General features: G+C 71.8%; 112 protein-coding genes and 4 tRNA genes (2 of these 116 cut by a window edge). 55 read left to right on the top strand and 61 right to left on the bottom strand.

The annotated features are described in order from the left end of the window. The 4 genes in view from ileS to ndk are tightly spaced (each overlapping or abutting the next) and all read left to right on the top strand, a layout consistent with a single transcriptional unit that may run on beyond the window. Positions 1-3,377 carry the 3' portion of an isoleucine--tRNA ligase gene (gene ileS, locus HNR13_RS12525; RefSeq protein ID WP_179606205.1) on the top strand. It extends 4 nt beyond the left edge of the window, so 3,377 of the gene's 3,381 nt are visible here — the last part of the coding sequence; the start codon falls outside the window, past its left edge; it ends in the stop codon at positions 3,375-3,377. Further along, positions 3,374-4,741 carry a bifunctional folylpolyglutamate synthase/dihydrofolate synthase gene (locus tag HNR13_RS12520; protein ID WP_179606203.1) on the top strand — a complete coding sequence of 456 codons (1,368 nt, stop codon included), beginning with the start codon at positions 3,374-3,376 and terminating at the stop codon, positions 4,739-4,741. Before ileS ends, HNR13_RS12520 begins: the two co-directional genes overlap by 4 nt. Beyond that, positions 4,738-5,124 carry a DUF4233 domain-containing protein gene (locus HNR13_RS12515; RefSeq protein ID WP_343063542.1) on the top strand — a complete coding sequence of 129 codons (387 nt, stop codon included), beginning with the start codon at positions 4,738-4,740 and terminating at the stop codon, positions 5,122-5,124. Before HNR13_RS12520 ends, HNR13_RS12515 begins: the two co-directional genes overlap by 4 nt. Further along, positions 5,121-5,543 carry a nucleoside-diphosphate kinase gene (ndk, locus tag HNR13_RS12510; protein ID WP_179606201.1) on the top strand — a complete coding sequence of 141 codons (423 nt, stop codon included), beginning with the start codon at positions 5,121-5,123 and terminating at the stop codon, positions 5,541-5,543. The genes HNR13_RS12515 and ndk overlap by 4 nt, the downstream gene beginning before the upstream one ends. Positions 5,544-5,625: 82 nt before the next feature. On the opposite strand, the gene HNR13_RS12505 is transcribed toward ndk, so the two are convergent. Further along, positions 5,626-6,285, bottom strand: coding sequence for a vitamin K epoxide reductase family protein (locus tag HNR13_RS12505; RefSeq protein ID WP_382312597.1), 660 nt, complete (start codon positions 6,283-6,285; stop codon positions 5,626-5,628). A 319-nt stretch (positions 6,286-6,604) separates the two neighbouring features. Between HNR13_RS12505 and HNR13_RS12500 the strand changes: the two genes are divergently transcribed. After that, complete coding sequence (locus tag HNR13_RS12500) at positions 6,605-9,142, top strand: Rne/Rng family ribonuclease (protein WP_179606199.1); 2,538 nt, start codon at positions 6,605-6,607, stop codon at positions 9,140-9,142. Between the two features lie 30 nt (positions 9,143-9,172). On the opposite strand, the gene HNR13_RS12495 is transcribed toward HNR13_RS12500, so the two are convergent. Beyond that, positions 9,173-9,448, bottom strand: a complete 276-nt coding sequence (locus tag HNR13_RS12495) for a DUF4031 domain-containing protein (protein WP_179606197.1) — start codon at positions 9,446-9,448, stop codon at positions 9,173-9,175. A 256-nt stretch (positions 9,449-9,704) separates the two neighbouring features. On the opposite strand from HNR13_RS12495, the gene rplU reads away from it, so the two are divergent. The 12 genes from rplU (at position 9,705) to HNR13_RS12435 (ending at position 17,765) form a co-directional block, all read left to right on the top strand. Continuing rightward, positions 9,705-10,013 carry a 50S ribosomal protein L21 gene (rplU, locus tag HNR13_RS12490; RefSeq protein WP_055916382.1) on the top strand — a complete coding sequence of 103 codons (309 nt, stop codon included), beginning with the start codon at positions 9,705-9,707 and terminating at the stop codon, positions 10,011-10,013. A gap of 29 nt (positions 10,014-10,042) precedes the next feature. Next, a complete protein-coding gene (gene rpmA, locus HNR13_RS12485) occupies positions 10,043-10,300 on the top strand; it encodes a 50S ribosomal protein L27 (protein ID WP_179606195.1) in 258 nt (85 codons plus the stop codon). Between the two features lie 83 nt (positions 10,301-10,383). Continuing rightward, a complete protein-coding gene (obgE, locus tag HNR13_RS12480) occupies positions 10,384-11,946 on the top strand; it encodes a GTPase ObgE (protein WP_179606193.1) in 1,563 nt (520 codons plus the stop codon). Then, the gene (proB, locus tag HNR13_RS12475; RefSeq protein ID WP_179606191.1) at positions 11,943-12,806 is read left to right on the top strand and encodes a glutamate 5-kinase; all 864 of its coding nucleotides are present in this window, start codon (positions 11,943-11,945) and stop codon (positions 12,804-12,806) included. The genes obgE and proB overlap by 4 nt, the downstream gene beginning before the upstream one ends. A 9-nt stretch (positions 12,807-12,815) precedes the next feature. Then, positions 12,816-14,099, top strand: coding sequence for a glutamate-5-semialdehyde dehydrogenase (locus HNR13_RS12470; RefSeq protein ID WP_179606189.1), 1,284 nt, complete (start codon positions 12,816-12,818; stop codon positions 14,097-14,099). Between the two features lie 58 nt (positions 14,100-14,157). Then, the gene (locus tag HNR13_RS12465) at positions 14,158-14,400 is read left to right on the top strand and encodes a hypothetical protein (RefSeq protein WP_179606187.1); all 243 of its coding nucleotides are present in this window, start codon (positions 14,158-14,160) and stop codon (positions 14,398-14,400) included. Positions 14,401-14,428: 28 nt separating this feature from the next. Further along, a complete protein-coding gene (gene nadD, locus HNR13_RS12460; protein WP_179606185.1) occupies positions 14,429-15,031 on the top strand; it encodes a nicotinate-nucleotide adenylyltransferase in 603 nt (200 codons plus the stop codon). After that, a complete protein-coding gene (locus HNR13_RS12455) occupies positions 15,028-16,266 on the top strand; it encodes a hypothetical protein (protein WP_246312754.1) in 1,239 nt (412 codons plus the stop codon). Before nadD ends, HNR13_RS12455 begins: the two co-directional genes overlap by 4 nt. Positions 16,267-16,324: 58 nt before the next feature. Next, positions 16,325-16,699: a ribosome silencing factor gene (gene rsfS, locus HNR13_RS12450; protein ID WP_179606183.1), complete on the top strand. Its 375-nt coding sequence runs from the start codon at positions 16,325-16,327 to the stop codon at positions 16,697-16,699. Positions 16,700-16,814: 115 nt separating this feature from the next. Next, positions 16,815-16,887: transfer RNA gene (locus HNR13_RS12445), tRNA-Ala, on the top strand. A 57-nt stretch (positions 16,888-16,944) separates the two neighbouring features. Then, a complete protein-coding gene (locus tag HNR13_RS12440; RefSeq protein ID WP_179606181.1) occupies positions 16,945-17,289 on the top strand; it encodes a hypothetical protein in 345 nt (114 codons plus the stop codon). A gap of 47 nt (positions 17,290-17,336) precedes the next feature. Beyond that, on the top strand, positions 17,337-17,765 hold the full coding sequence (locus HNR13_RS12435; RefSeq protein ID WP_179606179.1) for a hypothetical protein: 429 nt from the start codon (positions 17,337-17,339) through the stop codon (positions 17,763-17,765). A gap of 6 nt (positions 17,766-17,771) precedes the next feature. Here HNR13_RS12435 and HNR13_RS12430 read toward each other — a convergent pair whose 3' ends face one another. Genes HNR13_RS12430 through HNR13_RS12400 form a run of 7 tightly spaced genes read right to left on the bottom strand, consistent with a single transcriptional unit; the run spans position 17,772 to position 22,878 of the window. Next, positions 17,772-18,338 (bottom strand): signal peptidase I, encoded by a 567-nt coding sequence (locus tag HNR13_RS12430; RefSeq protein WP_179606177.1) that lies wholly within the window; start codon positions 18,336-18,338, stop codon positions 17,772-17,774. Continuing rightward, positions 18,319-19,017 carry a hypothetical protein gene (locus HNR13_RS12425; protein WP_179606175.1) on the bottom strand — a complete coding sequence of 233 codons (699 nt, stop codon included), beginning with the start codon at positions 19,015-19,017 and terminating at the stop codon, positions 18,319-18,321. Before HNR13_RS12425 ends, HNR13_RS12430 begins: the two co-directional genes overlap by 20 nt. Beyond that, positions 19,014-20,480 (bottom strand): RCC1 domain-containing protein, encoded by a 1,467-nt coding sequence (locus tag HNR13_RS12420; protein WP_179606173.1) that lies wholly within the window; start codon positions 20,478-20,480, stop codon positions 19,014-19,016. The genes HNR13_RS12425 and HNR13_RS12420 overlap by 4 nt, the downstream gene beginning before the upstream one ends. Continuing rightward, a complete protein-coding gene (locus HNR13_RS12415; protein WP_179606171.1) occupies positions 20,477-21,034 on the bottom strand; it encodes a hypothetical protein in 558 nt (185 codons plus the stop codon). The genes HNR13_RS12420 and HNR13_RS12415 overlap by 4 nt, the downstream gene beginning before the upstream one ends. Then, entirely contained in the window at positions 21,031-21,660 is a 630-nt protein-coding gene (locus tag HNR13_RS12410; protein ID WP_179606169.1) for a hypothetical protein, read from the bottom strand. The genes HNR13_RS12415 and HNR13_RS12410 overlap by 4 nt, the downstream gene beginning before the upstream one ends. Further along, positions 21,657-22,244 carry a hypothetical protein gene (locus HNR13_RS12405; protein ID WP_179606167.1) on the bottom strand — a complete coding sequence of 196 codons (588 nt, stop codon included), beginning with the start codon at positions 22,242-22,244 and terminating at the stop codon, positions 21,657-21,659. Before HNR13_RS12405 ends, HNR13_RS12410 begins: the two co-directional genes overlap by 4 nt. Before the next feature lie 4 nt (positions 22,245-22,248). After that, positions 22,249-22,878: a hypothetical protein gene (locus HNR13_RS12400; RefSeq protein WP_179606165.1), complete on the bottom strand. Its 630-nt coding sequence runs from the start codon at positions 22,876-22,878 to the stop codon at positions 22,249-22,251. A gap of 331 nt (positions 22,879-23,209) precedes the next feature. Between HNR13_RS12400 and HNR13_RS12395 the strand changes: the two genes are divergently transcribed. After that, positions 23,210-24,535, top strand: coding sequence for an LCP family protein (locus HNR13_RS12395; protein WP_179606163.1), 1,326 nt, complete (start codon positions 23,210-23,212; stop codon positions 24,533-24,535). An 18-nt stretch (positions 24,536-24,553) separates the two neighbouring features. Here HNR13_RS12395 and HNR13_RS12390 read toward each other — a convergent pair whose 3' ends face one another. Further along, the gene (locus HNR13_RS12390) at positions 24,554-24,760 is read right to left on the bottom strand and encodes a DUF6186 family protein (protein WP_179606162.1); all 207 of its coding nucleotides are present in this window, start codon (positions 24,758-24,760) and stop codon (positions 24,554-24,556) included. A gap of 16 nt (positions 24,761-24,776) precedes the next feature. After that, positions 24,777-25,403 (bottom strand): hypothetical protein, encoded by a 627-nt coding sequence (locus tag HNR13_RS12385; protein WP_179606160.1) that lies wholly within the window; start codon positions 25,401-25,403, stop codon positions 24,777-24,779. A gap of 66 nt (positions 25,404-25,469) precedes the next feature. On the opposite strand from HNR13_RS12385, the gene HNR13_RS12380 reads away from it, so the two are divergent. Continuing rightward, entirely contained in the window at positions 25,470-26,858 is a 1,389-nt protein-coding gene (locus HNR13_RS12380) for an MFS transporter (RefSeq protein ID WP_246312753.1), read from the top strand. A gap of 29 nt (positions 26,859-26,887) precedes the next feature. On the opposite strand, the gene HNR13_RS12375 is transcribed toward HNR13_RS12380, so the two are convergent. Next, a complete protein-coding gene (locus HNR13_RS12375; protein WP_179606158.1) occupies positions 26,888-27,724 on the bottom strand; it encodes a UbiA family prenyltransferase in 837 nt (278 codons plus the stop codon). Positions 27,725-27,864: 140 nt separating this feature from the next. Between HNR13_RS12375 and HNR13_RS12370 the strand changes: the two genes are divergently transcribed. Beyond that, a complete protein-coding gene (locus tag HNR13_RS12370) occupies positions 27,865-29,055 on the top strand; it encodes a glycoside hydrolase family 3 N-terminal domain-containing protein (RefSeq protein ID WP_179606156.1) in 1,191 nt (396 codons plus the stop codon). 50 nt (positions 29,056-29,105) lie between these two features. Here HNR13_RS12370 and HNR13_RS12365 read toward each other — a convergent pair whose 3' ends face one another. After that, positions 29,106-29,993, bottom strand: coding sequence for a hypothetical protein (locus HNR13_RS12365; protein ID WP_179606154.1), 888 nt, complete (start codon positions 29,991-29,993; stop codon positions 29,106-29,108). A gap of 206 nt (positions 29,994-30,199) precedes the next feature. Here HNR13_RS12365 and HNR13_RS12360 point away from each other — a divergent pair, with 206 nt between their 5' ends. Beyond that, positions 30,200-30,751: a YceI family protein gene (locus tag HNR13_RS12360; protein ID WP_179606152.1), complete on the top strand. Its 552-nt coding sequence runs from the start codon at positions 30,200-30,202 to the stop codon at positions 30,749-30,751. 88 nt (positions 30,752-30,839) lie between these two features. Here the strand turns inward: HNR13_RS12360 and HNR13_RS12355 are convergent, their stop codons facing one another. From HNR13_RS12355 to HNR13_RS12335, 5 genes are all read right to left on the bottom strand, one after another. Further along, complete coding sequence (locus HNR13_RS12355) at positions 30,840-34,232, bottom strand: error-prone DNA polymerase (protein ID WP_179609425.1); 3,393 nt, start codon at positions 34,230-34,232, stop codon at positions 30,840-30,842. Between the two features lie 87 nt (positions 34,233-34,319). Then, entirely contained in the window at positions 34,320-35,891 is a 1,572-nt protein-coding gene (locus tag HNR13_RS12350; protein ID WP_179606150.1) for a DNA polymerase Y family protein, read from the bottom strand. Then, on the bottom strand, positions 35,892-36,587 hold the full coding sequence (locus HNR13_RS12345) for a hypothetical protein (RefSeq protein ID WP_179606148.1): 696 nt from the start codon (positions 36,585-36,587) through the stop codon (positions 35,892-35,894). It lies immediately after the preceding gene. 159 nt (positions 36,588-36,746) lie between these two features. Further along, on the bottom strand, positions 36,747-37,595 hold the full coding sequence (locus HNR13_RS12340) for a DUF3097 domain-containing protein (protein WP_179609423.1): 849 nt from the start codon (positions 37,593-37,595) through the stop codon (positions 36,747-36,749). A gap of 55 nt (positions 37,596-37,650) precedes the next feature. Beyond that, positions 37,651-37,941: a DUF6504 family protein gene (locus HNR13_RS12335; protein ID WP_179606146.1), complete on the bottom strand. Its 291-nt coding sequence runs from the start codon at positions 37,939-37,941 to the stop codon at positions 37,651-37,653. 105 nt (positions 37,942-38,046) lie between these two features. On the opposite strand from HNR13_RS12335, the gene HNR13_RS12330 reads away from it, so the two are divergent. Continuing rightward, positions 38,047-38,547, top strand: a complete 501-nt coding sequence (locus HNR13_RS12330) for a DUF1707 domain-containing protein (RefSeq protein ID WP_179606144.1) — start codon at positions 38,047-38,049, stop codon at positions 38,545-38,547. A gap of 9 nt (positions 38,548-38,556) precedes the next feature. On the opposite strand, the gene HNR13_RS12325 is transcribed toward HNR13_RS12330, so the two are convergent. From HNR13_RS12325 to HNR13_RS12310, 4 genes are all read right to left on the bottom strand, one after another. Then, positions 38,557-39,642: a VIT1/CCC1 transporter family protein gene (locus tag HNR13_RS12325; RefSeq protein WP_179606142.1), complete on the bottom strand. Its 1,086-nt coding sequence runs from the start codon at positions 39,640-39,642 to the stop codon at positions 38,557-38,559. Continuing rightward, positions 39,639-40,619, bottom strand: a complete 981-nt coding sequence (locus HNR13_RS12320) for a helix-turn-helix transcriptional regulator (RefSeq protein WP_179606140.1) — start codon at positions 40,617-40,619, stop codon at positions 39,639-39,641. Before HNR13_RS12320 ends, HNR13_RS12325 begins: the two co-directional genes overlap by 4 nt. A gap of 39 nt (positions 40,620-40,658) precedes the next feature. Beyond that, positions 40,659-41,624: a cation diffusion facilitator family transporter gene (locus HNR13_RS12315; protein WP_246312752.1), complete on the bottom strand. Its 966-nt coding sequence runs from the start codon at positions 41,622-41,624 to the stop codon at positions 40,659-40,661. A 120-nt stretch (positions 41,625-41,744) separates the two neighbouring features. Next, positions 41,745-41,829, bottom strand: a tRNA-Leu gene (locus HNR13_RS12310). Positions 41,830-41,953: 124 nt separating this feature from the next. On the opposite strand from HNR13_RS12310, the gene HNR13_RS12305 reads away from it, so the two are divergent. Then, positions 41,954-43,264, top strand: a complete 1,311-nt coding sequence (locus HNR13_RS12305; protein WP_179606136.1) for a M20/M25/M40 family metallo-hydrolase — start codon at positions 41,954-41,956, stop codon at positions 43,262-43,264. A gap of 10 nt (positions 43,265-43,274) precedes the next feature. Next, positions 43,275-44,138 (top strand): undecaprenyl-diphosphate phosphatase, encoded by an 864-nt coding sequence (locus HNR13_RS12300; protein ID WP_179606134.1) that lies wholly within the window; start codon positions 43,275-43,277, stop codon positions 44,136-44,138. Between the two features lie 54 nt (positions 44,139-44,192). Here HNR13_RS12300 and HNR13_RS12295 read toward each other — a convergent pair whose 3' ends face one another. Continuing rightward, the gene (locus tag HNR13_RS12295) at positions 44,193-45,125 is read right to left on the bottom strand and encodes a PAC2 family protein (RefSeq protein ID WP_179606132.1); all 933 of its coding nucleotides are present in this window, start codon (positions 45,123-45,125) and stop codon (positions 44,193-44,195) included. A gap of 90 nt (positions 45,126-45,215) precedes the next feature. Here HNR13_RS12295 and HNR13_RS12290 point away from each other — a divergent pair, with 90 nt between their 5' ends. The 10 genes from HNR13_RS12290 (at position 45,216) to lnt (ending at position 55,575) form a co-directional block, all read left to right on the top strand. After that, on the top strand, positions 45,216-45,938 hold the full coding sequence (locus HNR13_RS12290) for an HAD family hydrolase (RefSeq protein ID WP_343063541.1): 723 nt from the start codon (positions 45,216-45,218) through the stop codon (positions 45,936-45,938). After that, the gene (locus HNR13_RS12285; protein WP_179606131.1) at positions 45,935-46,987 is read left to right on the top strand and encodes a tRNA (adenine-N1)-methyltransferase; all 1,053 of its coding nucleotides are present in this window, start codon (positions 45,935-45,937) and stop codon (positions 46,985-46,987) included. The genes HNR13_RS12290 and HNR13_RS12285 overlap by 4 nt, the downstream gene beginning before the upstream one ends. Before the next feature lie 66 nt (positions 46,988-47,053). Beyond that, complete coding sequence (locus HNR13_RS12280) at positions 47,054-47,974, top strand: FKBP-type peptidyl-prolyl cis-trans isomerase (RefSeq protein ID WP_179606129.1); 921 nt, start codon at positions 47,054-47,056, stop codon at positions 47,972-47,974. 20 nt (positions 47,975-47,994) lie between these two features. After that, positions 47,995-49,047 carry a WYL domain-containing protein gene (locus HNR13_RS12275; protein ID WP_179606127.1) on the top strand — a complete coding sequence of 351 codons (1,053 nt, stop codon included), beginning with the start codon at positions 47,995-47,997 and terminating at the stop codon, positions 49,045-49,047. Further along, positions 49,040-50,014 carry a WYL domain-containing protein gene (locus HNR13_RS12270; RefSeq protein ID WP_179606125.1) on the top strand — a complete coding sequence of 325 codons (975 nt, stop codon included), beginning with the start codon at positions 49,040-49,042 and terminating at the stop codon, positions 50,012-50,014. The genes HNR13_RS12275 and HNR13_RS12270 overlap by 8 nt, the downstream gene beginning before the upstream one ends. Before the next feature lie 9 nt (positions 50,015-50,023). Then, entirely contained in the window at positions 50,024-50,374 is a 351-nt protein-coding gene (locus HNR13_RS12265; protein WP_179606123.1) for a hypothetical protein, read from the top strand. 3 nt (positions 50,375-50,377) lie between these two features. After that, the gene (gene tatA / locus HNR13_RS12260) at positions 50,378-50,656 is read left to right on the top strand and encodes a Sec-independent protein translocase subunit TatA (protein ID WP_179606121.1); all 279 of its coding nucleotides are present in this window, start codon (positions 50,378-50,380) and stop codon (positions 50,654-50,656) included. A gap of 43 nt (positions 50,657-50,699) precedes the next feature. Next, positions 50,700-51,452, top strand: a complete 753-nt coding sequence (tatC, locus tag HNR13_RS12255) for a twin-arginine translocase subunit TatC (RefSeq protein ID WP_179609420.1) — start codon at positions 50,700-50,702, stop codon at positions 51,450-51,452. Between the two features lie 9 nt (positions 51,453-51,461). Then, complete coding sequence (locus tag HNR13_RS12250) at positions 51,462-53,897, top strand: DEAD/DEAH box helicase (RefSeq protein WP_179606119.1); 2,436 nt, start codon at positions 51,462-51,464, stop codon at positions 53,895-53,897. An 85-nt stretch (positions 53,898-53,982) separates the two neighbouring features. Next, entirely contained in the window at positions 53,983-55,575 is a 1,593-nt protein-coding gene (gene lnt / locus HNR13_RS12245) for an apolipoprotein N-acyltransferase (protein ID WP_179606117.1), read from the top strand. 49 nt (positions 55,576-55,624) lie between these two features. On the opposite strand, the gene HNR13_RS12240 is transcribed toward lnt, so the two are convergent. The 4 genes from HNR13_RS12240 to HNR13_RS12225 form a co-directional block, all read right to left on the bottom strand. After that, positions 55,625-55,996: an RNA polymerase-binding protein RbpA gene (locus HNR13_RS12240; RefSeq protein ID WP_179606115.1), complete on the bottom strand. Its 372-nt coding sequence runs from the start codon at positions 55,994-55,996 to the stop codon at positions 55,625-55,627. Positions 55,997-56,112: 116 nt separating this feature from the next. Next, complete coding sequence (locus tag HNR13_RS12235) at positions 56,113-56,862, bottom strand: glycerophosphodiester phosphodiesterase family protein (RefSeq protein ID WP_179606113.1); 750 nt, start codon at positions 56,860-56,862, stop codon at positions 56,113-56,115. A gap of 10 nt (positions 56,863-56,872) precedes the next feature. Further along, complete coding sequence (locus HNR13_RS12230) at positions 56,873-57,883, bottom strand: SPFH domain-containing protein (RefSeq protein WP_179606111.1); 1,011 nt, start codon at positions 57,881-57,883, stop codon at positions 56,873-56,875. Then, positions 57,880-58,380, bottom strand: a complete 501-nt coding sequence (locus HNR13_RS12225) for an NfeD family protein (protein ID WP_179606109.1) — start codon at positions 58,378-58,380, stop codon at positions 57,880-57,882. The genes HNR13_RS12230 and HNR13_RS12225 overlap by 4 nt, the downstream gene beginning before the upstream one ends. 123 nt (positions 58,381-58,503) lie before the next feature. On the opposite strand from HNR13_RS12225, the gene HNR13_RS12220 reads away from it, so the two are divergent. Together HNR13_RS12220 and HNR13_RS12215 are read left to right on the top strand one after the other, a co-directional pair. Continuing rightward, positions 58,504-59,292 carry an SDR family oxidoreductase gene (locus HNR13_RS12220; protein ID WP_179606107.1) on the top strand — a complete coding sequence of 263 codons (789 nt, stop codon included), beginning with the start codon at positions 58,504-58,506 and terminating at the stop codon, positions 59,290-59,292. Further along, a complete protein-coding gene (locus tag HNR13_RS12215) occupies positions 59,289-61,286 on the top strand; it encodes an alpha/beta hydrolase family protein (RefSeq protein ID WP_179606105.1) in 1,998 nt (665 codons plus the stop codon). The genes HNR13_RS12220 and HNR13_RS12215 overlap by 4 nt, the downstream gene beginning before the upstream one ends. A gap of 22 nt (positions 61,287-61,308) precedes the next feature. Here the strand turns inward: HNR13_RS12215 and HNR13_RS12210 are convergent, their stop codons facing one another. Continuing rightward, the gene (locus HNR13_RS12210) at positions 61,309-61,947 is read right to left on the bottom strand and encodes an HdeD family acid-resistance protein (RefSeq protein WP_179606103.1); all 639 of its coding nucleotides are present in this window, start codon (positions 61,945-61,947) and stop codon (positions 61,309-61,311) included. 195 nt (positions 61,948-62,142) lie between these two features. On the opposite strand from HNR13_RS12210, the gene HNR13_RS12205 reads away from it, so the two are divergent. Beyond that, a complete protein-coding gene (locus tag HNR13_RS12205; RefSeq protein ID WP_179606101.1) occupies positions 62,143-64,524 on the top strand; it encodes an ATP-binding cassette domain-containing protein in 2,382 nt (793 codons plus the stop codon). Positions 64,525-64,527: 3 nt separating this feature from the next. On the opposite strand, the gene HNR13_RS22040 is transcribed toward HNR13_RS12205, so the two are convergent. Continuing rightward, positions 64,528-65,193: a septum formation family protein gene (locus HNR13_RS22040; RefSeq protein ID WP_179606099.1), complete on the bottom strand. Its 666-nt coding sequence runs from the start codon at positions 65,191-65,193 to the stop codon at positions 64,528-64,530. Positions 65,194-65,202: 9 nt separating this feature from the next. Continuing rightward, complete coding sequence (locus tag HNR13_RS12195) at positions 65,203-65,364, bottom strand: hypothetical protein (protein WP_179606097.1); 162 nt, start codon at positions 65,362-65,364, stop codon at positions 65,203-65,205. Positions 65,365-65,417: 53 nt separating this feature from the next. Between HNR13_RS12195 and HNR13_RS12190 the strand changes: the two genes are divergently transcribed. Next, positions 65,418-65,930, top strand: coding sequence for a hypothetical protein (locus HNR13_RS12190; RefSeq protein WP_179606095.1), 513 nt, complete (start codon positions 65,418-65,420; stop codon positions 65,928-65,930). Positions 65,931-65,946: 16 nt separating this feature from the next. Here HNR13_RS12190 and HNR13_RS12185 read toward each other — a convergent pair whose 3' ends face one another. The 12 genes from HNR13_RS12185 to HNR13_RS12130 all read right to left on the bottom strand — a co-directional run bounded on the left by HNR13_RS12185 (position 65,947) and on the right by HNR13_RS12130 (position 73,927). Continuing rightward, entirely contained in the window at positions 65,947-66,678 is a 732-nt protein-coding gene (locus tag HNR13_RS12185) for a flavodoxin family protein (protein WP_179606093.1), read from the bottom strand. Between the two features lie 10 nt (positions 66,679-66,688). After that, a complete protein-coding gene (locus HNR13_RS12180) occupies positions 66,689-67,990 on the bottom strand; it encodes an MFS transporter (RefSeq protein ID WP_343063540.1) in 1,302 nt (433 codons plus the stop codon). A 44-nt stretch (positions 67,991-68,034) separates the two neighbouring features. After that, a complete protein-coding gene (locus HNR13_RS12175; protein ID WP_179606091.1) occupies positions 68,035-69,429 on the bottom strand; it encodes an NAD(P)/FAD-dependent oxidoreductase in 1,395 nt (464 codons plus the stop codon). 139 nt (positions 69,430-69,568) lie between these two features. Continuing rightward, positions 69,569-70,132, bottom strand: a complete 564-nt coding sequence (locus HNR13_RS12170) for a dihydrofolate reductase family protein (RefSeq protein WP_179606089.1) — start codon at positions 70,130-70,132, stop codon at positions 69,569-69,571. 113 nt (positions 70,133-70,245) lie between these two features. Continuing rightward, on the bottom strand, positions 70,246-70,692 hold the full coding sequence (locus HNR13_RS12165) for an SRPBCC family protein (protein ID WP_343063539.1): 447 nt from the start codon (positions 70,690-70,692) through the stop codon (positions 70,246-70,248). Continuing rightward, entirely contained in the window at positions 70,689-71,045 is a 357-nt protein-coding gene (locus tag HNR13_RS12160; protein WP_343063538.1) for an ArsR/SmtB family transcription factor, read from the bottom strand. The genes HNR13_RS12165 and HNR13_RS12160 overlap by 4 nt, the downstream gene beginning before the upstream one ends. Positions 71,046-71,164: 119 nt before the next feature. Then, entirely contained in the window at positions 71,165-71,419 is a 255-nt protein-coding gene (locus tag HNR13_RS12155; RefSeq protein WP_179606087.1) for an SHOCT domain-containing protein, read from the bottom strand. Next, positions 71,416-71,880, bottom strand: coding sequence for a DUF1269 domain-containing protein (locus tag HNR13_RS12150; RefSeq protein ID WP_179606085.1), 465 nt, complete (start codon positions 71,878-71,880; stop codon positions 71,416-71,418). The genes HNR13_RS12155 and HNR13_RS12150 overlap by 4 nt, the downstream gene beginning before the upstream one ends. A gap of 139 nt (positions 71,881-72,019) precedes the next feature. Next, complete coding sequence (locus HNR13_RS12145; protein WP_179606083.1) at positions 72,020-72,421, bottom strand: DUF1801 domain-containing protein; 402 nt, start codon at positions 72,419-72,421, stop codon at positions 72,020-72,022. After that, positions 72,418-73,041: a dihydrofolate reductase family protein gene (locus HNR13_RS12140; protein ID WP_179606081.1), complete on the bottom strand. Its 624-nt coding sequence runs from the start codon at positions 73,039-73,041 to the stop codon at positions 72,418-72,420. Before HNR13_RS12140 ends, HNR13_RS12145 begins: the two co-directional genes overlap by 4 nt. Then, positions 73,041-73,529 carry an SRPBCC family protein gene (locus tag HNR13_RS12135; RefSeq protein ID WP_218881224.1) on the bottom strand — a complete coding sequence of 163 codons (489 nt, stop codon included), beginning with the start codon at positions 73,527-73,529 and terminating at the stop codon, positions 73,041-73,043. The genes HNR13_RS12140 and HNR13_RS12135 overlap by 1 nt, the downstream gene beginning before the upstream one ends. Next, complete coding sequence (locus HNR13_RS12130; protein WP_179606077.1) at positions 73,526-73,927, bottom strand: ArsR/SmtB family transcription factor; 402 nt, start codon at positions 73,925-73,927, stop codon at positions 73,526-73,528. Before HNR13_RS12130 ends, HNR13_RS12135 begins: the two co-directional genes overlap by 4 nt. A gap of 178 nt (positions 73,928-74,105) precedes the next feature. Here HNR13_RS12130 and HNR13_RS12125 point away from each other — a divergent pair, with 178 nt between their 5' ends. Beyond that, a complete protein-coding gene (locus tag HNR13_RS12125; protein WP_179606075.1) occupies positions 74,106-78,809 on the top strand; it encodes a beta strand repeat-containing protein in 4,704 nt (1,567 codons plus the stop codon). A gap of 86 nt (positions 78,810-78,895) precedes the next feature. Here HNR13_RS12125 and HNR13_RS12120 read toward each other — a convergent pair whose 3' ends face one another. The 6 genes from HNR13_RS12120 to HNR13_RS12095 form a co-directional block, all read right to left on the bottom strand. Next, positions 78,896-79,741, bottom strand: coding sequence for a class II glutamine amidotransferase (locus HNR13_RS12120; protein WP_179606073.1), 846 nt, complete (start codon positions 79,739-79,741; stop codon positions 78,896-78,898). Between the two features lie 97 nt (positions 79,742-79,838). Beyond that, positions 79,839-80,261, bottom strand: coding sequence for a VOC family protein (locus HNR13_RS12115; RefSeq protein WP_179606071.1), 423 nt, complete (start codon positions 80,259-80,261; stop codon positions 79,839-79,841). Between the two features lie 124 nt (positions 80,262-80,385). After that, positions 80,386-81,453, bottom strand: coding sequence for a hypothetical protein (locus HNR13_RS12110; RefSeq protein ID WP_179606069.1), 1,068 nt, complete (start codon positions 81,451-81,453; stop codon positions 80,386-80,388). A 67-nt stretch (positions 81,454-81,520) separates the two neighbouring features. Beyond that, entirely contained in the window at positions 81,521-82,273 is a 753-nt protein-coding gene (locus HNR13_RS12105) for a phosphatidylethanolamine N-methyltransferase family domain-containing protein (RefSeq protein ID WP_179606066.1), read from the bottom strand. Positions 82,274-82,342: 69 nt separating this feature from the next. Beyond that, positions 82,343-82,415 (bottom strand) — tRNA-Val (locus tag HNR13_RS12100). 31 nt (positions 82,416-82,446) lie between these two features. Next, on the bottom strand, positions 82,447-82,917 hold the full coding sequence (locus tag HNR13_RS12095) for a peroxiredoxin (protein ID WP_179606064.1): 471 nt from the start codon (positions 82,915-82,917) through the stop codon (positions 82,447-82,449). A gap of 225 nt (positions 82,918-83,142) precedes the next feature. Here HNR13_RS12095 and aceE point away from each other — a divergent pair, with 225 nt between their 5' ends. The 6 genes from aceE to HNR13_RS12065 all read left to right on the top strand — a co-directional run bounded on the left by aceE (position 83,143) and on the right by HNR13_RS12065 (position 90,779). Then, positions 83,143-85,869 (top strand): pyruvate dehydrogenase (acetyl-transferring), homodimeric type, encoded by a 2,727-nt coding sequence (aceE, locus tag HNR13_RS12090; RefSeq protein WP_179606062.1) that lies wholly within the window; start codon positions 83,143-83,145, stop codon positions 85,867-85,869. An 11-nt stretch (positions 85,870-85,880) separates the two neighbouring features. Then, entirely contained in the window at positions 85,881-87,089 is a 1,209-nt protein-coding gene (locus HNR13_RS12085; RefSeq protein ID WP_179606060.1) for a helix-turn-helix domain-containing protein, read from the top strand. 93 nt (positions 87,090-87,182) lie between these two features. After that, positions 87,183-88,103, top strand: coding sequence for an acyltransferase domain-containing protein (locus tag HNR13_RS12080; protein ID WP_179606058.1), 921 nt, complete (start codon positions 87,183-87,185; stop codon positions 88,101-88,103). Positions 88,104-88,116: 13 nt separating this feature from the next. After that, on the top strand, positions 88,117-89,121 hold the full coding sequence (locus HNR13_RS12075) for a beta-ketoacyl-ACP synthase III (RefSeq protein ID WP_179606056.1): 1,005 nt from the start codon (positions 88,117-88,119) through the stop codon (positions 89,119-89,121). A gap of 56 nt (positions 89,122-89,177) precedes the next feature. Then, positions 89,178-89,429, top strand: a complete 252-nt coding sequence (locus HNR13_RS12070; RefSeq protein WP_021765217.1) for an acyl carrier protein — start codon at positions 89,178-89,180, stop codon at positions 89,427-89,429. 114 nt (positions 89,430-89,543) lie between these two features. After that, positions 89,544-90,779 (top strand): beta-ketoacyl-[acyl-carrier-protein] synthase family protein, encoded by a 1,236-nt coding sequence (locus HNR13_RS12065; RefSeq protein ID WP_179606054.1) that lies wholly within the window; start codon positions 89,544-89,546, stop codon positions 90,777-90,779. Positions 90,780-90,935: 156 nt separating this feature from the next. Here the strand turns inward: HNR13_RS12065 and HNR13_RS12060 are convergent, their stop codons facing one another. Next, positions 90,936-91,439, bottom strand: coding sequence for a DUF3145 domain-containing protein (locus tag HNR13_RS12060; protein WP_179606052.1), 504 nt, complete (start codon positions 91,437-91,439; stop codon positions 90,936-90,938). Between the two features lie 182 nt (positions 91,440-91,621). Between HNR13_RS12060 and HNR13_RS12055 the strand changes: the two genes are divergently transcribed. Continuing rightward, positions 91,622-92,188, top strand: coding sequence for a PadR family transcriptional regulator (locus tag HNR13_RS12055; protein ID WP_179606050.1), 567 nt, complete (start codon positions 91,622-91,624; stop codon positions 92,186-92,188). A gap of 23 nt (positions 92,189-92,211) precedes the next feature. Here the strand turns inward: HNR13_RS12055 and HNR13_RS12050 are convergent, their stop codons facing one another. Both HNR13_RS12050 and HNR13_RS12045 read right to left on the bottom strand, forming a co-directional pair. Continuing rightward, positions 92,212-93,054, bottom strand: coding sequence for a DUF1684 domain-containing protein (locus tag HNR13_RS12050; protein ID WP_179606048.1), 843 nt, complete (start codon positions 93,052-93,054; stop codon positions 92,212-92,214). An 89-nt stretch (positions 93,055-93,143) separates the two neighbouring features. Beyond that, positions 93,144-94,847 (bottom strand): bifunctional 3'-5' exonuclease/DNA polymerase, encoded by a 1,704-nt coding sequence (locus HNR13_RS12045; protein WP_425484998.1) that lies wholly within the window; start codon positions 94,845-94,847, stop codon positions 93,144-93,146. A gap of 88 nt (positions 94,848-94,935) precedes the next feature. Here HNR13_RS12045 and HNR13_RS12040 point away from each other — a divergent pair, with 88 nt between their 5' ends. Next, entirely contained in the window at positions 94,936-95,271 is a 336-nt protein-coding gene (locus tag HNR13_RS12040) for a hypothetical protein (RefSeq protein ID WP_179606046.1), read from the top strand. A gap of 30 nt (positions 95,272-95,301) precedes the next feature. On the opposite strand, the gene HNR13_RS12035 is transcribed toward HNR13_RS12040, so the two are convergent. Beyond that, a complete protein-coding gene (locus HNR13_RS12035; RefSeq protein WP_179606044.1) occupies positions 95,302-95,760 on the bottom strand; it encodes an NUDIX domain-containing protein in 459 nt (152 codons plus the stop codon). Positions 95,761-95,890: 130 nt separating this feature from the next. Here HNR13_RS12035 and HNR13_RS12025 point away from each other — a divergent pair, with 130 nt between their 5' ends. From HNR13_RS12025 to HNR13_RS12005, 5 genes are all read left to right on the top strand, one after another. After that, a complete protein-coding gene (locus HNR13_RS12025) occupies positions 95,891-96,601 on the top strand; it encodes a potassium channel family protein (RefSeq protein WP_179606042.1) in 711 nt (236 codons plus the stop codon). Then, positions 96,601-97,077 (top strand): NUDIX hydrolase, encoded by a 477-nt coding sequence (locus tag HNR13_RS12020; protein ID WP_179606040.1) that lies wholly within the window; start codon positions 96,601-96,603, stop codon positions 97,075-97,077. Before HNR13_RS12025 ends, HNR13_RS12020 begins: the two co-directional genes overlap by 1 nt. Before the next feature lie 65 nt (positions 97,078-97,142). Further along, positions 97,143-97,523, top strand: coding sequence for a hypothetical protein (locus HNR13_RS12015; protein ID WP_179606038.1), 381 nt, complete (start codon positions 97,143-97,145; stop codon positions 97,521-97,523). A 61-nt stretch (positions 97,524-97,584) separates the two neighbouring features. Beyond that, positions 97,585-101,583 carry a Pls/PosA family non-ribosomal peptide synthetase gene (locus HNR13_RS12010; RefSeq protein ID WP_179606037.1) on the top strand — a complete coding sequence of 1,333 codons (3,999 nt, stop codon included), beginning with the start codon at positions 97,585-97,587 and terminating at the stop codon, positions 101,581-101,583. Beyond that, positions 101,580-103,022: a M1 family metallopeptidase gene (locus HNR13_RS12005; RefSeq protein ID WP_179606035.1), complete on the top strand. Its 1,443-nt coding sequence runs from the start codon at positions 101,580-101,582 to the stop codon at positions 103,020-103,022. Before HNR13_RS12010 ends, HNR13_RS12005 begins: the two co-directional genes overlap by 4 nt. Positions 103,023-103,059: 37 nt before the next feature. Here the strand turns inward: HNR13_RS12005 and HNR13_RS12000 are convergent, their stop codons facing one another. Further along, positions 103,060-103,584, bottom strand: a complete 525-nt coding sequence (locus tag HNR13_RS12000; protein WP_179606033.1) for a hypothetical protein — start codon at positions 103,582-103,584, stop codon at positions 103,060-103,062. Between the two features lie 230 nt (positions 103,585-103,814). On the opposite strand from HNR13_RS12000, the gene HNR13_RS11995 reads away from it, so the two are divergent. Further along, the gene (locus HNR13_RS11995) at positions 103,815-104,408 is read left to right on the top strand and encodes a 2'-5' RNA ligase family protein (RefSeq protein WP_246312751.1); all 594 of its coding nucleotides are present in this window, start codon (positions 103,815-103,817) and stop codon (positions 104,406-104,408) included. 16 nt (positions 104,409-104,424) lie between these two features. On the opposite strand, the gene HNR13_RS11990 is transcribed toward HNR13_RS11995, so the two are convergent. Further along, positions 104,425-105,036 (bottom strand): TetR/AcrR family transcriptional regulator, encoded by a 612-nt coding sequence (locus HNR13_RS11990; protein WP_179606031.1) that lies wholly within the window; start codon positions 105,034-105,036, stop codon positions 104,425-104,427. Positions 105,037-105,226: 190 nt separating this feature from the next. On the opposite strand from HNR13_RS11990, the gene HNR13_RS11985 reads away from it, so the two are divergent. After that, positions 105,227-106,252 (top strand): aldo/keto reductase, encoded by a 1,026-nt coding sequence (locus HNR13_RS11985; protein WP_179606029.1) that lies wholly within the window; start codon positions 105,227-105,229, stop codon positions 106,250-106,252. Between the two features lie 124 nt (positions 106,253-106,376). On the opposite strand, the gene HNR13_RS11980 is transcribed toward HNR13_RS11985, so the two are convergent. The 3 genes from HNR13_RS11980 to HNR13_RS11970 all read right to left on the bottom strand — a co-directional run bounded on the left by HNR13_RS11980 (position 106,377) and on the right by HNR13_RS11970 (position 108,776). Continuing rightward, a tRNA-Ile gene (locus tag HNR13_RS11980) sits at positions 106,377-106,450 on the bottom strand. 17 nt (positions 106,451-106,467) lie between these two features. Next, positions 106,468-107,664, bottom strand: coding sequence for a glycosyltransferase (locus HNR13_RS11975; RefSeq protein WP_179606027.1), 1,197 nt, complete (start codon positions 107,662-107,664; stop codon positions 106,468-106,470). A 146-nt stretch (positions 107,665-107,810) separates the two neighbouring features. Further along, positions 107,811-108,776, bottom strand: a complete 966-nt coding sequence (locus tag HNR13_RS11970) for a DMT family transporter (protein WP_382312552.1) — start codon at positions 108,774-108,776, stop codon at positions 107,811-107,813. A 40-nt stretch (positions 108,777-108,816) separates the two neighbouring features. Here HNR13_RS11970 and def point away from each other — a divergent pair, with 40 nt between their 5' ends. Beyond that, positions 108,817-109,383 carry a peptide deformylase gene (gene def, locus HNR13_RS11965; protein ID WP_179606025.1) on the top strand — a complete coding sequence of 189 codons (567 nt, stop codon included), beginning with the start codon at positions 108,817-108,819 and terminating at the stop codon, positions 109,381-109,383. A gap of 39 nt (positions 109,384-109,422) precedes the next feature. Here the strand turns inward: def and HNR13_RS11960 are convergent, their stop codons facing one another. The 4 genes from HNR13_RS11960 to HNR13_RS11945 all read right to left on the bottom strand — a co-directional run. Continuing rightward, the gene (locus tag HNR13_RS11960) at positions 109,423-110,298 is read right to left on the bottom strand and encodes a sensor histidine kinase (protein ID WP_179606022.1); all 876 of its coding nucleotides are present in this window, start codon (positions 110,296-110,298) and stop codon (positions 109,423-109,425) included. 84 nt (positions 110,299-110,382) lie between these two features. Then, positions 110,383-110,700: an SHOCT domain-containing protein gene (locus HNR13_RS11955; protein ID WP_179606019.1), complete on the bottom strand. Its 318-nt coding sequence runs from the start codon at positions 110,698-110,700 to the stop codon at positions 110,383-110,385. A gap of 140 nt (positions 110,701-110,840) precedes the next feature. Then, positions 110,841-111,503, bottom strand: a complete 663-nt coding sequence (locus HNR13_RS11950) for a response regulator (protein WP_179606017.1) — start codon at positions 111,501-111,503, stop codon at positions 110,841-110,843. Further along, on the bottom strand, positions 111,500-111,677 hold the end of the coding sequence (locus tag HNR13_RS11945) for a sensor histidine kinase (protein ID WP_179606015.1). The gene runs 1,076 nt beyond the window's last position; the window shows 178 of its 1,254 coding nt (coding positions 1,077-1,254); its start codon lies off the right edge, out of view; its stop codon occupies positions 111,500-111,502. Before HNR13_RS11945 ends, HNR13_RS11950 begins: the two co-directional genes overlap by 4 nt.

Genomic DNA, 111,677 nt, shown 5'->3' with positions numbered 1-111,677 from the left:
CGTACCCCAAGTCCGCACCGGATGGAGCGCCCGAGTCCGGGCGCGAGCCCCAGGACGTCACGCCGTCCCCGGTGTTCCCGGAGATCGAGACCGACGTCCTCGCCTTCTGGGCCGAGGACGGCACCTTCCGCGCCTCCGTGGACAACCGCGAGGGCGCGCCCGAGTGGGTGTTCTACGACGGGCCGCCGTTCGCCAACGGCCTCCCGCACTACGGCCACCTGCTGACCGGCTACGCCAAGGACGTCTTCCCGCGCTTCCAGACCATGCGCGGCAAGAAGGTCGAGCGCCGGTTCGGCTGGGACACCCACGGCCTGCCCGCCGAGCTGGAGGCGGAGCGGCAGCTCGGGATCACCGACAAGAGCCAGATCGAGGAGATGGGCCTCGCTGCCTTCAACCAGGCCGCGAAGGACTCCGTGCTGCGCTACACCCGGGAGTGGCAGGAGTACGTCACCCGCCAGGCGCGCTGGGTGGACTTCGACAACGACTACAAGACGCTCGACACCTCCTACATGGAGTCGGTGATCTGGGCGTTCAAGCAGCTGCACGAGAAGGGTCTCGCCTACGAGGGCCACCGGGTGCTGCCGTACTGCTGGCGCGATCAGACCCCGCTGTCCAACCACGAGCTGCGCATGGACGACGACGTCTACAAGATGCGGCAGGACCAGACGGTCACCGTCACCTTCCCGCTGACCGGCGCGAAGGCGGAGGCCCTCGGCCTCACCGGCGTGCGCGCCCTCGCCTGGACGACCACGCCGTGGACCCTTCCGACGAACCTGGCGCTCGTGGTCGGCCCGGACATCGAGTACGCGGTCGTCCCCGCGGGGCCGAACGGCGCCGCGGACGTGCACGGCCGGTCGAGCGGCCGCCACGGCGCCGCCCTCCACGAGGAGTCGCTGAGCGGCGAGTACCTGCTCGCGGTCGACCTGGTCGGCAACTACGCCAAGGACCTGGGCTACGGCTCGCCGGAGGCCGCCCGCGACGCGGTCAGCCGGACCGTCCGCGGCAGCGAGCTGGCCGGCGTCACCTACGACCGGCTCTGGGACTACTACGCCGACACCGAGAAGTGGGGCACGCAGAACGCCTGGCAGATCCTCGTCGACGACTACGTCACCACCGAGGACGGCACCGGCATCGTCCACCAGGCCCCGGCCTACGGCGAGGACGACCAGCGCGTCTGCGAGGCCGCCGGCATCCCCGTGATCATCTCGGTGGACGACGGCGCGCGCTTCCTCGCCGAGGTGCAGGACGTCGCCGGCCTCCAGGTCTTCGAGGCGAACAAGCCGCTCACCACGCTGCTGCGCGAGGACGGCCGGCTGCTGCGCCAGGCGAGCTACGAGCACTCGTACCCGCACTGCTGGCGCTGCCGGAACCCGCTGATCTACAAGGCGGTCTCGTCCTGGTTCGTGCGCGTCACCGACTTCCGCGACCGGATGGTGGAGCTCAACCAGGGCATCAACTGGGTGCCGGAGAACGTCAAGGACGGCCAGTTCGGCAAGTGGCTGGCCGGCGCCCGGGACTGGTCGGTGTCGCGCAACCGCTACTTCGGCTCGCCGATCCCGGTGTGGAAGAGCGACGACCCCAACTTCCCGCGCGTCGACGTCTACGGCTCGCTGGAGGAGCTGGAGCGCGACTTCGGGAGGCTGCCGGTCAACGCCGCGGGCGAGCCCGACCTGCACCGGCCCTTCATCGACGAACTGACCCGGCCGAACCCGGACGACCCGTCCGGGCGCTCCACCATGCGCCGCATCCCGGACGTGCTGGACGTCTGGTTCGACTCCGGCTCGATGCCGTTCGCCCAGGTGCACTATCCGTTCGAGAACCACGACTGGTTCGACAGCCACAACCCGGCCGACTTCATCGTGGAGTACATCGGGCAGACCCGCGGCTGGTTCTACCTGCTGCACACGCTCGGCACCGCGCTGTTCGACCGCGCCGCGTTCAAGAACGTGATCTCGCACGGCATCGTGCTCGGCAGCGACGGCCAGAAGATGTCCAAGTCGCTGCGCAACTACCCGGACGTCAACGAGGTCTTCGACCGCGACGGCTCCGACGCGATGCGCTGGTTCCTGATGTCGAGCCCCGTACTGCGCGGCGGCAACCTCATCGTCACCGAGGAGGGCATCCGCGAGGGTGTCCGCCAGGTGCTGCTGCCGCTGTGGAGCACGTGGTACTTCTTCTCGCTCTACGCCAACGCGACCGGCTACGAGGCGAAGCGCTCGACGGCGTCCACCGACGTGCTCGACCGCTACCTGCTCGCCAAGACCCGCGACCTGGTGGAGGCCGTGACCGCCGACCTGGAGGGGCTCGACTCGACGCTCGCCGCGGCCAAGCTGCGCGACTTCGCCGACGTGCTCACCAACTGGTACGTGCGCCGCTCGCGCGACCGGTTCTGGACCGGCGTCGCGGAGGACGGCTCGGGCGCCGAGGCGTTCGACACCCTCTACACGGTGCTGGAGACCCTCACCCGGGTGGCCGCTCCCATGCTGCCGCTGGTCAGCGAGCGGATCTGGAAGGACCTCACCGGAGGCCGCAGCGTGCACCTCACCGACTGGCCGGAGGCGGCGGAGTTCCCGGCCGACGACGCGCTGGTCGATGCGATGGACCGCATCCGGGCGATCAGCTCGACCGCGCTGTCGCTGCGCAAGCAGTCCGGCCGCCGGGTGCGCCTGCCGCTCGCGTCGCTGACCGTGGTCGCCGCCGACGCGGACGCCCTGCGCCCGTTCGAGGGCATCCTGCGCGACGAGCTCAACGTCAAGGCGGTCGCGCTGGTCGAGCTCGCCGACGACAGCGCCGAGGCCTACGGCATCACCAGCAAGCTGACCGTGAACGCCCGCGCCGCGGGTCCCCGGCTCGGCAAGCAGGTGCAGCAGGTCATCCAAGCCGCACGCGCCGGCGACTGGTCGGAGCACGACGGAGTCGTTACCGTGGGCGGCGTGGAGCTGGTCGAGGGCGAGTACGAGCTGGTCCTGGAGACCGCGCAGACCGACGACGAGGCGACCTCGGCGCTGGCGCTCCTGCCCGGCGGCGGCTTCGTGCTGCTCGACACGGCCACGACGCCGGAGCTCGAGGCCGAGGGCCTGGCCCGCGACGTCATCCGCGCCGTGCAGGACACCCGCAAGGCGGCCGGCCTCGACGTGAGCGACCGGATCGAGCTGAGCGTCGCCTTCGAGCACGAGGACGACGTGGCGGCCATCGCCCTGGCAGGGGAGGCCGTGGACATCGCGGCCGAGACCCTGGCGCTGGAGTTCGAGTTCGTCTCGGCGGCCGACCGCTCCGGCGACGGCCGCGACGACTTCAGCAAGGACTTCGCCGCAGGACTGTTCGCGAACGCGGGCCGGTTCACGGTCGGCGTGACGAAGGTGGAGGCCACCCGATGACCGACGACGACGAACTGCGCGAGGACGCCGAGGCGGTGTACCAGGCGCTGCTCGCCCGCGTCGGTGAGGGCGCGCCAGAGCGCCGGCTCGACGCGACCCGCCGCGCCGTCGAGCTGCTGGGCGACCCGCAGCGGGCGTACCCGATCATCCACATCACGGGCACGAACGGGAAGACCTCGACCAGCCGGATCGCCGAGAGCATCCTGCGTGCCTACGGCCTGCGGACGGGCCTGCTGACCAGCCCGCACCTGGTGCGCTTCAACGAGCGCATCATGATCGACGGCGAGCCGATCTCCGACGAGGCGCTGGTCAGCAACTGGGAGGACGTCCGCCCGTACCTGGAGATCGTCGATGCCGAGCTGGAGGAGCAGGGCAAGGCGCCGCTGACGTTCTTCGAGGCGCTCACCGCGCTGGCGTTCGCCGCGTTCGCGGACGCTCCGGTCGACGTCGCCGTGATCGAGGTCGGCATGGGCGGCGAGTGGGACTCCACCAACGTCGGCGACGGCCAGGTGGCGGTCTTCACCCCCATCTCGCTCGACCACACCAAGCAGCTCGGCGGCACCGTCCGGGAGATCGCGCGCACCAAGTCGGGCATCATCAAGCCGTCCGCCGACGTCGTGACCTCCGCCCAGGCCCCGGAGGCCATGGCCGAGCTGGAGGAGGCCGCCCGGCTCACCGAGTCGACCCTCGCGGCCCAGCCGCGGGCGTTCGACGTCGTGAGCACCCGGGTCGCCGTCGGCGGCCAGCTCGTCACCGTCCGCGGCCGCGCCGCGACCTACGAGGACGTCTTCCTGCCGCTCTACGGCGACCACCAGGCGCAGAACGCGGCCGTGGCGGTGGCCGCGGTCGAGACCTTCCTGGGCCGCGGCACCCAGCCGTTGAAGTCCGACCTGGTCGAGGAGGGCTTCGCGACCGCGACCTCGCCCGGCCGCCTCCAGCTCATCGGGGTGGAGCCGACGGTCCTGGTCGACGCCGCGCACAACCCGGCGGGCGCCGCGACCCTCGCCGACGCCCTGCGCCGGTACTTCGACTTCGACGAGCTCACGTTCGTGATCGGCAGCCTCGGCGACAAGGACGCGCGCGGCGTGCTCCGCGCGCTGACACCGGTCGCGACCCAGTTCTTCGTCACCGAGCCGGCGTCCGAGCGCGCCCTGCCCGCCGAGGACCTCGGCGACATCGCGCGCGAGGAGGCCGGCGACGAGGCGACGATCGTCTACACCGACGCGCTCGACGCCCTGGAGGCCGCCCGCGAGTGGGCGGGCGAGGAGCCCCGCCGCGCCGTCGTCGTCACCGGGTCGATCGTGCTGGTCGGCGCCGCCATGGCGCACGCCGACGAGCAGGGCTGGAAGGACGCGACCGCGTGAGCGACGCCCAGCAGCCCCGGCCGCGCCGGCAGCGGTCCCTCCGAGAGAGCCTCGGCTCGATCGTCCTCGGCTTCGAGCTGATCGTGGTCTTCCTCGGCGCGCTCGTGCTGTTCGGCCTGAACGCCCTGCCGGCGTGGGCCGCGCTCGGCGGGGGAGCGCTCGTCGTCGTGCTGATGATCGCGGCGATCGGGCTCATGCGCAACCGCGCCGGCGTGGTCCTCGGCTGGATCGTCCAGGCGCTCGTCGTCGCCGCCGGCTTCCTCCAGCCCGCCTTCTTCATCGTGGGGGCGATCTTCACGGCCATGTGGACCTACTGCATGATCGTCGCCTCCCGCATCGACCGGAACACCACCGACCGGAACAACCGAACGGAGACCAGATGACCACCGCCGTCGAAGAGACCCTCGTCCTCGTCAAGCCCGACGGAGTCGCCCGCAACCTCACGGGCGAGATCCTGCGCCGAATCGAGGCCAAGGGCTACTCCCTCGTCGACATCCGCATGCTGCAGGCCGACCGCGACCTGCTCGCGAAGCACTACGCCGAGCACGAGGGCAAGCCGTTCTACGAGCCCCTCGTGGAGTTCATGGAGTCCGGTCCCGTCGTCGCCCTGCGCGTCGCGGGCAACCGCGTGATCGAGGGCTTCCGCTCGCTCGCCGGCGCCACCGACCCGACCTCCGCGCTGCCCGGCACGATCCGCGGCGACCTGGCGCGGGACTGGGGCCTCAAGGTGCAGCAGAACCTGGTGCACGGCTCCGACTCGCCCGAGTCGGCGCAGCGCGAGCTCGCGCTCTGGTTCGACTGAGCCCCGACCCGACGAGCTCGCGCCGAATGAGAACGGCTCCCGACCGGATGGTCGGGAGCCGTTCTCGCGTTCGTGCCGCGGTTCAGACGAACGCGCGGTGGATCCAGTCCAGCTGGATCTGCGCCAGGACGGCGACGATCGCGTAGCTGACGATCGTGATCAGCGGCACCCAGCCGTAGAGCGTGCCGAAGAACCGGCGCGCGCGCTCCGGCACCGGGATGTGCCCCTCCTTGAGGTTGTAGAGGGTGACCGCCCAGAAGGTCGGGATGGTGACCGTCCAGGTGACCATGCACCAGGGGCACAGCACGTTCAGCACGGTCAGCGACTCGGTGATGAGGAAGATCACGAGAGCCAGGGCGAGCACGACGCCGACGTTGAACGCGATCCAGTACCAGCGGGCGAAGCGCCCGGCGGCGAACAGGCCGACGCCGACCGCGATGGTCGCCGTCCAGCCGGCCAGTCCCAGGATCGGGTTCGGGAAGCCGAGCAGAGAGCCCTGCCAGGAGCTCAGGTTCTTGCTGCAGCCGATCAGGACATTGAAGTTGCAGGAGAGCTGCGCGTGCGAGTCGGCCAGCAGGTGGAACTTGTCCACCGTCAGCATGAACGCCGCCCAGAACCCGATCGCGCCCGCGACGATCAGGAAGATCGCCAGGGCCGTCGGCCGGCGGTAGGGCAGGGGTGCGTCGGCGGTCGCCGGCCGGTTGGGCTTCTGGGCGGCGGTCGCGGTCTTCGAGGAAGGCACAGTCGGATTATGGCATGTCGCGGCGCGCCCCTTCTGTGAGCGCGGGTTGCGCCGGTCGGCGGCCGACATCATGCGATAATCGTTGGATACGTCGTGCAGGCAGCAATGCCGGCCGACACGAACAGAAGGCTTAGGGCGCCAGGTGCGCCCGAATGAACAGCCGGCCGCGATGGCCGGCACAAGACAAGGGAGAGCCGGACGCAGGTGCCACGAGCACCCGGAGTCCGAGCCAGGATTACGGCAGGCGCCGCGAGCGGCGCCTCCGACGGAGAGTACCCGGTGAGCGGGTTGCCGCCACCGGTCGAGGAGTGCACCAGCGATGGTGGAAAACGAGAATATCGACAGCACGAACAGCAACGAACAGGGAACGGGAGGCCGCAGGCGCCGGGGGATCTTCGGCAGCAGACGGGTGACCCGTCCTGCCGGGACGACCGAGACGCCGGTCTTCGCCGGTGAGCGCGAGGTGGCGGCCGAGCAGGTCGACGCCGTTCAGGCGCCCGCCGAGCAGGCGCAGACGCCCGCCGAGCAGACGCCAGAGGCGCCCGTCGCCGACGTGACGGTCGCCGTCACCGAGGAGTCCGCGGTCGACGTCGCCACCCTGGCCGCCGACGGCCACGAGCCACCCGCCCTGCCGGAGCGGCACGGCGAGGAGGCCGACGCCACCGGCGCGGTCATCCCCGGCCTGCCGCCGACGACCCTGCTGTTCCAGGCCCCGGACATCGTCCCGCTGCCCGCCCTGCCCGACGAGGAGCCGACCGGCACCGTCCGTCGCCGCGCCCGCCGCCGCGCGGGCGAGAACGGCCGGACCGAGTCCAACGACCCGGCGAACACCGTCGTCAAGGTCCGCACTCCGCGCGAGCCGGAGCTCATCACCGAGCCGCAGAAGGTCAAGGGCTCCACCCGCCTGGAGGCGAAGAAGCAGCGCCGCCGCGACGGCCGCGACGCCGGCCGCCGCCGCCCGGTCATCACCGAGGCGGAGTTCCTGGCGCGCCGGGAGTCCGTCGACCGCCAGATGGTGGTCCGCTCCAAGGGCGGCCGCATCCAGATCGGCGTCCTCGAGGACAAGGTCCTGGTCGAGCACTACGTGGCGCGGTCGCAGGAGGCCTCGCTCATCGGCAACGTCTACCTCGGCCGCGTGCAGAACGTGCTGCCGAGCATGGAGGCCGCCTTCGTCGACATCGGCCGCGGCCGCAACGCCGTGCTGTACTCGGGCGAGGTGGACTGGGACGCCGTCGAGACCGGCAACCAGCCGCGCCGCATCGAGCTCGCGCTCAAGGCCGGCGACCGCGTGCTCGTCCAGGTCACCAAGGACCCGGTCGGCCACAAGGGCGCACGCCTCACCAGCCAGATCTCGCTGCCGGGCCGCTACCTGGTCTACGTGCCGAACGGCTCCATGAACGGGATCAGCCGCAAGCTGCCCGACACCGAGCGCTCGCGCCTCAAGAAGATCCTCAAGGAGGTCCTCCCGGAGAACGCCGGCGTCATCGTGCGCACGGCGGCGGAGGGCGCCACCGAGGAGCAGCTCACCCTCGACGTCACCCGCCTCACGGCGCAGTGGGCGGACATCAGCCGCCAGGTCGAGACCCAGCAGGCGCCCGCGCTGCTGCACAGCGAGCCCGATCTGCTGATCAAGATCATCCGCGACGTCTTCAACGAGGACTTCCAGAAGCTGGTCATCGCCGGCGACGACGCGCGCCAGACCATCGAGAGCTACCTGCGCCAGGTGGCGCCCGACCTGATCGACCGCGTGGAGGCCTACAGCGGCGACCGCGACGCGTTCGACGAGTACCGGATCACCGAGCAGATCGAGAAGGCGCTGGAGCGCAAGGTCTGGCTGCCGTCCGGCGGCTCGCTGGTCATCGACCGCACCGAGGCGATGACCGTCGTGGACGTCAACACCGGCAAGTTCGTCGGCTCCGGCGGCAACCTGGAGGAGACGGTCACCAAGAACAACCTGGAGGCGGCCGAGGAGATCGTCCGCCAGCTCCGGCTGCGCGACATCGGCGGCATCATCGTGGTCGACTTCATCGACATGGTGCTGGAGTCCAACCGGGACCTGGTGCTGCGCCGCCTGATCGAGTGCCTGAGCCGCGACCGCACCAAGCACCAGGTCGCGGAGGTCACCTCGCTCGGCCTCGTCCAGATGACCCGCAAGAAGCTCGGCCTCGGCCTGCTGGAGACCTTCAGCGAGGCCTGCGAGGTCTGCGCCGGCCGCGGCGTCATCGTGCACCACGACCCGGTGGTGAAGCACCGCCAGCCGCAGCAGCAGCAGCCGCAGAACGAGCGCCGTCGCGGCCGCGGCGGCAACGGCGGCGGCCCGCAGCAGCCGTCCGCGGCGCCGCACACCAACGGCACGCATGCGCTCACCGACGACGCCAAGAAGGGGCTCGCCCAGATCGCGGCCTCGACCATCCACCCGCACCACGAGGGGGAGGCCGCTCCGGTCGCCGAGCCTGCTCCCGCCACGCAGGACGCCCCGGCGCCCACCGTCGACGCCGCGCCCAAGAAGCGCCGCCGCAAGGGCAAGGGCCCGCGCGACGAGCAGCGTCCGGCCGACGCCCCGGCGGCGGAGGCCCCGGCCGAGCCCGGCCCGGCGCAGGAGCCCGCTCCGGCCGCCGACGAGCACCCGCACCTCGACTTCCCCGTGATCGAGCTGCCCGAGCCGGCCGCTGCCGTGACCCACGCGCCGGTCGCGACCGCCGTGGAGACCGAGCTGCTGCTCGACTCCGTGCTGGACGCCCTCCCGCAGCCGAAGGCGCCCGGCCAGGGCCGCAGCCGCGGCCGCCGCGCGAGCACTGCCGTCATCACCGGCGGGCAGATCCCCGGTGCGCAGGCCGGCGAGCAGCCCGAGGACTGAGCCCCGTCGCGTGCGCCGTCGCTGACCCGCTCAGCGGCGGCGCACGCGATCGCGCGCCCGCACGCGCAGACCGCTGGCGATCAGTCGCGTGACGAGCTCCTTGCCGTCCACCGGGAGGGCCCCGGCGGCCACGAGCTCGTCGTAGCGGCGCTCCGGCACGTCGTAGTGGTCGAGGTCGAACGCCCGCGCAGGGATGTCCGCCGCGGCGGCGAACGCGTGCAGCTCGTCGAGCGACGCGTCGCTGACCAGGTGCGACCACAACATGCCGTGGGCGGGCCATGCCGGGGGATCGATCAGGACCGTCATACAATGATTGTAGGAACCGGTCCCGTCCAGGGTTCCGGTCGGTCCCGGCGCTCCCTCGCTGAATTGACGGGTCGTGCGGCGTCGGGTAAAGTTGACCGTTGGTGTGTGCCGGTTGCCGGTTCACCCGCACGGTTTTCTGAGAGCCACCCGCCGCCATCGGCGGGCGCGAGCTCGCCAGTAACTCCCTGAACAAACAAGAGCAGGACAGATCCACGGCGTCGCCGGGAGCTGATCCCCGACGAAAAGGTACGTGAAAGTGGTTTACGCAGTTGTGCGCGCCGGTGGCCGGCAGGAGAAGGTCGAGGTCGGCACCATCGTGACGATGGACCGCATCAAGGCCGACAAGGACGGCAACGTCGAGCTGGCCGCCGTCCTGCTCGTCGACGGTGACAAGATCACCTCCGACGCGAAGTCCCTCGCCAAGGTGAAGGTGACCGCCGAGGTCCTCGGCGACCTGCGCGGCCCGAAGATCGTCATCCAGAAGTTCAAGAACAAGACCGGCTACAAGAAGCGCCAGGGCCACCGTCAGGAGCTCACGCGCGTCAAGATCACCGGCATCAAGTAGCCGACAGAACCTCTCGAGGAGAAGAAGACATGGCACACAAAAAGGGCGCGAGCTCCACTCGCAACGGTCGTGACTCCAACGCGCAGCGCCTCGGCGTGAAGCGCTTCGGCGGCCAGACCGTCAACGCCGGCGAGATCCTGGTCCGCCAGCGCGGCACCCACTTCCACCCGGGCGCCAACGTCGGCCGCGGTGGCGACGACACCCTGTTCGCCCTCGCGGCGGGCTCGGTCGAGTTCGGCACCAAGGGCGGCCGCAAGGTCGTCAACATCGTGGCCGTCGAGGCCTGAGCCTCACCCACGACTGCACTTCACGGATGGGCGGGCTTCGGCCCGCCCATCCGTCGTTTCACACACAACCGAGGAGCACCCTGATGGCCACGTTCGTGGATCGCGTGACACTGCATCTGCGCGCGGGCAACGGCGGGAACGGGTGCGTCTCGGTCCGCCGCGAGAAGTTCAAGCCGCTCGCCGGCCCGGATGGCGGCAACGGCGGCAACGGCGGCGACATCGTGCTCGTCGCCGACCCGCAGGTCACCACGCTGCTCGGCTACCACCGGCACCCGCACCGCTCCAGCGACAACGGCGGCTTCGGGATGGGCGACCACCGCAGCGGCCACACCGGCGAGGAGCTGGAGCTCCCGGTCCCGGTCGGCACCGTGGTGAAGTCGGCCGACGGCGAGGAGCTCGTCGACCTGACCGAGCCCGGCATGCGCTTCGTCGCGGCCGCGGGCGGCCTCGGCGGCCTCGGCAACGCCGCCCTCGCCACCCAGAAGCGCAAGGCGCCCGGGTTCGCGCTGCTCGGCACGCCCGGCTGGGAGGGCGACATCCTCCTCGAGCTGAAGACCGTCGCCGACGTCGCCCTCGTCGGCTACCCGTCCGCCGGCAAGTCGAGCCTGATCGCCGCGCTCTCGGCGGCGAAGCCGAAGATCGCGGACTACCCCTTCACCACGCTGCATCCCAACTTGGGCGTCGTGCAGGCCGGCGACGTCCGGTACACCGTCGCCGACGTCCCCGGGCTGATCGAGGGCGCGAGCGAGGGCCGCGGCCTGGGCCTGGAGTTCCTGCGTCACGTGGAGCGCTGCTCCGCCCTGCTGCACGTCCTCGACTGCGCCACCCTGGAGCCCGGCCGCGACCCGCTGAGCGACCTCGAGGTCATCCTCGGCGAGCTGGCCGCCTACCCGGTGCCGGAGGGCCAGGTGCCCCTGCTGGAGCGCCCGCAGCTGATCGCGCTCAACAAGATCGACGTCCCGGACGCCCGCGAGCTCGCCGACTTCGTCCGCCCGGACCTGGAGGCGCGCGGCTACCGCGTGTTCGAGATCTCCACGGTCAGCCACGAGGGCCTGCGCGCGCTGTCGTTCGCGCTGGCCGAGCTGGTCGAGGAGGCGCGGAAGGCGGAGGCCGCCGAGGCGGAGATCCGCCCGCGCATCGTCATCCGCCCCAAGGCCGTGGACGACGCCGGCTTCACCGTCAAGGTCGAGGGCGGCTCGGACGGCCCGGTGTACCGCATCCTCGGCGCGAAGCCGGAGCGCTGGGTCGCCCAGACCGACTTCGCCAACGACGAGGCCGTCGGCTACCTCGCCGACCGGCTCGCCAAGCTCGGCGTCGAGGACCGCCTGTTCACTGCAGGCGCCGTCGCCGGCTCGACGGTCGTGATCGGCCGCGACAACGGCGTGGTGTTCGACTGGGAGCCGACGCTGACCTCCACCGCCGAGCTGATCACGGCGCCGCGCGGCACGGACGCGCGTATCGACCAGAGCGCCCGCCCCACCCGCGCGCAGCGCCGCGAGGACTACTTCGACCGCATGGACGGCAAGGCCGAGGCCCGCGCGGAGCTCCTCCGCGAGAAGGAGGCCGGGCTCTGGCAGGACGACGACTACGACGACTACGACGGCCAGGACTCGGGTGCGTCGAGTGAGGAGACGGGCAGGGAATGACGATCGACGAGCGCGCCCAGGTCCCGACCGCCCGACGGATCGTCGTCAAGGTCGGCTCGTCGTCCATCAGCGGTGACAACGCGGGACAGATCGGACCGCTCGTCGACGCCCTCGCCGAGGCGCACGGCCGCGGCTCGCAGGTCATCCTGGTGTCATCCGGCGCGATCGCCACCGGCATCCCGTACCTGGCGCTGAACGGGCGCCCGACCGACCTGGCGACCCAGCAGGCGGCCGCCGCCGTCGGCCAGAATGTGCTGATCTACCGGTACCAGGACAGCCTGGACCGCTACGAGATCGTGGCGGGGCAGGTGCTGCTCACCGCGGGGGACATGGAGAACCCGACCCACCGCAGCAACGCCAAGCGCGCGATGGAGCGCCTGCTGGACCTGCGCATCCTCCCGATCGTCAACGAGAACGACACCGTGGCGACCCACGAGATCCGGTTCGGCGACAACGACCGGCTGGCCGCGCTCGTCGCCCTGCTGGTGGAGGCCGACCTGCTCGTCCTTCTCTCGGACGTCGACGCCCTCTACACGAAGCCTCCGCAGGAGCCCGGCGCCGAGCGCATCGGCCACGTCGGCTGGGGCGACGACCTCGCCGGCGTCGAGATCGGCTCGACCGGGCTCTCCGGGGTCGGCACCGGGGGAGCGCTGACCAAGGTGTCCGCCGCCCGCCAGGCCGCGGAGCGCGGGACCGCCGTCATCCTCACGGCGACCACGCTGGTCGCGGAGGCGCTGCGCGGCGAGACGGTCGGCACCTGGTTCGCGCCGGCGCCCAGCGCCGAGGACGCCGCGGACGGCGTCTCGGCCGCCTCCGCCCCGGTGGGCGACGCCGAGGCCGCGCAGGCCGCCACGCTCTAGACTTGACGCATGTCCTCGACCGTCGCCGCCCCCGCCGCCACCGCCGATCGGAGCGTGGCCGATCGCCTCGTCGCCGCCAAGGCCGCGTCGCTCCCGCTCGCGACCGCGACGACCGACCGGAAGAACGCGGCGCTGCGTGCGATCGCGGAGGGCGTGCTCGCGGCCGAGCAGAGCATCCTCGCCGCGAACGCGCTCGACCTCGCCAACGGCCGTGAGAACGGCCTGTCCGCCGGCCTGCTGGACCGGCTGACGCTGACCCCGGCCCGGCTGCAGGGGCTCGCCGACGCCGTGCTGGAGGTCGTCGCGCTGACCGACCCCGTCGGCCAGGTGGTGCGCGGCAGCGACCTCCCGAACGGCGTGAAGATCGCCCAGACCCGCGTGCCGTTCGGCGTCGTCGGGGCCATCTACGAGGCGCGCCCCAACGTCACCATCGACATCGCGTCGCTCGCGATCAAGAGCGGCAACGCCGTCGTCCTCCGCGGCGGCACCGCGGCGCTCAACACCAACGCGGTGCTGGTCGAGGTCGTCCGCGACGCCCTCGTGAGCGCGGGCCTGCCGGCGGACGCCGCCCAAACCATCGACGAATTCGGCCGCGACGGCGCCACCGAGCTGATGCGCGCCCGCGGCCTGGTCGACGTGCTGATCCCGCGGGGGAGCGCCGACCTGATCCAGGCCGTCGTCACCCAGTCCAGCGTCCCCGTAATCGAGACCGGAGCCGGCGTCGTCCACATCGTGCTGGACGAGAGCGCGCGCGAGGACTGGGCGGTGGACATCGTCCGCAACGCCAAGGTCCAGCGGCCGAGCGTCTGCAATGCCGTCGAGACCCTGCTCGTGCACCGCGGCGCGGCGGAGCGCCTGCTGCCCGCCGTGCTCGGCTCGCTCGCGGAGGCCGGCGTCACCATCCACGCCGACGAGACGGCGCTGCCGTACGCGCCGGGCGGCGTCCCCGTCACCGACGAGGACTACGCGACGGAGCACATGAGCCTCGACATCTCGGTGCGGGTCGTCGACGACCTGGACGCCGCGATCGCCCACATCCGCCGCTACTCCACCCAGCACACCGAGGCGATCGTCACCAACGACCTCGGCAACGCCGAGCGCTTCCTGGCCGAGGTCGACTCGGCGGTCGTGATGGTGAACGCCTCGACCCGCTTCACCGACGGCGGCGAGTTCGGCTTCGGGGCCGAGGTCGGCATCTCCACCCAGAAGCTGCACGCCCGCGGCCCGATGGGGCTGCCCGAGCTGACGAGCACCAAGTGGGTCGTCCGCGGGTCCGGCCAGATCCGCGCGTGACCGACCACTAGACTGAGGAGCGGCCTCGCGCCGCATCGCCCCGAAAGGAACACCACCGATGTCCCAGTTGACGACCATCCTCGCCGCAGCAGCAGCGGAGGCCCACGTCGAGCTGCCCATGCCCACCTGGGCCTACGGCACGATCGCGATCGTCATCTTCCTGTGCCTGCTCGGTGTCCTCTTCAGCTTCCGCGACGTGTCGAACCGGCACAGCCACCGCTCGGCTCCCGACGCCGCGTCGCACGCCGCGGCCCCGGGCGCCACCCACCACGGCACCGGCCACCCGACCCAGGGGCACTGAGTCCTCCCGGCCTGAGCCGCCGCCACGCATGCAGCTGACCGAGAAGAGCCGTCCACGCATCGGCGTGATGGGCGGGACGTTCGATCCGATCCACCACGGCCACCTGGTCGCCGCGAGCGAGGTCGCGCAGTCGTTCGACCTCGACGAGGTCGTCTTCGTCCCCACCGGTCAGCCCTGGCAGAAGGGCGAGGTCACGCCGGCGGAGCACCGCTATCTGATGACGGTGATCGCCACGGCCTCCAACCCGCGCTTCACCGTGAGCCGGGTCGACGTGGACCGGGTCGGCCCGACCTACACGATCGACACGCTCCGCGACCTGCGCGAGGAGCGCCCGGACGCGGAGCTCTTCTTCATCACGGGCGCCGACGCCATCGCGCAGATCCTCAGCTGGCGCGACATCGACGAGCTGTGGAAGCTCGCTCATTTCGTGGCTGTGAGTCGCCCGGGACACGACCTCAATATTTCTGGATTGCCGAAACAGGACGTAAGCTTGTTGGAAGTTCCGGCCCTGGCGATCTCGTCCACCGACTGCCGGAGCCGGGTGAGCAGGGGATTCCCCGTCTGGTACCTCGTCCCCGACGGGGTGGTCCAGTACATCTCCAAACATCACTTGTATCGGAGCGTGGCATGACGTTATGGCCTGAGAAGCCAGCGGAAGCGAGCCCGCCGCCGCAGACACGGCGACAGGCCAGAGAGAACGAGCGCACGGCGGCTCGTCAGGCGTCGCGCCGTGCCGGCACCTCCGAGACCACGCCGGCGGGGGAGATCCCCGAGACCTCGTCGACCCCCGGCGTCCCACGGGACGCCGCTCCGCAGGACGACGAGGCCCAGGCCCCGGCCATCCCCGCCACCGCCTTCGCCGAGCCCGGGGTGTCCTCGGGCGGCAGCTTCGACAACCTCCTCTTCAGCGCGCCGCAGCGCGCGACCACGGAGCCCGGGTCCGACGCGTCCTCCTTCGACCTCTTCCGCCAGTCTCCCGACCTGTCCAAGCCGGAGCCCGTGACGCAGCCGATGGCCGTGCTGCCCGGCTCCGCCGCGCAGGCGTCCGAGCCGGAGACGGACGGCGAGCGCACCCTGACCCGCCGCGAGCTCCGGGCGATGCTGCAGGCGCAGGCCGCCAACCAGCAGGCGAACCACTCGCCGGCCATCGCCGAGCCGATCGTGCCCGTCGCGTTCACCGACAGCGCGGCGCCCGCCGTGGCGCCGTCCGCGCCGGCCGACACCGACGTGACGTCGTCGCCGACGTCGGTCTTCACCGCATTCGGGGCGCCGAGCTCCGCTGCTCCGACGGCCGCTGTCCCGGCCGCTGCCGCTCCGGCCGCGCCCGCTGCGGCAACGCCCGCTCCGGCAACGCCCGCGGAGGAGGACACCTCCGCGCAGGAGCGCCGTCCCTTCACCCCGCCGACCGGCCACTGGTCCACCGCCGCCGAGCTGGAGGACGGCTCTGAGCCGATCACCTCCCGCAATGTCGGCCACTCGACGGCCGCGACGACGACCAACGCGCTCATCCTCCCGTCGCTCCCGCAGGCGGACGCGACCGGGCCGCTGACCAGCACGGGCGAGATCCTCGTCACGGGCTCGATCGACCTCCCGCGCACGATGGGGGCGACCGGCGCGCACGACCGCATCGACTCGTCCGACATCGACCGGCTGCTGGACAGCGAGGAGAACGAGTTCAACACCTCCGAGGTCGCGCCCGTGCGCGCCTCCCGCGCCATCAGCACGCACACCTCGACGCGCGGCGTGATCGCCCCGCCGAAGAAGCGCGGCAACGCGCTCCCCGTCGTGCTCATGGTGACCGCCGGCGTGCTCGCCGTCGGGGTGATCGGCCTGCTGATCGCGGCGTACGTGCTCCACGTCTTCTGATGACCCGCGCCGTGCCGACCCGCTCCCTTCCTCACCGCTCTCTTCCGAAGGACTCTCTGTGACCGCCTCCCCGCACGCTCGGGACATCCTGCAGCTCGCCGCCGCGGCGGCCGACTCGAAGGGCGGCATCGACCTGGTGGCGCTCGACGTCTCCGGCCCGCTGCCGCTGACCGACGCGTTCCTCCTGGTGTCCGGCTCGGTCGAGCGCAACGTGATCGCGATCGCCTCCGAGGTGGAGGACCGCCTCAACGAGGCCGGCGTCCGCACGCTGCGCCGCGAGGGCAAGTCGGAGGGCCGCTGGATCCTCCTCGACTTCGGCGACCTCGTCGTGCACGTCTTCCACGAGGAGGACCGCATGTACTACGCCCTCGAGCGCCTCTGGAAGGACTGCCCCGTCCTCCCGCTGGAGCTGCCAGTCCACACCGCGGACTAGCGGTCCGGCGGCCACACGCCCGGGCTGCGCGCCCGATTTACGTTGCGCCGCCCGCGTGTAGTACGCTTGATGAGTTGCCCGGGGAGACCCGGGAAATGCAGTTCAAATTGAATACGGGTCTGTGGCGCAGCTGGTAGCGCACCTGCATGGCATGCAGGGGGTCAGGGGTTCGAGTCCCCTCAGATCCACCGAAACGGAAAGGCCGGCTTCTTCGGAAGCCGGCCTTCTGCGTTAGTGTGCCTGTCATGAACGACTTCGTCGCGATCGTGGGTGTCGTCTGGATCGCGATCCTCGCCACAGCGGTCCTGGTCGTCCGCCGGCGGGTCGTCGGCGTCCTGCTTCAGCTCACGATCCCGGAGCGGAGCGAGGAGGCTCGCCGTCGGGACCTCGGCATCGCGGTGGCGCTCCTGTGCTCCTTCGTCTACGTCCTCGTCGCCAGTCTCCTGGCCCAGTTCGTACTGCCGGCCCCGGCCTCGATGTGGGCGCTCGGCATCGGCGGCCTGATCGGCTTCTTCCTCAGCATGCTGTTCTCGATCCGCTTCCAGAACGCCGGACTCTCCGTGCTCGGCCGGCTGCGACGCCGTCCCTGAAGCTGTCGCCTCCGGCACCTCACTAGACTGCGGCGAAGGGGGACACAGTGAACAGAGACGTTCGACGACGCGCCGCGGTCGCGGTGACGATCGCTGCTAGCATGCTGCTGGCCGGGTGCGCCTCGGACTCGGTCCCGGCGCTGGAGCGGACGGCGACCGCCGCTGACGCCCTGCCGGCCGGGCTCGTCGCCGGGAACGGGTTCGACCCCGAGACGGCGCGCCACGTGGCCAGCCATCGCGGGGTCGAGATCTACCTGGCGAAGAAGCTCAGCGAGAAGTTCGACGTGGTGTGCCTGATCCTGTACCAGGACACGGTTCCCGCGACGTGGGCGTCGTCGTGCGGAGCCGGTGAGCGGATCGCGCTCACGCTCGACCGGGCGAACGTCGCAGCGGAGTTCATCCGGCACGGTGTCACCTCCGGCGACCTCCGGCCCGGGTGGACGAAGCTGTCGGACAACGTCCTGGTGCAGGACTGAGCTCCCTCACTCCGCAGCAGGCGCCACCCGGCGCCCTCGAGTCCGTGAGCGCGCCGGGCCTTCGCGCCGCCGGCCGAACACGATGACGCCCACCATCACCGCGACATACGTCCCCACCGCCGCGATCCCCAGCGGCGTCCGTGCGGCGAGCGCGACCGTGCCCGCCACCGGGACGTTCCCGACATACGCCCCCAGGGACGTGACGTGGTACGGCAGCGGATCCTCCGTCTTGTTGGCATCGCCTTTCAGTCGCAGCGTCGTGCCGGCCGGGGTGGTCGTCGTGCTGACGACGCGGTGGGTGATGAGGCCGGTGCCGCCGTCCTGGCGGGGGACCGTCACGATCTCGCCCGGACGCGCGTCCGCGGCGGGGACCGTGCGGTAGAAGACCAGCGAGCCGACCGGCAGGGTCGGTTCCATCGAACCGGAGATCACCACGACCGGGCGCATCCCCGCGACCGCGCAGACGATGACGGCGACGATCGCGACGGCGCCCGCCACCGCCGAGAGCGTGAGCAGGACCGAGCCCAGCAGCTGCATCGGCGAGCGGCGGCGCTCACGGGGTCGACGTGCCATCGAATTCCACCTCCAGTGCGGACCGGCCGTTGTTGTAGGCGGCCGTGTCCGGGGTGTCGACATAGAACAGGGTGATCGTCAGGTCGTGGCGGCTGCCGGCGTTCCCCGGGACCCACGTGCTGCCGTCGGCGAGCGCGGGTGCGCCGCGCGGCGCGAGGCGCCCGATCACTCCCGACGCGGACGCCACCGGGGCGCCCTGGGTCGGGTCGGTGGCGCTTCCGCCGACCAGGAGGGCCCCCGTCGTCGTGTCGACGACGGTGACCCGGAGGAACGGGGTGATGTTCGGGCTGCTGCCGACCTGGCCGGTGCCGCCCGGGTCGGACGGTTTGACCGTCACGGTGACGGCGGCGGCGAGGTCCGGGGTGTTGTTCGCGACGCCGAGGTCCACTGTGATGGTGCGGCCGGGCACGAACCCGTCGTCGCCGGAGATCGGCACCGCCACGCCCTGGCCCGGCAGGGCCTCGGCGACCTGCTCGCCGGGGAGCACCGAGACGATGTCGAAGGGGTGGGCTCCGACGCCGTCGGTTCCGAGGTTCAGCATGGCCTGGTCGGTGAAGGCGCTCATCGTCTGGCCGGCTGTGAGGAGCGTGGCCGTCACCACGAGCGCGCCGGAGGCGATGGTGGCGAGTGCGATCCGCCGCCGGACCGGTCTCCTGTGCCGTTTCCGTTGCCCCATCACGACCCCGGCGTGATCATCGTCGTCAGCCCCTGGACCGCGGTGGTGGGCGTGGTGTTGGCGCCCCAGCTGTTGATGATCGAGGAGTAGGTGTTGTTGTTACCGCCGGCCGTACCGCCGCCCCAGGACACGAACGAGCCGTCCGCGTTCAGCGCTGTCCCGGAGTAGCCGAACCCGCCGAGGGCGGTGACGGCGCTGCCGAGCGGGAGGATCTGGGCGGGCGTCACGAGGTTGGTCAGCGAGGGTGTGCCCTGCGTGGGGTCGGGCCCGCGCCCGAACGAGTACCGGCCGTAGATGTACACCTGGCCGGACGCGCCGCGCACCTGCACGTAGTCCTGGGTCGGGGCGACCGCGGTGACGGGGTCGTCGTTCGGCATCGCCAGAATTAGCGGGGTGGCGCTGACCGGCCCGGAGACGTAGGCACGGCCGGTGCCGTAGTTCGTCGCGTCGCCCCAGGTCAGCAGCTGCCCCTGGACGTTCACCTGGTTGCCGTAGTAGTGGCCGGTCATCGATCGGATGAGGCACTGGTCGGCCGCCGACCCCATCACGACGCCGACCGAATCGCAGCCGGTCTGGGCGTAGACCGAGAGGACGTTCGATCGGAAGGGGGTGTACCGGCTCACCCCCAGGCTGTCGCCGGACGGGTCGGAGGCGTAGGCCGATCCGGCGTTCGCCCAGCCCCACCAGAACACCCCCGTGTTCGGGTCGCTCGCGTCGAAGTTCCCGCGGATCGCCCAGCCGTTCCACATCCCGGCGCCGATGCTGTGCACGCCCGACAGGATGAGCGACGGCGCAGGCGAGGATGCCGTCGCGGTGCCCTGCCCGGTGATGCCGCGTCCCTCCGCGTACCCCCAGGTGTAGAGGTCCCCGGTGCTGGTCAGCGCCAGGAGCACGCTGGAGGTGGAGCGGAGGTCGACGACGGTCCCCGGGATGGCGACCGGCCCGGGCTGCGTGTACGGGATCGGCGTGCTCGGCCGTCCCATGATGTTGTTCGTGCTGCTGCCGCCCCAGGTGTAGACCCGGCCGTCGTCGGAGAGCGCCGCGAGCCCGGTGTAGTTGATGTCGGTCGGGTAGTAGTTGTCGAGGCTCGTCCCGGCGACCTTCACGATGTAGCGGTGGTCCGTGCCGGTGTAGCCGTCGTTCGGCAGGACCACGGGACTGGGTGGCGCGGTGGACGGGACGGTCAGCGTGCCGTTCCCGGCGAGGCCGTTGCCGCGGAAGCCCCACACCCACAGGGTGCCGTCGTCCTGGAGGGCGGTCGCGGTGTTCTCCAGGTAGGTGCTCGTCGGAGTCATCCGCGTCGTCTGGGTGAGCAGCGGCGTCTGGGTCGGGGACGTCTCCGCCGCAGCGGTGTCGGTGTACGCGGCCGTGGTCGAGGGGACGGCGGCCAACGGGGCGAAGGCCAGGGCCACCAGCGTCACGGCCAGAGCCGCGACGCCCGCGACGCGGTGCGTTCTCTTCTTCATAGCTGTTCCCTCGGCTTTCGGCGACGGAGGCGGAGCAGGACGCCCAGGGCGATGAGGGCGAGCGGGACGCCGACCCCGATCACGGTGAGGCCGGTGTCGGCGAGCGGCGGCGGCGCCTGCGATTCGACGGAGCTGAGCCGGAGCGTGAACTGCGCGCTCAGGCCCTGGTAGTCGTTGCCGGCCGCCGAGGAGAGGAGCACGTCGCCCGAGACGGTCTTCGCGCCTCCGGCGGCCACCGTCCCGAGCGGGACCGGCGCGCCTCCCGTCAGCCGGCGCAGCGGCGTCTGTGCGATCACGGTGGCGCCGTCCACCCGGACGCTGACCTGGAGCTCGTCGTCGAGCTGCGACGCGGGGCCGCCGACGTCCGCCACGGCGAGGACGACCGTCGCGGTGGAGGACGCCGGGTTCTGGACCGTGGTCGACCACGTCGTCCGGTGGCCGGGGCCGGGCATCTGGACGGTCACGAGGTCCGCCGCGTGCGCGGCGCCGGCGGCCGGCAGCACGCCGCCGACGGCGAGCAGCGCTGCGGCCGCGACCACGGCGACGCGCCTCACGAGGTGCTCCCGTCGAATCGGACGCCGAGCACCAGGGTGCGGTTGAACACGTACGCGTTGCCGACGGCGTGCGGCAGGGACACCTGGACCTGGATCGTCTTCGGGACGGACTGGGTCCAGCCTGTGATGACGGGCGGCGACGAGTCGATCGCGGCGGCGGTCGCCGCGGTCTGGACGACCGCGCCGTCCACGGAGATCGTGTACAGCGCATAGTCGTACGGATCGGCGCCGGGACCGGTGCCCCCGGGATCGGCCGGCCGGCTGCCGGCGTACGCGTTGTAGAGCGTCAGCCGCACCGGCCCGGTGGCGGCGGTCGTGGTGACGACCCTCATGTCGACGCCGGCCGACGCGTCCACCGCGATGGTCCCGCTCCCGGAGGTGTCGAGCGCGAACGGAGTGGGGTCGCCCTCCTGGACGGCCCCGCCGGAGTCGAGGAAGGCGATGTTGTAGCCGCCGCCCACCGCGCCGCCGGTCCCGAGGCCGGGAGCCGACTGGTCGGTGAAGGCGGCCGAGGTGGTCTGGACGGCCGACAGTGCGAGGGCCACGCTGACCGCCAGCAGGCCCGTCGCGGCGAGCGCACCCCGGCGGCCCGCGACGCCGGGGATGAGGCGGCGGCGCCCGCTCACAGGTTGACCCCCGTGAACATGAGCTGGATGGGCGTCACGACCCCGGTCACCGTCGCCGGAGCGTCGGCCGGCAGGCTGACCTCGACGTCGAGCACCCGGTCGGCGCCCGCCGCGGTGGGGCCGGTGAGCGGGATGTCCGCCACGCCGGAGGGCGGGGCTGCGGCCGCGTACACGTGGCCTCCCTCGGAGATCGTGAAGCGCAGTTCGGGGAACAGCGCGTTCGGGGTGGCCGGATCGATCAGGTGGACGCTGATCGATCCGGCCAGTCTCGGGCTGCTGTTGCGGACCGCGACCCTGGCCTGGACCGAGGACCCCGGCTCGAGCACGGCCGCGGGCAGCGCGACGACGACGGGGTCGGGGCGGCCCTGCCGCCACTCGCCCGCGGTCGGTTCCCAGCCGGGCACGTCGGAGCCGGCCACCTGCAGATCGAAGGTGTTCGTGCTCCCGTCGAGCGCGACGACGACGTCGGACCAGTTCACTGTGCTCGCGGCGGTGACGGCGATCGCCGAGGCGACGCACACTCCCGCGGCGGACAGGACGGGGCGACGCCACCGTCGACGCGCCGGCATGGTGGAGGAGGACATCGGATCAGGGAGTCGACGTGCCGTTGAACTGCGCCTGGATGAACGCCTTCTTCCCGTTCAGGGAGTTGTCGTCGAAGGTGGCCCCGGACTGCGCCTGGCTGAGCAGCTGGATCTGGATGGTCACGTCCGACACCTCACCGGCGGCGAGGTTGTTGAGCTGCAGCGCGCTGAGCTGGGCGTAGGTCTGATCGGTCACGCTGATCGCCGTCGGGCTCAGGGACGTCGCGGGCTGCGAGACGGAGAACCGCAGGCTGGACAGGTAGTCCGGGTCCGTGATGTCCGTCGCGGTGTCGGGGAGCTGCGCGAGCCCGACCGTGAGGGTCGAGCTCAGCGTGGCCGAGGCGTTCCGAACCGGGATGTCGACCGAGATCGGCGCGCTGCCGGGGAAGATCGTGTTCGCGCCGGTGATCTCGATCGGCGCGCCTGCGGGCGTGTCGGCCTCCTGCCACTGGCCCGGGATCTGCGCGCCGGTGACGGGGTCGGTGTCGACGACCTGGATGTTGTACTGGTCGGCGCCGATTCCGTTGGTCCCCAGGTTGAGGTTGGCGAAATCGGTGAAGGCGGCAGCGGTCACACCCGCCGCGATCGCGACGACGGCCCCCAGGCCGATCACCGCTCTGGTTCTCCTGGACATTCCGCGCCTCTCGGACGCTGCGGCTTCCTGCATCATTGCCTTTCCCTCACGGTCGGAGCCGGCCTCCTGGCCGACGGCGACGTGAACGTAGCACCGGTATTCCAGGATGGACGGCGGCCGCGGGACGGGCGGATCCGCACCATTCGCACGGGAATCCACGGCGCCGGAGGGCGCGCCCGGGCCCTCGTGCCCGGCGGGTTCACCCCGCCGGGCGCTCGAATCGTCCGCCCTTTCACCTTCCGCACCGACCGCGCGCCCCGGCCCCACCCGAAAGCGCGCGTCGCTAGGATTCCAGCAGCCCAGTTGTCCGCACGTTCCCGGGGGATTCCGCATGACCGACGAGCCACCGCGCCGCCTGCGCGTGCGCGGGCCCGCGCCGGTGCGGCACGGGCGCCTGCCGCGACGGAGGCCGGTGACCGCGGTCTTCCAGCTGCTCGCCGCCGTCGTCGCCGTGGTGCTGGTCAGCGGCGCGTCGGTCGCCGCCTACGCGGTCTGGGATGTGGCGCGGTCCGTGAAGCACGGCGTAGCGCTGGTCACCCTGCCCGGCCACACCACCATCCCGCAGGACATCCCGAACGTCGCGGCCCTGCCGGGCGGCGTCAACCTCCTGCTGGCCGGGACCGACAGCCGCAGCGGCCTCGGCGGCGTCTACAGCTCCGCGGCGGAGCAGGACGCGAGCAGCGGCGAGGGCAACAACGACGTCACGATGCTGCTGCACATCGCCGAGGACCACAAGAGCATGGTCGTCGTCAGCTTCCCGCGCGACCTGATGGTGCGCATCCCGACCTGCCCGACCCCGGACGGCAAGGGCACGGTGAGCGGTTCGTCGTACGCGATGTTCAACACGGCGCTCTCGCGCGGGGGCCTCGCCTGCGTGGTGCTGACGGTCGAGAAGCTGACTGGTGTGACCATCCCGTTCGGCGCCGTCATCAACTTCGACGGCGTGAGCGCGATGTCCACGGCGGTGGGCGGGGTCACGGTCTGCCTGGCGTCGAAGGTGAAGGACGACTACACCAACCCGCCGCTCGACCTCCCGGCCGGCCAGAGCACGCTGGTCGGCGACGAGGCGCTCTCGTTCCTGCGCAGCAGGCACGGCGTCGGCGACGGCAGCGACCTGGGCCGCATCTCCAACCAGCAGGTGTTCCTGTCCGCGCTGGCGCGCAAGATCGTGAGCGGGGGAGTCCTGGGCAACCCCGTGCAGCTGTACGCGCTGGCGAAGGCGGCGGTGCAGAACATCACGCCGTCCGACACGCTCACCAACCCGACGACGCTCGTGGAGATCGCGCTCGCGCTCAAGGACACCGGGCTGCAGAACATGGTCTTCCTGCAGTACCCGGCCGTGACCGACCCGGACGACGTCAACCGCGTGGTGCCGGACGAGGAGGCGTCGACGGCGGTGAACCAGGCGCTGGTCAACGACCAGCCGGTCATGCTGACCGGGACGACCGGTCGCGCCGCCGAGGACCCGAACGCCACCGCGACGCCGACGCCCGCGCCTGCTCCGAGCCAAACCCCCACCGGCGCAGCCACGACGGCCCCTCCGGTCGGCGCGTCGGGAACGCCGGCCCCGACCGGCGCCTCCGGCACCGTCGAGCTGCCGAAGAGCGTCACCGGCCAGACGGCCGCGCAGCAGACCTGCACCAAGGGCAACAACTGAGCGCAGGCGGCGTGCGCCTCACGCGGTCGGCGGCGTGACCAGGAAGTGCCAGCCGATCCACCACCAGAACAGCAGGATGGTGACCCGGGCGGCGCGGTCCGCCATGACCCGGTCCAGGAGGCTGCCGAGCGGCGCGATGCGGTCGGGCCGACGCCGCGACTGGACGACGAGAGCGAGGATGAGCAGCCCGCACAGCACGAAGCCGCCGATCGTGACCCACCTCATGACGCCCTCCCGCGTGTCATGACGCCCTCCCGCGGCGCAGCAGCGCATAGCCGCCGAGCAGCCAGCAGGCCACGAGGAGCACGCGGGCGGGCGGCCAGGCCAGCAGCGGGTCGATGAGGTCCGAGAGCGCGGGATAGGCGTTCTCGCTGCCCGTGAGGTCGCGGCCGAGGAAGAACACGCCGATCTCCCAGACGCAGCCCGCGACGAGGACGATCGACCACAGGATCGCCGCGCGGCGGACGGCGGCGCCTGGCGGACCGGCGTCCGGGCGGGAGCGGTCCGACCAGGCCACCGGGAGGAGCAGCACGCCGAGCTCCACCACGATCGCGGTGTCCGCCGGACTGTAGAGCGGAGTGACGCCGAGCGTGAGCGAGGCGACGGCGATCAGGGTGCCGGCGATGACGCGGCGGGAGAGGGTGTCCCGGTCCGCGGGCATCCGGAGCGGGACGCGCAGCCAGCCGAGCGCGTCGAGGGTGAGCACGGCCGCGCCCGCGAGATAGATCGCCGCGTCCGCGGGCGCGCCGCGGATGGCGTGGAAGGCGGCCGTGACGAGGAGGACCCCGATCCAGCCCGCGCGGATGAGCGTCGTCGGGCTCGGTCCCCGACGGCCGGAGGATCGCTCGGAGTGCGACAACTCGGACACAGGGAAACCGTACGCCCGCGCGCTCCCGCCTTGCGCTATGAGGCGGCCGGGTCGTTGAATGAGCACATGGCCACGGAGAAGATGACGTCACTGCAGTTGCGCGTCCTTCTCATCGCGATCCTGGCCAGCTTCGTGGCGTTCCTCGACGGAGCCGTCATCAACGTCGCGCTGCCCGCGATCGACCGGGAGCTCGGCGGCGGCCTGCCCCTGCAGCAGTGGGTGGTGGACGCCTACCTGGTGACTCTCGGGTCGCTGATCCTGATCGCCGGGTCCCTGTCGGACGTGTTCGGGCGCAAGCGCATCCTCTACGTCGGGCTGATCGGGTTCGCGATCACCTCGCTGCTGTGCGCGTTCGCGCCGACCGGCGTCTTCCTCGTGCTCTCCCGTGCGCTCCAGGGTGTGGCGGGCGCGCTGCTGGTGCCGTCCTCCCTCGCGATCATCATCTCCCGCTTCGAGGGACCGGCCCAGGCGAAGGCGATCGGTCGCTGGACGGCGTGGACGGGCATCGCGATGATCGCGGGACCGGTCGTCGGCGGCTTCTTCGTCGACGCGCTGTCCTGGCGCTGGGTGTTCGTCATCAACGTCGTGCCGATCGCCGTGACGCTCGTGCTCATGATGACCCTCGGCGACACCGACAAGGGGACGGGCGGCCGCGTCGACATCCTCGGCGCGGTGCTGGGCTCGGTCGGTCTGGCCGGGACGGTGTTCGCGCTCATCGAGCAGGGCGCCTACGGCTGGGGCAGCCCGCGGGTCTGGATCCCGTTCGTGGTGGGCGTGCTCTCACTGGCGGCTTTCTTCTTCGCCGAGACGCGGGTCAAGCAGCCGATGCTGCCGCTCGGCCTGTTCTCCGTGCACAACTTCTGGGTGGGCAACCTCGCGACCGCCTTCGTCTACGGCGCGCTGTCGTTCGGGCCGCTGATGGTCACGCTGTTCCTGCAGCAGGTCGCCGGGTTCTCGGCGTTCGTCGCCGGCTTCGTGTTCATCCCCTCGACGCTGTGCATGCTGCTGCTGTCCAGCTACTTCGGCGGGCTGGCCGGTAAGTACGGCCCCCGGTTCTTCATGGCGGTCGGGCCGATCGTCGCGTCGGTGGGCTTCCTCTGGCTGCTGATGATCGGGCCGGTGGTGAACTACTGGCTGGAGCTGCTGCCCGCGGTGCTGCTGTTCGGCGTCGGCCTCTCGATGACGGTCGCGCCGCTCACCAGCGCGATCCTGGGCTCGATCCACCCGGGCCAGGCGGGCATCGGGTCTGCGGTGAACAACGCGGTCGCCCGCATCGCGGGACTGCTCACCGTCGCGATGGCGGGGATCGTCGTCGGCCAGAAGCTCGACGTCGACGGGATGCACCGCGCCATGCTGGCGACGGCCGGTCTGCTCATCGTCGGCGGCGTGGTGTCGGCGATCGGCATCCGCAACCACGAGCCGGCGGCCGAGCCGATCAAGACCGCGGTGGAGTAGCGCGGTGGAGTAGGCGGTCGGGACGGCGCTCAGCCGGCCGCGATCGACTGCCCGGCCAGGGCCAGCATCGCCACGTCGACGATCGCGCAGGTCATGATCAGCTGCATCAGCAGCCGGGTCGGGCTCCGCCGCAGCAGCAGGACCACCCCGGCCACGACCGCGGCGATCCCGATCACGAGCCCGGCGACGAGCAGCGGACGCACCGGGAGGCCGGGACCGAACGTGATCAGCACGGTCGCGACGGCGAGGCAGCCGAAGGCGAGGAGGCCGCTGGCACGTGCGCCGAGACGGTGCGGGAGCCCGCGGATGCCGGTGCGGGCGTCGTCGGCGAGGTCGGGCAGCACGTTGGTGACGTGCGCGGCGACGCCGAGCAGGGCGCCGGCCGCGAGGACCCACGGCGCCGGCCAGGCCGGGTGCTCCTGACCGAGGGTGGCGATCGCGGGCAGGAGTCCGAAGCTGACGGCGAACGGCACGAAGGACGCGGCGGTGGTCTTGAGCCCGAGGTTGTAGGCCCAGCCTCCGGCGATCGCCACGGCATGGGCGATCAGCGCCCCGACCCCGAGCAGCGCGGTGACGAGGAGGGCGAGCGCGAGCGCGACGAACGCGGAGGCGCGCACGACGGGGAGCGGGATGTCCCCGCGGGCGGCGGGTTTGTCCGCACGCGCCACCGCACGGTCGCGGGCGGCGTCGAGCCAGTCGTTCGACCAGCCGATGGAGAGCTGCCCGAGCAGGATCGCGAGCGCGAGGAGGCCGAGCCGCCCGGGCGGGTAGCCGAGCCCGATCCCGAGCCCCACGGCCACGACCGTGACCACCGCGGTGGGCCCGGGGTGGCTGGCGAGCAGCAGCGAGATCGGCTTGGACGCCATCCCGCCATCGTAGGGCGGCGGCGGTCGTGCGGGCGACGGCGCGGCGGGAACCGGTCCGGCCGGGCTCAGCTGACGGACAGGGCTTCACTGCCGGTCGGCTCTCGGAGGGACCGTCAAGGCCCGCGGGCTACCATCGGGGGATGCGCCGCGCCGGAAGGATGAGGACGGCCGCTGCCCTCCTGGTGCTCGCGACGGTGCTGGGCGGGTGCGCGGCCGGGGGTTCGGCGCACCCTCTGGAGCCGAGCGCCGGTGCGACGCGGCCGACGGTGTCAGCGACGCGGCCGGCGCCGTCTGCGACGGCGGCAGCGCCCGATCCTGTCCTGGCCTACGCGGACGAGCGGCTGCGGAACCTGACGCTCCGCCAGAAGGTGGCGAGCCTGTTCATGCTGCACGCGCCCGGGACGGATCCGGCGGCGCTGCGCCAGTTCGTGGACCGGTACGGGCTCGGCGGCGTCATCCTGATGTCGGACAACATCCCCGCGACGCCGCAGGCCCTCGCCGCGGAGACCGCCGCGACCCGTGCGTCCGACCCCGGCCTGCCCGCGCTGGTCGGGATCGACGAGGAGGGCGGCGACGTCACGCGGTTGCCGTGGGACTCCGGGCCGGGCGCGGAGGCGTTGCGCGCGCTGCCGCCTGCGGCGACGCAGCAGGCGTTCGCCCAGCGCGCCGCCCTGCTGAAGCAGGCCGGCGTCACCCTGAACTTCGGCACGGTGGCCGACGTCACCGCCGACCCGCACTCCTTCATCGCCGACCGCATCCTCGGCACGGACCCGGCCTCCGCGGCCGCGCGGGTCGCCGCGTCGGTGACGGGCGAGCGGGGGTCGGTGCTCAGCACGCTCAAGCACTTCCCCGGCCACGGCGAGACGGAGGCCGACTCGCACCGCACCGTCCCGACCGCCGCGATCGACCACGCCCGCTGGGCCGCGCAGGACGCGCCGACGTTCCGGGCCGGCGTCCAGGCCGGCGCCGAGGTGGTCATGTTCGGCCACCTGGTCTACAGCGGAGTGGACGCGGCGCCCGCGTCGCTGTCGCCGGCCTGGCATCGCATCCTGGCCGATGAGGTGGGCTTCCACGGCGTGACCATCACCGACGACCTGCGGATGCTCCAGGACACGGGCCTGCCCCAGTACCAGGACGCGGGGGCGAACGCGGTGGCGGCGATCGCCGCGGGCAACACGATGGTGCTGATGATCCAGGGGGCGGAGGACCCGGACGCACTGATCGACGCCGTGGTGGCCGCCGTGCGGGACGGACGCATCCCGCTCGCGCAGGTGGACGCCGACGCCCGGGCGCTGCTCGTGCTGCGGCGGTCCGTCGCGGTCCGGGGCTGAGCGGAGGGACGGGGACCGCGCGCCCGTCCCGGTCCGCCCGATCACGGGCGCTAGTACTGGATCGTCCACAGGGCGCGGTACTTCGGGAACCGCGGGAACGACCAGGTGAACAAGGCCGAGCCACCGGGGTTCGACGCGCTCGACAGCGTCGCGCGGACGGCCGGCACGACGTTCATCACGCCGAGGCCGGCGCCGGACCGGGTCACGCCCTCCTGATACGTGTCGCCGAGGGCCCGGCCGGAGAACGCGAAGCCGTTCCGCTGCTGCCAGCGGAGGTTCGGTGCGCCGGTCGTGACCACCTCCAGCCTCCAGGCGATGGTGCCGACGATCGTGCCCGGGTCGTCGAAGCTCCCGCCGAAGAGCGTGCCGGTGGGCGTGAAGGTGTTCGATGCCAAGGTGGAGCGATACAGCCATCCCCCGGTCCAGGTGTCGACGATCGTCCCGTCGGCAGCGGTGCCGCGGATGCCGGACGACGTGGTCGGGTTCAGGGTGTTGGCCGAGTGCCTGACGCCGAACGGCGCGTTGCGCGCCATGAAGAACGCACCGTCGTCGAACGTCACCCGGAGGGTGGTCGTGGCGGGCAGGTATCCCGGAGCGCTGACCGTGATGACGGTGGACCGGTTGACGTCGCGCCCCGTCACCGGGATGGTCACGAGGTTCTTCCCGCCGGTGGCGACGAAGGCCGGACCGTCCACCACCCCGGGGCTGCTGTACGCGACGGCGAGGTTGGCCGGCACCGGGTCGCCGGTGGGGGGCGTGAGCTGCACGACCAGGTCGGCGGTGTAGCCGCTGCCGATCAGGTCGTCCGCGTCGACGAAGGCGATGACGCCGACGGGGGAGGCCGCGTGCGCGGGGGACGCGGTGGAGAGGGCGATCGCCGGGGCGGTCCAGGCGGCGGCGCCGACGAGCGTCCGGCGAGTGAGCGGTGTGGTGGTCATGGCTGGGTTCCTCCTGTTGCGATTCGGATGATGCGTGAAACCAGACAAAATGGTATGCACTGAAATGTCGACCCACATCCCTCAGGAGGATGAAGAATGGTGTCGTGTCAACTTTTTTTGCCGAATCCGGAATAGGGTCGTTATCCATGCGGTTGCATGCACCTGACAGCGTCCGATCGCATCAGAACCGACTCAAGGAGAACCGAATGACCATCGACATCCCCGGATACAAGGCCGGCACCTGGACCATCGACCCCACGCACAGCGAGGTCGGCTTCAGCATCCGCCACCTCATGATCAGCAAGGTCAAGGGCGTCTTCGAGAACTTCGACGCCTCCTTCGTCACGGCTGAGAACCCGCTGGAGTCGAGCGTCTCCGCGAAGGCGCACGTGGCCTCCATCAACACCAAGAACGCCGACCGCGACGCGCACCTGCGCACCGGCGACTTCTTCCTCGCCGAGGAGTTCCCGACCATCGACTTCGTCTCCACCGGCGTGCGCCACGAGGACGGCGAGTTCCTCGTCGACGGCGACCTCACGATCAAGGGCGTGACCAAGCCGGTCACTTTCGAGTTCGACTTCGGCGGCTTCGGCCAGGACCCGTACGGCAACTACAAGGCCGGCGCGACCGCGAAGACCAAGATCAACCGCGAGGACTTCGGCCTCACCTACAACGCGGCCCTCGAGACCGGCGGCGTGCTGCTCGGCGAGGACGTCACCATCACCCTCGAGCTGCAGGCGGTCCTCGCCCAGGCCTGACCCTGCGCCTCCCTCCCGGCAAACCGCCGAGTACGCGAATAATCCGCGTACTCGGCGGTTTTCGCATGATTATTCGCGTACTCGGCTGTTAGCGGAAGTCGCGGGAGGTGGTGCGGATGGCGGTGTCCAGGGGCTCCAGGCGGTCGGCGAGCACGTTGACCACGCCCTCCTCGCTGCGCTCCAGGATGCCGCGGACGATCATCGCCGGCGCCTGCCGGGCCACCCGGCGGTAGCGGTTCCACACCCCGACCGGACAGATGACGTTCACCAGGCCCGTCTCATCCTCCAGGTTGAGGAAGGTCACCCCCGCGGCCGTCGCGGGCCGCTGCCGGTGGGTGACCACGCCGCCCACCTCGATCCGGCGCCCGGACTCCGCTGCCGCCAGGGTGTCGGCCGCCCGCACGCCGCGCGCCGCCAGGGCTGGCCGCAGGAAGCGGATCGGGTGGTCGTCGGTGGAGATCCCGGTGGCCCACAGGTCGCTCGCGAGCTGCTCGGCGGGGGAGAGCATCGGCAGCAGCGGCGGCTGCACCGTGATCGCGGTGCCCGCCAGGTACTCCGGGCGCTCCTGGGCGGCGTTCCCGGCCTCCCAGATCGCCTGCCGCGGGCTCAGTCCGAACCCCTCGAAGGCGCCGGCGGCGGCGAGCGCCTCCAGCTGCGCGACGGTGAGCCCCACCCGGCGGGAGAGGTCGCCCAGGTCGCGGTAGGGGCCGGAGGCCTCGCGCTCGGCGACGATCTTCCCGGCGAGCGTCTCGCCGATGGAGGTCACGCCCGCCAGCCCGAGCCGGACCGCGTGCCCGGCGTCGCGGCGGTGGGCGGCGAAGTCGAGCGGCACGCTGCGGTCGAAGCCGCCGACCGGAGGCTGGTCGTGCTCCAGGCACGGGTCGGTGCCGGTCGGCCCCGGCCGTGCCGGGTCGATGGCCTCCAGCAGCGGGAACACCCCGGAGAGCTGGATGTCCGGCCGGCGCACCACCACGCCGTGCCGCCGGGCGTCGGCCGTGAGCGTGCGCGGCGAGTAGAACCCCATCGGCTGCGCGCGCAGCAGCGCCGCGAGGAACGCGCCGGGGTAGTGCAGCTTCATCCACGAGCTGACGTAGACCAGCAGCGCGAAGCTGATCGCGTGGCTCTCGGCGAAGCCGAAGTTGGCGAACGCCTCGATCTTCTCGTAGATCGCGTCGGCGTCGGCCCCGACGATCCCGTTGTGCGCCATCCCCTCGTAGAGCTTCGCGCGCAGCGCGCCGATCTTCTCGATGCCGCGCTTGGAGCCCATCGCCCGGCGCAGCAGGTCGGCGTCCTCCGCGGTGCAGTCGCCCACCGCGACGGCCATCTGCATGAGCTGCTCCTGGAACAGCGGGACGCCCATCGTCCGCTCCAGCACCGGCACCAGCGCCGGGTGCAGGTAGGTGACCGGCTCCTTGCCGAGCTTGCGGCGGATGTACGGGTGCACGGCGCCGCCCTGGATGGGGCCGGGCCGGATCAGCGCGATCTCGATCACGAGGTCGTAGAAGCTGCGCGGCTGCAGGCGCGGCAGCGTGCCGATCTGCGCCCGGCTCTCCACCTGGAACACCCCGATCGAGTCGGCGCGGCAGAGCATGTCGTAGACGCCGGGCTCCTCCTTCGGGATGCTGTCCAGCGTCCACGTCTCGCCGAGCGACGCCTCGATGGTGCGCATCGAGTAGTCGAGCGCGGAGAGCATCCCGAGCCCGAGCAGGTCGAACTTGACCAGGCCCATCCAGGCGCAGTCGTCCTTGTCCCACTGCAGCACGGTGCGGTTCTCCATCCGCGCGTGCTCGATCGGGCAGACCTCGCCGACGGGCCGGTCGGTGAGCACCATGCCGCCGGAGTGGATGCCGAGGTGCCGCGGGAACTTCAGCACCTGCTGGGCGAGGTCGACGACGGCCTCCGGGATGTCGTGCTCGTCGGTCGTCGTGACCTTGCTCCACGAGTCGATCTGCTTGCTCCAGGCGTCCTGCTGCCCGGTTGAGTGGCCGAGCGCCTTCGCCATGTCGCGCACGGCGTTCTTCGGCCGGTAGGTGATGACGTTGGCGACCTGGGCGGCGTTGTGCCTGCCGTACTTGGCGTAGACGTACTGGATGACCTCCTCGCGCCGGTCGGAATCGAAGTCGACGTCGATGTCGGGCTCCTCCTCGCGCATGGAGGAGAGGAACCGCTCGAACGGCAGGTCGTACTTGATCGAGTCCACCGCGGTGATCCCGAGCAGGTAGACCACCGCCGAGTTCGCCGCCGAGCCGCGGCCCTGGCAGAGGATGCCGCGGCTGCGGGCGAACTGGACGATGTCGTGGACGATGAGGAAGTAGCCGGGGAAGTCCTTCGCCTCGATCACGTCCAGCTCGCGCTCGATGCGCTCCCGCTTGGCCGGGTTCCGGTCGAGGTCGGGGTAGCGCTCGGCGGCGCCGCGCCAGGTGAGCTCGCGCAGCCAGCTCATCGGGGTGTGGCCCTCCGGGACCTCCTGCTTCGGCAGCTTCGGCCGGGCGCTGCGCAGCCGGAACGCCAGGTCGTCCGCGATGTCGGCGGTGCTCTCGACGGCGCCGGGGTAGCGGGCGAACCGGGCGGCCATCTCCCGGCCGCTGCGCAGGTGGGCGGCGGCGGAGGCCGGCAGCCAGCCGTCCATCTCGTCCAGGCTGCGGCGGGCACGCACGGCCGAGACCGCGGTCGCGAGCGGGTACTGGGCGGGCGTGGCGTAATGGACGTTGTTGGTGGCCACGACCGGGAGGCCGAGCCGGCCGGCGATCCGGGCGAGCACGTCGTTGTCGGTGCTGTCGCGCGGGCCGCCCTGGTCGATGAGCTCCACCAGCACGTTGTCGCGGCCGAACAGCTCGGCGAGCCGGGCGACCTCCCGCTCGGCGGCCCGCTCGCCGTGCTCGGCCAGCGCGAGGCGCACGTCGCCCTTGCGGCAGCCGGTGAGCACCATCCACTCGCCGCCGGACTGCTCGGCGAGGGTCGGGAGGTCGTACACCGGGCGGCCCTTCTCCTCGCCGGCGAGCTGGCCGGCGGTGATGGCGGCGGCGAGCCGGTGGTAGCCGGACTGCTGCCGGGCGAGCAGGACGAGGTGGCTGCCCTCCGGGTCGGCCTCGCCGTTCTGCGGCCGGCTGAGCGAGAGCGACAGCTCGGCGCCGAACACGGTCTTGACGCGCTCGTAGGCTTCCGCGGCCTCGGCGAGGCGGACGACGCCGTAGAAGCCGTCGTGGTCGGTGAGGGCGAGGCCGTGCAGGCGCAGCCGGGTGGCCTCCTCCAGCAGCTCCTCCGGCGCGCTGGCGCCGTCGAGGAAGCTGAAGGTGCTGTGCGCGTGCAGCTCGGCGTAGCGGACATGGCCTTCGTCCGGTTCGTCCGGCATCGCCTGCGGCACGTACTTCTGCCGCTTGCGGGAGGACGGCCGCTCCGGCTGCTCCTGCTCGCTGACGCGCCGCCCGCTCAGCCGCCGCTCGAACTCGGCCCACGGGATCGGCGGGTTGTTCCAGCCCATCAGCGCGGCCCTCCCTGCATCCACGTGGCAGAACACGCCGTCTGGAGGTCGGGCCACGCGGCATGTCCTGCCAGGTGGACGTGCGCGCTAGTCATAGCGGGCCTCCGCGAACCAGGCGGTGCCGGTGAGGGCGAGCAGCCAGGCCGTCCCGTCGGCGTCGACCAGCTGGAAGCGGTGCATGGCGCGGGCGAGCGTCGCGTCCCACCAGCGCTCGCGCACCGGCCACGGGCCGGCCCAGGAGTCCACCGGCCGGGCGTCGCGGGCGGCGCCGGTGGGGGAGAAGCTCACGATCGGGGCGGTGACGTCGCCGCGGTCGGTGACCTCCACCGGCTCGCCGGCCGCGTTCAGCACCGCCACCGGCCGCGGCACCTCGAACACCGTGGAGGGCGCGGGCGCCGGCAGCGACCCCGGCCAGGGCCGGTCGGAGCGGGCGACGCCCACCGGCCGGTCGCCCCACGGCACCAGCACCTGCCGGTCGGACAGCGCCCGGCCGCCGCCGATCGTGGCGGTGACGACGGCGTCGTGGCCGAGCATCCCCTGCACACGGGTGAGGCCGTGGTGGATGCGCTCGTCCGCCCCGCCGCCCCACAGACCGTCCTCGTGGTGGCCGATGTCGTCCACGGCCTCCGGCGCGACGGCGACCTTCGCGATCGGGGAGGCCAGCCCGGAGTCGATGGAGCCGGCGCCCTGCAGCTGCCAGCGCACCCGGTCCACCACGTCGGAGGCCGAGAACAGCCGAGGGTGCTGCCAGCTGCGCTCGCTCACCCTCCCGCGCTCGTCGGTCACCTCGATGCGCAGCGACGTGCACACCAGCCCGGCCTTGGTGAGCCCGGCCACGAACTGCTCGGCCGTGCCGCGGAACGCGAACGTCACCTGATCGACCCGGTCGAGGGGAGGCTCGAACTCGATCGCCCGGTCGAGCACCTTCGGCGGGGTGCGCGGCACCACGGCGGCGCCGTCCATCCCGCTGGCCAGGTCGTGGGCGTGCTCGCCGCGCTCCCCGAACCGCTCCCGGACGTCCAGCCGGTCGAGCCGGGCCAGGTCGCCGAGGGTGCGCAGGCCCAGCCGGCGCAGCAGCGGGGTGAGGTCGGCGAGGCCGAGCCGGGCGACCGGCATCGGCGCCAGGAAGGCGGGGGAGCCGCCGGGCGGGACGATGCGGACGCGGGCGGCGGCCCCGGTGGTGCGGGCGGCCTGCTCGGCGGCGAACGGTCCGTCGGCGATCCCGATCCGCACGTCGTCGAGCGCGAGCCCGGTCACGTCCTCCAGCCCCTCCAGGCAGCGCAGCAGCTCGGCGGCCGCTGCCTCCTCGCCGCCGTAGTAACGCGCGGGTCCGCGCGCCCGCAGCACGCAGGTGCCCGGCCGCACGGCCTGGACGCCCGGCGTGATCTCCTCGATCGCGGTCAGCACCGGCTCGAACGCGCGCGCGTCCAGCACCGGGTCGTAGAGGACGATCTCCAGCTGCGGACAGCGCGACTGCGCCTCCCGGACCCGGAGCCCGCGGGTGACGCCGTCGGCGCGGGCGTGCGCGGAGCAGGCGAACACCATCCCCTTCTCGACCAGCGCCAGCGGCACGTCCGCCGGCAGGTCGAGACGCTGCCGGGCGGCGATGACCGGCCAGTCGGGGCACCAGAGCACGATCGCGCGGGTGACCTGGCGCATCTAGCTCACCGCCTCCAGGCGGGTGGGCGCGGATGCGCGGAACGTCTCGTCGACCGCCGGCAGCCAGAGCTCGGCGCGGCGCCGCGGTCCGGCCCCGCCGCGCGGCGCCGCCTCCACCGTCACCCGCCGGGAGGAGAGGTAGCCGGCGCCGGCGCCCAGCCCGTCCCAGCCGCTGCGGACGACGGAGAGCGCCGCCTCCGCCTGCGGCCAGTCGCCGGCGACGACGAGCGTGGCCTCCCGCTGCCGCAGCCGCGCGGTCAGCCGGGCGACGTCGCCGCTCTTCGGCCGCTCCGGGGGCGCGACGGCGATCACGCCGAGCACGTCGGCCATCGCGGCGGTGACGGTCAGCCACTGCGGCCCGGGGTGCGGCACCAGCACGAGCCGCTCCAGGTCGATGCCGAACCGCCCGGCGGCCTCCGCGCCGAAGTCGGGCATCCCGACCACGCCGCACCAGGCGCCCGCCGCGCTCGGCCCGGCGAGCATCGCCATCAGGAGCGTGGTGGAGCCGTGCACCGTGTAGGCGGCGCCGGCCTTGAGCGCGCCACCGGGCAGCAGTGCGGCGAGCGCCGGATGCGTCTCCAGCCGCCGCGCGTCCAGCTTGGTCGCCTGCATCTGGCGGATGCGTGACTGCAGCTCGTGCACCTGCGCCCGGTCGGCGACCGGGTCGGGGAAGGTGCGTGCGACTGCCAGGGACATACGTCTATTTTCGAACACATGTTCGAATACCGCAAATGGATTCTGGTGCGCGAAAGTGCGCCCTGGCTCCGTTTGCGAAAACAGGAGAAACGGTCCGGAACTCCTGCCGAGCGTGGTTCCGCAGGAGTGCAGGCGCGTGTTGCGGCGGAATCTCCTGCGCTACGCGCGGGGGAGGGGTTCGGTTACGAAGTCGATCAGCTGCTCCACCCGGCCGAGGAGGGCGGGCTCCAGGTCGGCGTAGCTGCGCACCTGGCCGAGGATCCGCTTCCAGGCCCGCGCGATGTCGGCCTGCGTCTCGTGGGGCAGCCCGAGCGCGGCGCAGATGCCGTGCTTCCAGGACACGGAGCGCGGGATCGACGGCCAGGCCTCCAGCCCGACCCGCGCCGGCTTCACCGCCTGCCAGATGTCGATGTAGGGGTGCCCGACCACGAGCACGTGCGCGCCGAACGGCCCCCGGGCCACCTGCTCCGCGATACGGCTCTCCTTGGACCCGGGCACCAGGTGGTCGACCAGCACGCCGATCCGGCGGCCGCGGTCGGGCGCGAACTCGCGCACGATGGCGTCGAGGTCGTCCACGCCCTCCAGGTACTCCACGACGACCCCCTCCACGCGGAGGTCGTCGCCCCAGACGCGCTCGACCAGCTCGGCGTCGTGCCTGCCCTCCACGAAGATGCGGCTGGCCCGGGCGACGCGCGCCTTCTGCTCGCCGACCGCGAAGGAGCCGGAGGCCGTGCGCCCGCGGCCGGCGGGGGCGCGGCTCGGCACGACGAGCTTCACGGGCTCCCCGTCGATCAGGAAGGACGCGCCGAGCGGGAACACGCGCTTCGCTCCGAAGTAGTCCTCCAGCTCGACCGTCTGCGCCTCCAGCCGCACGATCGCGCCGCAGAACCCGGTGGCGGCCTCCTCGATCACCAGGTCGCGCACGGCCTCCACGGTCGGCACGGTCTTCCGGCCGGCGTTCTTCCAGTCGGTGGCCAGCACATCGGAGCCGTAGCGGTCGTCGTCCATCACGTTGAGAGAGGGTAGGCGATGCGCGGCGGCGGGTGGCGGAGGCTCCCCGGCGTCAGTCGAAGATCCGCACCAGCCGCCAGCTGCGGTCGTCGGCGTCGTGCCGCACGTCGAACACGTGGGCGACGCCGCCCTCGCTCGTCGCCTGGAACCGCCAGCCGCCGATCTCCCGCGGCAGCGCCCCGACGCCGTACCGGTGCTCGCCGAACGGCCGCCACCACACGGAGATCTCGGCCCACACCGTCGGGGTGTCGCTGACCCGGTAGCGCGTCGAGCGCCAGACCAGGCGGGTCGGGATGCCGTCCTCGGTGGTCCACACGGCCACCGCCTCGTCGATGTCGGTCATGAGCGCGGGTTCCTCTCGATCGAACGTATGTTCGAAATGCAAGTGTAAACCTGCGGACCGACGGAGCGCACCCGGGATACCGGTCGTACTGCCATACTGAACCGCATGACAGACTTCGGGGATCCGTCGAACGCGTCGCTGCGCCTGAGCAACGACGAACGGGAGCGCGCCGTCGCCGCGCTGCAGTCGCACGCCGCGCAGGGGAGGCTGAGCGACGCCGAGCTGCAGTCGCGGGTCGCGGCCGCGCGGTCGGCCATCACCCGCGGCGACCTGCAGCCGCTGTTCGGCGACCTGCCCGGCGTCCTCCACCTCGACGGAGCAGGGCAGGCGAGCGCGCCGCCCTCCGACCGTGCCGCCGCCGCGTGGCAGGCGTCGCAGCCCGGCCCGAGCCCGTACGGCTACCCGCCGGCGCCCGGCGAGCACGGCCGCCCGGTCAACCGCTGGGGGCTGCTGGTCGTCTCGATCATGCCCTTCGTCGCCGTCATCCTGTTCTTCCTGACCGGGATGGCGTGGGGCTACGCCTACAGCTGGCTGTGGTTCCTGCTCATCCCGCTGGCCGGGGCGCTGGTGTACGGCGTCGACGGGGGAGACCGGAGACGGCGCTGACGCCGCCGCTCAGCCGACCGTCGCGCCGAACAGCAGCCCGAGCAGGTACGTCGCGGCCGCCGCGCCGTAGCCGATCGCGAGCTGCCGCAGCGCCCGCTTGAGCGGCGACGCACCGGACAGCAGGCCGACGATGGCGCCCGTCCCGAGCAGCACCAGCCCGACGAGCACCGCCGCCACCACGATCGCGGTCGTGCCGGTCAGGCCGAACAGGAACGGCAGGATCGGGATGAGCGCGCCGGACGCGAAGAAGCAGAAGCTCGAGATGGCGGCGCTCCAGCCGTTGCCGACCGCCTCGTGCTCGTCCTCCTCCGAGCGCTGCACTGCGACCGGCGACGTGTAGGCGCCGAGCGTCGACAGCACCTCGTGGGCGTGCGCCTGCGCTTCCTGCTGGTCCATCCCCCGCGCCCGGTAGACCAGGGTCAGCTCGTTGGCGTCGACGTCGAGGTGGGGAAGCGCCGAGCTGGTCGCCGGGTTCGGGCTGGAGGCCTCCAGCAGCTCGCGCTGCGACCGCACCGAGACGTACTCGCCCGCTCCCATCGACAGCGCCCCGGCGAGGAGACCGGAGACGCCGGTCAGCAGGACGACGTGGCTCGGGACGCTGCTCGCCGCGACGCCGAGCACGAGCGCCAGGTTGCTGACCAGGCCGTCGTTGGCGCCGAAGACCGCGGCGCGGAACGTCCCGGAGAGCCGCTGCCGGCCGCGGGCGGCGAGCGCGCGCACGACCTCCTCATGCACCTGCTCGTCCGCCGCCATCTGCGGCGTCGCGTCGGCGTCGTCGGCGTAGGGCGACCTCGCCTCGGCGCGCTGCGCGAGCGCGAGCACGAACACCGACCCGAACCGGCGGGCGAGGAAGCCCAGCATGCGGGTGCGGATGTCGCCGCGCAGCGGCTTGCCGACCTGGTCGCCCAGGAGACCCAGCCAGTGCTGCTCGTGCCGGCGCTCCGCCTCCGCCAGGGCGAGCAGGATCTCGCGCTCCTCGCCCTCGCGCCGCCCGGCGAGGTCGCGGTAGACCGCGGCCTCGGCGCGCTCGTCCGCGAGATAGCGGCGCCAGCGCGTGATCTCGGCGGGGGTGGGGGTGCGCTCGGGGGTGCTCATCGGTTGACGAGTCTAGCCGCGCTGCCGAATCGTTCCCCCCAGAGCGCCGCCAGCTCCCTGACCTCCTCCGGCCCCTCGATCGTGAAGGGTGCGCCGACGGCGGCGAGCCCGAAGAGCGCCCACTCGGCGGAGTCCGCGGTGATCCGCACCCGGGTCCGTGCCGTGCCGTCCGCCGCGGCCGGCTCCGCGGACGCGGCGGCCCAGCGGCCGATCGCCTGCTCCACATCGGCGAGCGGCGCATGGACGACGGCGTCGACGAGCAGCGAGTCGACGGCGCCGGCGAGAGAGGCGCGGACGTACTCGGCGGCGTCCGCCGCGGGCAGCGCGCGCGGCCGGAACCGGGCGCCGGTCGGGCGCGGCTCCGCCATCCGGTCGAGCCGGAAGCTGCGCCAGTCGAACCGGCCGAGGTCGTAGGCGACGAGATACCAGCGCCGGCCGACGGACACCAGCCGGTGCGGCTCGACCGTGCGCTCCGAGGCCTCCCCGTCGCGGCGCACGTAGGAGAACACCAGCCGCTCCTCGTCGCGGCAGGCCTGCGCGACGACAGTCAGCAGCTCCGCGTCCACGACCGGACCCGGGCGCAGCTCGGAGGCGAGCGTCGCGACCCGCAACGCGTCCACGCGCCGCCGGAGCCGGGGCGGCATGACCTGGACCACCTTGGCGAGCGCGCGGACCGACGCGTCCGCGACGCCCGCGACACCGCTCTGCGCGGCGGTGCGGAGCCCGACGGCGAGCGCCACGGCCTCCTCGTCGTCCACCACGAGTGGGGGCAGCGACGCCCCGGCCGCGAGCTGGTAGCCGCCGGCGACGCCGCGGGTGGCGTCGACCGGGTAGCCGAGGTCGCGCAGCCGCTCGACATCGCGGCGGAGCGTGCGCGGCGACACCTCCAGCCGGTCGGCGAGCTCCTGGCCCGGCCAGTAGCGGTGCGTCTGCAGGAGCGACAGGAGCTGGAGCGTGCGCGAACCGGTGCTGGCCATGTCCCCAGTGTGCCGCCTCATCCGGTCGGGATGTGACCGCTATCTCGGCTCAAGCGCGTCCGGGTCGTGCGGCAGCAGCGAGGGGGCGCCCCGCCGGGACAGCGTGAGCACGGCCTCGGCGACATGCTCGTTGCGCTGGATCGCCTGCTCGACCGCGTACAGATCGTCGGCGACATCGGACTCCGGGTCGTCGCCGATCAGGTCGACGGCGGCGACGAGGAACACCCGCTCCGGTCCCACGTACTCCAGATGCAGATAGGTGACCCGCTCGACCTGCGGATGCTGCAGGAGCGACACGAGCGCCGCCTGGTTGACCCGGTCCGGCGCCGGCTCGCCGAGCAGGAAGCGCCGGTTGCGGTCGATCAGCACGACCGCGACGACCGCCAGCAGGATGCCGACCAGGATGGAGCCGACCGCGTCGAACACGGCGTTGCCGGTGAGTTCGTGGAGGAGCACGCCGAAGAACGCGATGACCAGGCCGATGAGGGCGGCGGCGTCCTCCGCGACGACCGCGCGCAGTGTCGGGTTGGAGGTGCTGAGGATGTGCTCCAGCGTCCCGGTGTCGCGTTCGGCCGCCCTCGACCGGGCCTGGCCGTAGGACTGCACGAACGAGAAGCTTTCGAACACGAAGGCGACGGCGAGCACGATGTAGTTGATCAGGTAGTCGGTGTCCGGCTCTCCGCTGCCGAGCTGGGCGAACCCGTGCAGGATCGACACGACGGCGCCGGCCGTGAACAGCCCGACGGCGGCGAACAGCGACCAGACGTACGCCTCCCGGCCGTAGCCGGTGGGGTGGAGGTCGTCCTGCGGCCGGCGCGCGCGCCGCTCGGCCTGCAGCAGGAAGACCTCGTTGCCGGAGTCCGCCCAGGAGTGCGCCGCCTCCGCGACCATCGACGCGGACCCGGTGATGATCGCCGCGATCGTCTTCGCGAGCGCGACGAGGATGTTCGCGCCGAGCGCGAAGAGGACCGTGAACAGACTCTGCTCCGACGGCTTGGGGGACATGATCGTCACCATACGACCACCACGGCGGCGACGGCAGCACCTCGAAAGCCGTGACGTAGTAACAAGGCGTGACGTAATAACACGAAGGCCCCGATCTCTGATCGGGGCCTTCATCCTGTGTGTCCGAGGGGGGACTTGAACCCCCACGCCCTATACGGGCACTAGCACCTCAAGCTAGCGCGTCTGCCATTTCCGCCACCCGGACGGGTGTTTCCGGCCGCCGATCGTTCCGGCTGCCGAAGAAAGACATTAGCACGAAACGTTCACCCGCTCCGACATCGTCGCGCACCCCGGGCGTGGCGGGTGGGAGCGCCCGGTAGCGTGGACGCATGACCGACACTCCCGACACCGCCCTCGACGAGACCGCCGTCATCGCGCGCGACCTCATCCGGTTCGACACCACCAACTACGGGGAGGGCCGGTCCAACGGCGAGACCGACGCGGCCGAGTACGTCGAGGCGCGGCTGCGCGCGCTCGGCCTCGCCCCACAGCTGTTCGAGTCCGACCCGGGCCGCACGAGCGTCGTCGCCCGCGTGGAGGGCCGCAACAGCGCCAAGCCCGCCCTCGTCGTGCACGGCCACCTGGACGTCGTCCCCGCCGACCCGCGCAACTGGTCGGTCGACCCGTTCGGCGGCGTGGTGAAGGACGGCCTGCTCTGGGGCCGCGGCGCGGTCGACATGAAGAACATGGACGCCATGATCCTGACCGCGGTGGGCGACATCCTGGCCGCGGGGGAGCAGCCGGAGCGCGACCTGGTGCTCGCCTTCTTCGCCGATGAGGAGGACGGCGGCCGGCGCGGCTCGCACTTCCTGGTCGACACCCAGCCGCAGCTGTTCGCCGGGGCCACGGAGGCCATCAGCGAGGTCGGCGGCTACTCGATCGAGCTCGGCGGCCGGCGCGCGTACCTGCTGCAGACCGGGGAGAAGTCCCTGGTCTGGATCAAGCTGATCGCCCGCGGGCGCGCCGCGCACGGGTCGCGGCTGATCCGCGACAACGCCATCACGAAGCTGGCGGAGGCGGTGGTCGCGATCGGCAGGCGGGAGTGGCCGATCCAGCTGACCGACACCACCACCCGGCTCGTGGCCGAGCTCGGCCGGCTCCTCGACGTCGACCCGGAGCAGGTCGGCCCGGACGAGGTCGTCATCCGCACCGGCACCGCCGCCGGCTTCATCCTCGCCACGCTGCGCACCACGAGCAATCCGACGCTGCTGGAGGCCGGCTACAAGCACAACGTCATCCCGGACACCGCCGAGGCGCTGGTCGACATCCGGACGCTGCCGGGCGAGGAGGACCGCGTGCTCGCGGAGGTCCGTGAGCTGATCGGCGACGACGTGGAGATCCAGGTCATGCACCGCGACATCGGCCTGGAGGCGGAGTTCGGCGGCGAACTGGTGGACGCGATCACCGGCACCCTCGAGCGGCACGATCCCGGCGCCCCCGTGCTCCCGTACCTCCTCTCCGGGGGCACCGACAACAAGGCGCTGAGCCGGCTCGGGATCACCGGTTACGGCTTCGCGCCGCTGCGACTGCCGAGCGACCTCGACTTCCCCGGGATGTTCCACGGCGTCGACGAGCGGGTGCCGTTGGAGGCGCTAGTGTTCGGCAGGTCCGTCCTGCGCGACCTGCTGCGCAGCTACTGAAAGAGCTTTCGTGGAATTCCTCAACGCCCTCATCCTGGGTGTCGTCCAGGGACTCACCGAGTTCCTGCCGATCTCCTCCAGCGCCCACATCCGCATCGTCGGGACGCTGCTGGGCACCGGAGCAGACCCCGGCGCCCGCTTCACCGCGATCATCCAGCTCGGCACCGAGGCCGCGGTGCTGCTGTACTTCTGGCGCGACATCGCGCGCATCGTCAGCCGCTGGTTCCAGGCCCTGCTCGGCCGGATCCCGCGCAACGATCCCGACGCCCGGATGGGCTGGCTGGTGATCGTCGGCAGCGTCCCGATCGTGGTGCTGGGGCTGCTCTTCCAGGACGCGATCGAGACGACCTTCCGCTCGCTCTGGATCGTGGCGACGACGCTCATCGTCTTCGGCATCCTGCTCGGCGTCGCCGACCGCGTCGGCGCGAAGACCCGGCGGCTGAAGGAGCTCACCTGGGGGAACGGGATCGTCTTCGGTTTCGCCCAGGCGCTCGCCCTGATCCCCGGCGTCTCGCGCTCCGGCGGCACGATCACGGCCGGCCTGTTCATGGGCTACCAGCGCCGTGCGGCCGCGCGCTACTCGTTCCTGCTGGCGATCCCCGCCGTGTTCGGCAGCGGGCTGTACCAGCTGTTCAAGGCGTTCAAGGAACCCTGCACGGAGGCGCTGGCCCAGGCAGGCACGTGCACCGCCGAGGTGTTCGGCCCGGTCGAGACCGCGGCCGCGACGGTCGTCGCCTTCGTGGTCGGAATCGTCGTGATCGCCTTCTTCATGGGCTACATCTCGCGGCGCAGCTTCCTGCCGTTCGTCGTCTATCGCATCGGGCTCGGCGGGCTGCTGATGGTCCTGCTGGGGACGGGCACGCTGGAGGCCTGATGGCCGCGCGACACGCCAGGGACGACAGGAGGCGCGGGTGAATTCGGGCGGGAATCAGCCCCGGCGCGGGTCGTCGCCCGCCTTGCCGTCGCGGCCGTCCCGCCCGTCGCCGCGGCGGCGGAGGTAGCGCTCGAACTCCTGGGCGATCGCCTCGCCGCTGGCCTCGGGGGAGTCGACGGTGTCGCGGGCCTGCTCCAGCTGCTGGATGTAGGCGGCCATCTCCTCGTCGTCGGAGGCGAGCGCGTCGATCCCGGCCTCCCAGGCGGCGGCCTCCTCGACCAGCGACCCGCGCGGGATCGTGACGTCGACCAGCTCTTCGAGCTTGTCGATGAGGGCGAGGACCGCCTTCGGGCTCGGCGCGTTGTGCACGTAGTGCGGCACGGACGCCCAGATCGAGATGGAGGGGATGCCGACGTCCTCCGCACCCTCGGCGAGCGCGCTGAGGATGCCGACCGGCCCCTCGTAGGTGGAGCGCTCGATGCCGAGCTCGGCGCGCACGGCCGCCGACTCGCTGGAGGCGAAGACCGAGATCGGCCGGGTGTGCGGAACGTCGGCCAGCATCGCGCCGAGGAAGACGATCACGCCGATGTCCTCGGCGAGCGCGGCGTCCATGATCTCGGCCGTGAAGCTGCGCCAGCTGCGCGACGGCTCCGTGCCGAGCAGGAGGTAGATGTTGCCGGAGTTGTCGCCGGTGACGTCGAGCTCGGCGTCGCCCGCGAGCGCGTCGCCGACCCTCCCCGGCCGGGCGGGGCCCATGACGACCGCGGACGGCCAGACCAGGCGCCTGCGGCCGTCGTCGTCGGTGACCACCGGGCGGTTGAACTGGAAGTCGAAGTAGAGCTCCGGATCCACTTCGGCGATGGGGACGACGTCGAGCTGCTCCTTGAGCGTCTTCACGGCGCCGCTGGCCGCTTCGCCTGCGTCGTTCCACCCTTCGAAGGCCACAACCAGGATGCGGCCGCCGAGGATGTTCTTCGCGTCAGTCACGTGGCGTACTCGTCCTCTCGGTCGGCGCCCGTTCGGCCGCCGTATCCACCAAGGATAGGCCCCGACCCCGTCGCGATAGACTTGCCGGTCGTGACCGATCTGACCACGCACCCGCTGCCGGCCGCCGTCCTCTGGGACATGGACGGCACCCTCGTCGACACCGAGCCGTACTGGATGGCCTCCGAGCAGGAGCTCGTCGGCTCGTTCGGCGGCACCTGGACCCACGATGACGGACTGCTGCTGGTCGGCCTCGGGCTCTGGAACTCGGCCGAGATCCTGCGCTCGCGCGGGGTGGCGATGGACCCGGACGAGATCGTGCACTGGCTGACCGAGCGGGTGCGCCAGCGGCTGGCCGAGCAGGGCGTCCCGTGGCGGCCCGGCGCGCGCGAGCTGCTCCGGTCGCTGCGCGATCAGGGTGTGCGCACAGCGCTGGTGACCATGTCGGTGCGCAGCATGGCGGAGCAGATCGTCGCGGCCATCCCGTTCGACGCCTTCGACATCATCGTCAGCGGCGACGAGGTCATCGAGCCGAAGCCGCATCCGGCGCCGTACCTGCGCGCCGCCGAGCTGCTGGGCGTCGAGCCCGGCGACGCCGTGGCGATCGAGGACTCCCTGGTCGGGCTGTCCTCGGCCGTGGCGTCGGGGGCCGCGACGATCGGCGTCCCGCACATCGTGCCGCTGCCGGAGTCGGACGAGCACACGCTGTGGGACACGCTGGAGGGCCGCACGGCCGACGACATCGCGGCCGTGGCCGCCGGGCGGCGCGCCGTCATCGATCAGCCGACCGTCATCGATCAGGAGGACGCACGATGAGCGCCGAGAACTCGAGCGAGGGCCGTCGGAGCTCCGGCCCGTTCCGGGTGGGCGACCGCGTCCAGCTGACCGGCCCCAAGGGCCGCATGAACACGATCACCCTGGAGCCGGGCAAGCTCTTCCACAGCCACCGCGGCGTGCTGGCGCACGACGCCATCATCGGCCTGCCCGACGGCTCGGTCGTCGTCAACAACGCCGGCGTCGAGCACCTGGCGCTGCGCCCGCTGCTCAACGACTTCGTCATGTCGATGCCGCGCGGCGCCGCGATCATCTACCCGAAGGACGCCGCGCAGATCCTCGCGCTGGCCGACATCTTCCCCGGCGCCACGGTCGTGGAGGCCGGCGTCGGCTCCGGCGCGCTGTCGCTGTGGCTGCTGCGCGCGATCGGTCCGGAAGGCCGGTTGCTGTCGTTCGAGCGCCGCGAGGAGTTCGCCGATGTGGCCCGCGCCAACGCAGCGACCTTCCTCGGCGGGGACCCGGCGAACTGGACGGTCACCGTCGGCGACCTGCAGGAGGAGCTGACCGCCGCCGTCGAGCCGGCGAGCGTCGACCGGGTGGTGCTCGACATGCTCGCGCCGTGGGAGACGCTGGACGCCGTCACCGCGGCGCTGAAGCCCGGCGGCGTCGTGCTCTGCTACGTCGCCACGGTGACGCAACTCTCCCGCGTCGCCGAGGCGATCCGCGCGACCGGCCACTACACGCACCCGCAGTCGAGCGAGACGATGGTCCGCGGCTGGCACGTCGAGGGCCTCGCCGTGCGCCCCGACCACCGGATGATCGCCCACACCGGCTTCCTGATCACCGCCCGCCGCCTGGCGCCGGACACCGTCCTGCCCGAGCTCAAGCGCCGGCCGTCGAAGAGCGACTACGACGACGCCGACGTCGAGGCCTGGACGCCCGGCGCGCTGGGGGAGCGGCAGTCGAGCCCGAAGAGCCTGCGCAAGCGGATGCGGGAGGCCGAGGCCAGCGCGGCGCTCGCCCGCGACGGCGGCGCGGAGGCCGCGGCGGACGCCGGCGCCGGTGACGAGCGCGACCCGCACGTCGACTAGCATGGATGAGGTCGTGAGGCGCGCTGCCTGACGCTCCTCCCCACCGTTCGCATCGAAAGAGGACCCGTGCGCACTGCTACCGCACTCGGAAGATCGTCCGCTGCCCTCCTCGCCGTCGGCATCGCCGCCGCGGCGCTGACCGGATGTTCGTCCAACCCGAACGCCGACTGCGGCTCCGCGCTGAAGAGCGGTCAGGCGTCGTCGCTGGTGACGGCCACGGGACCGATCGGCAGCGAGCCGACGATCAGCATGCCGACGCCCGTCGACACGACGACGTCGCAGCGCACGATCCTCACCACCGGGACCGGCCAGCCGGTCATCAACGGCCAGATGGTCGAGATCCAGTACACGCTCCTCGACGGCCAGACCGGCCAGGTCGGCGAGAAGGGCAGCTACGGCGGCGACACCACGCCGATCACGATCGGCAACTCCAACGCCGCCATCAGCAACGGCCTGCTCTGCGCGCCGGTCGGCTCCCGCGTCGCCGTCGCGATCTCGCCGAAGGACTCCGGCGGCGCCGGGTCGGGCAACACGACGATCCTCGTCGCCGACATCATGCACGCCTACCTGCCCGCGGCCAACGGCGCCGTCCGTCCCGCGGTCTCCGGCTTCCCGACCGTCGTGCTCGCGCCGACCGGCCAGCCGGGCATCACGATCCCGTCCTCCGGCGGCGCCCCCAAGACGGTGCGCAGCGAGGTCCTCAAGGAGGGCGACGGCGAGGAGGTCAAGGCCACCTCGCAGGTCGTCCTGCACTACACCGCCGTGGGCTGGGACCAGAAGAACGTGGTCATGAGCAGCTGGCAGAGCAAGTCGCCCGACATCGTGTCGATGAGCACCGGGCAGAGCGCGCTCAACCAGGCGCTGCCGCAGGAGGTCCTCAAGCCGCTGATCGGCCAGAAGGTCGGCTCGCAGCTGGTCATCGAGGCACCGGCCAACGGCAACGTCCCCGCCGCCGCCTGGGTGGTCGACATCCTCGGCATCCGCTGACTCCCGACTAGGATGGTCGGGTGCCCCGATCCTCGTCTTCGCCCGCGCGCGTCCCGGTCGAGGAGCGTCTGTTCAGCCTCGTGCTGGCGCTGCTCGCGACCGAGAACGGCCTGACGAAGAACGAGATCCTCTCGACCGTCCAGGGCTACCGCCAGCGCTACGAGGCGCACGGCGACAACAGCAGCCTGGAGCGCCAGTTCGAGCGCGACAAGGACGACATCCGCGAGCTCGGCGTGCCGCTGGAGACCGTGGAGTCGCCGGAGGCGGCCGGGAACAACCAGCTGCTGCGCTACCGCATCCCGAAGGGCGCCTACGACCTCCCGCAGGACGTGGTCTTCTCCCCGGAGGAGATCACCCTGCTCGGCCTGGCCGCCACGGTCTGGCGCGAGGGGTCGCTGTCGGGGGAGTCGCGCCGCGCGCTCATGAAGCTGCGCTCGCTCGGCGTGGAGGCCGACGAGCCGGTCGTCGGCTACGCGCCGCGGCTGCGCGCGCGGGAGAGCGCGTTCGACCCGCTCAGCCAGGCGCTGGAGCGGCACGCGATCGTCCAGTTCCCCTACCTCAAGCCCGGTGAGAGCGCGTCCCGCGTGCGCACGGTGGCGCCGCTCGCGCTCGTGCAGCACCAGGGCCGCTGGCACCTGCAGGGCATCGACCAGGAGGCCGGCGGCTCGCGCACCTTCCTGCTCTCCCGGATGGTCGGCCCGGTCAAAGTCACCAACCGCACCTTCGTGCCGGAGGGAGACGACTTCGCCGAGCGCGCGCTCGAGGACCTCGAGCGGATCTGGGCGGCCAACGTGGCCGAGATCGAGGTGACGGCGGGAACCGACGCCGCGACGCGGCTGCGCAAGCGCTACGGCGACGCCGTCCCCGCCGAGCACCCGGGCGGGGCGTTCCGCCTGACCGTGAACTTCTCCGACATCAACATCCTCGCCGACCAGCTCGCGGCGTTCGGCCCGGAGGTGCTGGTGCTCTCGCCCGAGGAGCTGCGCGGCAAGGTGGTCGACCGGCTGATCGCGGTCGCCGAGGCGCACGAGCGGCCCGCTCCGGGCGCGGGGGAGGGACGGGGCCGTGGCTGAGCGCAGGCGACCGATGCAGGCGCAGGACAAGCTGGCGTTCCTGCTGGCGCTGGTGCCGTACCTGATGGACCGCGACCGGGTGACCGTCGCGGAGGCCGCCGAGCACTTCGGCGTGGACGAGGAGAGCATGCGCGACGCCGTGCGGCTCATCGCCGTCTCCGGCATCCCCGGCGAGACGAACGCGTACCAGCCGGGCGACCTGTTCGACATCTCCTGGGACGAGTTCGAGGACAACGACCGCATCGTCCTCACCCACCAGGTCGCGATCGACGACTCGCCCCGGTTCTCCGCCCGCGAGGCCGCCGCGCTCATCGCGGGCCTCCAGTACCTGACCGCGCTGCCGGAGAACGCCGACCGCGACGTGATCGGCTCGCTGATGGCCAAGCTCGCCCGCGGCGCGTCCGCGGCGCCCAGCCAGGTCGCTGTCGCCCGCTCGGAGTCGGACGAGGCGCTCGCCACCATCCGGGAGGCCGTCATCGCCGGCACCCAGCTGGAGTTCGACTACCTCAACTCGCGCGGCGAGCGCGAGCGCCGCCGGGTCGACCCGCTGCGCGTCGAGTCCGCCGACCAGGACTGGTACCTGCGCGGCTGGGACCACCTGCGCACGGCGATCCGGACCTTCCGGCTCGACCGCATCGACGGCCTGGTCGCCACCGCGGAGCCGATCACCTACCGGCCGGGCGACCTCAAGCTGCCGGAGACGCTGTTCGAGGGGACGCCGGAGGACCAGTTGGTCACCGTCGAGGTCTCCGCGTCCGCCGTCCCGCTCATCGAGGACTACATCCCGGACGGCGCGCCGCGCCAGGAGCGGGACGGCGTCATCCGCACGAGCGTCCGCGTCGCCCACTTCCACGGTCTCAAGCGCCTCGTGGCGGGCCTCGCCGGCGTCCTGACCGTGCTCGACCCGCCGGAGGCCAGGCAGCTCGTCGCGGAATGGGCGCGTGCGGGCGCCGACCGCTACCGTTAGGCTCCCTCCATGCCGTGGTGGTCGTGGGTCGTCATCTGGGTCGTGCTGGTGCTCGGCCTGCTGGGCATGCTCGCGTTCTTCGCCTGGTGGCTGTTCCGCAAGGTGATGGCAGCCGGCCGCGAGGCGAGCGCGCTGATCGACAAGGCCGACCTGCTCAGGCAACGGTCGGATGACATGCGGTACGCTGAGTTTCACAGCGCGGTCTTCGCCGATGCGGAAGAGCTCAGGGCTCAGCGCGAGCAGGCCGTGGCCGACCGTCAGGTCGCACGGCAAGCTCGCAGAGATCGGCGGGTCCAGCGCGGTAAAATACTCGTCAACGCGGACCCGTTCCGCTACTCGTACTTGAACAAAAGGACGTAAATCATGCTCGGCGGCCTCACCGGATGGCACCTGCTCATCATTCTCGCGGTCATCCTGCTCCTCTTCGGTGCGCCCAAGCTCCCCGCGCTCGCCAAGAGCATCGGTCAGTCCATGCGGATCTTCAAGGGCGAGGTCGACGAGATGAAGAAGGACGGCAAGGACGGCTCCGCCGACGCGGGCGCCGACACGTCCTCCGCGCCCAGCGCCGCGGCGCCCAGCGCCCCCGCGCCCACCGGTCCTGCTCCCAGCTCCGACTCGACCGAGTCCAAGCCGAAGCAGTAGCTGAGTGGCCTCCACCAAGCGAGGCAAGAACCGCGAAGGCCGGATGTCGCTGGCCGAGCACTTCATCGAGCTTCGTAAACGTCTGTTCCGCGCTGCGCTCGGCCTGCTGGTCGGCGCGGTCGTGGGCTGGATCCTCGCGGGTCCCGTGATGGACGCCCTGCGCTCCCCGATCACCGAGATCGCGAAGCAGCAGGGCCGCGAAGCCATGCTCAACTACGGCAGCATCACCGGAGCGTTCGACCTCAAGATGCAGATGGCGATCACCATCGGCGTGATCGTCTCGAGCCCGGTGTGGCTGTGGCAGATCTGGGCGTTCTTCGTCCCGGCCCTGACGCGCAAAGAGCTCAAGTACGCGTTCGGGTTCTTCTTCACGGCGGTGCCACTGTTCATCGCGGGCGGGGTGGCCGGCTGGCTGCTCGTGCCGCACATGGTCGGGCTGCTGACCAGCTTCGCGCCGGAGCAGGACTCCGCGATCATCGACGCGAAGACCTACATCGACTTCGTCACCAAGCTCGTCCTCGCGGTCGGCGTCGCGTTCGTGCTGCCGGTCTTCCTGGTCCTGCTCAACTTCGTCGGCGTGCTGAGCGCCAAGTCGATCATCGCCTCGTGGCGCTGGGCGATCATCCTGATCGCGCTCTTCACCGCCATCGCCACCCCCGCGGCCGACGTGCTCTCGATGTTCCTGCTCGCGGTGCCGATGGTGCTGCTCTACTTCGGCGCCTACGCCGTGGCCTGGCTGCACGACCGCCGCGCGGCCAAGGCGGCGATGCGACTGGAGGCCGAGCTCGCGGCATAGGCTGGTCGCGTGACCGACCAGCAGCAGCTCTCCCCGGCCGAACGCTTCGCCGCCTCCCGGCAGCGGGCCCAGCAGCCTCTGCTGGAGACGTTCCGGGCCGGGCTGCGATTCGACCTGGACCCCTTCCAGCGCGAGGCCTGCGCGAGCCTGGAGAACGGTCGGAGCGTGCTGGTCGCGGCGCCGACCGGAGCGGGAAAGACCATCGTGGCGGAGTTCGCGGTGTTCCTCGCCATGCGCGAGGCGAATTCGAAGGTGTTCTACACCACGCCGATGAAGGCCCTGAGCAATCAGAAGTTCCAGGAGTTCGTCGAGGCGTACGGACCGGAGTCCGTGGGTCTCCTGACCGGCGACACCAACATCAACTCGCACGCCCGCATCGTGGTGATGACCACCGAGGTGCTGCGCAACATGCTGTACGCCGACTCCGACCTCCTCGGCGACCTCGCCTACGTCGTGATGGACGAGGTGCACTACCTGGCCGACCGGTTCCGCGGGGCCGTGTGGGAGGAGGTCATCATCCACCTCCCGCAGCAGGTCCGGATGGTCTCGCTCAGCGCGACGGTGTCCAACGCCGAGGAGTTCGGCGACTGGCTGCAGGCCGTGCGCGGCGACACCGATGTCGTCGTGTCGGAGGAACGCCCGGTGCCGCTGGAGCAGCACATCCTGATGCGCTCCAAGCTGATCGACCTGTTCGACTCGTCCGGGCTGGCTGCGACCAACCGGGTGAACCCGGAGCTGGTGCAGATGGCGCGCTACGGCGGCCGCGTCCTCTCCGGCCGGCAGACCCGCGACGTCGGGCGCTACCACTCGCGCGGCGGCCGCCCCGACACGTTCCGGATGAACCGGCCCGACATCGTGCGGCTGCTGGACGAGCACAACCTGCTCCCGGCGATCTTCTTCATCTTCAGCAGGAACGGCTGCGACGCTGCCGTCCGGCAGACGCTCCGCGAGGGCGTCCGGCTCACCGAGGCGCGCGAGCGCGACGAGATCCGCGCGATCGTGGAGGAGCGCTGCCGCACGCTGCTCGACGAGGACCTGGCGGTCCTCGGCTACTGGGAGTGGCTGGAGGGCCTGGAGCGCGGCGTCGCGGCACACCACGCCGGCATGCTGCCGGCCTTCAAGGAGGTCGTGGAGGAGCTGTTCCGGCGCAAGCTGGTCAAGGTCGTGTTCGCGACCGAGACGCTGGCGCTCGGCATCAACATGCCCGCCCGCACCGTCGTGCTGGAGAAGCTGGAGAAGTTCAACGGCGAGGCCCGCGTGCCGATCACGCCGGGGGAGTACACCCAGCTCACCGGGCGCGCCGGTCGCCGCGGCATCGACGTCGAAGGCCACTCCGTGATCCAGTGGGAGGACGGCCTCGACCCGCAGTCGGTCGCGTCGCTGGCCTCCCGGCGCAGCTACCCGCTCAACTCCAGCTTCCGGCCCACCTACAACATGGCGGTCAACCTCATCGACCAGTTCGGCCGGACGCGGACCCGGGAGATCCTGGAGTCGTCGTTCGCGCAGTTCCAGGCCGACCGCGCCGTGGTGGACCTGGCCCGCAAGGTGCGGCAGCAGGAGGAGTCGCTCGCCGGCTACGAGAAGGCGATGGAGTGCCACCTCGGCGACTTCCGCGAGTACTCGCGCATCCGCCGCGAGCTCAGCGACCTGGAGAAGAAGGGCCAGCGCATCGAGAACGCCTCCAAGGCCGAGCGCGAGCGCCGGCAGCGCCAGCTCGCCGCGCTGCGGAAGCGGATGAAAGAGCACCCGTGCCACCGCTGCCCGGACCGCGAGCAGCACGCCCGCTGGGCCGAGCGCTGGTGGAAGCTGAAGCGCGACACCGACCGGCTGAGCGCGCAGATCCAGTCCCGCACCGGCGCCGTCGCGAAGGTCTTCGACCGGGTGTCCGACGTGCTGCTGGAACTCGGCTACCTGACCGAGGAGGACGGCGAGACCGCCCTCACCGTGCACGGCCGCACGCTCAAGCGCATCTACGGCGAGCGCGACCTCCTCGTCGCCGAGTGCCTGCGCCGCGGGTACTGGAAGGAGCTCGACGCCGCCGGCCTCGCCGCCATGGCGTGCGCACTCGTCTTCGAGCCGCGCCGCGACGACGGCCTGGCGCACGACCGCAACCTCCCGCGCGGCGCCTTCCGGCCCGCACTGGAGCGCACGACCGATCTGTGGGCCAGGCTGGACGACCTGGAGCGCGACAACCGCCTCCCGGGCAGTGAGCCCGTCTCAACCGCGCTCGCGCTGGCGATGCATCAGTGGGCGCGCGGCGCGGCGCTGGACGTGGTGCTCCGCGAGGCGGACATGGCCGCCGGCGACTTCGTGCGCTGGGCGAAGCAGACCATCGACCTCCTGGATCAGCTCTCGCTGGTCGCGCAGGGCAACGTCGGGCGTACCGCGCGACAGGCTCTGGAGTCGATCCGCCGCGGCATCGTGGCGTACTCGGCCGTTGCCTGAGGGGGCGCCGTTGCCTGAGGGGACGCAGGTGCCTGAGTCCACGGCTGTGAGGGACGCCGAGCGTGATGCTTTAGGCTCTCCCTTCGTGACCCGAACGCCGCGCGCCCGCCGATCGCGGCGCGCTGCGCTGCCGCCGGCGCCGCTGCCGCTCTGGCTCGCGGTCCTCGTCGCGATCGGCGCCGGTCCCGTCCTCGCCGCCGGCTTCCCCGGGCAGAACCTGTGGCCGCTGACGTTCGTCGGCATCGGGATGGTGCTGCTCGCGCAGCGCGGCCGGACGTCGGGGAACGCATTCCTGGTCGGCTGGCTCGCGGGCGAGGCGTTCTACCTGGTGCACGTCTCCTGGACCTCGCTGTACCTCGGGCCGGTGCCGTGGGTCGCGCTCTCGACCCTGGAGGCGCTGTTCTGGGGCGCAGGCGGCGTCCTGCTCACCCTGGCCTACCGCTGGGTGCCGCGAGCGTGGCCGGGCATCGCCGGGCGGCTCGGCTTGGTGCCCGTGATCGTCGCAGGGCTCTGGGTGCTCCGGGAGTACGTGACGGGCAACTGGCCCTACGGCGGCTTCTCCTGGGGCCGGGTAGCGGAGTCGCAGTCGCTGAGCCCGTACGCGCCGCTGGTGGCCTGGCTCGGCATCTCCGGCCTGAGCTTCGTGATGGTCTGGCTGGTCGCCCTCCTGATCGAGCTGTTCTTCGCGGTCGACGTGCGCGCGCTCGTGCGCGGCGCCGTCGCCGCCGGCGCCATCGCGCTGGTGCTCGCGGTGCCGTCGTGGCCGGCGACGACGCACGGGACCACCCGCATCGCCGCGGTGCAGGGCAACGGGCCGGCCGGGTACTTCGACAACGCGCCGGAGGGGGCGGTCCTGGACACCCAGATCACCGAGACGCTCAAAATCCCGGCGTCGCAGTCGACCGGGGACAAGAAGCTCGACATGGTCGTCTGGCCGGAGGGCGCCGCCCAGCCGGACCCCACGCGCGACCCGGGCACAGCCTCCGTCCTGGACCTGTTGAGCCGCAAGTTCGGCGCTCCGTTCATCGTCGGGACGATCACCTACCGCGACGGCAAGTACTTCAACACGTCGCTGCAGTGGGAGGCGGGCAAGGGCGCCGTCGACTACTACGACAAGAAGCACCCGGTCCCGTTCGGCGAGTACGTGCCCGACCGCTCGTTCTGGCGACCGCTCGCCCCGAGCCTCATCGACCTGATCGGCCGCGACTACTCGCCGGGGACGCGCGACAACGTGTTCGACGTCGGCGGCGTCCGCGCGGGCATCTCGATCTGCTTCGACATCGTCGACGACCAGCTCCTCACCGACATGATGGACGATGGCGCGCAGGTCATCCTGGCGCAGACGAACAACGCCGACTTCGGCAAGACCGACGAGAACGAGCAGCAGCTCGCGATCGCCCGGCTGCGCGCGATCGAGTCGGGACGCGCCCTGGTGAACATCTCGACGGTCGGCAGCAGCCAGATCATCGCCCAGGACGGGAAGACCATCACCGAGATCCCGCCGTTCCAGCCCGGCCACATGGTCGCGGACGTCCCGCTCGGCACGACCACCACCCCGTCGACGCTGCTCAGCCGCGGCATCGAGTTCCTCGTGGCCGGCCTCGGGCTCTTCGGCCTGCTGGCGGCAGCGCTCTGCCGCAGACTGCCGGCGCCCGTGATCAGAAAACCGCCGGCATGAGAAAGCCGCTCCCACCCCAGGGGTGAGAGCGGCTGAACGGGTGCGACCGTCAGGCGGTGTGCTTGTGCTCGGTCGTCCCGCGGCGTGCGCGCAGGTACTGGAGCCGCTCCTCGAGGAGCTCTTCGAGCTCGGCGCGGGTGCGACGCTCCAGGAGCATGTCCCAGTGGCTGCGCGGCGTCTTGACGTCCGAGTGGTCGATCTCGACGGGCTTGTCGTCGACAAGCCGGCGGGCCTCGTGCCCGCAGTGCTTGCACTCCCAGGCATCGGGAGCCTCGGCCTCGGCGGCGAAGACCATTTCGGTCTCCTTGCCGCAGTCGGGGCACAGGTAGGTGTAACGGGAACGCGGAGAGTAGACGACGCCTTCTTCACTTTGTAAGCTCTGGGCGCCAAGCCTCATTCCGCGCAAACTGCGATCTGCCATCGTGTGGTCTCCTCTTCGCGCGAATCCTCACTTTTATAAACCAGCAAGCTGGGGATTCTCTTTCCGCGTGCCCCCTTCTCTCAGTGGGCTCACAGTGTCGGCGAAGGGCCGCGACGTCAGTTCCGCGTCTCGACCAGGGATTTCAGGAGGTCGCAGCGGTTCGTGACGATGCCGTCGACTCCCAGGTCGAGCAGCCGGTTCATGTCGGCCACGTCGTCCACAGTCCACACATGCACCTCGGCGCCGGCCGCATGCACCGCGCGGACGGTGCGGGCCGTGACCAAGCGCAGCGGTCCGCGGCGCTCCGGGATCTGCACCGCCGCGAACCCGCGCAGGGCCCGGCGGGCGAGCGGCCGGATCCCCAGCTTCGCACCGATCAGAGCCGGCACGAACTCCGTGACCGACGGCGACACCGCGACCTCCGGCAGGGCGGCGGTCGCGGCCTTCCTGCGGGCCGCGGAGAAGCTCGTGAGGAGCACGCGGTCGGCCGCTCGGGCCCGGAGGATCGCCGCGGCGGCGGGAGCGGCGGCGCGCTGGTCCTTGATGTCGATGTTGAACCGCGCCTCGGGGAACGCGTCCAGCGCCTCCGCGAGTGAGCAGAAGGTCTGGCCGTCGCCGAGCGGGATGCGCCGCAGCTCCGCCAGCGCGAGCTGGTCCACGCGGCCGTCGCGACCGGCCACCCGGGCCAGGTCGGGGTCGTGGCTGACCACTGCCTCGCCGTCGGCGGACGCGTGCACGTCGGTCTCCAGGTGCGTCGCGCCCGCGCTCAGGGCCTTCAGGAACGCCAGCAGGGTGTTCTCCGGCGCGCCGACGGCGAGGCCGCGGTGCGCGATGATGCGCGGCCGCGGCCCGTCGAGGAACCTCACGCCCAGAACGTCAGGCCGAGGGAACGGGCGGGGGAGTCGGGGCCGCGGGCGCCGCGACGGCGGGCTCCACCGACGGCGCGGTCTGCGCAGCGGCGGGGACCACGCCCGGCCCGGCGGGTGCGGAGCCCTTCGGCCCGAACGCCTGGCCGATGCCCTTCAGCGCCTCCGTGAGCTCGCTCGGGATGACCCAGAGCTTGTTCGCGCTGCCCTCGGCGAGCTTCGGCAGCGTCTGCAGATACTGGTAGGCCAGCAGCAGGTTGTCCGGGTTCCCCTCGTGGATGGCGCCGAAGACGGTCGTGATCGCCTTCGCCTCGCCCTCCGCACGGAGCACGGCGGCCTTCGCGTCGCCCTCCGCCTTGAGGATCGCGGCCTGCCGCAGACCCTCCGCGTTGAGGATCTCGGACTGCTTCGTGCCCTCGGCCGTCAGGATCAGCGCACGACGGTCGCGCTCGGCGCGCATCTGCTTCTCCATCGAGTCCTGGATGGAAACGGGCGGGTCGATCGCCTTCAGCTCGACGCGGGACACTCGGATGCCCCACTTGCCGGTGGCCTCGTCGAGCACCAGGCGGAGCTGGCCGTTGATGTTGTCGCGGCTGGTCAGCGCGGCTTCGAGGTTGAGGCCGCCGACCACGTTGCGGAGGGTGGTCGTGGTGAGCTGCTCGACGGCGCCGAGGTAGTTGGCGATCTCGTACGTCGCGGCGCGCGCGTCGGTCACCTGGAAGTAGACCACCGTGTCGATCGAGACGACCAGGTTGTCCTCGGTGATCACCGGCTGCGGCGGGAAGGAGACGACCTGCTCGCGGAGGTCGATGAGCGGCCGCACCTTGTCGATGAACGGCACGACCACGTTGAGGCCCGGGGTGAGCGTCTTGTGATACCGGCCCAGCCGCTCCACCACCCCGGCCCGCGCCTGCGGGATGATCCGGATGGCGCGGAACAGCGTGACCAGCACGAAGATCGCGATCACCAGAACGATGACCGAGACCACGATGGTCACGACGAGCTGGGTGACATCGGTCACGTCAGGCTCCTCTCGGTGAGGTCGCCGGCTCCCGCCGACACGGGGGACGGGGCCACGACGGCTGTCGCGCCCTCGATGCTCAGGACGATGACGTGCTCGCCGGGCACCAGCTCCGCGGGACCGGCCTGCGCGGGGGAGAGCCGGGCGGTCCAGGTCTCGCCGACGGACAGCTTGACCAGGCCGGCGGTGCGCGAGACGGTCGAGACGACCACGCCGTTCATGCCGATCAGCGCGTCGACGTTGCTCTTGGTGGGATCGCCGCCCCGCTTGAGCCGGTGCAGCAGCGGCGGCCGGATGAAGAACACCAGGACCACCGAGAGCGCGGCGGCGATGATGAGCTGCAGCCACCAGGGCGCCCCGAGCAGCCCGGCGAGCAGACCGCCCAGGCTGCCGATCGCGATCATGAGGAAGACGAAGTCCAGCGTCAGCATCTCGATGATCACGAACACGAGGATGAGGACGAGCCACGCGATCCAGGCGTAGGACGTGATGTCCATGAGCTTCCCCCTCTCGACACATCACTATGTACTTGCTAGAACGCTAGCATTCGCGCGGCCCGCAGTACGGAACGCACTTGGTAGTCTCAGAAAGCCGTGTCGTCCAACGCTCTAGGAGTACCCGTGTCCAACGCTTCCGCGTCCGCCAGCCCGCTCGAGCAGGGCAGCCTCACCGGCAAACGCGCCCTCGTCACCGGTTCGTCGCGGGGCATCGGCGCCGACACGGTCCAGTACCTCGCCGACGCCGGCGCGGCGGTCGCCATCAACTACCGCAACAAGGAGGCGCGCGCCGTCAAGCTGGCCGACGCGATCCGCGAGCAGGGCGGCACGGCCATCACCGTCGGCGCCGACCTGACCGACCCCGAGTCGGTCCGCTCGCTGTTCCAGACCATCGCCGACGAGTGGGGCGGCCTCGACATCCTGGTCCTGAACGCCTCCGGCGGCATGGAGTCCGGCATGGCGGAGGACTACGCGATGCAGCTCAACCGCGACGCCCAGGTGAACGTCCTGACCTCGGCCCTCCCGCTGATGTCGAGCGGCTCGCGCGTGGTGTTCGTCACCAGCCACCAGGCCCACTTCATCCGCTCGACCCCGACGATGCCCGAGTATGAGGCCGTCGCGCTCAGCAAGCGGGCGGGCGAGGACGCCCTGCGCGCCCTGCTCCCCGAGCTGACCGAGAAGGGCGTCGAGTTCGTCGTGGTCTCCGGCGACATGATCGAGGGCACGATCACCGCCACGCTGCTGAACCGGCTGAACCCGGGCGCGATCGACGCGCGCAAGGAGGCCGCCGGGCGCCTGTACAACGTCGGCGAGTTCGCCGCCGAGGTCGCATCCGCCGTGGTCGATCCCATCCCGGCCGACCACACCCGTCTCGTCGGCGACGTCTCCAGCTTCGAGCCGATCAGCGAATGAGGCCGGCCGACCTGGAGCTCCTCACCGGGGTCTCCCGTCCCACCGTCCACCCGGCCGGCGGTCGCGCGGTCGTGTCGGTCACGCATCCCTCCCTGGCGGCCGACGCGACGGTGGGCCAGCTCTGGAACATCCCGCTCTCCGGTCACGCGGCGCCGCGCAGGCTCACCCGCGGGTTCCGTGACGGCGCACCGGCGTTCTCGCCGGACGGCCGCCTGATCGCGTTCCTCCGCGGCGGCCCGAAGGTCCCGTCGCAGCTGCTCGTGGTGGACGCCGCGGGCGGCGAGCCGGTCGTCGTCACCGACCGCAAGCTCGGCGTGACCGAGTTCGCCTGGTCGCCGGACGGGCGCACGCTCGCCTTCGTGAGCCGCGACCCGGAGCAGGGGCGCTACGGAACGGTCGAGGGCATCGACCCGAACGGGGAGCGGGCGCGCCGGATCGACACGCTGAAATATCAGGCGAACGGGCTCGGCTACATCACCGACCGGCGGGCGCACGTCTACCTCGTGCCCGTGCCGGACGTCTGGGCGGAGCCGCCGGTGATGCCGATCCCCGAGGCGGACGGCTCGACCCGGCCGACGCCGACGGTCGCCACGCCGCGCGCGGTGACCGGCGGGGACTGGGACGACACGACCATCGCGTTCTCCCCGGACGGCTCGACGCTCGCGTTCGTCTCGGCCAGGCACGACGGCCGCGACGGCGACCTGCGCTCCAACGTCTTCCTCGTGCCCGTCGACGGCGGGCGCGAGCCGGTGGACGCGACGGGGGAGCACGGCGACTTCTCCATCGTGGCCGTCGAGTACGGACTGAACGGCGTGCTCTACTTCAGCGCGCAGGACGTCGGCCCCGGCGGCCGCGACTTCGTGGCGAAGAACACCGCCCTCTACGCGATCGACCGCCCGGGGGAGGCGCCGCGCCTCCTCACCGACCCGGAGACCGTGGACCTGACGGAGTCGGACATCATCGCGTTCCGCGACGACAGCGTCCTGGTGACCGACCGCAGCCGCGGCGCCCTGGTGCTGACCGAGGTCGACTCGCGCGGGTCGGCCCGCCGGCTCACCGACGGCACCATCCTGGTGAACGGCGTCGGCACGGCGGGCGAGACCGTCGTGGCGAGCGTGGCGGACGCCGGGACCGCGGGTGACGTCGCCGTGGTCGAGGACGGCGGCCTCCGCAGGCTCACCGACTTCTCCCGCGACCTCCGCGCCGCCGGCGTGATCGCGCCGCGCGAGCTGACCGTCACCGGCAGGGACGGCTACCCGATCCACGGCTGGGTCGTCGTCCCCGACGGCGCCGGCCCGCACCCCGTGCTGCTCAACATCCACGGCGGCCCGTTCGCGGCCTACACGCACGCGCTGTTCGACGAGGCGCAGGTCTACGCCGCGGCCGGCTACGCGGTGGTGATGTGCAACCCGCGCGGGTCGGCGGGCTACGGCCAGGACCACGGGCGCGTCATCCGCCAGCGGATGGGCACGGTCGACCTGGCGGACGTCCTGGACTTCCTCGACGGCGCGGTTGCCGAGGTGCCCGGGCTCGACGGCGAGCGAGTCGGGGTGATGGGCGGCTCCTACGGCGGCTACCTGACCGCCTGGACGATCGCCCACGACCACCGCTTCGCCGCGGCGATCGTCGAGCGCGGCTACCTGGACCCGGCGGCCTTCATCGGCACGAGCGACATCGGCAGCTTCTTCAGCGACGAGTACACCGGAACCGACCCGTCCGGGATCGCGTCGCAGAGCCCGCAGGCCGTCGTCGACCGCGTTCGGACCCCGACGCTGGTGCTGCACTCGTCGAGCGACCTGCGCTGCCCGCTCGGGCAGGCGGAGCGCTACTACGCGGCGCTCAAGCGCGGCGGCGTCGAGGCCGAGCTGGTGATCTTCCCCGGGGAGGACCACGAGCTCAGCCGCAGCGGCCGCCCCCGGCACCGCCGGGAGCGCTTCGAGATCATCCTCGACTGGTGGGACCGGCACCTGCCGGTGCGCGCGGGCGGCCGCTAGGGCCGCCCGCGGTGCCGCCGCGTCAGGCCGCGGCCGGCGCGGCCGGCGCCGCCGTCGCCTTCAGCACCTCGCGCCCGAAGGTGAACGCGCGGACGATCCCGATGATGCCGAGCACGATCAGGGCGATCGCGGCGAACAGGATCAGGAACGCGGCGGACGCCGCCGGGACGAACAGCACCACGAGGCCCGCGATGATGCTGAGGATCCCGTAGGCGATCGCCCAGCCGGCGGACCGGGAGCGCCCGGCCTCCACCAGTGCCATCACGCCCTCGATGATCCAGCCGACGCCGATGAACGCCAGCGCGAAGATCACCAGGACGGTCGCCGCGGTCGAGACGTTCTTGAGCGTCACGACGCCGAGGAAGACCAGCAGGACGCCGAGGATGATGTTGAGCGTCCGGATGCCGCCCCCGATGCCGCGGGCGAAGATCCCGACGCCGAGTCGCATGATCCCGGCGATGAGGAAGTAGATGCCGAGGAAGATCGCGAGGACCGCGATCGTCTTCTCCGGCCAGAACAGCAGGACGACGCCGAGGATCACCGCGACGGCGCCGCTGACGCCGAGCACCGCCCGGATGCCGTTGATCGCCGAACGGGTCATCTCCGAGGCGTCGAGGGACAGGTCGCGGACAGCGGAGTCGAGAGGATCGGTGGAGGACATCGCACACACCCTTTCTGTCGTGGGCCGCGGCTGACCGTGGCCGTCAAGCGAAGAATACTGAAAACGCCCTGTGAGTATCAGTCCCCATCTGCCGAGACGGACGCGGGCCTCTCGCGGCGCCGTAGGGCGGGCGAGGGGAACGCGTCGGCCGCACCTGGTTAGATCGGAGACGACACCGAAGGACGGAGTGCGGCGATGACCACGGCCACGAGCGCGACCACGGCGGCGGACGGACGGGAGCGGGCGGACAGCCACGACGTCATCCGGGTCCGCGGAGCGCGGGAGAACAACCTCAAGGACGTCAGCGTCGAGTTGCCGAAGCGGCGGCTGACGGTGTTCACCGGGGTGTCCGGCTCCGGCAAGAGCTCGCTGGTGTTCGGGACGATCGCCGCGGAGTCGCAGCGCCTCATCAACGAGACCTACAGCGCGTTCGTGCAAGGGTTCATGCCGTCCCTCGCGCGTCCCGACGTGGACGTTCTGGAGGGGCTCACGACCGCCATCCTGGTCGACCAGGAGCGCATGGGCGCCAACTCGCGATCGACGGTCGGCACGGTCACCGACGCCAACGCCATGCTGCGGATCCTGTTCAGCCGGCTCGGGCAGCCGCACATCGGGTCGCCGCAGGCCTTCTCGTTCAACATCCCGACCGTGCGCGGCGCCGGCGCCATCTCGATCGAGGGCAAGGGCACCGTGAAGCGCAGCTTCGAGCAGACCGGCGGCATGTGCCCGCGCTGCGAGGGCATGGGCACGGTGTCGGAGATCGACCTGACCCGGCTCTACGACGAGTCCAAGTCCCTGTCCGGCGGCGCGATCACGGTGCCCGGCTACACGGCGGACGGCTGGTCGGTGCGCATGTTCAGCGAGTCCGGCTTCTTCGACGCGGACAAGCCGATCCGCGACTACTCCGAGACCGAGCTGCACGACTTCCTCTACAAGGAGCCGGTGAAGGTCCGGATCAACGGGATCAACCTCACCTACGAAGGTCTCGTGCCCCGCGTCCAGAAGTCGATGCTGTCGAAGGACGTCGACGCGATGCAGCCGCACATCCGCGCGTTCGTGGAGCGCGCCGTGACCTTCGCCCCGTGTCCCGAGTGCGGCGGGTCGCGGCTCAACGAGGGCGCGCGGTCCTCGCTCATCCGCGGCGTGAGCATCGCCGACGTCTGCGCGATGCAGCTCAGCGACCTCGCGGAGTGGGTGCGCGGACTCGATGAGCCGTCCGTCGCGCCGCTGCTCGCGAATCTCCAGGGCACGCTCGACTCCTTCGTGGACATCGGCCTCGGCTACCTGTCGCTCGACCGCCCGTCTGGCACGCTGTCGGGCGGCGAGGCGCAGCGCACCAAGATGATCCGGCACCTCGGCTCGTCGCTCACCGACATCACGTACGTCTTCGACGAGCCCTCGGTCGGCCTGCACCCGCACGACATGCGCCGGATGAACGAACTGCTGATCCAGCTCCGCGACAAGGGCAACACCGTCCTGGTGGTCGAGCACAAGCCGGAGATGATCGTGATCGCCGACCACGTGGTGGACCTGGGGCCGCGCGCGGGCGCCGCCGGGGGAGAGATCGTCTACGAGGGGACGATCGAGGGGCTGCGGGGGAGCGGCACCCTCACCGGCCGGCACTTGGACGATCGGGCCGCGGTGAAGGAGTCGGTGCGGACGCCCTCCGGTGTGCTGGAAGTGCGCGGGGCGACGTCGCACAACCTGCGGGACGTGGATGTCGACATCCCGCTCGGCGTCCTGGTCGTGGTGACCGGCGTCGCCGGGTCGGGCAAGAGCTCGCTGATCCACGGCTCGGTGTCGCCGCGCGAGGGCGTCGTCTCGGTCGACCAGGGCGCCATTCGCGGCTCGCGGCGCAGCAACCCGGCCACCTACACCGGTCTGCTGGAGCCGATCCGGAAGGCGTTCGCGAAGGCCAACGGTGTCAAGCCCGCGCTGTTCAGCGCCAACTCCGAGGGCGCCTGTCCGAACTGCAATGGCGCGGGCGTGATCTACACCGACCTCGGCGTGATGGCCGGCGTCTCGACGGTCTGCGAGGTCTGCGAGGGCAAGCGCTTCGACGCGTCCGTGCTGGAGTACCGGTTCGGCGGCCTGGACATCAGCGAGGTGCTGGCGCTCTCCGTGGAGGCCGCGGAGGTGTTCTTCGGGGCCGGAGAGTCGCGCATTCCGGCGGCTCACGCGATCCTGCAGCGCCTGGCCGACGTCGGCCTCGGCTACCTCACCATCGGCCAGCCGCTCACCACGCTGTCCGGCGGCGAGCGGCAGCGCCTCAAGCTCGCCACCCACATGGCCGAGAAGGGCGGTGTCTACGTGCTGGACGAGCCGACCACCGGCCTCCACCTGGCCGACGTGGAGCAACTGCTCGGCCTCCTGGACCGGCTGGTCGACTCGGGCAAGTCGGTCATCGTCATCGAGCACCACCAGGCCGTCATGGCGCACGCCGACTGGATCGTGGACCTCGGTCCCGGAGCCGGCCACGACGGCGGCCGGATCGTGTTCGAGGGAACGCCCGCCGAGCTGGTGGCGTCCCGGTCGACGCTGACCGGGCAGCACCTGGCGGAGTACGTGGGCGCCTGAGGCTCAGTGGGCCGCCACAGCGTTCCCGGTGAGCTCGTGGCGGGAGTACGTGTCGACGAAGCACTCGTACGTGCGGTCTCCTGACGCCCACTGCGCCGCGGTGTCCGGGTAGCGCAGCTCCACCTGGACGTCCTCGTTCCACACGGCGACCCAGTCCCAGTTCAGGAGCCCGGGAGCGGTGCAGAGGTCGCTGACCTGCGCGTTGAGGGCCTGCGCGCCGGGGAACGCGGCGCCTGCGGGCTGAGGCAGGGTGCCCTTCGAGAGCACCTGGGCGATGTGCGGCGCCCCGCAGTCGACGACGGGATAGGCGGCCGCCCGCGGCGACGGGAAGACCTGCAGGCAGGCGCCGGTGGGGATGCCGGCCACCGGTTGCTCCGGGACGGTCGCGACGGGCGGAGTGGGGGTCGGTCGCGGAGGCAGTCCGAGCGGGGTGGGGCCCGGCTCCGGCGGGTTCGGGGGAGCGGGCGGGGCAGCGGCCGTCAGGTCGGCCTCGGCGTGGCCAGCGGGGGCGGCGATGGCGAAGGCGGCGACGGAGAGGACCGCGACCGCGACGGCGCCGACCGCACCGACGAGGATGAGCCACCCGCGGCGGGACAGGCCGTCCGGTCGGGATCGGTCGTCCGTGCGTGCTGCCCCGTCCGGGCGGGTGCGGGGTCGGCGGTCTCTCACCGCCTCATCCTACGTTCGGCCGGTTGAGTCGCGAGCCGTGCCGCAGGAGGCGCACACCATCGTGAAGCGCGGGCTCCGGTCGACGGTGACGATGGACGGGTAGGCCGTGCGGCCGTGGCAGCGCGGGCAGCGGCCCGTCGTGTCGGGGAGGCGGGTGTCGAGGGTCGTCATACCAGGGAGACCCGCGCGGAGCGTGGTCGTGACGCGGACGGTAGCCTGGAGCCGTGGAACCCGCCGACCCGATCCTGCTGAGCGTTGGCGGATCCACCCGCACGCAACTGCGGGCAGCCCTGCAGTCCCGGGGCGTGCACCTGAACGCGTACGCCGAGACCCTGCTGGATCACGCCGCCTTCGAGCTGCGGGATCGGGTGGAGCTGACCGTGGTCGACCGCGGCGTCGGCGAGCTCGGCCTGGACGACGGCGGAACCCTGCCGGACGTCTACGCGGCGGCACAGGAGCAGGGCCTGGCGCTGTGCCCGCCCGACACCGGCCCGTACCTCGGGCTGGCATTGCGGTCGCAGGCGAACGCGCCCGACTCCGTGCTGTCGGCCGGCCGGTCGCCGGCGGGTTCGCTGAAGGTCGCGGCCGCGCCGCTGAGCGACGATGTGGAGTTCCCGAAGGGCTTCTACCTGCGCGTGGTCGACGGCGTGCAGTGGCTACGCGGCTACCGCTGCGACGACGAGTACCGGTACACGGCCGACGACCGGTTCGCGTTCGCGCTCCCGACGTCCCGGTGAGCGCCGTGACGCGGGCTCAGGACCGGTACTCGGGGTTGGGGAAGTCGAACCGCGTCCCGGCGTCCCACTCCCGGCGCTGGTTGCCGTAGTCGGGGAAACCGCCGGCGTCCTTCAGCAGCCGGGCCAGGTGCAGGAGGTTCCAGGTGAGGAAGGTCGTGTTCCGGTTGGTGAACTCGTTGTCGAAGCCCACCCGCCGGCCGTCGCCGAGGTCGTCGCCGTAGCTGGGGCCCGGCCCCACCTCGCCGATCCAGCCGGCGTCCGCCTGCGGCGGGATCGAGTAGCCGATGTGCTGGAGGCTGTAGAGGACGTTGGAGGCGCAGTGCTTGATGCCGTCCTCGTTGCCGGTGATGAGGCACCCGCCCGCCCGGCCGTAGTACAGCCACTGGCCCTTCTCGTTCAGCTCGCCGGAGTGCGCGTAGAGGCGCTCGATGATCTTCTTGGTCTCGCTGCTGTTGTCGCCGAGCCAGATCGGGCCGCCGATCACGAGGATGTCGGCCGCGAGCACGCGCGGGAACAGCTCGGGCCAGGCGTCGACCTCCCAGCCGTACTCGCGCATGTCCGGGTAGACGCCCGTCGCGATCGGGTGGTCGACGGAGCGGAACTGGTCGACCCGCACACCCTGGCCGGCCGTGATCGACGCGCTCGCGTCGATCAGGGACTGGGTGTGGCTGCGGCCGGGGGAGCGGGTGAGGGTCGTGTTGATGAAGAGCGCGCGCAGATCGCTGAAGTCGGTTCCCGAGGAGCTCATGGGGGTCACGCTACAGCCGGTCGCCGTGCCTGGCTGCGAAAAGCGGTGAGAACACCACGATGAGGGCGGCGGCCGCGAAGATCGCGGCGCCGATCCCGATCGTGATGCGGTAGCCGAAACATGTCGCGAGGACCCCCGCCACCAGCGCGCCGACGAAGAACACGACGCGGTTGACGGTCCGGATGGTCGAGTTCATCCGGCCCTGGATCGCGTCGGGGGCGACGGACTGCCGGTACCCGGTGTCGTTCGGGTCCTCGACGCCCATCGCCAGGCAGTAGACGAACTGCGCCGAGGCGACGAGCGCCACGAGCGCGGTGCCTCCGCCCGCGCCTACCGGGGCCACCGCGAGGGCGAGCCACGGCACGACCACCAGGGCGCGGGCGACGAAGATCGCGCGCCCTGCGCCGAGCCGTGCGCCGACCCGTGGCGCGAGGAGGGCGCCCAGGAACCCGCCGACGCCGCCGAACGCGAGCGCGAGCCCGTACTCCCAGGGCTGGAGGCGGAGCTGCCGCAGCACGAAGACCGCGAACACGGTCGTCACGATGCTGTTGCCGAGGAACCAGGTGTGGATCGAGAGCGCCAGCGGACGCAGCGTCCGGTGGCGGTAGGTGTAGCGCATCCCCTCGGCGATGTCGTGGCCGATGTGGCGGCCGGGCGCCCGGGAGGCCGGCGCGGGCTCGTCGACCCGGATCCGCGACTGCAGCACGGCCGACACCGCGGTGAGGACGGCGTCGAACGCGAACAGCAGCGGCGTCCCGAGCAGGGTCAGCAGAGCGCCGCCGAGCGCCGGCCCGGCCGTCCCGGCGACGGTGTCGCTCTGCCCGAGGCGCGCATTCGCAAGGATGAGGGATTCTCGGGGGACGAGCCGGGGGAGCAGGGGCTGGGCGGCGGAGTCGGCGAACAGCACGAGGACGCCGAGCACGAGCGTGACGGTGGCGACGGTCCAGAAGGTGAGGGCGCCGGTGAGGATCAGCACCGGGATCGCCGCCAACGCCAGGGCGCGCCCGACGCTGGTGAGGACGAGCGTGCGCTGGCGGCGCCGCCGATCCATCAGTGCGCCGACGACCAGTCCGAGGAACAGATACGGGACCACGCTGAGCGCGCTCAGGACGCTGATCTGCGCGGCCGACGCGTGCAGCACCGAGACGATCAGGACGTTGAAGGCGACGCCGGAGATCGCGCTGCCGAGCGCGCGGACAGTGCTGGCGCTCCAGAACAGCGCGAATGCGGGCTGCCGCAGGACCTCACGTGGGCGGGCGACCACGGCGGGCGCAGGATCGACGGCCCATGCAGGGTCGGCGTCGTCGTCCACGCCGCCAGCCTAGCGAAGGCGTGTCGGCGCCTCACCGCCGCGCTCTACGACGACCCTGCTCCTCGCAGCCGGTGCAGGTTCGCGATGGCCGGCTCGAGGCTGGCGCGGTAGCGTGCGATGCCGGCGGCGAGCTCGGGGCGGGACCGCTGCTCCCTGAGCCCGCGTGAAATATTGGTCCGCGCCGAATCCATCCACTGCGCGATGTCGGGTTCCCGGGCCCAGACGGCGTCGGCCTGCCACGCGATGAGGGTCCCGCGGATCCAGTCGGCGGGGGAGTCGGGCTGACGATTCGGCGGACACAGCCGGTTCTTGGCCGCGATGTCGGGACGCGTCGCCTCGACGTAGCCGATGAGTGCCTTGTTGAACGGAGTGAGGCCGATCCGCATCGATTGCAGGCGGATCCGTCCCGGAGCGAAGATGGGGACCTCGGGCGCCGGGTTGAGCCCGCCCGCCGCGGCGTACACGTGCAGAGTTCCCGGCGTGGTGGGGATGGAGCCCTGCTCCAGCCGGATGGCGTCGGCTTCGATGCGCCGCACCCGGCCCAGCCTGATCACCTGCTCGATCCGCCGGAGCTGCTCGATCTCGGCCGTGCTGGCGGTCGGGCTCCGGAACATCGTCGGTTCGACTTCGGTGTCGATGCGCAGCAGCTGCTCCGTGTCGTCCAGCCGCTCGAAGAGCTCGGTCTGCGAACCGGCCTCCGCGGACGCCTCCGCTTGCAGCGCCAGCCCCTCGAACAGTGTGGGGAGCAGCTCACCGCCCTGGGTGAAGCGCCGATTCAGGTACCAGGCTTCGCGGGGCTTGATCCAGCGGATCAGCGCGGGCGGGACGCCGTTCTGCAGCAGGTAGAGGACCGCGTCCGCGCCCGTCTTGCCCGCGCCGATGATGGTGTACCCGTCCGGAGGCTCCTCGCGGTAAGCCAGCTCGTTCACCGGCGCCCACCGGACCCCATCGTCCACCTCAAACGCGGGAGGGCTCGTGGCGGGAACGCGCGGTTCGAGGTAGGCCGCGTCGACGACGGCTCGGCGGACAGTGACCTCGAAACGATCGCCGGTGAGGCGGGAGACGAGCGCTCCCGGACTGACATAATCGCACTGCGCGAAGAAGCGCACCCGCCCGGAGGCGAGGAGCCGCTGGTCCATCGCACGCTCGTAGTACGCGCAGATCTCGCGTCCCGTCGCGCGCTCGTACATCCCGGCGTTGACGCCGGTCGTATCGATCGCGTCGGCGCCGAGCGGCAGCGAGTTGACGCCGTAGTACGCGGAAGGCTGGTGCAGGCGGATGAACGGGTAGCTGTCGTTCCAGTGGCCGCCGGGCGCGAAGCGCCGATCGACCATGATCACGTCGGCGTCGGACGCCGTAATCAGGGAGTCCACGAACGCCATCCCGGACGCGCCGGCGCCGACGACCAGATAGTCGGTCTCCAGAATCCTGCTCGCCATCGCCGCCTCGCAGTCTCGTTCGGACACTGCAAGCATGCGCCCGGCGACGGAGGGCGTGCCAGCCCTGGACGAGGCGGTCGTTACGGGGTCGCTCGCGGCTGCGGGAGAACGCTGATAATGCACATTATGTCAGCTCCCGCTAACGAACCACGTCATACACGACCTTCTGCACCCCGTTCCCGTAGAACTCCCCCTCCGCCACGCTCATCTTCTCGATCCCGTGCTCGGAGTTGCTGAACAGCCGCTCGCCCTCGCCGAGGAGCAGCGGGAAGACGAGCAGGTGGTAGCGGTCGACCAGGCCCGCGTCTGCCAGGGCGTGGCCGAGGGCCGTGCTCCCGTGGACGATGATCGGGCCTCCCTCGGTCGCCTTCAGAGCGGCCACGTCGTCGAGTGAGCGCAGGATGGTCGCGGGCCAGCGCTCGTCGTCGTGCTCGAGCGTCGTGGAGACGACGTAGCGCGGCATCGCGTTGTAGCCGGCGAACTCCTCCATCGTCGGCCACACCGGGGCGAACAGCTCGTAGCTCCTCCGGCCGAGCAGGACGGCGGTCGCCTCCTCCTGCTCTCGGCCCTTCAGCTCGTAGGCGGCGGGGTCGAACTCGACGCTGTTGAAGCTCCAGCCGGCGTTGCGGTAGCTCGCGTCGCCACCGGGGGCTTGGGCGACGCCGTCGGCGGAGACGAAGGCGGAGATGATCAGGTCGCGCATGGGAATCCTCTCGGTCGGGCTGGCAGCAGGGTGGCTCCCCTGCTGTATTCAACCTAGCAGTTCTGAACCAGTAAGTTCAATACCGAAGCGGAAGATACCGAGAAAGAGAGGGGTCAGGCCTCCGCGAGCTCCGCGAGGACGTCGAGGAATGTCATCCAGCCTGCGATCGTGCCCTGACGCTGCTCGTCCGAGAAGCCGGGCGTCTGCTGCGTCATGCGCAGGCGCGTGCCCACCGCGGACGGAGTCAGGTCCACCGTCAGCACCGCGCGTTCGGCGACGCCGGGACGATCGGTGAGCGTCATCACCAGGCGCGAAGGCGGGTCCACCTCCAGGAACTCCCCCGCCCAATCGATGGTTGTGCCGTCCGGCAGCACCATCATCGCGGACCAGGACCTGCCCTCTTCCGCGCGGTAGTCGAGCCCGTCGAGGGGGACCTGGACCTCGCGGCCGCCGAACCAGCGGGCGAACGACTCCGGGGTCGTCCAGGCGGCGAAAACGGCGGCCGGCGGCGCCGCGAACTCCCGGTCGATCTCGATCCCGTCCTCGGTGATGCCGGTCACTCGTCGTCCTTCCGTTCGGTCGTGTCCGTCGTCGCCAGGAGGTCGTCGAGCGCGTCGAAGCCGGCCTCCCAGAACCGGTGGTAGTCCTGGATCCACGCCGAGGCCGCCACCAGTGGACGGGCGTCGAGCATGGCCGGACGGTACTGCGCCTCGCGGCCGCGGGCGACCAGCCCGGCGCCCTCCAGGACCCGCAGGTGCTTGGACACCGCGGCGAAGCTCATCTCGAACGGCGCGGCGAGATCGCCGACGGTCGCCGAGCCCTGCGCGAGCCGCGCGAGGATCGCCCGCCGCGTCGGATCCGCCAGGGCCGCGAAGGTCCGGCTCAACTGATCGTCCACCGCCGCCTTGACCACGACCCACCTCCCACGGAAACCGTACTGAACCGATCGGTTCCATAGAAGGCTAGCACCGCGGTGGGCGGCGGTCTGGCCGCGCACACGCGGGCTTTGCCACTGCGAAGCGCAGCGGTTCGCTATGCGCTCAGGAGGCGCGCCTTCTGCGCCTCGAACTCCGCCTCCGTGAGCACGCCGGCGGCCCGCAGCTCGCCGAGCTGGACGAGCTGATCGAGCACGGAGGGCGCTGCGGCCGCCGGCGGGGCCGCGATCTCGGTGGCCGGCGCGGACGCCGCGGCGTCCTGCGCGGCCCAGCGCTGCTGCTGGCGACGGTGGGTGCTTCCGATGACACGGGTCGCGACGGACACGCGCACGGCGGTGCGGAGCAGGCTCATTCGGTGGTCTCCTTCACTTCGCCGGTCGCGCCTTCGCGCGCGCCGGTCTCGACGGTCTCGGCGAGGTCGATGATGTCGACTCCCCCGGCGAACAACTCGGTCCCTCCGGCGGCCAGCCACGCCTCGGCGGCAGGAGCCAGCGAGCGGTCCTCGTAGACGAGGGCGAGCGCGAAGCCGCCGGGTTCGAGGGCCTCGGCGACCCGCTGGACGTCCTCCGCGTCGAGGATGCCCGAATACGCGCCGGCGAACGCGCCGTCAGCGGACGAGTCCTCCGCCGGATCGAGCGCGCCGGCGACCGGCTCCCCCGCGGCATCGCGGCGGATGATCTCGAGGTCGAGGACCTCGATGGTCCCCTCCTCGACGCGGCGCAGGACGTCGGCGAGCCCCGCGCCGACCGGAGCGCCGGCGGGGAACGCGAAGACGAGATAGTCCACAGGTCCGGCGAAGGCGTCGTCAGCCATGTCGTCGTTCCTTTCTGATCGGTGGCAGGAGTGCGACCGACACTAGGCGCGACGGACCGCCCTCTCCCCCGGTTTCCGGCGACGGCGCGCGGAATTCACCGGCAGCCCCATCCCGCGCGCCGCGGCGCCGCGGGAACCTTCACCTCTTCCCGTGGCCAACCCCCGGCCGGGACGCGATCTGCCGCATCCAGTCCGCCACCTGCGCCTCGTCCAGGTCCGCGAGCGTGGCGAGCTCGACCCCGCGCGTGGCCTTGCCCATCGCCACCGGCGTCACGGGCGGGACGGGCTCCAGGGTGACGCCGTTCACGAACATGAGCTTCACGTGGCCGTCGAACGCCCCGCAGCAGAAGCACCAGCCGTCGCCGACGCCGTAGTAGGACATCCCCCACTTGATCGAGCGGGTCAGGCCGGGCAGCGTCCGGGCGGCCAGCGCGTCGACGGCCTCCGCGATGCCGCGCTCCGGCTGCGGCAGGCCGGCGATGTAGGCGAACACCGGCTTGTCCCCCACCGCCGCCTTCGCGTCGCTCGCGCGCCCGGTCATGAGGAGCGCTCGTGGACGGTGTAGGTGAGGTGGGTGGCCCGCGCCGACGCCTCCGAGCCGGTCTGCTCCAGCCGGATGCGGGCGTCGTCGACGCCCTCGAACAGCCGGATGCCCTTCCCGAACAGGACGGGCGAGAGCGCGATCGAGAACTCGTCGACCAGCCCCGCGTTCAGGTACTCGACGATGATCGCCCCGCCGCCGGCGATCCGGACGTCCCGCTCCCCTGCCGCCGCGCGGGCCCGGTCGAGCGCCACCCCGATGTCGTCCACGAAGTGGAAGGTCGTGCCGCCCAACCGCTCCCACGGCTCGCGGCGCTCGTGCGTCACGACGAACACGTCCGTGTGGAAGGGCGCGTCCTCCGGCCAGGAGTGCTCGCCGGCCTCGAACATCCGCTTGCCCATCACGCTCGCGCCGGTGCGCTCGAAGGTCCGGCGCGCCACGTCGTTGTCCAGGCCCTCCTCCCCGCCGGGACCGAGCCCGATGTTCTGGCGGAAGAACCGGGTCGGGAAGACCCAGTGCTGCAGCTCCATCCACTGCTTGCCCATCAGCTCGTCCGGCGAGTCCGGCGCCATGAACCCGTCCAGCGACATCGACACGCTGAAGAACACTTTCCCGGCCATCAGGCCTCCCTCTCATCTCGCATGATCGTCTCCACGTACCCGGCCAGCTTGGCCAGGGTCTGCCTGCCGCCCTCGACGGCGTGCGACCGCTCGATCGCCTGATCGCGCAGCGCGATCGTCGGGAACACCGTCCGCAACTCGACGCGCGTCCCCTCGCCCTCCGGCGTGAAAGTCAGGACGGACTCGAACGTGTCCGGGTCGTCGCGCCGCTCCCCGTGCCGCAGCTCGATCCGCTCCGGCGGCACGATGGCCGTCCAGGTGATCCACTCGGAATGCACCGTGCCGTCCGGGCCGCGCATCGAGAACGCCCACTCCCCGCCGACCCGGAACTCGAACGACCGGGTCGTGGTGGTGAACCCCTCCGGACCCCACCAGCGGGACAGGTGCCTGACCTCGGTGAACGCCTCGAACGCGAGTTCGCGCGGAGCGTCCACCACGCGCGACACGACGATCGCGCGGTCGGCCGCGTCCTCTTCGGGCTCCGTCATCGCCATCCGCCGCTCTCCTGCCCGCTCGGCCCTGCTCCGTCATCGATGCCCGGCTCGTCGCCGGCGGCCCGTTCGGCCTTCAACTTCTGCAGGTAGGCGTCCAGGCGCTCGAAGCTCTCGTTCCAGAACCGCTCGAACCCGCCCGTCCACTCGTGGACCGTCCGCAGCCCGCTCGCGTCGAGGCCGTAGACGCGCTGCTTGCCCGCCCGGCGGTCCTGCACGAGCCCGACTTCGCGGAGCACCCGGAGGTGCTTGGACGCGCCGGGTTGCGGGATCCCGAGCGCCTGGGCGACCTCGTTGACCGGCCGATCGCCGGACCGCAGCAGCATCAGGATGTCCCGGCGGCGCGGCTCGGCGATCGCGTTGAAGACGTCCGACGTCGTCGCTGCCCGTGCCATGCGACCGATCATATACCCATATGGGTGCATATGCGTCGGGTGAAGAGGATTGTGAAACCCCGCTTTCACTGAGCGGAAGGAGGCGCGGAGCGCCGCGGAAAGACGCGACAGGCGGAGTCGGCGCCGGAACCGCGGTGGATAGCTTCGACCGACTTCTCACCGACGGCGGAGGGTATCGATGAAGTTCTTCACACGCAGACGTTCCAAGGCGGTGGCGGCGCTCGTCAGCGCCCTGCTGGCGGTGGCCGGGGTCATCGTCGCGGCGCAGGTCGCGGCGGCGGCGCCCACGAACCAGCAGTGCGCCTATGCCGACCCCGGCACCGGGACGTACGCGCGAACCCTCTGCTGGCTCGACCAGAACGGCTACGACCAAGCGGCGGCTTCCAGTCCCGGCGGCCAGCAGATGAAGGTCGCTCTGCCGGGCGGCTACACGCTGCAGTACACGGTGACCGCCCTCGGGCGTGCTGTGGTTCCCGCTGCGTTCCCGACCTACGCGAGCGCGTACCTCGGCCGCAACAACGGCGGCTACCGGGGCGTAGCCGGCCTGCCTGCGTTCTATCAGGCGGGCACGACCGGCGGTAACTCGACCCTGTCGATGACCGGCATCAGCGTCACGGACGCCGACGGCAACCCCGTCGACGCGTTCTCGATCGTCATGGCGGACGCCGAGTCCACTGACATCAACGAGTCGCTGCGATTCACCGCCACTGCGCCGCTACGTCAGATCGCACCGCTCGGCAACGCCTGCGAGGCGGGGTTCACCGGGATCGGCACGAACACGGTGACCTGCTCCAGCAATCAGAGTGCCACCCGGACCGGCACGGCGATACTCGCGGCCGACGCGCCGAGCGCTGTGTCGATCGACCTGAACACGAACCGGCGTCAGGGCGTCGCTTTCGGCATCCTGCTGTCGAAGGTCGTCCTGTCCAAGACGGTCGCCAGTCGGGTGAGCCCGTCCGACTCCTTCGGCCTCAGCGTCACCGCCCCGGGCGGCATCCAGCTCGCCAGTGCGAACACCGGGACCGCGACGACCGCGACCACCGGCGAGGTCGAGACCATCGGCGCTGCGACGACCTCGCCGTTCACGCTCGCGGAGACCGCGACCGGCACCACGCCGATCGGCGCGTACGCGCAATCCTGGTCGTGCACCAGGAACGGCTCCGCCGATCCCACCCTGCCGTCCGGGGCGGCGGGTCCGTCCGCGGACGTCGCGCTCGCGATCGGCGACCTCGTGAACTGCACGATCACCAACACCGCGCTCTCCGGGAACCTCCTGCTTCAGAAGGAGGCGGGACCGGTGAACGACGTCAACGGCAATGGCGTCCGCGACGCGGGCGACACCATCCCCTACTCGTTCACGGTCACGAACACCGGCCAGGTGCCGGTCGAAGGCGTCACGGTGAACGACCCGTCGGTCGGAGCGGTGACCTGCCCGGTCACCACGCTCGCGCCCGGAGACTCGACGCGCTGCACGGCGGACTCGCTGTACACGATCACCGCCGCCGACGTGGCCTCCGGCGCCTTCACCAACGTGGCCACGGCGCAGGGCACCCTGCTCGGCGGCACGACCGTCATCCGCTCCAACACCTCCGCGACGACCACGACCCTCGAGGCGGCGGACGCGCGGCTGACGCTCGCCAAGACGGTCAGCCCGGCGAGCGCCGCGACGGCCGGGACGACCGCGACCTACGACTACACCGTGACCAACACGGGCAACGTGGACGTGCACGCCCTGGCGATCGTGGAGAGCGCCTTCTCCGGGAGCGGGACCGTCCCGGCGCCGGTCTGCCCGGTGACCTCGCTCGCGCCCGGCACCTCCACGGTGTGCACCGCGACGTACACCGTGACCCAGGCGGACGTGGACGCGGGATCGGTGGCGAACACCGCGCACGCGACGGCCACGGACCCGGAGAGCGGCACCGTGGACTCGGCCCCCTCGTCGGCCACGCTGACCTCGGCCGCGGCGCCCGCGATCGCGCTCGAGAAGTCGGCCTCGCCCGATGACGCTGCGTCGTTCGTCGTCGGTCAGGAGCTGACCTACTCGTTCGTCGCCACCAACACCGGCAACGTGACCCTGACGGACGTCGGCATCGACGAGCAGGGCTTCACCGGCACCGGAGGCGCGGTGAACCCGGTCTGCCCGGCCGGCGCGCCGATCCCGCCGGGCGGACAGGTGACCTGCACGGCCACGTACACGCTGACGCAGGCCGACATCGACCAGGGCGACGTCACGAACACGGCGACCGCGCACGGCACCCCGCCGACCGGGCCCGCCGTGAGCTCCGCCCCGGACACCATCAGCGCTCCGGGCAACCCGGCGCCGGCCATCACCGTCGAGAAGACCGCGACCCCGTCCACGGTCGCCGCGCAGGGCGACGTCGTGCAGTACGCGTTCACCGTCACCAACAGCGGGAACGTGACCCTGAAGGACGTCACGGTCGACGAGACGGCGTTCTCGGGCAGCGGCGGGGCCCCCGCCGTCAGCTGCCCCGCGGAGGCCGCGACGATGCTCCCCGGCGCCCGGATGGTCTGCACCGCGAGCTACACGCTCACGCAGGCCGACGCCGACCAGTCCCAGCTCGTCAACACCGCGACGGCGACCGGCACACCGCCGGCATCGGCGGGCGGACCGGTGACGAGCGCGCCGTCGACGGCCACGGTCGCGGTCGCGGAGAACCCGGCGCTCAGCCTGGTGAAGACCGCGAGCCCGCTGCACGCGACCGCCGCGGGCGACACGATCACCTACTCGTTCGCGGTGACCAACACCGGCGACACGACCGTGAACGGGATCGGGATCGCGGAGGGTTCGTTCTCCGGATCCGGCCCGGCCCCGTCGCCGAACTGCCCGGCGGGCGCGGCGTCGCTGGCGCCCGGTGCGACCGTGACCTGCACGGCGACGTACACCGTGACCCTGGCGGACGCGAACGCCGGCGGCATCGACAACCACGCGACCGCGACGGGCACGACGGGAGGCGGCACCGCTGTCACCTCGGCCGACTCGCAGACCGTGGTGCCGATCCAGGCGGACCCTGCGGTCACGCTGCAGAAGACGGCGTCGATCCGCAACGTGACCGCCGCAGGCCAGACGATCACCTACAGCTTCGTCGTCACCAACACCGGCAACGTCACGCTGCAGAGCCCGCAGGTCGTGGAGGCCCGGTTCAGCGGCTACGCCGTCCTGGACCCGGTGTGCCCGGCCGGGGTCACCTCCCTGGCGCCGGGCGAGTCCGTGACCTGCACGGCCGACTATGTCACGACCCAGGCCGACATCGACAAGGGCGGGATCACCAACAGCGCGGTGGCGACGCTCCAGACGCCGGGCGGAACGACGATCACCCCTCCCCCGTCGGAGGTCGACATCACGGCCGACCCGGCGCCCGCGCTGACGATGGAGAAGACCGTCGACCCGACCGTGATCACTGCGGCCGGACAGCCCGTCAGCTACTCCTACCTGGTGACGAACACCGGGAACGTGACGCTGACCGGCGTCGCCGTGGCGGAAGGCGACTTCACCGGCAGCGGCGGCACTCCGGCTCCGAGCTGCCCGGCCGACGCGGCCTCGCTCGCTCCGGGCGCGACGGTGACCTGCACGGCGTCGTACACGCCGACCCAGGCCGACGTGGACGCGGGAACGGTGACCAACACGGCGACCGCGAGCGGCACGCCGATCGGTGGAGGCGCGGCGGTGGACTCCGAGCCGTCCTCCACGACCTTCAGCGCCACCGCGTCGCCGGACCTGACCATCACGAAGACCGCCGACCCGGCCACGATCACCCGGGCGGGTGAGACGGTGACCTACAGCTTCGTGGTGACCAACACCGGCAACGTGACCATGTCCGAGGTCGAGGTGATCGAGGGCACCTTCACCGGCACCGGCATCGCGCCGGTCGTGCAGTGCCCCGCCGCGCCGATCGTCCTCGCCCCCGGGAGCACCGTGACCTGCACGGCGACCTACACCCCGACCCAGTCGGACGTGGACGCGGGGACCCTCGACAACACGGCGAGCGTGCAGGGCTCGATCCCGTCCGCTCCGGGCGTGCCGCTGACCTTCGGGCCGGCCGGGAGCAGCGTCGACGCACCGGCCGACCCGGCCCTGACGATCGTGAAGTCGGGCGCCCCGTCCGACGCGGCGTCCTTCGTCGCCGGCGCGGCGATCACGTACACGTTCGTCGTGACGAACACCGGGAACGTGACGCTGGACGACCTCCAGGTGAGCGACTCCGGCTTCACCGGCTCCGGTGCGGCGCCGGTCCCCGACTGCTCGGGAGGCCCGACCACGCTCGCACCGGGTGTACAGCTGACCTGCACCGCGACCTACACGGTCACGCAGGCGGACGCGGACGCCGGCGGCATCAGCAACACCGCCACGGCGAGCGGAGTGCCGCCCACGGGAGGCGAGCCGGTGCTCAGCGCGCCGTCCACGGTCACGCTGCCGCACGACAGCGCGCCCGCGCTCGGGCTGGTGAAGTCGGCGACGGTGACCGGGTCGACGATCGACTACCGGTTCGCGGTGACGAACACCGGGAACGTGACGGTCAACGGCATCGCCATCGCCGAGGGCGACTTCACGGGGACCGGGGCGTTCCCGGCGATCGACTGCCCGCAGACGGCGCTCGCCCCCGGTGAGGTCACCGTGTGCACGTCGACCTACTCGCTGACCGACGCCGATCGGAGGGCGAGCGCCGTCACCAACACCGCGACCGCGCACGGCGACGCGGCCGGTGGACCGGTCTCGTCCGCTCCGTCCAGCGCGCGGGCCGCGCTCGGCGGCCTGGCCTCCACCGGGCTCGACGTCAGCACGGTCGCCTGGCTCGCCGGCATCCTGCTGGCGATCGGCGGCGCAGCCTTCGGGTTCCGCTTCCTGAGACGGCGCCGGGCCTGACCTGCGGCCGGATCTGATCGGCGGGTGAAGCAGGCGGGGGCGACCGGATGGTCGCCCCCGCCTCCGCCGTCGTGGAGCGCGCGCGGTCAGTCGTCCGCGCGCGCCATGAACGGCTCGTGGTGGTAGCCGGCGTCGGTGAGGATGGCGACGGTGGACTCCGCCACCTCCACGAAGGCGCCGGGGATGTCGTTGAGCGGCTCGGAGACGACGACCTTCGCCTTGTCGCCGAAGACCTCGAGGCGCGCGGCGTCCGGGTACATCTCCCGCAGCTCCGGGATGGCCACCGAGTGGTAGAGGCTGCGGCTGCGCCCCGACGTCGAGTAGCGGAACGCCCACAGCGTCGCGCCGTCCGAGAGCGCGATCGTCCCCTGCATCGGGAAGCGGATCCCCTTCGACTCCCCCACCTCCTCGATGCGCTGCACGGTCTTGGTCATCGCGCCGATCGGGTCGTCCTGGAGGCCGAGGGTGAGCGCCAGGTAGAACATCACCTCGGAGTCCGTCGTGCCGTGGATGAGCGGATACAGCGACTCGTCGACGGAGAAGGTCAGGTCCCGCTTCATCTTCGCGAAGCCGTCGAGGAACCCGTTGTGCATGAACATCCAGTTCTCGTAGCGGAACGGGTGGCAGTTGGTCTGCTGGATCGGCGGCCCGCCCGCTGCGCGCACGTGCCCGAAGAACAGCGGGCTGAGGATCGAGTTGGTGAGCTCGCGCAGGTTCTCGTCGTTCCACGCGGGCTCGGTGGAGTGGAATAGCGCGGGCGTGCTGCCCGCCTTCGTCCCCTCCGGGTACCAGCCGAACCCGAAGCCGTCGCCGTTCACCGTCTCGGCGCCGAGCGGCGAGTTCAGCGATTGCGCGACCAGCGAGTGTTGCGCGTCCAGGATCAGTTCGGCGGGTTTGAGCGCCTCCCCGGAGTATGCGAGCCAACGGCACATGACGTCTTCCCCTCCCGGATCGACCGGCTCGACCCGGGAGCACCATAACGCCGGTCGCGGTCCTCCGGGAATGGCCGGGCGGCGACGGAAGGGCGGATCAGGCCGACGGCGCGGAGCCCGCGATGTTCACCAGCCACTGCACGCCGAACCGGTCGACCAGCATGCCGAAGCTGTCGCCCCAGGGCGCCTTGGAGAGCGGCTCGATGACCGTGCCGCCGTCGGCGAGCTTCTCGTAGTAGCCGGAGAGCTGCGCCTCGTCGTCGCCGCTCAGCGAGACGGAGATCTGCGAGCCCTCCCGGAGCTCCATGTGGGCGGGGACGTCGGCCGCCATCAGGGTGAAGCCGGCGTCGGTGGTGAGCTGCGAGTGCATGATCAGGTCGGCGTCGTCCGGGTCCTGGCTCATCCCGAACTCGGCGAACGTGCTCTGCTGGAGGGTGCCGCCGAAGACGGACTGGTAGAAGTCCATCGCCGCGCGGGCCTGCGTGCGGAAGTTGAGGTACGGGTTCAGGATCGACGGCATCGTGGAGGTCTCCCTTCGCGCCAGCGCCCGGTGCGCGGCTCACCGCACAGGCTACCGAGGGCGGGGTTCGGGCGGGAGGTGGCGACGGCGGTCGCGTCGGCCCGGCGGCGCACGTCAGCGCATGTCAGCGCAGGTACGCCGCGACGAACAGCTCGCCGCGGATCTCTCCCAGCGCCGCCAGCACCCGGTCGACGAGGGCGTCCGTCACGCCGGACCCGGTGACGTCGTACGGCCCGAGCGGAGCGAGCGGGGTGCAGCGCACGCGCACCACCTCCCAGCCGGCGGCGCGCAGCAGCCGGTCCTTGCGCCGGTCGGACGCCTCCCTCGGCCCGACATGCTCCAGGCCGTGCCGGCCGATGGTGTCGTACTCGACGGCCACCTTCAGCTCGGGGAGGACGATGTCCGGCCACACTTCGAGCTGGTTGTAGAAGGGCCGCGCGACGCGGACGGCGTTGAGGGACAGGTCGAGGGAGAGCCGGGCGGCGAGGCGGCGCTTCAGCTCCGGCTCCGCCGCCGAGGCCGGGCGCGGCGCGAGCTCGCTGAGGAATGCCTCCCCGACCGGCACCCGGTCGGCGCCGCGGCGGGCGTTCCGGCAGACCGGGCAGCGGCGGCCGCCGAGGATGCGCTCGACCGTGGCGGAGTAGCTCGGGTGCCCGTTCCGGCACTGCCACGAGTAGCGCGTCGCCGTGCCGTTCTCGTGCGACAGCGCGACCCGCGAGCCGGGCGCGGCCAGCGCGATCAGCTCCTCCCGGCTCATGGCGGCCCGGTCGAGGCGACGGCAGAGGTAGCAGCGGTCGTCGTCCGGGTCGTTCTCGATGCGGCGCAGGTCGCGGGCGTGGCCGCAGGCGTGCAGCCCGGCGTCGGGCTCCGGCGTGCGCACCCGGCGCGGGACGGCCTCCTTGCTGCACCACGGGCACCAGGCGGAGCGCCGCCGGGTGCCGCCGGGCCGGGAGCGCTGCTCCTCCGGGGTGGCGATGAAACGGTGGCCCGCGTCGCACTCCCACTGCACGTAGACGTCGGCGGCGGGCGGGATCTGGCTGAGCACGATCCCGGCGTTGAGCTCGGGGTGGAACTGGCGCACCACCGTCGGGTAGCGCTGCCAGTCGGTACGGTAGGTGCCGACCGCGTACGGCACAGGGAGGCCCTTCGACCACTGCCGCCGCGCCCACCACTGGGCGACGTTCTCGGTCACCTCACCCTGCCCTTCACCCTGCCAGGGTAGGTCGGGCCGCCGACAGCGCGGTGTCACACCTCGGATGTCACAGCACGAACGGCAGCAGCGCGCGGCGGGACGCCGGGTAGTCGGGGAAGGTCTCCCGGTACCAGCGGTGGTTCGCCATCGCCCGCGGCGCGAGGTTGGCGACGGTGTAGAGCGCGAAAGCGAGACCGGCGAGGGACCAGGTGGCGATGGCCCAGCCGGTCCACTCCACGATCTCGCCGAGATAGTTCGGGCTGGAGACGAACCGGAACCCGCCGCCGTGCGGGATGCGGTAGCCGCCACCGGTCCGCCGCAGTCGCCGCAGAATCCGGTCGGACCCGATGTTGAGCGCGTACCCCGCCGCGAACACGACCACGCCGATCCAGAACCGCGGGTCCGCGAGCCAGGACACCGGATAGTCGCCGTACTCGGAGATCCACCGAGCGTTGACCCAGGCGTTGAGCAGGTTGAAGAGGATCGCCAGCAGCATCACCAGCACCGGCATCCGGGAGCCGGAGCGCATCAGCAGCGGGTACACGAACGCCCGCTGGACGTAATGCGCCTGCCCGAGCAGCAGGAACAGCAGCGGCACGAGGTCCGCCCGGTGCGCGCCGAGCAGGTAGAAGCCGAGGAAGGCGAGGCTCGCGGGCGCCTCCATGACGACCCAGCCGACGCGGGCCGGGACGGTGGGGCCCCAGCCGGGACGCCCGTGCCGGCCGCCGTACGGCGCGACGACGAAGAGGAGGGCGACGAACGTCACCGCCGCGAGGACGAGCTCCGCGACGACGAACCAGCGATACGGGCCGGGCGGCATGGGTGGGAGTCTAGATGGTGGGCCCTACCTCGCGGCACTGCTTCGAACCGATGACGCGTGTGGGAGAGGTGGGCCCTACCGGGTTCGAACCGATGACATCCACGGTGTAAACGTGGCGCTCTACCAGCTGAGCTAAAGGCCCTGGACGCCCTCCAGCCTAGCGGGCGGGAGGGTCAGACGTGCGCCGGCAGCAGGTCCAGCGCGGCGCGGTACGCCTCGATCGAGCGGGCCTCGCCCGGCGCGGTGATGAAGGAGGCGCGGATGATGCCGTTCTCGTCGATGAGGAACGTCGCACGGTTGGCGAAGCCCTTCTCCTGCAGGAAGACGCCGTACTCCTTGGCGGTCTCCCCGTGCGGCCAGAAGTCGGCGAGCAGGCTGAAGTCGTAGCCCTCCTGCTCCGCCCACGCGCGCAGCGTGTACTTGGAGTCGACCGAGATCGCCAGCAGCTCCACGCGGTGGTCCTGGAACATCGCCAGGTTGTCGCGCAGCGCGCACAGCTCGCCCGTGCAGGTGCCCGAGAACGCGAGCGGGAAGAAGACCAGGGCGACGGCCTTGTCGCCGCGGAAGTCGCTCAGCCGGACCGAGCGGCCGTGCTGGTCGAGCAGTTCGAAGTCGGGAGCCTGGGTGTCGTTCTCCAGAGCCATGTGACGGTGTCCTTTCAGCGCCCCGGGGACGATTCCACCCGGCCGGCGCACGAGGACACAGCATAGACCCGGCCGCCGGAAGCGCCAACCCGTGAGGGTTCTCGGGCGGTCACCGGTGGTCCCGAGTTGCGGCTAGGCTGAACGATGGTGCCCGCGGATTTGTCGTGACCCGACAAGCGGATGCGCTCCTTCCACGATCCATCCGACACAAGAAAGAGGTCGAGGGTGACTGTAAACGACCAGGACCCGTACTCGGTGAATAACATCGACTCGGACCCCGAGGAGACCGCCGAATGGCGCGAGTCCCTCGACGCACTGGTTGCGGCACACGGCCATGAGCGCGCTCGCGAGATCATGCTGAGCCTGCTGAAGCGCTCGAAGGAACTGCACCTCGGCGTGCCGATGGTGCCGACCACCGACTACATCAACACCATCTCCCCCGAGAACGAGCCGGACTTCCCCGGCGACGAGGAGATCGAGCGCCGCTACCGCGCCTGGATCCGCTGGAACGCGGCCATCCTGGTGCACCGCGCGCAGCGCCCCGGCATCGCCGTCGGCGGCCACATCTCGACCTACGCGTCGAGCGCGGCGCTCTACGAGGTCGGCTTCAACCACTTCTTCCGCGGCCAGGACCACCCGGGCGGCGGCGACCAGATCTTCGTCCAGGGGCACGCCTCCCCCGGCACCTACGCCCGCGCCTTCCTGGAGGGCCGCCTGAGCGCCGACCAGCTGGACGGCTTCCGCCAGGAGAAGTCGCACGCCGGCGGCGGCCTGTCGTCGTACCCGCACCCGCGGCTCATGCCCGACTTCTGGCAGTTCCCGACGGTGTCGATGGGCCTCGGTCCGATCAACGCGATCTACCAGGCGCAGCTCAACAAGTACCTCACCAACCGCGGCATCAAGGACGCCTCCGACCAGCACGTCTGGGCGTTCCTCGGCGACGGCGAGATGGACGAGGTGGAGTCGCGCGGCCAGCTCCAGGTCGCGGCGAACGAGAAGCTCGACAACCTGACCTTCGTCATCAACGCGAACCTGCAGCGCCTCGACGGCCCGGTGCGCGGCAACGGCAAGATCATCCAGGAGCTGGAGAGCTACTTCCGCGGCGCCGGCTGGAACGTCATCAAGGTGATCTGGGGCCGCGAGTGGGACGACCTGCTCGCCCGCGACACCGACGGCGCCCTGGTCAATCTGATGAACCAGACGCCGGACGGCGACTACCAGACCTACAAGACCGAGAACGGCGCCTACGTGCGCGAGAACTTCTTCGGTCGCGACCCGCGCACGCTGGAGCTGGTCAAGGACTACACCGACGACGAGGTCTGGGGCCTCAAGCGCGGCGGCCACGACTACCGCAAGGTCTACGCGGCCTTCAAGGCGGCCGTCGAGCACAAAGGGCAGCCGACCGTCATCATCGCGAAGACCATCAAGGGCTACGGCCTGGGTCCGTCCTTCGAGGGCCGCAACGCGACCCACCAGATGAAGAAGATGACGCTGGACAACCTCAAGACGTTCCGCGACGCCATGCGCATCCCGATCTCGGACGCGCAGCTCGAGGAGAACCCGTACCTGCCGCCGTACTACAACCCGGGGCCGGACGACGAGGCCATCCAGTACCTGCACGAGCGCCGCCGCGCGCTCGGCGGCTACGTCCCGGAGCGCCGGGTGAAGTACACGCCGCTGAACCTGCCGGACGACTCGGCCTACGCCATCGCAAAGAAGGGCTCCGGCACGCAGGAGATCGCCACCACCATGGCGTTCGTCCGCCTGCTGAAGGACCTGCTGCGGGCGAAGGACTTCGGCCACCGGATCGTCCCGATCATCCCGGACGAGGCGCGCACCTTCGGCATGGACGCGTTCTTCCCGAACGCGAAGATCTACAACCCGAACGGCCAGCACTACACCTCGGTCGACCGCGAGCTGCTCCTGGCCTACAAGGAGAGCCCGCAGGGCCAGATCATCCACGTCGGCATCAACGAGGCGGGCGCCCTCGCGGCGTTCACCAACGTGGGCACGTCGTACTCGACGCAGGGCGAGCCGCTCATCCCGGTCTACGTCTTCTACTCGATGTTCGGCTTCCAGCGCACCGGCGACGCCATGTGGGCCGCCGGCGACCAGATGGCCCGCGGCTTCATGATCGGCGCGACCGCCGGCCGCACCACGCTGACCGGCGAGGGCCTGCAGCACGCTGACGGCCACTCGCTGCTGCTCGCCTCCACCAACCCGGCCGTCGTCTCGTACGACCCGGCCTACGGTTACGAGATCGGGCACATCGTCCGCGCCGGTCTGGAGCGGATGTACGGCGAGTCGCACCCGAACCCGAACGTCATGTACTACCTGACGGTCTACAACGAGCCGATCGTGCAGCCCGCCGAGCCGGAGAACGTGGACGTGGACGGCATCGTCCGCGGCATCCACAAGCTCCGCGACGGCGAGGCCGGCGGCCCGAAGGCCCAGCTCCTGGCGTCCGGCGTCTCGGTGCCGTGGGCGCTGGAGGCGCAGCACCTGCTCGCGCAGGACTGGGGCGTCTCGGCCGACGTCTGGAGCGTCACCTCGTGGGGCGAGCTGCGCCGCGACGGCCTGGCCGCGGAGGAGCACAACTTCCTCTACCCGCAGCAGGAGAAGCAGGTGCCGTACGTCACCCGCAAGCTGCAGGGCGCCGAGGGCCCGTTCGTCGCCGTGACCGACTACATGCACGCGGTGCCGGACCAGATCCGTCAGTTCGTCCCCGGCGAGTACGCCACGCTGGGCGCCGACGACTTCGGCTTCTCGGACACCCGCGCCGCCGCGCGCCGGTTCTTCAAGATCGACGGCCCGTCGCTCGTGGTCCGCACCCTGGAGCTGCTCGCGGCCCAGGGCAAGGTGGACCCGAACGCGCCGGCCTGGGCGATCGAGAAGTACCTGCTGCACGACGTGAACGCCGGCACCACCGGCACCGCGGGCGGCGAGTCCTAGACCGCGGGCCCGTGCCGACGACACCGGAGAGGACGAAGTCCGAGACGCTTGCGTGGCTGCGCAAGATCTCGGGCGAACTCGCCACGACCACGCTGAAGCGGCTGGAGGACACGCTCCCCTGGTACCGGGACATGCCCCCCGGCCGCCGCAGCGCGGTCGGCCTGGTCGCCCAGGCCGGCATCTCGTCCTTCATCTCGTGGTTCGACGACCCGCGCTCGACGCCGTGGATCGCGGCCGACGTCTTCGGGGCGGCTCCTCGTGAGCTGCTCCGGAGCGTCAGCCTGCAGCAGACCCTGCAGCTCATCAAGATCACCGTGGAGGTGGTCGAGGAGCGCGTGAAGAGCGGCGGCAACGAGGCGCTCAAGGAGGCCATCCTCCTGTACTCGCGCGAGATCGCGTTCGCGGCGGCCGACGTGTACGCCCGGGCCGCCGAGGCCCGCGGCCTCTGGGACGCGCGGCTGGAGGCGCTGGTCGTCGACAGCATCCTCACGGGCGAGTACGACGACGAGCTGCCCAGCCGGATCGCCGCGCTCGGCTGGCACGGCCACGGCGAGGTGAGCGTCCTGGTGGGCACCGCCCCGAAGATGCTCGACGTCGACCAGCTGCGCCGCACCGCGCGGCACATGTCCGCCGACGTGCTCATCGGCGTGCAGGGCAGCCGGCTGGTGCTGGTGATCGGCCGGGCGGTCCCGAGCGACGGCACGTCGGAGGAGGCCATCGGCGCCGCCCCCGCGGTCAGCTTCCTGGAGATCGCGCAGCAGCTGGAGCCGGGCTTCGGCCCGGGCCACCTGGTGCTCGGCCACGAGGTGGCGAGCCTGGTCGACGCGTCCAAGAGCGCGAAAGCGGCCCTGGCCGGCTTCGCCGTCGCCAAGGCGTGGCGCAACTGCCCGCGTCCGGTGCACGCCGACGACCTGCTCCCCGAGCGGGCGCTCGCGGGCGACGGTCTCGCGCGGGCCACGCTGATCAGCCGGATCTACCGGCCGCTCCAGGCGTACTCCACCGAGCTCCTCACGACGCTGTGGTGCTACCTGGACAACGGCCGTTCGCTGGAGGCCACGGCGCGCGAGCTGTTCGTGCACCCGAACACGGTGCGGTACCGGCTCAAGCGGGTCTCCGAGGTGATCGGCTGGGACGCCACCGGGGCCAGGGAGGCGCTGATCCTGCAGGCGGCGCTGATCGTCGGCTCGATCAACGAACCGGACGCGCCGCGGCGGCATTGATCCCGGCTCCTTGTAGACATCCACAAAGCTTCGACGCATAGTTCATCCACATCCGACACATCCGCGCGGCGGAAGATTGGCAGACTTGAACCCGTGATCGTCATCGCGTGCCCGGGACAGGGTTCCCAGACCCCCGGCTTCCTCGACCCGTGGCTCACCGAACCGTCGTTCCGTGACCAGCTCACCCGCATCTCCGACGCCGTCGGCATCGACCTCGTCGCGCACGGCACGGTGAGCGACGCGGACACCATCCGCGACACCGCGGTGGCCCAGCCGCTGATCGTGTCGGCCGGCCTGCTCACGCTCTCGGCGCTGTTCGCCGATGGCCGCCGCGACAAGATCGGCGGCATCGCCGGTCACTCGGTCGGCGAGCTGACCGCCGCGGCCGGCGCCGGCGTGCTGTCCGAGACCGACGCCGTCGCGTTCGTCCGCGAGCGCGGCGCCGCGATGGCCCGCGCGGCCGCGGAGGTGCGCACGGGAATGAGCGCCGTGATCGGCGCCGACGAGGACGAGCTGCTCGCGAAGCTGGACGCCCTCGGCCTCTCCCCCGCCAACTACAACGGCGGCGGCCAGATCGTCGTCGCCGGCGACCTCGACGCCCTTGCGAAGCTCGCCGAGGAGCCGCCGGCTCGCGCCCGCGTCATCCCGCTGCAGGTCGCCGGCGCCTTCCACACGCGCTACATGGCGCCCGCCGTCCCCGCGCTGGAGGCGTTCGCCGCGACGCTCACCACGAACGACCCGACGCTGCGGCTCTGGACCAACAAGGACGGCTCGGAGGTCTCCGACGGCGCCGAGTTCGTCCGCCTGCTCGTCGGCCAGGTCTCCTCGCCCGTGCGCTGGGACCTCGACATGCAGGCGTTCCAGGACGCCGGCGTCACCGGCATCATCGAGGTCGCGCCCGCCGGCGCGCTCGTCGGCCTCGCCAAGCGCGGGCTGAAGGGCGTGCCCGCGGTCGCGGTGAAGACGCCGGACGACCTGCCCGCCGCGTTCGACCTCATCGACCAGGCCGCCTAGGAGGACCGCAGCCATGACCCACCCCACCCTGCAGCAGTCCCACGGCCCGCAGTACACCCGCATCCTCTCGATCGGCGCAGCCCGCGGCGACCTCGTGGTCCCGAACGACGACCTGGTCGGCCCGATCGACTCCTCCGACGAGTGGATCCGCCAGCGCACCGGCATCATCACCCGCACCCGGGCCAGCCACGACGTCGGCGCGGTGGACCTCGCCACCGAGGCCTCCAAGGAGGCCATCGCGAAGTCTGGCGTCGACCCCAAGCTGATCGACGCGGTGATCGTCGCGACCATCTCGAACCCGCAGCAGACGCCGTCGCTGGCCGCCGTACTGGCCGACAACGTCGGCGCCAACCCGGCCGCCGCGTACGACATGAACGCGGCCTGCGCCGGCTACGCCTACGCGGTCGCCCAGGCGGACGCGCTCATCCGCACCGGCCAGGCGCACTACGCGCTCGTCGTCGGCGCCGAGAAGCTCTCCGACGTCGTCGACCCGACGGACCGCACCATCTCGTTCCTGCTGGGCGACGGCGCGGGCGCCGTCGTGATCGGCCCGAGCGAGTACCCCGGCATCGCCAAGACGGTGTGGGGCTCGGACGGCTCCAAGGCCGGCGCGGTCGGGATGGGCAACACGCTCACCGAGTTCCGCGACGGCGAGGCCCCGTGGCCGACCCTCCGACAGGACGGCCAGACCGTCTTCCGCTGGGCGGTCTGGGAGATGGCGAAGGTCGCCAAGCACGCGCTCGACGCCGCCGGCGTCACGCCCGACCAGCTCGCGGCCTTCATCCCGCACCAGGCGAACATGCGGATCGTGGACGAGTTCGCCAAGCAGCTCAAGCTGCCGGAGACGGTCGCGATCGCGCGCGACATCGAGACGACCGGCAACACGTCGGCCGCCTCGATCCCGCTCGCCACGCACCGGCTCCTGCAGGAGCACCCCGAACTGTCCGGCGGTCTCGCGCTCCAGATCGGCTTCGGCGCCGGTCTGGTCTTCGGCGCGCAGGTCGTCGTGCTCCCCTAGGGCCTGCCCTAGACTGATCAACGGTCAAAACGACACCCCCTCAAGGAGAAAACACCATGGCATTGTCCACCGAAGAAGTTCTTGCCGGCCTGGCCGAGCTCATCAACGACGAGACTGGCATCGCGACCGACACGGTTGAGCTGGACAAGTCGTTCACCGACGACCTCGACATCGACTCGATCTCGATGATGACCATCGTGGTCAACGCCGAGGACAAGTTCGACGTGAAGATCCCGGACGAAGAGGTCAAGAACCTGAAGACCGTCGGTGACGCCGTCGAGTTCATCGTCAAGGCGCAGGACGCCTGAGCACCGCAAGAACACACTTCCTCCGCGCGGGCGCGCCTCGCCCGAGGCGCCGCCCGCGCGGGTAGCAGCGCTCTGCGCGCTGCACCGTTGTTCCGACTACACGGAGTTGCCGTTATGACCAAGAAGATCGTCGTCACCGGCGTGGGCGCATCCTCCCCGCTCGGTGGCACCGCCCCCGAGAGCTGGGCAGCGCTGCTGGCCGGCGAGTCGGGGGCCCGCAGCCTCACCCACGACTGGGTGGCCGAGCTGGAGCTGCCCGTCACGTTCGCCGCGGAGGCGAAGGTGCGGCCGGACACCATCCTCGACCGGCCGACCGCCAAGCGTCTCGACCCGTCCAGCCAGTTCGCGCTGGTCTCGGCGCTGGAGGCCTGGGCCGACGCCGGCTCCCCCGAGGTCGCGCCCGAGCGCCTCGGCGTCGACTACGCCACCGGCATCGGCGGCGTCTGGACCCTCCTCGACGCGTGGGACACCCTGCGCGAGCGCGGCCCGCGCCGCGTGCTCCCGATGACCGTCCCGATGCTCATGCCGAACGCCGCGTCCGCCGCGGTGTCCATGCACTTCGAGGCCCGCGCCTTCGCGCGCACCGTCGCCTCCGCCTGCGCGTCGAGCACCGAGTCGCTCGTCAACGCCTACGAGCACCTCCAGGCCGGTCTCGCCGACGTCGTCATCGCCGGCGGCACGGAGTCCGCCATCCACCCGATCACGATCGCGTCGTTCGCGTCGATGCAGGCGCTGTCACGCCGCAACGACGACCCGGCCACCGCCTCCCGCCCCTACAGCGTCGACCGCGACGGCTTCGTCATGGGCGAGGGCGCCGCGAGCCTGGTGCTGGAGACCGAGGAGCACGCGCTCGCCCGCGGCGCCCGCATCTACGCGGAGATCGTCGGCGGCGGCGTCACGGCCGACTCGTACCACATCACCGCCAACGACCCGGAGGGCCGCGGCGCCAGCCGTGCCGTCCGCCTCGCGCTCGAGCAGGCCGGGGTCTCCCCCGACGAGGTCACCCACATCAACGCGCACGCCACCAGCACCCCGGTCGGCGACCCGTCCGAGTACGTCGCCCTGCGCGAGGTGTTCGGCGAGCGGGTGCACGACATCCCGGTCTCGGCCACCAAGGCGTCCACCGGCCACCTCCTCGGCGGCACCGGCGCGCTGGAAGCCGTGTTCACGATCTTCGCGCTGCGCGACCGCGTCGCCCCGCCGACGATCAACATCACCGAGATGGACCCGGCGATCCCGCTGAAGGTCTCCGGCGAGCCGCAGCCGCTCGGCGACGGCCCGCAGCTGGCGATCAGCAACTCGTTCGGCTTCGGCGGCCACAACGCCGTCGTCGCGATCCGCTCGGTCTGACCACACGAAACGTGAGTAGTCGCGGGAATCGCATCGTCGATTTCCGCGACTAGTCACGTTTGGCGGGTGTGAAGAAGGCCCCGGTCGAATGACCGGGGCCTTCTTCTGTTCACCGCGTGCGGGCGGCTGGGCCGGGCCCGTCGCGGGAGTCTGGCGTCAGCCGACCTTGTGCAGCCAGATGACGGAGGTGTCGTCGTGGGCGCGGCGGAACGGCTCCAGCTCGTCGTCCCAGGCCTGGCCGAGCGCGAGCCGCAGCTCGCGGTGCAGTTCGAGCGGGTTGGAGCCGGCCACCTCCATCGCGTAGCGGATGCGGTCCTCCGGCACCACGGTGTTGCCGGCGGTGTCGGTCTGGACGAAGAAGATGCCGAGGTCGGGGGTGTGCATCCAGCGGCCGCCGTCGGTGCCGAGGCCGGCGTCCTCGGTGACCTCGTAGCGCAGGTGCTCCCAGCCGCGCAGCGCCGTCGCCAGGCGCGCTCCGGTGCCCTGGGGTCCGTCCCAGAAGAACTCGGTGCGCTGGGCGCCCTTCAGGACCGGCTGCGTCTCCCACGTGAAGTTGACGGCGCGACCGAGTGCGCGTCCTGCCGCCCACTCGATGTGCGGGCAGAGCGCGCTGGGAGAGGAGTGCACGTAGAGCACTCCTCGAGCTGCGTGAGCCGTCATGGTTTCCTCCTTCGTCGGTACGTCTTCCCCTACGACCGCGAACGGATTCCATGACTTCTATGAAGTTGACTACCGCGATTATGCCGGAGAACGCGCCCGAGTTACAAGATTGTGATTCGGCGATTCCCGCGCGGCGGCGTTCCGGGGTGCCAATCCTCCGGAGGCGGAATAGCATACCCGGTATGTCGGTCCAGTATGGTTTCCTCGCGGTGCTGACCCAGGGCCCCGCCTACGGCTCCCAGCTCCAGAACGAGTTCCTCCTGCGCGCGGCCAACCGCCGCCAGCTCAATGCCGGGCAGGTGTACTCCACGCTCGACCGGATGACCGAGCAGGGGCTGATCGAGTCGGCGGGCGAGACCGAGGACGGCCTGCCGCTCTACCGGCTCACGGCGGCCGGGGCCGTCGAGGCCGCGGCCTGGCTGACGGCGGGCCCCCGCGACGCCCGCCCGGACTGGGACGAGATGCAGGACCAGGTGCTGGTGGCCGCGTCGCTCGAGGGCGCCGACGCCGCGGCGGTCGTCGCCGACTACCGCGCGGCGTTCGCCGAGCGCATCCGCGAGCTCACGCACGACGCGGACTCCCGTGCGGTGCTGGCCGCCAACCGCGCCGCGGAGCTCGGCGCCCGCGCCGCGATCGAATGGCTGGACGAGGTCGCCAAGGCCCTGGCCGCGCACCCGGGCGCGCTGGTGCAGCCCCGCTGCCCCGAGCGTCCCCGCCGCGGCCGCAAGCCGGCGGCGGCGCTGGAGTGACGACTCCGGACTGACGGCGCAGGTCAGTGCAGGAGGTTGCCGTCCTTGTCCAGCACGTTCTTCTCGCCGGCCTCGATCGGCACGGCGAAACGGTTCTGCGCGGGCGGCAGCGGGCAGTTGAAGTTGTAGCTGAACGCGCACGGCGGCAGCACGGCGAGGTTGAAGTCGAGCGTCACCGTGCCGTCCTCGTTCGGGACGACGAACAGGAAGCGGCCCACCGAGTAGGTGCTCTCGCCGTTCGTGGTGTCGGAGAAGACGAGCTGCAGCGCGCGCCCGGCCTTGAACGCGGCGAGGTTGTAGTCGACGCCGTCCTTCGTGAAGGTGATCTCGCCCGGGATGACCATGTCCCGGGTCGCGCCGTCGTCTTTGAGGTGCTCGAAGCCGACCGTCTTGCCGCCCTCGATCGGCGAGAACGTCGCCGTGATGATCCACTCCGGGTTGAACGGGAAGGCGTCGATCGAGCCGAACTTCTGGATGTCCTCGGACTGCGCGTCCCACACCCGCAGCGCGTACTCGCCCTGCTCGTTGGCGATGACGAAGCCGGTGACTGTGTCGCTGAAGCGGATGGCGCCCGGGTTCGGGTCGTCCTTGCCGCGCACGATGGCGGAGCCGTCCACCAGCACCTCGTCGACGAAGATGTCATCGGTGGCGGCGGCGGTGACCTTGAGCCCCGACTGGCCCGCGGGCAGCGGCGACCAGAGCCCGGGGACGCCCCAGACCGGCTGCTCGGAGTCCGGCTCCCCGGTGATCCACTGGGTGTTCACCAGCGCCAGGTTGCCCTGTGGCGCCGTGACGGCCTGCTCGCGGCGGGAGTGGTACCGGGCGAGGACGGCGTCGGGATCGGCGGGGGCTTGGGTGTCGGTCATGGTCTCCATCCTCTGTCAGGTCGGTGGGTGCAACCAAGCGCGACACTCCCCCATTCCCGGCCGCGAGCCTGCCGTGCGCCGCTGCCGGCTCACTTGGCCTCGCCGTAGCTGTCGACGATCGCGGCCGTGACCGGGAAGTCGACGGGGAACCCGCCGAACAGCAGCCGCCCGGCGGCCTCGGCGGACGCGCGCACCTCGGCCGCGACGGTCTCGGCGAGCTCGGCCGGGGTGTGCACGATGACCTCGTCGTGCAGGAAGTACACCAGGTGCGGGCCCGCGGTGAGCTCGGCGCCGTCGGGGGTGAGGCGGGCGAGCCGGTTGCGCAGCTCCGCCATCCAGCACAGCGCCCACTCGGCCGCGCTGGCCTGCACGACGAAGTTGCGTGTGAACCGGCCCCAGTCGCGCGCCTGCGACACCGCCCGGCGCTCCTCCGCCGGCGTGGAGTCCGACCCGGACGCCGCGGACTGGACGGCCAGCCAGCTGCCGCCGGGCCGTGGGGAGCTGCGGCCCAGCCGCGACGTCACGATGTCGCCGCGCTCCCCCGTGCGTGCCGCGTCCTCCACGAGCCGCACCGCCCGGGGGAACGCGCGCGCCAGTCGCGGCATCAGGCGGCCGCTGTCGCCGGTGGTCGCCCCGTACATCGCTCCGAGCATCGCCACCTTGGCCTGCGCGCGCTCCTCCACCGCCCCGGTGGCGACGATGCCCGCGTAGAGGTCGCGTCCGCGCCCGGCCTGCGCCATCGCGGTGTCGCCGGCGAGGCCGGTCAGGATGCGCGGCTCGAGCTGTGCCGCGTCGGCGACCACCAGCTTCCAGCCCGGGTCGGCGACGACCGCGCCGCGGACCTCCTTCGGCAACTGGAGGGCGCCGCCGCCGCGCGTGGCCCAGCGCCCGGTGACGACGCCGCCGGGGATGTAGTCCGGCCGGAACCGGCCGTCGCGCACCCAGGCGTCGAGCCAGCTCCAGCCGTTGGCGGAGTGCAGCCGGGAGAGCTTCTTGTAGCGGAGGACAGCCGGGATCGCGGGATGGTCGAGTTCGCGCAGCTCCCAGGACCGCGTCGAGGTCACCATCAGGCCCGCGCGCTGCAGCGCCTTGAGCAGCTCGGGAGGACTGTCCGGGTTGAGATCGGGCGCCTCCAGCGCCGCGCGGATCTCGGCGGCCAGCGTCTCCAGCGCCTCGGGCCGGCCGAACCGCGGGCGCGGGCCGAGGACGGCGCGCAGCAGCTCGTCGTGCCGCTCCACGCTGTAGGGCAGCCCGGCGTGCTGCATCTCGGCGGCGATCAGCGCGCCGGCGGACTCCGCGGCGAGCAGCAGACGCAGCCGTGCGGGCGCGGCGCTGGCCGCGACCGCCTCCTGCTGCGCCGCGAGCTCCGCCTCGCCGGACGGCGGCGCGACCTCGACGGCGTGGTCGAGGTCGAACAGCGTCGCCGCGTCCGCGGGCGGCTCGGCCGTGTCGTCCAGGACGCGCGCGGCGTCCCACGGGCCGGGCGGCGCCGTCGCCAGGCGGGAGCCGGCCGTGAGCGTGGACGCCCGGAGGATCGCGTGGCTGAGGCGCAGGTCGACGCAGCGCTCGACCCGCACGCCGGCCCCCAGGAGCCGCGGATACCAGCCGCGGGTGTCGTCCCAGACCCAACGGGGGTGCGAGGCGGCCTCCTCCCGACGGACGAACTCCGGGAGCTCGGCGTCGGCGAGCTCTGTTCGCTCGGCGACGCTCACACCCTCGACGGCCCCGGGGCGCTCGGCGATCCGGACCGCTGAGACCCGTCCGGGAGCGACGCGGTCGAGGAGGATGTGCACGCCTCAATTCTGCATGCGACGGGCGACACATCCGGCTATAGTGAGGAAACGTCAATTAACGCGATGCCGACCCGAAAGGCGATCGACGATGACCGAGTACCTGCACGACTCCCAAGGAGTCTGGATAGCGTACCGACCCGACCCGCGCTCGCGCTGGCTGTTCAACTCCGAAGGCGACTGGATCGGCTGGTTCCCGTGGGACGACGACGTGGCGGTGACCCCCGGCGGCTCCTACCTCGGGACCGTGCACGGCGACCGGCTGTTCGTGGAGGCCGACCACCCCTACCGCGGCAACCCGGGCTATCCGGGCGCGCCCGGCTACCCCGGACAGGCGCCCTACCCGGGCGCCGGCTCGTACGTCGGGCTGCCGGACGGCTGCGACGACGTGGCCCCCGCCCTGCTCTGGCCGCGCATCGCCTCCTGACCGACCACGCCGGCCTCTCCCGTCGGCAGCTCAGCCCGCGAGCGCAGCCAGCCGCGAGCGCAGCTCCGGCCACGACGCCCCGAAGCCGGGATGCAGCGGCAGCTCGGCCACCTCCGGCACCGAGACCCAGCGCAGCTCGATGCTCTCCACGTCGGCCATGTGCGGCTCGAACGCGCGCACCGCCTGGGCGACGACCGTCGTGTAGGACCAAAAGCCCAGGTCGAGCACGCTCGTGAACAGCACTTCGACCGCGTCCGCCGGCACGGCCGCCTCCTCCGCGGCCTCCCGCAGCGCGCCCTCCACCGCGGTCTCGCCCTCGTGCCGGGCGCCGCCGGGAAGGCCCCAGGTGCCGCCGAAGTGGCTCCAGTCGGCGCGGTGCTGGAGCAGGACGCCGCGCCGCAGGTCGTGGACCAGCAGCCCCGCGGCGCCGAACCGGCCCCAGAAGCGCTCGCCGTTCGGACCTTCCACCCATGCGTCGCCGGAGTTCACGTCTCCACGTTAGCCGTCCGGCCGGGACCGGTGACGCCGGATGACGGTTCCGGGCCGGATGACGGTTCCGGGCCGGATGACGGTTCCGGGCCGGATGACGGTTCCGGCAGGAGCGTCCTACTGTGTGGTCATGACACTCCAACACTGGCGCCACCTCACCGAGTGGCCACTCACCGCGGCCGCCGCGGTGTTCCTCGTCGCCTATGCGTGGGAGGTCATCGGCGACCTCCACGGGTCCCAGCTCGCCGTCGCGGAGACCGTAATCTGGATCACCTGGGCCGTCTTCCTGATCGACTACTTCGTGTGCCTCGCCCTCGCCCCGCAGCGCTGGCGCTGGTTCTACACGCACCTGTTCGACCTCGCCATCGTCGTGCTGCCGATGCTGCGCCCGCTGCGGCTGCTGCGGCTCGTGACGATTCTCGCCATCCTGCAGCGCAGCGCGGGCGCGGCTTTCCGCGGTCGGGTCATCGTCTACGTCGTCGGCGCGGGCGGTCTGCTCATCTTCACCGCTGCGCTCGCGGCGCTGGACGCCGAGCGCGGGATGCCGGGCGCGCACATCGAGACCTTCCCGCAGGCCGTCTGGTGGGCTTTCGAGACCATCTCGACGGTCGGCTACGGCGACTACGTCCCGGTCACCGAGGTGGGCAAGCTGGTCGCCGTCGGCCTGATGATCGGCGGCATCGCGACCCTCGGCATCGTGACGGCGACGCTGGCCTCCTGGATCGTCGAGCGGGTCGCGCAGACCGAGATCGACATGCGCGCGGCGACCCGCGGGCAGATCCGCGAGCTCTCGAAGCAGATCTCGGAGCTCAAGGCGCTCCTCGACGAGAAGTCGGCCTGATGGCGGTGCGCAGCGCTGCGATCCTGCTGCACCGGCGTGGCGAGGCCGGCCGGGAGGTCTGGATCGCGCACATGGGCGGCCCGTTCTGGGCGCGCAAGGACGAGGGCGCCTGGACGCTGCCGAAGGGGCTCGTCGAGGAGGACGACGTGGACGAGCTGGCCGCGGCCCGGCGCGAGTTCGCGGAGGAGATGGGCACGCCCTCCCCCGACGCGGTCTATGTCCCGCTCGGTGACTTCCGCGCGTCCGGCAAGACGTTCGTCGTGTTCGCCGCCGAGACGGACTTCGGCCCGATCGACCTGGTCAGCAACGAGTTCGAGCTGGAATGGCCGCCGCGCTCCGGCGTGTTCCGCACGTTCCCCGAGGTCGACGACGCCGGCTGGCACCCGCTCGAGGCGGCGCGGGCGAAGCTGGCGAAAGGCCAGCGGCCCATTCTGGACGCGCTCCTGAATCGCGTAGAGGAATCCTCAGAACAGTAGCGCGCAGCGCACCCGTTCCGACGTATGGTTGGCTGCACGTGCCGTGAGGGACGAAGGAGGAGCAGGTGGCGAACAAGAAGGCGGAGAAGGACGCCGAGAAGGCCCTGACGACCGCGAGGGCCGCTGTCGACGAAGCGCAGCGCCTGGTCAAGAAGCTCGACAAGAAGACCCGCAAGGAGGCGGACGACCTCGCCGCGGCGCTCGAGCAGGCGGCGAAGGAGGCCAAGAAGGCCGCGCAGCGCGCCCGCAAGACCGCGGAGCAGGCGGCGAAGGCCGCCAAGGAGAAGGAGCAGGCCGCCGTCGCGCGCGCCGTCGCCGCGGCATCGTCGCCCGGCACCGGCATCCCGACGTTCCGGGACCTCCGCGACCGGGCGAAGGCGCAGGGCATCCAGGGCTACTCGCGGATGAACAAAGCGCAGCTCCTGCACGCGCTGGGCGAAGGCTAGGAGTGCCTCCAGCGCGAACACGTTCACCAGCCGGTAACCGGCTGCTCCTACGGTTGCCGCCGTGACCGACACCACCGCCGCGCCGGCGATCCTCTCGGCGCTGGCCGCCGCGCCGCCCCCTCGCACGCTGATCGACATCCTGCGCGAGTCGGCCGCCGCCAACCCGGAGGGGTCGGCGATCGAGGACGCGCGCGGGGCGCTGAGCTACCGCGAGCTGCTCGCGCGCGTGCTCGCGACGGCCGCGCGGCTGCGCGAGGCGGGCGTGCGCCGCGGCGACCGCGTCGGCGTGCGGATGACCTCGGGGAGCCGGGACCTGTACCTCGCCATCCTCGGCGTCCTCGCCGCGGGAGCCGCCTACGTGCCGGTGGACGCCGACGACCCGCAGGAGCGCGCCGACCTCGTGTTCGGCGAGGCCGACGTCCGCGGCGTCATCACCGACGACGGCTACGTCGCGACGCCGAATGACGATGGGCCGAACGGCGACGGCCACAGCGACGATGGCCGGTACGACGCGGGCGCGGTCCCCGTCCCGGCCGGACCGCTCGCGGTGCAGGGCCAGGAGCCGCACCCGAGCACCTCCGGCCTCCCGGTCGTCGACCCGCCCACGCCGGAGGACGACGCCTGGATCATCTTCACCTCGGGCTCGACCGGAACACCGAAGGGCGTCGCGGTCCGGCACCGCTCCGCCGCCGCGTTCGTGGACGCGGAGGCGCGGCTGTTCCTGCAGGACGAGCCGATCGGCCCGGGCGACCGCGTGCTCGCCGGGCTCTCGGTGGCGTTCGACGCCTCCTGCGAGGAGATGTGGCTGGCCTGGGGCCACGGCGCCTGCCTGGTTCCCGCGCCGCGCTCGCTGGTGCGCACCGGCATGGACCTCGGTCCGTGGCTGGCCGCGCGCCGGATCACCATCGTCTCGACGGTGCCGACCCTCGCCGCGCTCTGGCCCACGGACGCGCTCGACACTGTCCGGCTGCTGATCTTCGGCGGCGAGGCCTGTCCGCCGGAGCTGGTCAACCGGCTCGCCGTCGACGGGCGCGAGGTCTGGAACACCTACGGCCCGACCGAGGCGACGGTCGTCGCCTGTGCGAGCCTGCTCACGGCGGGCGAGCCGGTCCGGATCGGCCTCCCGCTGGACGGCTGGGACCTCGCGGTCGTCGGCCCCGACGGCGCACCCGTCGCGGACGGTGGCTCCGGCGAGCTGATCATCGGCGGGGTCGGCCTCGCCCGCTACCTCGACCCGGCCAAGGACGCCGAGAAGTACGCGCCGCTCCCCTCCCTCGGCTGGGAGCGCGCCTACCGCAGCGGCGACCTGGTGCGCTTCGACCCGGCCGGACTCTTCTACCTGGGCCGCGCCGACGACCAGGTGAAGGTCGGCGGCCGCCGCATCGAGCTCGGCGAGGTGGAGGCGGCCCTCCAGCAGCTCGCCGGGGTTTCGGGGGCAGCCGCCGCTGTGCGCAGGAGCGCGGCGGGCAACGATGTGCTCGTCGGCTATCTGGCCGTGCCGGAGCGCGCGGCCTTCGACCGGCGCGCCGCGCTGGAGGAGCTCCGCGCCGAGCTCCCCGCCGCCCTCGTGCCGCTGCTGGCGGTCGTGGACGACCTCCCGGTGCGGACGTCCGGCAAGGTCGACCGCGCTGCGCTGCCCTGGCCGCTGGAGGAGGCGGACGACGACGCGCCGGAGCTCGACCCGGTGTCGGAGCTCCTCGCCGCCGACTGGCGGAGCGTGCTCGGCCTCCCGGTGAGCGGCCTCGACGACAACTTCTTCGACCTCGGCGGCGGCTCCCTCGCCGCGGCGCAGCTGGTCTCGCTGGTGCGCAGACGGCACCCGGACATCACCGTCGCCGACATCTACGCGCACCCGCGCTTCGGCTCGCTCGCGTCGGCGCTCGCGGAGAGCTCGCCGTCGGCGTCCGCGGCGTCCACCCATGTCGTCCCGCCGACGCCGCGGCGCATGCAGGTGCTCCAGACCGTGCTCGGCGTGCCGTTGTTCATCCTCAACGGCATCCGCTGGCTGCTCTACTTGCTGACGGCCGCCGCGATTCTCCGGCCGTTCGGCGGCTTCGACTTCCTGCCCCGGGTGGACCTGGTCTGGCTCGTCGTCGGGCTGATCGTGTTCGTGACGCCGTGGGGCCGGATGGCCATCGCGGTCGCCGCTGCCCGGCTGCTGCTGCTCGGCGTCAAGGCCGGCGACTATCCGCGCGGCGGCGGCGTGCACCTGCGCCTCTGGCTCGCCGAGCAGGTCGCCCACCAGATCGGGGCCGCGAGCCTCGCCGGCGCGCCGTGGATCAGCTACTACGCGCGGGCGCTCGGCGCGACCATCGACCGCGGCGTCGACCTCCACGCTCTGCCGCCGGTGACGGGCATGCTGCGGATCGGGGCCGGCGCCTCGATCGAGCCGGAGGTGGACCTGGCCGGTTACTGGATCGACGGCGACCTGGTCCGCATCGGGGAGATCCGGATCGGCGCGGGGAGCTCGGTCGGCGCCCGCAGCTCGCTGATGCCCGGCGCGAAGATCGGCCGGGACGCGACGGTCGCTCCGGGCTCTGCGGTGTTCGGTCGGGTGCCCGCGGGCCAGAACTGGGCCGGCTCCCCCGCGGTGCGCGTCGGCAAGGCCAGGGAGTGGTGGCCGGCCGAGCGGCCGCTGCGCCGCACCCGCTGGGTCGCGGCCTACGCCGCCGCCTCGCTCGTGGTCTCGCTCGTGCCCGTGATCGCCCTCGGCGTCGGCGGCCTGATCGTGGCCGCCTTCACCCGCGGCGCGACCTCCATCGCGGGCGCGATCCCCGGCGCGGCCGCCGCGCTCGTGCCCGCGACGCTCGCGTCCGGGGTCGTCCTGGCCGGTGTGGTCGTGGTGCTGGTGCGCCTGCTCGGGCTCGGCCTCCGCGAGGGCGTGTACCCGGTGCGGAGCCGCGTCGGGTGGCAGGTGTGGTCGACCGAGCGGCTGCTCGACATGGCGCGCACGCTGCTGTTCCCGCTCTACTCGAGCCTGTTCACGCCGGTCTGGCTCCGGATGCTGGGCGCACGCGTCGGTCGCGACGTGGAGGCGTCCACCGTGCTCCTGCTGCCGCGGATGACGAAGATCCGCGACGGCGCGTTCCTCGCCGACGACACCCTGGTGGCCTCCTACGAGCTCGGCGGCGGCTACGTGCGCATCGCGGAGGCGGAGATCGGCACTCGCGCGTTCCTCGGCAACTCGGGGATGGCCGGCGGCGGCAACCGCGTCCCGCGCGACGGGTTGGTCGCCGTGCTCTCGGTCGCGCCGCGCAAGGCGAAGGCGGGCTCCTCCTGGCTGGGCTCTCCCCCGGTGAAGCTGCGCCGGCGCGCGCAGGACGCCGACCTGTCCCGCACCTTCGAGCCGCCGGCCGCGCTGCGCGTCGCCCGCACGGCCTGGGAGCTGCTGCGCATCGTCCCGGTGTTCGTCACCTGCGCCGTCGGGCTCGCGGTGCTGTTCGCCCTCGCCGCGCTCGCCGAGAGCTGGGGCGTCGGGTGGGCGATCGTGCTGAGCGGCCCGGTGCTGCTGGTGGCCGGCGCCGCCGCGGCCGCCGTGAGCACCGGGGCGAAGTGGGTGCTGCTCGGCCGGCTGCGGCCGGGCGAGCACCCGCTGTGGTCGTCGTTCATCTGGCGTAGTGAGGTCTCCGACACCTTCACCGAGATGGTCGCGGCGCCCTGGTTCGCCTGGGCGGCCGCCGGGACCCCTGCGCTGGTCTGGTGGCTGCGCAGCCTCGGCGCCCGGATCGGCCGCGGCGTGTGGATCGACAGCTACTGGCTCCCGGAGGCCGATCTGGTCGAACTGGGCGACGCGTCCACGGTCAACCGGGGCTGCGTCGTGCAGACGCACCTGTTCCATGATCGAATCATGAGCATGGACGAGGTGATCATCGAGCGCGGCGGGACGCTCGGCCCGCACAGCGTGATCCTGCCGGCCGCCGCCATCGGGGCGGACGCCACGGTGGGTCCGTCCTCCCTGGTCATGCGCGGCGAGACGGTCCCGGACCGCAGCAGGTGGAGCGGGAACCCGATCGGCCCGTGGCGAGACGTGGTGGTACGCGAGTACCGTGCGGTGCGATGACTTCGGCCCCCTTCAGCCCGCACGCCGCGGATCCGGACGACGCGAGCCCGGACGCCGCGAGCCTGGACTCCACGAGCCCGGATTCTGCGAGCCCGGATTCTGCGAGCCCCGACGGCGCACGCGCTGACGGCGGCGCTCGCGCCCTGTCGCACGCCTACCTCCCCCGCTCCGGCACCGACGACTTCTCCGTGCTGTCCTACGACCTCGACCTGTCCTACAAGGTGGCGACCAACCGCCTGGACGCGACGGCGGTGATCCGCGGGCGGGCGAACGTGCGGCTCTCGGCGATCTCGCTCGACCTGGTGCACCTGCGCGCCAAGCGGGTGCGGCTGGACGGCGATAAGCGCACCCGCTTCACCCAGTCGCCCACGCACGTCCGGGTGAAGGCGGCCAAGCCGCTCGCGGCGGGGACCGAGTTCACCCTCGAGATCGCGTACGACGGCTCCCCGGTGCCGCGACGCACCCGCTGGGGCTCGCTCGGTTGGGAGGAGCTCACGGACGGCGTCATCGTCGCCTCGCAGCCCTCCGGCGCGCCGACCTGGTTCCCCTGCAACGACCGGCCGTCCGACAAGGCCGCGTACCGGATCACGATCACGACGGAGCAGCCGTACACGGTGCTCGCGACCGGCGAGCTGGTCGACCACGCCGTGAGCGGGGGCCGCGGCACCTGGACGTTCGACCGGCCGGAGCCGACGGCGACCTACCTCGCTGCGGTGCAGATCGGCCGCTACGTGCTGGAGCCGCGCCGCACGGACGGGGTGGAGTGGGTGATCGCCTATCCCCCGGCCCTCGCCCGCCGGGTGCTCGCGGACTTCGCACCGGTCGGCCGGATGATCGAGTGCTTCCAGGAGCGCTTCGGCCCGTATCCCTTCCCCTCGTACACGGTGGTGGTCACCGAGGACCCGCTGGAGATCCCGCTGGAGGCGCAGGGCATGGCCACCTTCGGCTCGACGCACGTGGACGGCCGCGGCGGCTCGGAGCGTCTGATCGCCCACGAGCTCGCCCACCAGTGGTTCGGCAACAGCGTCGGGGTCGCCGGCTGGGCCGACATCTGGCTGAACGAGGGCTTCGCCTGCTACGCCGAGTGGATCTGGTCGGAGTACTCCGGAGGCCCCTCCGCGAACACGCTCGCCCGCAGCCATCACGCGGTGCTCCGGGTCAAGCCGAAGGACCTCGTGCTCGCCGACCCCGGCGTGGACGACATGTTCGACGATCGCGTCTACAAGCGCGGCGCGTGCCTCCTGCACGCGCTGCGGCGCCGGCTGGGCGACGAGGTCTTCTTCGACCTGGTGCGCGGCTGGTCGGCGGCGCACCGCTTCGGGACGGCGTCCACCGCCGACTTCGAGGCGTTCGCGGCCGGGTTCTCGGACGAGCCACTCGACGAGTTCTTCGACGCGTGGCTGCGGGAGACCCGGCTGCCGTCGCTCAGCGCGCCGTAGTTCGCCGAACGCGGGCGCCGAGCGACGGCGGGACGGGCTAGAGCTGACGGTCCTCCGGTCGGCGCTCCTGGCCGGTGATCCCGTCGATCCGCGGCGCGTCGTGGGCCGGAGCCGCGGTCGCAGGGGCGGCCGTGGTGGCCTCGCCGGCCGGACGAGGCGGCGGGACGTCCCCGCGCCGGGTATCGTCTACCGCGCCGTCGGCGACCACGCGGTTGCCGTGCCGGTCGGTCTCGACGTCCGGATCCACCTCGTCGGCGCGGCTCAGCTTGGCCTGCTGCTCCTCGCGGGCGGCCGCGGCGGCGCGCTCGCGCTCGTCGGCCTCCCGGCGCAGCCGCTCGGCCTCGACCTCGGCCTGCTTGGCGTCGGCGGCGGCGCGGGCGGACTTCGCCTCCCGGTCGCGCGCGGCCAGCTCGTCACGGGAGGCTTGCTCCCGCAGCTCGGTCGCCCGCTGCCGGTCGGCCTCCTGCTTGCGCCGCCGTCCCACGGTGGAGGCGACGATGACGATGCCCACGACGACGACCACGATGACGACGATCAGCACGATCCATCCGATGGTGTTCATGCCGCGAGATGGTACGCGCGGCACATCGCGGCGGAAGGGCCTTGCGCTCCGAGGGGCGAAGTGCAGTGCGCGCGGCAGCAAGGGCGCCTCCGGGCGGCCCGCGTCGCCCGATAGCCTGTCCAGGAGTCGGTGCGGGGGATGGATGCGAGAGGTCGACTACGAAGGGTTCGTCGCCGCCTGGGCGACCCACTGGGCGGGCGCCGCCGCAGCTACGGAGTGAGGGAGCACGGATGAGTACCGCGTACATGACGGAACCGGCGGCGCTGGAGTCGCTCCGCGGCCAGCAGTACGTCGTCCTCCGGCCGACCGCTGCGGTGGCCACCTTCTACGAGCGCGAGCAGGCCGAGATCCTGAGGCGGCTCCCGGAGTCGACACCCCATCCGAACGCGGGCCATGTCACGCTCCGCGGGTTGTCGGAGCCGCAACGTGTGGACGCGCTCCGGGAGCTGGTCGCGTCCTGGGCCGGTACCCGCCCGCCGATCGAGGTGCGGGTGGACGCGGTCGACGGGTTCCCGCCGCCGTTCCAGGTGCTGATCGCCCGGCTGGAGAGAACGGTCTCGCTGGTCGATGCCTACGCGAGCCTCACCGCGTCGCTCGACGCGACCGACTTCCGCCGCCTCGGGGAGCTTCCCCTCGAAGAGTGGGTGTTCCATCTCTCGCTCGCCTACGCCAGCGACCTCGACGAGCGGGCCTGGACCGCTGCGTTCGCCGCGAGCAGTCGGGCCGTCGCGCCGCGCCCGCGCGAGCTCGTCTCGTCCGTCGACTTCGTCTGGTACGGCGCCGATGGCGAGCACATCGACAGCTTCGCCGTGCGGTCGTCGTGAAGCGGCGACGGATCGGCTAGTCGCCGCCCTCCCCCGACCGCAGCCCAGCGAGCAGCAGTCCCACCATCCGCTCGGCACGCCCGGAGGCCGCCCCGCCGGGCCGGACGCCGTGGCACAGGTCCGCGACGGCGCCGAGGAACTCCGCCGCGTCGACCTCCTGGCTGATCTCCCCGGCTCTGCGCGCCGAGGCGAGCAGGCGGCCGAGAGTGGGCGTCAGGTGCGTCGAGAAGTACGTGGCCAGCGGCTCGTACGCCGGGTCGCCGGAGTGCAGGGCGGCCGCGAGCCCGCGCTTGGCCGCCACGAACTGCGTGTACCGCATGATCCAGCGATCGAGGGCCTCCCCCGGCGGGTAGGCCTCCTCCAGCGGTGCGGCCGCGGCGACGCAGGCGTCGAGCTCGCGCCGGAACACCGCCGAGATCAGGTCCGAGCGGAGCGGGAAGTGCCGGTAGAGGGTGCCGACGCCGACACCCGCTCGCGCGGCGATCGTCCGCGCCGGGACGTCGACGCCGGCCTCCGCGAACAGCTCGGTGGCCGCCTCCACCAGCGCGTCGGCGTTCTGGCGCGCGTCGGCGCGACGGGCCCGGGTCGCGGGCGCGCCCTCGATCGGGCTGCTCGTGGTCGCGGACATGCGGCTTCCTCGGTGTTGTTGGTTCCTCTGGCGGAGGGACGGCGAACGGTGTAACGTCGAACCCGTAAACGGAACAGCGTTCCGCTTACACGTCGAACGAACCGGAATCATGTTCCGATTGCTCGATCTTAGGCCCGCCGCCGCCCCGGCGCCAGACCACGACCCCTCATCCGGACTCAGGAGAGAACTCATGCAGTACCGTACCCTCGGCCGCACCGGCATCCAGGTCACCCCCTACGCGCTCGGCGCGATGATGCTCGGCTCGCTGGGCAACCCCGACCGTGCGGAGGGCGTGCGCATCATCCGCCGCGCGCTCGACGCCGGCATCAACTTCGTGGACACCGCCGACCGCTACGGCGACTCCGAGGAGGTCGTCGGCGAGGCGCTCAAGGGCCGCCGCGACGACGTCGTCCTGGCGACAAAGTTCTGGGGCCCGGTGGACGACGACCCCACCCACCGCGGCGCCTCTCGCCGCTGGATCATGCAGGCGGTCGAGCGCTCGCTCCGTCGGCTGCAGACCGACCACATCGACCTGTACCAACTGCACCGGCCCGACCCGGACACGGACATCGACGAGACGCTGTCCGCTCTCACCGACCTGATCCGGCAGGGGAAGGTGCGCGCGATCGGCTCGTCCTCGATGCGCGGTTCGGAGATCGTGGAGGCGCAGTGGATGTCGGAGCGCCGCGGCTTCGAACGGTACCGCACCGAGCAGCCCAACTACTCCCTGCTCGATCGGGAGATCGAGCGAGAGATCTTGCCGGTCGCCCAGCGGTACGGGATGGGGACGCTCGTCTACAGCCCGCTCGCCGGCGGCATGCTGACCGGCCGCTACCGGGCGGGGGCGGAGAACGATGTCTTCCGCTCCACCCGGACCGGGATGCGCCACTTCCGCGACGAGCGCAGGCTCGCGGTGGTGGAGGAGCTGATCGCGTTGGCCGACGAGGTCGGCGTCCCGCTCACCCATCTGGCGATGGCGTTCGTCATCGCGCACCCCGGCGTCACCTCCGCGATCGCCGGGCCGCGGACGATGGAGCAGCTGGAGGACACCCTGGCCGGCGTCGATGTGTCCCTGTCGGACGACGTGCTCGACCGCATCGACGCGATCGTCCCGCCGGGCGAGAGCATCGGCGCGATGGACATGGTGTACCGCGGCCCGGAGGTCGCCACGCCGGCGCTGCGGCGACGGCCGGTGGCGGAGCGCTCGGCCGGCTGACTCGGTGCCGGTCCGCCTCGTCCTCCCCTCGCGGAAAGGACTATTGCCCGCAATCTCCTGCCCAAGGACCACCCGCAGGAGTCCTGGCGCGTGTCGCGGCCAGTTCTCCTGCCGGAGCGTTCGGTAGGGCGGACGGGACTTGAACCCGTGACCGGCGGATTATGAGTCCGATGCTCTAACCAGCTGAGCTACCGCCCCGTGCGCCTCCCCACGGATCACTCCGGGGTGGGCACTCCGGGGGCCGCCGCCGTCTCCGGGTCGGCCACCGGCTCTCCACGATACAGGCTCTCGAAGGTGCTGATCGTGGTCTGGATGTCGTGCGTCGCCACGATGCGCAGGGACGCGTTCTTGAGGACGTCCAGCTCCTCCTGCGGGAGGGTGAGCACGCTCTCCAGCTTGTCCGCCAGGTCCTGCGCGTCGCCCGGGCGGAACAGGTGGCCGTTCTCCCCGTCGTGGACCAGGTGCGGGAGGGCCATGGCGTCGGCCGCCACCACCGGGAGCGCCGAGGCCATGGCCTCCATCGTGGCGATGGACTGCAGCTCGGCGATCGACGGCATCGCGAACACCGTGGCGCGCGTGTACGCCTGGCGGAGCTCCTCGTCGGTCACGTAGCCGAGGAACTTCGCCCGGTTCGCGATCCCGAGGGTCTCGGCCAGCGTCTGGAGGTTCCGGAACTGGTCTCCGCCGCCGACGATCTCCAGCCGGGCGTCCAGCGATTCGGGCAGCAGCTTGATCGCGTTCAGCAGCACGTCGATCTGCTTCTCGCCGGTCACCCGGCCGACGAAGAGGATGCGGTTGCCGGTGCGCGGCGTGAAGTCGGGCGTGTAGTTGTGCGCGTCGATGCCGCAGGAGATGGCGTGCACGCCGCGCAGCCCGGTCGCGCGCTCCAGGAACTGGGCCGCCTTGCGGGTGGGCGTCGTGACGGCCTCCGCCCGGTCGAAGCTCTTGCGGGCGTCGCGCCAGGCGATCGAGATGAACGTCTTCTGCAGGAACTTCGGCAGCAGCGTGAACTCGATCATGTTCTCGGGCATCACGTGGTTGGTGGCGATCACGCGAATGCCGCGCTTCTCCGCCTCGTACGCCAGGCCGCGGCCGACGACGATGTGCGACTGGATGTGCACGACGTCCGGCTTGACCTCGTCGAGCACCCGGCGGGCGTTGGCCTTGCTCATCCAGGGCAGCGCGAACCGCAGCCAGTCGTGCGGGTACCAGCGCCAGCTGCGGAGGCGGTGGGCCGTCATCTTCAGGCCCTCGTGCTCCTCGATCCAGGTGCCGTGCCGGCGGCTGGCGGAGGGCGCGACGATGTGCAGGTCGTGCCCGCGCTCGACCAGGCCGGCGGCGAGGCGCTCGGCGAAGCGGGCCGCGCCGTTCACGTCGGGCGGGAAGGTGTCGCAGCCCATGAGGATGGTCATCGGCCTGTGCTCGGCCGGGGCGGGCGGGATGTCGTTCAATCCGCTCGTATCAGGCACGTGGTAGGTCCCTCACGGTCTTCGGCCGGGGCGGTTCTCCCGGCGACGGTCTGAGCGCGCCGGACGGGTCGGACCGGCGATTCATCGGTTCAGTCTAGGCCGGATTCCCGGACGGAGCCCGCAAGCTTGTCGGTGAGTGGCGCCTCGGCGTTCGACTGCGGGTGGTGCTTGGCGAGCTGGAACACCCCGTAGATCGCCACAGCGCCGGTGATCGCGAAGCCCAGCATCGCCCACCACGGCGCGCCGGCGGCTTCGTTCAGGACGACGATCCCGATGGTCACCGCCACGAGCGGGTCGATCACCGTCAGGCCCGCGATCACCAGGTCGGGCGGCCCGGAGGAGTAGGCGTTCTGCACGAAGTAGGCGCCGAGGCCCGCGGCGGCGAGCAGCGCGACGATGCACAGCACGAGCAGCCAGTCCCACTCCTGGTTGGAGATGCGGTCGATGACCACCTTGGCCAGCGTCGCGACGAAACCGTAGAGAACGCCGGCGCCGACGATGTAGATGATCGCCTTGAACCGGTGCCGCAGGAACCAGAACAGCAGCGCGAACACGATCAGGACCACGGCGAGGATGATCAGGATGATGACGAGCGCCTGGGTCGTCACCGGTTGGTCGCGGGCGAAGATCGCGGCGATGATGACGAACGCGCCCACTCCCCCGACGCACAGTGTGATGGCGATGATCGACTGCCGGTTGAGCTTCACCCCGCTCACCCGCGCGTTGAGCACGCTCGTGATGACGAGGCCGACGACGCCGAGCGGCTGCACCAGGATGATCGGCGAGAGCTTGAGGCTGACCAGCTGGAACACGATCGCCAGGCCCAGCAGCAGCGTCCCGATCACCCAGGACGGGCGTGCGAGCAGGAGGCCGAGCTGACGCACGCTGAGCCCGGAACTCGCGTCCTGGGTCTGGGCTTCGACCTTGGCGACGCCGTGGTGCTGCAGCTGCGCGCCGATGGACAGGAACACCGCCCCGACCAGCGCGACCGGGATGCCCAGGAGCTGACTGGGCTGATAAGCCAGCTCGAGCGCGTCCATCAGTTCCGTAGCCACGCCACGACCCTACCCAAGATGATCCCGATAGTCTTGCCGAATGGCCGTCCTTCCGATCCGGATCACCGGAGACCCCGTCCTGCACACCCGCGCGGCGGAGGTGACGGAGTTCGACGACGACCTGCGCACGCTGGTCGCCGACATGTTCGAGACGATGGACCAGGCGCCCGGCGTCGGGCTCGCCGGCCCGCAGGTCGGCGTGCCGCTCCGGCTCTTCGTCTACGGCTGGACGGACGACGACGATGTGCTGCACCGCGGCGTCGCGATCAACCCGGTGCTGTGGCTCAGCCCGCTCGTCGTCGGCGAGCCGGACGAGGACACCGAGTCGGAGGGCTGCCTCTCCTTCCCGGGCGAGCGCTTCCCGCTGCGGCGCGCCGAGCGCGTCATCCTGGAGGCCACGGACCTGGAGGGCGAGCCGTTCACCGTCCGCGCGGACGGCTGGCTGGCCCGCATCTTCCAGCACGAGTACGACCACCTGGACGGCGTGCTCTACGTCGACCGGCTGGCGCACCCGTACGGCAAAGCCGCGCTGAAGGCGCAGCGGAAGAACTCGTGGGGCGTGCCCGGCCTCAGCTGGCTGCCCGGACGGGATCACCTGGAGGACTGACGCCCTTCCGCGCAGCCCGGCGGCGCAGCCCCTGGCGGATCAGCGCAGCGGGACGCCGTGCACGCCGTTGTGGTGGCGCAGCGCGGGGAAGACCACGGAGAGCGAGAAGCCGACCCCCGGGACGGTCCTGGCCTCCAGCACACCGCCGAACAGCGCGGCGCGCTCGCGCAGCTCGTTGAGGTCGGCGCCCTCCACGAACTCAGTGACCGCGCGCAGGTCGTCGTCGGCGCTGTACGCCGTGGCCTGGTCGACTCCCGCCCGGTCGAGCCCGCGCCGCCGGGCCGCCGCGCGGATCCCGTCGTCGTCGACGGTGACGTGCAGGCCGTCGGCGGTCCACGTCATCGCGACGACGGCCGTCGCGCCGGGACCGCCGTGGTCGAGCGCGTTGCCCAGGCTGGTCTGCAGGATGCGGAACACCACGAGCTCGGCGCCCTGGCGCAGCTCGAAGGGCTCGCCGGTCTCGGTGAACGTCACCTCCAGGCCCGCCTCCCGCAGCACCCGGAACAGGTCGCGGGCGGCGTGGAGGCCGGGAGCGGGCAGCGACTGCCTGCCGCCCTCGGCGACCGCGTTCTGCAGACGCCGGAGGTCGGCGAGGGCGTCGCGCGCGGAGGTCTCGATGCCGGCGGCCGAGCGGGAGGCGGCCTCCGGGTCGGCGCCGGCCGCGTAGCGCATGCCCTCCGCCTGCGAGACCACCCGGGAGACGGCCGCGACGGCCACGTCGCCCAGCTCGCCGATGATGCGGAACCGGCCGGCCTGCTCCGCGAGCTCCAGCTCACGGTCGATGCGGTCCCACTCCCGCTCCTCGCGCGCGTTCTGCGCCCGGCGCCGGCGCCCACGCTCCAGGAGCCAGAGCACCAGGAACACGAGAGCGGCCGCCAGGGCGGCGGCCGCGAAGACGGTGGAGAGCGGGGTCATGCTGGTCCTTCCGGGCCGGGAGTGCAGGCCGGTGCGCGGCCCGGACGATCATATCCGGGCCGCGCGACGGGGAGGACCGCCGGTTCAGGCGCTGTCGCCGCGGTTGGCGCGCAGCACCTCCAGGCGGGCGCGGTACTCCTTCTCGTCGATGTCGCCGTTGGCGTACCGCTCGGCGAGGGTCTGCTCGGCGGCGCGGGTTCCCCCGTGCGGGCCGTTCGGACCCCAGCCGTAGCCTCCGCGCGCGACGGCGGCACGACGCCAGCGCCGGCCGAAGACGCCGAAGATGAGGAAGAAGACCCCGATCCAGAAGAGCGGGATCAGGAACCACCACCAGCCGAACCAGGGGCCGCCACCCCAGGCGACGACGGCGCAGGGTGCGGCGGCTGCGAGCGAACTGAACATGGTGCATCCAATCGGTGAGCGGTCCGCGGCTCTCGCGGATCCACCATCAGCCTCGCGTCGTGCGCCGCGCGGCGAATCCGCTCGCGGGAGACACTTGCCCTACTCCCCCGGGAGCACGGCCTCCCCGGGAGCACGGCCGGTCACTGCCGGCCCGGCTGCACCAGCCCCGTCTCGTACGCCACTACGACCAGGTGCACCCGGTCGCGCGCGGCGAGCTTCGTCATGATGCGCGACACGTGCGTCTTCGCCGTCAGCGGGCTGAGGAACAGCCGTTCGCCGATCTCCGCGTTCGTCAGCCCGTGCCCGACCAGGGCCAGGACCTCCCGCTCGCGCTCGGTCAGCTCGCGCAGCGCCTCCGCGTCCGGTGCGGGACGGAGGCCGCCCGCGACCCGCTCGATCAGCCGCCGGGTCGCCCCGGGCGAGAGCAGCGCGTCGCCCGCGGCCACCACGCGCACGGCGCGCAGCAGCTCGACCGGCTCGGTGTCCTTCACCAGGAAGCCGCTCGCGCCGGCGAGGATCGCCTGCGCCACGTAGTCGTCGAGCTCGAAGGTTGTCACCATCACGATGCGCGTTCCGGCGAGGTCCGGGTCGGCCGTGAGCTCCCCCGTCGCCCAGAGCCCGTCGCCGTCCGGCATCCGGATGTCCATCAGCACGACGTCGGGCCGCGTCCGCCGCGCCACCTCGACCGCCTCGCGGCCGGTGGCGGCCTCGCCGACCACCTCCAGGTCGTCCTCCGCCTCCAGTAGCGCACGGAAACCTGCTCTGACCAGGTGCTGGTCGTCCGCCAGCAGGACCCGGATCATGCGTCCTCCGCCGTGCGGCGCGGGATCCGGGCCTCCACCGTCAGCCCGCCGCCCTCCGTCGGACGCGTCTCGAACCGCCCGCCGAGCAGCTCCGCGCGCTCGCGCATCCCGATCATCCCCTTGCCGTCGGTCTCGGTCGCGGGCAGCCCGCGGCCGTCGTCTGCGACGGTCAGC

The sequence above is a fragment of the Leifsonia shinshuensis genome, assembly GCF_013410375.1.
Classification (GTDB): Bacteria; Actinomycetota; Actinomycetes; order Actinomycetales; family Microbacteriaceae; genus Leifsonia; species Leifsonia shinshuensis.
This window is presented reverse-complemented; position numbering and strand designations above follow the sequence as displayed.

Coding starts and splice junctions, on each gene's coding strand:
- HNR13_RS12520 (WP_179606203.1), top strand. CDS start 3,374: ATGACCGACGACGACGAACTGCGCGAGGACGCCGAGGCGGTGTACCAG.
- ndk (WP_179606201.1), top strand. CDS start 5,121: ATGACCACCGCCGTCGAAGAGACCCTCGTCCTCGTCAAGCCCGACGGA.
- HNR13_RS12500 (WP_179606199.1), top strand. CDS start 6,605: ATGGTGGAAAACGAGAATATCGACAGCACGAACAGCAACGAACAGGGA.
- HNR13_RS12495 (WP_179606197.1), bottom strand. CDS start 9,448: ATGACGGTCCTGATCGATCCCCCGGCATGGCCCGCCCACGGCATGTTG.
- rpmA (WP_179606195.1), top strand. CDS start 10,043: ATGGCACACAAAAAGGGCGCGAGCTCCACTCGCAACGGTCGTGACTCC.
- obgE (WP_179606193.1), top strand. CDS start 10,384: ATGGCCACGTTCGTGGATCGCGTGACACTGCATCTGCGCGCGGGCAAC.
- proB (WP_179606191.1), top strand. CDS start 11,943: ATGACGATCGACGAGCGCGCCCAGGTCCCGACCGCCCGACGGATCGTC.
- HNR13_RS12470 (WP_179606189.1), top strand. CDS start 12,816: ATGTCCTCGACCGTCGCCGCCCCCGCCGCCACCGCCGATCGGAGCGTG.
- HNR13_RS12465 (WP_179606187.1), top strand. CDS start 14,158: ATGTCCCAGTTGACGACCATCCTCGCCGCAGCAGCAGCGGAGGCCCAC.
- nadD (WP_179606185.1), top strand. CDS start 14,429: ATGCAGCTGACCGAGAAGAGCCGTCCACGCATCGGCGTGATGGGCGGG.
- HNR13_RS12455 (WP_246312754.1), top strand. CDS start 15,028: ATGACGTTATGGCCTGAGAAGCCAGCGGAAGCGAGCCCGCCGCCGCAG.
- HNR13_RS12440 (WP_179606181.1), top strand. CDS start 16,945: ATGAACGACTTCGTCGCGATCGTGGGTGTCGTCTGGATCGCGATCCTC.
- HNR13_RS12430 (WP_179606177.1), bottom strand. CDS start 18,338: ATGGCACGTCGACCCCGTGAGCGCCGCCGCTCGCCGATGCAGCTGCTG.
- HNR13_RS12420 (WP_179606173.1), bottom strand. CDS start 20,480: ATGAAGAAGAGAACGCACCGCGTCGCGGGCGTCGCGGCTCTGGCCGTG.
- HNR13_RS12405 (WP_179606167.1), bottom strand. CDS start 22,244: ATGTCCTCCTCCACCATGCCGGCGCGTCGACGGTGGCGTCGCCCCGTC.
- HNR13_RS12400 (WP_179606165.1), bottom strand. CDS start 22,878: ATGTCCAGGAGAACCAGAGCGGTGATCGGCCTGGGGGCCGTCGTCGCG.
- HNR13_RS12395 (WP_179606163.1), top strand. CDS start 23,210: ATGACCGACGAGCCACCGCGCCGCCTGCGCGTGCGCGGGCCCGCGCCG.
- HNR13_RS12390 (WP_179606162.1), bottom strand. CDS start 24,760: ATGAGGTGGGTCACGATCGGCGGCTTCGTGCTGTGCGGGCTGCTCATC.
- HNR13_RS12380 (WP_246312753.1), top strand. CDS start 25,470: ATGGCCACGGAGAAGATGACGTCACTGCAGTTGCGCGTCCTTCTCATC.
- HNR13_RS12375 (WP_179606158.1), bottom strand. CDS start 27,724: ATGGCGTCCAAGCCGATCTCGCTGCTGCTCGCCAGCCACCCCGGGCCC.
- HNR13_RS12370 (WP_179606156.1), top strand. CDS start 27,865: ATGCGCCGCGCCGGAAGGATGAGGACGGCCGCTGCCCTCCTGGTGCTC.
- HNR13_RS12365 (WP_179606154.1), bottom strand. CDS start 29,993: ATGACCACCACACCGCTCACTCGCCGGACGCTCGTCGGCGCCGCCGCC.
- HNR13_RS12360 (WP_179606152.1), top strand. CDS start 30,200: ATGACCATCGACATCCCCGGATACAAGGCCGGCACCTGGACCATCGAC.
- HNR13_RS12355 (WP_179609425.1), bottom strand. CDS start 34,232: ATGGGCTGGAACAACCCGCCGATCCCGTGGGCCGAGTTCGAGCGGCGG.
- HNR13_RS12350 (WP_179606150.1), bottom strand. CDS start 35,891: ATGCGCCAGGTCACCCGCGCGATCGTGCTCTGGTGCCCCGACTGGCCG.
- HNR13_RS12345 (WP_179606148.1), bottom strand. CDS start 36,587: ATGTCCCTGGCAGTCGCACGCACCTTCCCCGACCCGGTCGCCGACCGG.
- HNR13_RS12340 (WP_179609423.1), bottom strand. CDS start 37,595: ATGGACGACGACCGCTACGGCTCCGATGTGCTGGCCACCGACTGGAAG.
- HNR13_RS12335 (WP_179606146.1), bottom strand. CDS start 37,941: ATGACCGACATCGACGAGGCGGTGGCCGTGTGGACCACCGAGGACGGC.
- HNR13_RS12330 (WP_179606144.1), top strand. CDS start 38,047: ATGACAGACTTCGGGGATCCGTCGAACGCGTCGCTGCGCCTGAGCAAC.
- HNR13_RS12325 (WP_179606142.1), bottom strand. CDS start 39,642: ATGAGCACCCCCGAGCGCACCCCCACCCCCGCCGAGATCACGCGCTGG.
- HNR13_RS12320 (WP_179606140.1), bottom strand. CDS start 40,619: ATGGCCAGCACCGGTTCGCGCACGCTCCAGCTCCTGTCGCTCCTGCAG.
- HNR13_RS12315 (WP_246312752.1), bottom strand. CDS start 41,624: ATGTCCCCCAAGCCGTCGGAGCAGAGTCTGTTCACGGTCCTCTTCGCG.
- HNR13_RS12305 (WP_179606136.1), top strand. CDS start 41,954: ATGACCGACACTCCCGACACCGCCCTCGACGAGACCGCCGTCATCGCG.
- HNR13_RS12285 (WP_179606131.1), top strand. CDS start 45,935: ATGAGCGCCGAGAACTCGAGCGAGGGCCGTCGGAGCTCCGGCCCGTTC.
- HNR13_RS12265 (WP_179606123.1), top strand. CDS start 50,024: ATGCCGTGGTGGTCGTGGGTCGTCATCTGGGTCGTGCTGGTGCTCGGC.
- tatA (WP_179606121.1), top strand. CDS start 50,378: ATGCTCGGCGGCCTCACCGGATGGCACCTGCTCATCATTCTCGCGGTC.
- tatC (WP_179609420.1), top strand. CDS start 50,700: ATGTCGCTGGCCGAGCACTTCATCGAGCTTCGTAAACGTCTGTTCCGC.
- HNR13_RS12240 (WP_179606115.1), bottom strand. CDS start 55,996: ATGGCAGATCGCAGTTTGCGCGGAATGAGGCTTGGCGCCCAGAGCTTA.
- HNR13_RS12225 (WP_179606109.1), bottom strand. CDS start 58,380: ATGGACATCACGTCCTACGCCTGGATCGCGTGGCTCGTCCTCATCCTC.
- HNR13_RS12215 (WP_179606105.1), top strand. CDS start 59,289: ATGAGGCCGGCCGACCTGGAGCTCCTCACCGGGGTCTCCCGTCCCACC.
- HNR13_RS12210 (WP_179606103.1), bottom strand. CDS start 61,947: ATGTCCTCCACCGATCCTCTCGACTCCGCTGTCCGCGACCTGTCCCTC.
- HNR13_RS12205 (WP_179606101.1), top strand. CDS start 62,143: ATGACCACGGCCACGAGCGCGACCACGGCGGCGGACGGACGGGAGCGG.
- HNR13_RS12195 (WP_179606097.1), bottom strand. CDS start 65,364: ATGACGACCCTCGACACCCGCCTCCCCGACACGACGGGCCGCTGCCCG.
- HNR13_RS12185 (WP_179606093.1), bottom strand. CDS start 66,678: ATGAGCTCCTCGGGAACCGACTTCAGCGATCTGCGCGCGCTCTTCATC.
- HNR13_RS12175 (WP_179606091.1), bottom strand. CDS start 69,429: ATGGCGAGCAGGATTCTGGAGACCGACTATCTGGTCGTCGGCGCCGGC.
- HNR13_RS12170 (WP_179606089.1), bottom strand. CDS start 70,132: ATGCGCGACCTGATCATCTCCGCCTTCGTCTCCGCCGACGGCGTCGCC.
- HNR13_RS12155 (WP_179606087.1), bottom strand. CDS start 71,419: ATGAGCCTGCTCCGCACCGCCGTGCGCGTGTCCGTCGCGACCCGTGTC.
- HNR13_RS12150 (WP_179606085.1), bottom strand. CDS start 71,880: ATGGCTGACGACGCCTTCGCCGGACCTGTGGACTATCTCGTCTTCGCG.
- HNR13_RS12145 (WP_179606083.1), bottom strand. CDS start 72,421: ATGACCGGGCGCGCGAGCGACGCGAAGGCGGCGGTGGGGGACAAGCCG.
- HNR13_RS12140 (WP_179606081.1), bottom strand. CDS start 73,041: ATGGCCGGGAAAGTGTTCTTCAGCGTGTCGATGTCGCTGGACGGGTTC.
- HNR13_RS12135 (WP_218881224.1), bottom strand. CDS start 73,529: ATGACGGAGCCCGAAGAGGACGCGGCCGACCGCGCGATCGTCGTGTCG.
- HNR13_RS12130 (WP_179606077.1), bottom strand. CDS start 73,927: ATGGCACGGGCAGCGACGACGTCGGACGTCTTCAACGCGATCGCCGAG.
- HNR13_RS12125 (WP_179606075.1), top strand. CDS start 74,106: ATGAAGTTCTTCACACGCAGACGTTCCAAGGCGGTGGCGGCGCTCGTC.
- HNR13_RS12120 (WP_179606073.1), bottom strand. CDS start 79,741: ATGTGCCGTTGGCTCGCATACTCCGGGGAGGCGCTCAAACCCGCCGAA.
- HNR13_RS12115 (WP_179606071.1), bottom strand. CDS start 80,261: ATGCCGTCGATCCTGAACCCGTACCTCAACTTCCGCACGCAGGCCCGC.
- HNR13_RS12105 (WP_179606066.1), bottom strand. CDS start 82,273: ATGCCGCCCGGCCCGTATCGCTGGTTCGTCGTCGCGGAGCTCGTCCTC.
- HNR13_RS12095 (WP_179606064.1), bottom strand. CDS start 82,917: ATGGCTCTGGAGAACGACACCCAGGCTCCCGACTTCGAACTGCTCGAC.
- HNR13_RS12075 (WP_179606056.1), top strand. CDS start 88,117: ATGACCCACCCCACCCTGCAGCAGTCCCACGGCCCGCAGTACACCCGC.
- HNR13_RS12070 (WP_021765217.1), top strand. CDS start 89,178: ATGGCATTGTCCACCGAAGAAGTTCTTGCCGGCCTGGCCGAGCTCATC.
- HNR13_RS12065 (WP_179606054.1), top strand. CDS start 89,544: ATGACCAAGAAGATCGTCGTCACCGGCGTGGGCGCATCCTCCCCGCTC.
- HNR13_RS12060 (WP_179606052.1), bottom strand. CDS start 91,439: ATGACGGCTCACGCAGCTCGAGGAGTGCTCTACGTGCACTCCTCTCCC.
- HNR13_RS12055 (WP_179606050.1), top strand. CDS start 91,622: ATGTCGGTCCAGTATGGTTTCCTCGCGGTGCTGACCCAGGGCCCCGCC.
- HNR13_RS12050 (WP_179606048.1), bottom strand. CDS start 93,054: ATGACCGACACCCAAGCCCCCGCCGATCCCGACGCCGTCCTCGCCCGG.
- HNR13_RS12040 (WP_179606046.1), top strand. CDS start 94,936: ATGACCGAGTACCTGCACGACTCCCAAGGAGTCTGGATAGCGTACCGA.
- HNR13_RS12025 (WP_179606042.1), top strand. CDS start 95,891: ATGACACTCCAACACTGGCGCCACCTCACCGAGTGGCCACTCACCGCG.
- HNR13_RS12020 (WP_179606040.1), top strand. CDS start 96,601: ATGGCGGTGCGCAGCGCTGCGATCCTGCTGCACCGGCGTGGCGAGGCC.
- HNR13_RS12005 (WP_179606035.1), top strand. CDS start 101,580: ATGACTTCGGCCCCCTTCAGCCCGCACGCCGCGGATCCGGACGACGCG.
- HNR13_RS12000 (WP_179606033.1), bottom strand. CDS start 103,584: ATGAACACCATCGGATGGATCGTGCTGATCGTCGTCATCGTGGTCGTC.
- HNR13_RS11995 (WP_246312751.1), top strand. CDS start 103,815: ATGAGTACCGCGTACATGACGGAACCGGCGGCGCTGGAGTCGCTCCGC.
- HNR13_RS11990 (WP_179606031.1), bottom strand. CDS start 105,036: ATGTCCGCGACCACGAGCAGCCCGATCGAGGGCGCGCCCGCGACCCGG.
- HNR13_RS11985 (WP_179606029.1), top strand. CDS start 105,227: ATGCAGTACCGTACCCTCGGCCGCACCGGCATCCAGGTCACCCCCTAC.
- HNR13_RS11975 (WP_179606027.1), bottom strand. CDS start 107,664: ATGACCATCCTCATGGGCTGCGACACCTTCCCGCCCGACGTGAACGGC.
- def (WP_179606025.1), top strand. CDS start 108,817: ATGGCCGTCCTTCCGATCCGGATCACCGGAGACCCCGTCCTGCACACC.
- HNR13_RS11960 (WP_179606022.1), bottom strand. CDS start 110,298: ATGACCCCGCTCTCCACCGTCTTCGCGGCCGCCGCCCTGGCGGCCGCT.
- HNR13_RS11955 (WP_179606019.1), bottom strand. CDS start 110,700: ATGTTCAGTTCGCTCGCAGCCGCCGCACCCTGCGCCGTCGTCGCCTGG.
- HNR13_RS11950 (WP_179606017.1), bottom strand. CDS start 111,503: ATGATCCGGGTCCTGCTGGCGGACGACCAGCACCTGGTCAGAGCAGGT.